The following is a 114200-nucleotide window of genomic DNA, read 5'->3' on the forward strand; positions in this document are numbered from 1 at the left end:
GTCCGCGACCGACCCGGGATTCAGGTACCGCTCGGGTTCGTAGCGGCCGCCCTCCATGCGGCGCACCGTCTGCTGCATCGGCGTGGCGACCCGGCCGGGGTAGATGCTGGTGACGCGGACACCGTTGGGCAGCTCCTCGCGGTGCAGCGCCTCCGCGAACACCCGCAGCGCCGTCTTGCTCGCGGCGTAGGCGACCCGGTTGGCCGGCGGGCCGAGCGCGGCGGTGGAGTTCACCAGGATCACGCGGCCCCGGGCGGCGCGCAGCCCGGGCAGCAGCGACTGGGTCAGCCCCGCCACGCCGAACAGGTTGACCGCGAACAGTTCGCGCCACGCCGTGGGATCGGTTTCCGATACCGAGCCCAGTTGGAAAACCCCCGCGCAATGCACCAATACGTCGACCGACGACAATTCCGGTGGATTATCTGGAATGTCCGAATCCGCGAGATCAACAGTCCAGCAATGCGCATCGGGCAGAGTTTCGGCGCATTCCTTCAGAGCGGTCTCATCCCGCCCGACCAGCCACAACGCGTACCGTTCGGCCAGCGCAGCGGCAACCTCGGCGCCGATTCCACCGGTCGCTCCGACCACCACTGCGTTTTCTCTGCCGCTCATCGACGATGACGATAAACGGCGGAAAAGTGCCCGTCCAGGACGGACGGGCACGTTCGGGAAAATATTCAGCCCTGCCGGGCCTTCCAGTGCGGCAGGCGCTTGTTGACGACGAACACCCGCCCCCTGCGCCGCACCACCACCGAACCCGGGCGGCGTTTGACGGACCTGAGCGAACTCCTGCTCTTCACGACCCGCTCCTTCCTCGCCCACACCTCAACGACCGGTGGGCTCGCGGCATTCCGCCGGGTGCAGCGGCGGGGCACCCACCGCGCAGTGGACGTGCACCGGGCTCGGCGCCGCCGGCTTCGGACGCCCCGGGACGAACGCGAACGCGATCACGCCACCGGCGGCGAGCATTCCCGCGCACACCAGCATCGCGGTGCGGTAGGCGGGCGCGAGGGCCACCGGATCGGTCAGGCTGCCACCGCCGATCCCCGCGACCAGCGGCAGCACCGCGACGGCCAGCAGCCCGGCCGTTCGTGCGATGGCGTTGTTCGCGCCGCTGGCCACCCCGGCGTACCGGTCGTCCAGGGCTCCCAGCGCGGTCGCGGTGAGCGGCGCGACGGTGAGGGACAGCCCGAGCCCGAGCACCACCACCGCGGGCAGCACCTCGGTGAGGTAGGACGGGCTCGCCGAGATCCGGGACAGCAGCACGAGCGCCACCGCGCAGACGAGCGGTCCGGCGGTCATCGGCAGCCGCGGCCCGGTCCGCTGCCCCAGCGCGCCGGCCCGGGCCGACAGCAACAGCATCAGCGCGGTCACCGGCAGCATCGCCGACCCGGCGGCCACCGGCGAGAACCCGCCGACGACCTGCAGGTTGAGCACCACGAGGAAGAACACCCCGCCCAGCGCCGCGTACACCGCGAAGGTCACCAGGTTCGCGGCGGTGAACTGGCGGGACGCGAACACGCCGAGCGGGAGCATCGGGTGCGGCGAGCGCCGCTCGACCAGCACGAACGCGACGATCCCGGCGACGCCGACGGCCAGCGCGATCAGCACCGACGGCGCACCCGGTCCGAGCGACGGCCATGCGGTGAACCCGTAGCTCAGCCCGGCCAGCCCGAGGGCGCCCATGGCCGCGCCGGTGAAGTCCAGTTGCCGCGCCGCGCCGGGGTCGCGGGTCTCCGGCACGTGTTTCAGCGCGACCAGGACCACGATCGCCGCGAGCGGGACGTTGATCAGGAACACCAGCCGCCAGCTGGCCACCTCGACCAGCCATCCGCCGAGGAACGGACCGAGCGCGCCGGCGATGCCGCCCAGCCCGGACCACGCGCCGATCGCCTTCGCCCGGTCGTCGGGGTGGAAGGAGGCCTCCAGGATCGCCAGCGAGCCGGGCGCGAGCAGTGCGCCACCCACCCCCTGCAGCACGCGGGCGGCGATCAACGTCCAGATGTCGGGCGCGAGCCCGCAGAGCAGGGACGCGATCGAGAACCAGGCGACGCCGATGGTGAAGATGCGACGCCGGCCGAAGCGGTCGCCCAGCGAGCCGCCGAGCAGGATGAGCGCGGCGAGACTCAGGGTGTAGCCGTTGATCGTCCACTGCAGACCGGCGGTGCCGGCCCCGAGCGAGGTACCGATCCGCGGCAGGGCGATGTTGACGACCGTCGCGTCGAGGAACGTCAGACCGGACCCGAGCACGGTCGCGAACAGCACCCACCGCCCGCCGGCCTGGCCGTAACGGAGCGCGGGTTCGGTGACTGTCACGCCGTCCGATCGTGCTGGGTTCCCGCCCGCCGCGCAACCGCCTGGGACATCAGTCCCCGAACTCGGCGCGGACCTGGGGAAGCACCTCGGTGCCCAGCAGTTCGATGGCGGTCATGACGCGGTCGTGCGGCACCCCCGACCAGTCCATGTTCATCGCGTACCGGTCGGCGCCGACCAGCTTGCCCACGCTGATCAGGCGGTCGGCGACCTCGTTCGGGCTGCCGGTGAACAACGCCGTCGCACCGTCGGTGTAGGCGTCGTACTCGGCGCGGGTCGGCACCGGCCATCCGCGGGCGCGGGCGCCGTACTTCATCGTCTCCAGCCAGTACGGGTAGTACACGTCCTTCGCGTCCTGCGACTTCCGCGCGATCAGCCCGATCGCACCCATCGTCACGTGCTGCGTCGCCGGGTCGTTGCCGGACACCTCGCTCGCGCGGCGGTACAGCTGCACCAGCGGCGCGAACCGCTCCGGGCGGCCGCCGATGATCGCGTACACGACCGGCAACCCGAGCGCGCCGGCCCGGATCGAGGAGTCCTGGTTGCCGCCGGTGCCCACCGAGATGCGCAGGTGCTCGCCGTGGGGGCGGGGCAGCACCCGGGCGTCCCGCAGCGGCGCCCGGAACTTGCCGGACCAGGTCACCGGATCGTTCCGGTCCAGTGTCAGCAGCAGCTCGAGCTTCTCTTCGAACAGCGCGTCGTAGTCGTCGAGGCTCGCGCCGTACAGCGGGAACGACTCGATGAACGAACCGCGGCCGATGAGCAGCTCGGCCCGGCCGCCGCTGAGCTGGTCGAGGGTGGTGAACTGCTGGTACAGCCGCACCGGGTCCTCGGTGCTCAGCACGGACACCGCGGTGGACAGCGTGATGTGCTCGGTCACGCTCGCCGCGGCCGCGAGCACCGTGGCGGGGTTGGAGATGGCGTAGGAGTCCAGGTGGTGCTCGCCCACGCCGTAGAACCCCAGCCCCAGCTGGTCGGCCAGCCTGATCCGCTCCAGCGTGTTGCGCAGCGCGGTCGAGACCGGCAACTGCACGCCGGTGATCGGGTCGGGCGGGCGGTCGCCGAAGCTGTAGATGCCGAGTTCCACGGTCTCACGGTATCCAGCCTTGGATGACGCGTCAACCAAATGCCGCGATGATCACGCCGAGGGGCCGCGACCGATCACTCGTACCTTCGCCCCGGTCACGTCGAGGTCCACCCAGGTGGCGTTGTTGGCCCGATTGCTCTCCAGGAACAGACCCTGCGCGTCGGCGGTGGCCAGGAGCCGGTACCGGCCGTCGGGCAGGTTGGTGATGTCGATGAACTGGTCCGGCAGCGTCCACGCGTACCGGTCGGCCCAGCCGACGGACAAACCCATCGTCACGGTGAGCGAGTCCCGCTTGCCGCACCCGGTCTCCGGGTACACTTTGGACTTCGGCGTCCCCGGCATCGAGCGGCGGTAGACGAGGGTGTCGTAGAAGCAGAAGCCGCCCTTGGCCGCGACCCCGGCCGTGCCGCCGTGGTCGAGGCCGATGATCTGGTAGCTCTCCAGGTCCCGCACGTGCCAGTGGTCGTGACCGTCCCCGCCGTACACCAGTCCGGCGCGCACCGGGACGTCGGTCCGCGTCCCGTCCGCGCGCGGTACCTGCTGGACAACGCGGAAGGGCGCGTCCGCCGCCGCCCGGCTGGCCACGATCTCGAACGGGCCGTGCCCGACGTTGACGATCGTGGCCGAGAACCGGAGCTGCCGCTGGCCGGACGCGGTCGTGGCGACCTTGAGATCGGTCAGCGGTGCCATGCCGAGGTCGGGCCGCGCCTCCGCGGCGGCACCGGCCGTCCCGGGCAGCTGGGCGAACAGGACGGCGGCCACGACCACCGGCGCGAGTCGACGGAACACCTTGCCTCCGAGGAAGATCAGTGAGCGCCGACCATAGCGACCCGGCACCCCCGCCGGCCCCGCCCGCCGCGACGAATCCCACTATCGGGGCGGCCGCTGGATCAGATCGACGCCTTCGCGGTCGCGTCGATGATGTCGGCGAGCTGGGCACGGAGAGTGCCCTTGCGCGGGTTGTACGCCCCGGAGAGCGCGGCCTGCCCGATGGTGAACCCGTCCGCGCCGGCCTGTGCCAGAGCAGCGATCTGTTCGGCGTTGGTGATGCTGCCGGCGACGACGAGGTGTCCGCTGCCGGCCTTGCGGGCGGCGCGGACGAGCTCGAGCGGATCGGCTTCGGAGGCGCGATAGGCGAGCAGATCGACGCCGGCGGCGCCGGCGGCTTCGAAGCGCGCGGTCTGTTCGGCGATCTGTTCTGGGCTGCCGCCGAGTTTGGTGGGGTGCCCGACGGGGGTGCCGGGGAAGGGGAGGTAACGGGTGCCGCTGCCCTCGAGGATCTCAAGGGTCTCCTCGACCCAGGTGCCGCCCATCAGCCAGTCCACCCCGAGGTCACGGCCGATGCGCGCCGACTCGAGGGCGGATCGCTGGGTGGTGCTGACGACCTCGAGGTAGGTTTCCGCGTTGATGCCGCGGAGGGCGTCGTGCAGCTTGGTGAGCGTGGGCAGGTCGACGCCGATGTCCTTGAAGCCGATGTGCTTGAGGGGCAGGTCGGCGATGTCCTCGACGATGTCCAGGGCGTCGGTGACGGTCTGGTCGTCGCGGGTGAGCATGAAGATGAAGTCCATGTCAGTCCTTCTGGTGGATGGCGAAGACGCGGGCGGGGAACCCGGAGCCGTGGAGGGCCTTCGGCCAGGTGGCGATGATCAGGGCTCCGGTCTCGGGGAGCTGGTCGAGGTTGGCGAGCAGTTCGATCTGGTAGTGGTCGGTGCCCAGCACGTACCGTTCCAGCGCGGAGTCACCTCGGCTGACGGCGATACCGGGGTCGGTGTCGGTGGTCTCGTGCCCGCAGGCGGTGACCCCTCGGTGTTCGAACAGGGTGGTCAGGACGCTGCGGCTCCATCCGGGGAAGTGGCAGACCCCGTCCGCGTCGGCGTTGAGCATCAGCTGCTGGGAGGGCCACCGCGCGGACCACCCGGTGCGCAACGCGACGAATGATCCCGCCGGAACCCGGCCGTTGCGGGTCTCCCAGTCCGCCAGGTCCGCGTCGCTGACGACGTAATCCGGGTCCCGCTCGGCCTGCGCGGTGATGTCGAGCACCACCAGGGGCAGGATCATCTCCTCGACGGGGATCTCATCCTGGTGACGCAGGCCGGGCACGAAGTGCGCGGGCGGGTCGACGTGGGTGCCCCACTGCCCGACGTGACGGTACTCGTGGCTGAGGAACCCGGTGAGGGATCCGTCGGCCGCCTGCCCGATCGAGGACACCACGCTGCGCGACTCGGGTTCGAAGGCGGGACTGTGCGGGATGCCGTCGTGGAAGGTGTGGGTGAGGTCGACCCACGTCGCGGCCCGGAGGGCGTCCAGTGCCTGTGTCAGCGGCGGCGGTGTCATGACTTCGCCAGCGCCGGCTGCCCGACCATCAGCAGCGCCTGGTCCAGCGCGACCCGCAGGCTGCGGTGGTCCGCGATGCCCTTGCCGACGATGTCGAACGCGGTGCCGTGGTCGACGCTGGTGCGCACGAACGGCAGCCCGATGGTCACGTTGACGCCCTTCTCCAGCCCGAGGTACTTGAACGGGATGAGGCCCTGGTCGTGGTACTGCGCGACGACCACGTCGAAACCGCCGGTGCGGGCCCGGAGGAACACCGTGTCGGGCGGGAACGGGCCGGAGACGTCGAACCCTTCGGCCCGTGCGCGGTCAACGGCCGGGCGGATCGTGTCGATCTCCTCGGTACCGAGCACCCCGTTCTCCCCGGCGTGCGGGTTCAACCCGGCCACCCCGATCCGCGGCCGCGCACCGAGCGAGGGGCGCAACGCGGCATCGGCCAGGCGGATCACCCGGAGGATCGAGTCCTCGTCGATCCGGGCGATGGCGTCCTTCAGCGGCTCGTGGATCGTCACCAGCACGACACGCAGGTCCTCGCTGGCCATCATCATCGTGTAGTCGTCCGTGCCGCTGAGCTCGGCGAGGATCTCGGTGTGCCCCGGGTACGGCAGACCCGCCAGCCGCAGCGATTCCTTGTTCAACGGGGCCGTGACGATCGCGTCGATCTGCCCGTCCATCGCGTACCCGATCGCCGCCGCCACCGCGTCGTAGGCGGCCTGTCCCGCCTCCGCACCGGCCACACCCACCGGCAGGTCGGCACCGACGGCGCTGGTGGTGATCACCGGGAGCACTCCCGGTGCGTCCGCGGCGTCCGCCGGAGAGCTGACCTCCTGCAGGGTGATGTCGAGCTTCAGCTGGTCACGGGTGCGGGTGAGGACACCCGCGTCACCGAGCACGACGAGCGGGACCCGGTCGCGCACCTCCGCGGCGAGCTTCAGCACGATCTCGGCGCCGATCCCCGCGGGGTCGCCCATGGTGATCGCTATGGGTTTCATGGTTGCTCCTGACCGATGTGTGAGGTGAGCAGGCGGTGGAGGCGGACGAAGGTGCCCGGGTCGCCGAACCCGCCCGCTTTCACGAGGATGGGAAACCGGTCCGGTCCGGTCGTGGCGGCCGCGACGACCCCGGGCTCCGGTTCGGCGAGCAGGTCCAGTGCGCCGATCCGGAGGGCGTCGAGCATTGCGCGGGCGGTCGCGCCGCCGGTGACGATGACCGCGTCGAACAGATCCGACCGTCGTGCCGCGACGACCGCTCGCGACAACCGCGCGGCAGCTTCGTCCACAGTGGACTCAGCGGTCCGGTCCGTCAGGCCGGCTACGCCGGTTCCGGCGAACGTGGTGCCCAGGGTGGCGAGGACGTCGTCGACCGGTCCGCCCGCATCCGCGATGCCGGTGCGCGGCAGGAGCTGGTCGAGCTGGGCGAGACTGGCCCGGTTCCGGCTGCCCACGACCACCAGCACGCGTTGTACGCGCGGCCGGACCGGCGTGACCGGAGGAGCCGGCGCTGTGGCTACGGCGCGGGCGAGTGCCGCGGCGATGCCCGGCGAACCCACCCACAGCACGTCCTCGAGGGCTGTCCCGTGGACGATCCGGTCCAGGTCGGCATCGCAGGCGGCATCGGCGAACACGATCCGGTGCGTGGTCGGTTCCCCCGGCGTCCAGGGGGCGGCCTCGGGCAGCAGGGTCGCCAGCGAGCTCGAGCGCACGGGATGTGTCGGGTCGGCGGCGAACCCGGTTTCGTGCACCGGGACGCCATCCAGCAGTTGCACGCCGCCGACGGTGGTGCGACCAGCCGCCGGGAACGCGGGGGCGATGATCGCGGCCCGTCTGCCGCTGGCCGCGAGTGCGGTCCGCACCTCGTCCCGGATGTTGCCGCGCAGGGTCGAATCGATCGTCTTGTACAGCACCCGGCGGTCGCGCACCGCACGCACGGCGGCGGTGGTGACCCGCGCGGCGACGGCGGCTGGGCGGCGGCGGGTGTCCGTGTCGATCGCGACCACTTCCGGCCCACCGTCCATCTGCGCCCGGGTCGGGTCGAGCAGCACGCTCGCGCGTAAGCCTGCGGCGAGGAACGGCGCGGCGCCATCAGCCGCGGACGTGAGATCGTCCGCGATGACCGCGACGTCGTGGTTCACGATCAGCCCAGGCGGTCGAGGTCGCGCACCGTGCGCGCGTCGTCCACCGCGTCGCCCGTGTTCAGGGTCGTCGCCGGCTCCATCAGCACGACCTGCGCGGTCGGCAGCGCCACCGGCCGGTGTTCCACGCCGTGCGGGATCACGACGAGCTCACCGGGCGAGAGCTCGACCGCGCCGTCACGAAGGTCGATACGCAGCTTGCCGTCGACCACGAGGAACAGCTCGTCCTCCTGATCGTGGCTGTGCCACACGAACTCACCCTCGAACTTCGCCAGCTTCACCTGCATGTCGTGCAGATCGGCGGCGACCTTCGGACTCCAGGTGTCGGTGAAACTCGCGAACGCGTCCGCGAGCACGACCTTGTTCAGCATCGACTGGCTCCCTATCTGTGACGATGCCTCAACGATCGACCATCGAATGGCCTGCGTCCAGCACAAGATTCGCACAAACCTGTGAGTCGAACGCACATATTCACGGGCGGGGGAGCCGTCCGCCGCGGCGGAGCCCTCAGGCGGACTTCCCCGCTCGCTCGTGGGGACCGGGGAGGGTCGCGGAGGCGTTCTCGCGCAGCCAGCGGTACACCATCCCCACTCGTGGGTCGGTCGCACCGGAACGCGTGAGGAGCACGTACTGGGTGCCGTCCTCGACGAACCCGAGGGGCGCGACGAGGCGTCCCGAATCGAGATCGTTCGCGACGAGCGGATACGGTCCGATCGCGACTCCCAGCCCCGCAGAGGCGGCCTCCAAACTGAGGTAGAAGTGCTCGAAGGTCTGCACCGGAGCGGGCGGTACCGCGACGCCGGCGAGACGTGCCCAGGTGTCCCAGGCGACCGGACGGGTAGCGGAAACCAGCCGCGGCAGCGCGGCCAGGTCGGCGGCCTCACCGATCTTCGCGGCGAGCTCCGGGGTGCAGACGGGGCCGATCCACTCGTGGAACAGGGGCAGCGCTTCCACGCCCGGGTCGAGGTCGAAGTCGTTGCGGCGGATCGCGACATCGACGCCGGCCCGGCGCAGGTCGATGGCCCCGCCGGCGGCGGACAGATGCACGTCCAGGCCCGGGTTCGCCCCGGTCAGCGAGCCGAGCCGCGGCAGCAGCCAGCGCATCATCAACGTCGGCTCGCAGGAAAGCACGAGAGGATGCGGCTGGGTGCTCGACCGCGCCTGCCGGGCTGCCGCGGCGAGCCGTCCGAGCGCGTCCACGACCTGCCGGTTCAGCTCCACCGCGGCGGGGGTGGGAACCAGCACGCGTCCGTCGCGGCGGAACAGTTCCACGCCGAGGGCGTGCTCCAGCGACTTCAGCTGGCGGCTGACGGCGCCATGGGTGACGTGCAGCTCGGCAGCGGCCTTGGTCAGGCTCCCCAGCCGCATCGTCGTCTCGAAGGGCACCAGCGTGTTCATCGGCGGCAGATCGGTCCAGCTCATGTGCGTAATGCTCACACGTTCTTGAGCAAGTTGTGCTTGTTGCGGCGGGACTGGCCACTCAATCTAGGAAAACTACTCAGATTTTCCTGGCGGTTTGCCACCGTCGCTATGCTGGCCGGCGGCCATGCCCCTCGGCAAGCGTTCGGAACTGACCCCGAGCTCCGAAGGGTGCTACGGCCCTCGTTGTTGTCGGCCGCTTCCCCAACCCCGTGCGGCCGCTCAGGGGCGTGACTCACGCCGCCGGCGAGGTGGAGCACGACACGATCGCGCACACGCGCAGTAAGGACGACGATGACTCAGCACAACGTAGTGCCGGAAACCGCGGCAGCCGATGAGCACGGCTACCGCCGGCACCTCAAGCCTCGGCAGATCGCGATGATCGGTCTCGGCGGCGCGATCGGCACCGGCCTGTTCCTGGGTTCCGGGGGCCGTCTGCACCAGGCCGGGCCCGCGCTCGCCATCTCCTACGTCATCTGCGGTGTCTTCGCGTTCCTGGTGCTGCGCGCCCTCGGTGAGCTGATCTCACACCGGCCGTCCTCGGGCTCGTTCGTCTCCTACACGCGGGAATTCTTCGGGGAGAAGTGGGCGTTCGCCGTCGGCTGGACGTACTGGCTGAACTGGGTCGTGGTCACCATCATCGACTCCACCGCGGTGGCCCTCTACCTGTCGTTCTTCGGCAAGTACGTGTCCTGGATGGCGGACGTCCCACAGTGGTGCTACGCCCTGGCCGTCGTCGCCGTCGTGGTGCTGCTGAACCTGATCTCGGTCAAGGTGTTCGGCGAGCTCGAGTTCTGGTTCTCGCTGATCAAGGTCGCCGCGCTCGTCGTCTTCATGGTCGTCGGCATCGTGGTGATCATCACCGGCACCCCCGTCGCCGGCCACACTCCGGGTTTCAGCATCCTCGCCGGCAACGGCGGGTTCTTCCCCCTCGGCATCGTCCCCGCCCTCGTCCTCATCCAGGGCGTCGTCTTCGCCTACGGGTCGATCGAACTGATCGGCACCGCCTCCGGGGAGGCGCAGAACCCGGAGAAGACGATGCCGAAGGCGGTCAACGCCGTGGTTCTCCGGATCGCGGTGTTCTACGTCGGCTCGATCGTGCTGCTGTCGCTGCTGTTGCCGTACCAGTCGTACGCCGCCGGCACCTCCGCGTTCGTCACGTTCTTCGGCGCGATCGGCGTGGACGGTGCCGACGCCATCATGAACATGGTCGTGCTCACCGCCGCCCTGTCCTCCCTCAACGCCGGCCTGTACTCGACGGGCCGGATCATGCGTTCCCTCGCCGCACGCGGGTCCGCGCCGAAGTTCACCATCCGGATGACCCGGTCCGGCGTGCCGTGGGGTGGATTGCTGATGACCGCCGGCGCGGGACTGGCCGGCGCGTTCCTCAACTACATCGTCCCCTCGGAGGCGTTCGAGATCGCCCTGAACGTCGACGCGATCATCCTGCTGCTGACCTGGACCGCGATCATCGCCTGCCAGATCCGGCTCCGCTCCCGCACCAAGCGGGGGTTGCTGCCCACCCCGGCGTTCCGGATGCCGGGGGCTCCGGTGACCGCCTGGGCCACCCTGGCGTTCTTCGCCGTCGTGATCGGGCTGATGTTCTTCGACACCAGCGGGATCGGCCGCCCCACGGTGTTGTGGTCGCTGCTACTGGTCCCGGCCCTCGTCGGCGGCTGGTACCTCGCACGCCCGCACGTCGCGCGCAACGCCGCCGAGCGCGCCGAGACCGGCGCCGACACCGTCACCATCCCCTAGGCGGAGCAAGCCCCCGGTCGGCGCTTCTCGCGTGAGGGAGCCGACCGGAGGCTTGGTCGAGCGGTTCTCGGTGACGCTCCTCGGGTTCGACCGAGTCACGATTTCCCCAAGACCGCGCCCACCGGCCCCGGACAGCAGAAAACCCGCCGTCTCCGGCGGGTTTTCTGTACTGCTGTCTCAACCAGACGCGCGCCCGATCGGATTCGAACCGCTAACCTTGCGATGCCGTTTCGGTCATCGCCGACACTCCCCGTTCTTTGTCGATTCCTGCCGCCTCGTGCAACCCGCGGCTGGCCTCCTTCCAGACCCGCCGAGCCCGGTGCCGCGTTCGCTGCGCACGGCGTGTTTGGCGGCTGAGCTGATCGAGCACGTCGAGCAGCCCGTGAGCAGGATGGCCCTCCTCAAGCCAGCCCAGCGCGAGCTCAGCCCAGTAGTCCGATGTCCCTTCCAGCGCGAACCGCAGCACCAATTCCCAAGCAGGGCTGATTTGAGCATCGGGGTGCTCAGTCGTCACGCGGTTGATCTCCCGGTAGGACTGCTCGAGCACGGGGAGCATGCTCATGAGCGCATCCTCCAGTGGAAGCGGGGCGCCTCCGGTGCCGCCGACGACCCACCGCCCGTCACGGGCCAGCCCAAGCCGAAGCCCATGATGGCCGATCGACGCGACGGGTTCCCAGTCGTGGTCATCCACGAGCTGACTCTAGCCGGGCCGCTCCCCCACGGGCCGGAAACCAGATGCTGAAGCGGAACACCGCCTTGATCCACCCCGAACAGCAAGAAACCCCCTGTCACCAGGGGGTTTCTTGGTCTTGCTGTCTCAACCAGACGCGCGCCCGAAGGGATTCGAACCCCTAACCTTCTGATGTGGTTTCCACGAATTCCGAGTAGATGCTGTTGTTTGCCACTATGGCTCTTGACCTGCACAGATACGATCACCGATTCCCGTCATCGCATACGTTCCCCTTCGTCCTTTCGCGATGATTTTTGGCAATCATTTGGCGAGGCTGATCGCCCTATCCATGGCGCAGTGGTTACGGTCGGTTCTCAACGTGGCTTCGGGTTGCTCCGGCGCCCGGGCACCGTGCGCAACAGACCGATGGGCTTCTCAGCGCCCCGTCCCAGCCAGTGCCGCCAACGAGCCACCTCGACGGCGGGGAGACACACAGCGAGTCGATGGCAACAGGCTGATGACATAACGTGACCGGCCGTTGCATTCTGCGCGTTCTGTGCGATCGTGTAAGCGTGGGGAACGTCGTCAGCTTGCTCGATCGTCCGGTCTACCTGTACCGCGAGGTAGACCGGGTGCTTGGCCTGAGCAACGGCACCACCCGCCGATGGGTCAATGGCTACTCTAGGCAAGGGCGGGACTACCCGCCCATCCTGCGGGTGAAGCCCTCAGACACCGAGTGGACCACTTGGGGAGAGTTCGTCGAGGTCAGGATCCTCGCCGAATATCGTGATCAGAAGATTCCCACCAAGCGCCTCCGGGCTGCAGTGGAAGAACTACGCTCCGTGTTCGACCTTCGGTACCCTCTCGCGCATGCCCGGCCCTACCTTGAGGCCGAACGAGGCGACCTTGCGGTCCGAGGCGAGGGCCTGGCTGATATGGACGACGAACACCTACTAATTGTCCGCACCGGCGAAATGCTGCTCACAGGGCGGGGCCGGTTAGTCTTTGACGAGGCGACCAAGGATGGCTTAGGGGACGATGACCTAGTGGTCACCGAGATCATTCCTGATCCGAAGTATCCGGACATCGTCGTCAACCCTGAACGGCGCGGTGGGCTACCGACGCTCAGGGGGCGGAGCATCTTGGCAGCCACTGTAGCTGGAATGGTCAACGCTGGCGACCCGCTGAGCGATGTTGCGTCGGATTACGGGCTCACAGAGGCCCAAGTGCAACAGGCGATCGACTACTGCGCTATCTACCGGATTGCCGCTTGATCGTTGACTGTCGAACTTGAGCGCATCCGGTTTGTAGTCGACGAGAACCTCCTCCGGCTGGGTCGCGCGCTGGTGCAGTTGCGTGAGGATGTCGGCTGTTTCGGCTTGAAGCCGCTGGACGAGGCCTTTCCTGTAGGTCGGTTAGACCCCGAGTGGATCCCCGCCGTGGGGATACGCGGCTGGGTGGTGATTACAGACGACAAGCATCTGAGAACGCGACCAGGCGAAGCCGAGCTCGCCATCAAGCATCACCTAAAGGTGGTGCACTTGGACGGTGTCGGACATAGGACGAGATGGGAGCAGCTTCTTCGCCTTACATCTCACTGGGAGGCCGTGGAGTTGGCCGCAGTCTCTGAGCCAGAGGGCCCGTGGTGGTTAGCCCTGCGAAAGTCCCAGGCGGTGAAACTTCCCTACCAACCCGGCTCGCCGATCTGAGCTCTCACTCCAGGACTCGCGGTTGGCAGGATCGGTCGCCGTTAGCCCCTTGGGCCGGCGTCAGGCGCCAGACTTCTGGCTAGCCCCGCCGACTCGAATGGACCTCGAACCTCCCGTTGAGGGCACGCGGTGCCGTGATAGCATGCAGACACGTACGGAGAACCGAGGTGCCGCCTCCATCCGGCTCGCGACCGGGAGTTCTCGCAGAAAGGTGGAGACCCGGGTTCGAGTCCCGGCTCCGGAGCAATCCGGATGTAGCTCAATAGGAAGAGCCCCCTTATGTCTCTTTAATATACTTGCTCCCTTTATTTCGTCTCCTATTTTTGCTTCTTTCGGGCACCACTCCTTTCCCCCGCGTCCAGAGACCCTCTGATATGGCCGCGTCCTCTAGGTCCTCCCGAGGAATACTAAGCGGTGTATAGTACATTCGCGAAAACCCCCAAAGAGCCCTCATCCAAGGATCACTATTTCGTGTCTTATCGGCACCTGCGGCAAAGTCTCGAACGATAACCTGTGCCCACTCTCGACTGCCGATTGGAGCTTTCTGCAAGGCATAATTAATCTCACGGCCGAGGCGCTTCGTAACGGCGAATGATGCGAATATTTCACCAGTAGTGTACGTTATCCGGCCGTTCGAGATCATATCCTCTGGCTCTCTCCCAGAAATCCTTTTCCACACGGATTTTCCCGCAGTTGTCATATTATCGACATACTCTTGGAGATCCGTTTCCACCTTGGACCCAGCGTGGATCTGGGCATTTCTTGTGCGACGAAGGAGATGGAAGAGCTCTAACGCCGAGGTTGGCTCCGGAAGGCCAATACTGCGGTAAAAGATTTCGTGCATGTTCCATGCCTTGATCGGCTTACGTCTCGTATCGAGCGATACCCCGACACTCTTGATCCACGCGAGGATGGTAGTGACGAAGTCTTCGTGAATAGCGAGCGCATACGGAACAGTGATCGCGCCAAGATGACTGTCTGCGGCAACGAGCAGTTTGCGTGCAAGTTCCGTCTTGAGATTGAATCTTTTGATATGCGAGACAGCCGGGAAGATGTCTGCAAGCAGCTTATCTGAGCCGGCTGTGAGCTGCAAGGTATGATCAGCGAGCCTTGAGCCCGCAAGGAGGGCCATTATTGAATTATTTGCCTCTTGCCTTTGTTTAAGATACGCACGGTAATGCGGGAAGTTGATTTCTTTCCGGATCGAAATGACTCATCCTCCTTTCGGTGAAGATCGTTGAGTTCGCCAATATATCGGGCGTTGTCGCGCGCCGTTACACGATCCCGAGACAGAGGTCTGCTTGATGGTCATCCCGTCGCCTGATGGCGTCTCGCTCACGCCGTGTTGGGGCCGCAACCTCCGTGCTCAATCGCCGGCCGAGCTTGCCAACCTTGCGGCCCCAGCGCGGCGTGGTAGCCATCAGACTGGCGACGGGATGACCATCAAGCGCCCACCCTGCCAGCGCAACCTGGCCTGCGGTCCCTGATCATCCCGGAGCCTGCCTGCCCGGCGAGGGCATCTTTGTTCTTCCTCTTGCGGCGGCTGTGGGGCCGCCCGGCCTTCGTCGAACCGCCACGCGGGACCGGCGCCAGCCGCATGCCCGCGTCTGGCGGTTCGACAGGGTGAGGGCCGGATCAGCGGCCCCGCAGGGGCCGCCTTGAACAAGTAAGGAAACTCTGAACACCGGCGGTGCGCTGCAGATGAGGCAGGCCGTCGGCAAGATCGACGACTCACTGACCCAGTAAGCTCAGGACGATGGCGACAAAAGACCAGCAGGTGAGGCACGTCGTGGAGGGGATGGCACTTGGTGTACTGGCGCAGAACGTCGAGGCGGTCACCAGCGCGAAGCCGCCGCTGGAGCTAGCTTTCAACGCCGCCTGGCGTCGCTGGCCGATCAGGTCTGCGTTCCCAAACATCGCGGGGGCGGAAGCCGGCAACCTGTTTTGGATCGGGCTGGGCAAGTCGGAGAGGCGTGTCGGAGCCCGAGCTGGTTGGAGCGCAAGCGGGCCGTGGCTGCGGCCGTATGTGATGCTGGACGGCTGGAACGTCGAAGATTGCCTCGAAACCCATGCCGATGAACGGGCCTCCGCTGCCGACTGGCGGGAGTTGGGCGGTCTCTACGTCCAGCACTTCAAGTCGGAACACCTGGTTGGTGCTGGCGAGTCGTAGCGGCCGGTCCCACATTCGACGTGAGCAACCGTCACGTTGCTCATTCTCCTACCTCAGGGGCACCCCGCTCGGCTCCTAGCCCTCATGAGCGACAAACGAACCTCGTGCGGTTCTTCATCGCTACTGATGAACGGCGGGGCGAGGCGTTGGGGGCGCACTGGTCGGACTTCGATCCCGAGGCGGAGAGCCTGACGATGACGGGCAACATCGTCCAGGTCCGCGGCAAGGGCACCATCCGGAACCGCGGGAAGTCGGAGACCTCCAACCGTACGATCCCGCTGCAGGCCTGGTGTGTGGAGATGCTGAAGGAGCGAAGGCCAAGGTCGGGGTGGTCGACCCCGACAAGCCAATCTTCCCGAACAGCCAGGGCGGCTACATCAACGCATCGAACCTGACCAACCGCTACTGGGTGCCCTTCCGAGAGCGGGCCGGGTACGAGGGGGTCACCTTCCACACGTTCCACAACACGGTCGGGACCCCACTCGATGAGGCTGGCCTCACAGCCCGGCAGATCGCGGACGTCCTGGGGCACTCGCACCCGTCCATGACCCTGAACAACTACATGGGCCGCGGGCAGACCTCCCGGGCGAGTGCGAATGCTCTCAATGTCGTGATCGTCGACAAACCGGCATCGTGAGGCAAAGTTGGCGATAGCTTGGCAACCCGGCCTGACACGCCTTCCGCCTTGATCCACCCCGAACAGCAAGAAACCCCCTGTCACCAGGGGGTTTCTTGGTCTTGCTGTCTCAACCAGACGCGCGCCCGAAGGGATTCGAACCCCTAACCTTCTGATCCGTAGTCAGATGCTCTATCCGTTGAGCTACGGGCGCTTGTTCAGTTTTCACTTTAGCACTCGGGGTCCGAGTGCCTTGCGGAGGCTCCGGGATTTGAACCCGGGAGGGGGGGTTACCCCCAACCGCATTAGCAGTGCGGCGCCATAGACCAGACTAGGCGAAGCCTCCCGGATCACGACCACTGCCGACATAGCGTACACAGCCCCGAAACCGGTGCGCAAAGACCCCCCTCATCGCCGCAGCAACCGTCGCAACCAGGGGGAACGTCCGGCGAGCCCCTCGGCCTCGAAGACGGCCACCCCGACCCGCGGGAGTTCGCGGACGCCGGGGTAGACCAGGTACCGCGGCACCCACCGCGGCTGGAACTTCGCGTTGAACCGGTACAGGGTCTCGATCTGGATCCAGTGTGACATCCATCCCAGGAACTTGGCCGACGCGCGCGCCACCGGACCGGCGCCGATCCGCCTGCCCTGCTCCAGCAGCTTCCGGAAGGCGGCGAAGTTCAGCGAGACGTACTTCACGCCGTGGCCGGGGGCGGCGAGCAGCAGTTCGGAGATCATCAGCTCGTTGATGCCGTTGTCCGCGGCCCGGTCGCGGCGCATCACGTCCAGGGACAGGCCCTCGGTGCCCCACGGGACGAACTGCAGCAGCCCGCGCACCACGCCGTCCTGCTCCGCCGTCACCAGCACCGAGCCCGGGTCACCCATCCGCCCGAGCGCCATTGAGAACCCGCGCTCGCCGTCGCTCCCCCGCCACTTCGCCGCCAGCGACTCCAGCTCGGCGAGTTCGCCCGCGGTCAGCTCCTCCGCGCGCCGCACCCGCACGCGGTAGCCGGCCCGCTTGGTCTTCGCGACCGCCTGGCGCACCCCGCGCATCACACGCCCCTCGAGGGTGAACGTGTCGGCGTCCACCACGGCCTCGTCGCCGATCTCCAGCACGTCGAGGTTGTACCGGGCCCACGCGGTCGCACCCAGCTCGGAACAGCCCATCGCCGCGGGGACCCAGCCGTGGCGGCGGCACACCGCGAGGAACTCCTCGATCGCACCCGGCCACGCCTCGTTGTCGCCCAGCGGGTCGGCGGAGGCGACGGCCGCGCCGGCGATCACCCGGTAGGTCACGGCCGCCTTGCCGGTCCTGGAGAAGACCACGAACTTGTCGTCACGCAGCGCGAAGTAGCCCAGCGAGTCACGGGCGCCGTGCCGGTCCAGCAGTGCCTTCAGCCGCTCCTTCTCGTCCTCGCTCAGGTGCGGCGCCGGCTCGGCCGAGCGGAGCAGGAAGTACGCGGCGAGCAGCACCGCGCCCAGCCCGAAGAGCAACCCGACGGTGGCGGTCAGGTCGTCCATCCACTCCACGTGGAACACCGCCGGGCCACTGACCCCGAACAACGCGAGGGCCGCGTCGGCCAGCCGGTCCGGGAACGGCAGCGGGTCCATGACGCGTGCCGGGGCCACCGACAGCAGCGCGACGTCGATCAGGAACCCGGCCACGAGCAGCTGCAGGAACACGCGCAGCGCGACCCACTTCCCGGTCACCGGGTCGGGCAGCGCCACGAAGTGCCGCCGGTTCAGGACCAGGGTCACCGCGAGCGCGACCGCCACCAAGCCCGCGCCGAACACGTGCTGCATGCCGAGGTGCGAGACCGCGAGCACGACGCTCGCGGCCAGCGCGAGCTGCCAGGCCCGGCGCTTGCGGCGCCGCAACCCGGAGGCGAGCAGGATGAGCAGGACGCCGACGACCAGCACGACGGCGGCGGCCGCGGTCGTGGCGTCCTGCGGCAGCCCGAGCCACTCGGCCACGTGCCCCCGCATGCCGCGACGGGCGGTCGGCAGGACGACCGAGACCACCGCCAGCAGCCCCACGAGCCTGGTCACCCAGGTGATCGCGAACACCGATGCGGCTCCGGTCACACGCCACACCGCCGGCCGCTCCCCCGTCAACGTCCTCCCGGACACCCTGCCCCCTCAACTCCCCCTGGCGAGCTCCACGAACGGATCGAGTGCCGCCGGGTTGGCGAGCGCGTCCCGGCTGACCGCCCGCTCCGGCGCCACGCCGGTCAGGATCTTCTTGACCGGCACCTCACACTTCTTACCGTTCAGCGTCCGCGGGACCTCCGCCACCTCGACGAACCGATCGGGCACGTGCCGTGGCGACAGCCCCCGCCTGAGCTCCGCGCGCAGTTCCGGCTCGACCTCGGCCAGTTCCGCGCCGGGCGCCATCACGACGAAACACAGCAGTTCACCCTCCGTATTCCCCGCACGGGTGGTGTCGATGACGAGTGAGTCGGCGATCTCGTCGAAGCCCTCGACGATCCGGTAGAACTCGGCGGTGCCCATCCGCACGCCGCCGCGGTTGAGGGTGGAGTCGCTGCGGCCGTAGATCACCGCGGACCCGCGAGGCGTGATCCGGATCCAGTCGCCGTGCCGCCACACGCCGGGGTAGGTGTCGAAGTACGCCTCGCGCAGCCGCGACCCGTCGTCGTCGTTCCAGAAGAACACCGGCATCGACGGCATCGGCCGGGTCACCACGAGCTCGCCGACCTCGTCGACCAGCTCGCGGCCGGCCTCGTCGAACGCGGTCACCGCGGCGCCGAGCGCCCGGCAGGACAGCTCGCCGAGCCACACCGGCACGTCCGGCGCGGCGGCGACGAACGCGGCACACAGGTCGGTGCCGCCGGACACCGAGCAGATCTGCACCGACCGGCCGACCTCGTCGGCGATCCACCGGAACCCGTCGTCGCTCAGCGGCGCGCCGGTGGACCCGACCGCCCGCAACGCGGACAGGTCGAAGTCGGCGCCCGGGTGCAGCTTCGCCTTGAGGCAGCTTTGGATGAACGGAGCCGACGTGCCGAAGTAGGTGATCCGCTCCTCGGCCGCCAGGCGCCACAGCGCCGTCAGGTCGGGATGCCCGGGACTGCCGTCGTACAGCACGATCGTCGACCGCGCGAGCAGACCGCCGAGCAGGAAGTTCCACATCATCCACCCGGTGGTGGTGAACCAGAAGAACACGTCGCCGGGCCCGAGGTCCATCTGCAGCACGGTGGCCTTGAGGTGCTCCAGCACGATGCCGCCGTGGCCCTGCACGATGCCCTTCGGCAGGCCGGTGGTGCCGGACGAGTAGAGCACCCACAGCGGGTGGTCGAACGGCACCGGCTCGTACGCCATCTCCGCGCCCGCGTGCTCGGCGAGCAACGCGTCCCAGCTCAGCGCGTCCGCCACGGTGCCGCCGCCGGCGTAGTCGATCAGCACGGTCGCGGTCAGCGACGGGATCCGCACACGCAGCTGCCCGACCGTCGGCCGGACGTCGAAGGACCGTCCGTTGTAGACGTAGCCGTCGACGGCGACGAGCACCTTCGGCTCGATCTGGGTGAACCGGTCGCTGATCGCGCGGACGCCGAAGTCGGGCGAGCACGACGACCAGATCGCACCCAGGCTCGCGGTCGCCAGGAACGCCACGACCGTCTGCGGGCAGTTCGGTGCGAGCGCGACCACCCGGTCACCCTTGCCGACGCCGAGCGCGACCAGAGCCGACCGCGCCGCGGCCACCTGCTCCCGCAGGTCCCGGTAGGTGAGCCGGTCGGCGGCGCCGTCCTCCCGCCGGAAGATCACCGCGAGGTCGTCGTCGGCCCCGGTCAGCGCGTGCTCGGTGTAGTTGAGGGTGCCGCCGGGGAACCAGCGGGCTCCCGGCATGCGGTCGCCGGCCAGCACCGCGCTGGGCACCGAGTGCCAGCGCAGGCCCAGGAACTCGGCGGCGGCGCCCCAGAATTCCTCGAGCTGCTCGACCGAGAACCGCCACAGCTCGTCGTAGCCGGAGACGTCCAGGCCGCGTTCCGCACGCAGCCAGTCCCGGAAGGCCTGGATCCTGGTCGCGGCGACCCGTTCCGGGTCCGGTCGCCACAACACTTCCGGGGTGTCAGCAACGTCGGTGGTCACCCCCGGAGCGTATTAGCGGAGGTGGGCGTCGAACCAGCTCAACGTGCGCTGCCAGGCTTCGATCGCGGCGTCCGGGTCGGCGTCGAAGCGGTGGTTGGCGCCCGGGTACCGGACCACGTTCGTGGCCACCCGGGACGCGGCCGCCGCCTCCCGCAGCTTCTCGACCTCGGCCGCGCTCAGCTCGTCGCCGGCGTCGCCGTAGAGCCCGAGCCACGGGCTGACCAGCTCGCGGGCGATGTCGACCAGGCCCGGCTTCTCGTCCACGCCGTGCCCGCCGACGCTGACGGCGGCCCCCAGCTTGCGGTTGGCGGCGACCAGCAGCGCGGCGGTGCCGCCCAGGTCGAAGCCGACGACGCCCAGCAGGTCGGCCTGGACACCGCGGTCGACCAGCCAGGCCAGCGCGATGTCGGTGGCGGCGAGCACGGCGTCCGGGGTCGGGGCCTCCGCGAGGTGCGGCGCGGCGGCCAGCCAGCCCTCCGCGGCCAGGCTCGAGATCAGCAGCCGCACCCCGTCGCTGACGCCGCCGACCTCGTGCAACACCACGAGCCCGCCCCGCACCACGTTGTCGGGTTCGGCGTAGGTCAGGTCGATCACGCGGCCGTCGTCACGTGCGTAGTGCTCGGTGTGCGTCTGGGTCATCGTGCTACTCAACCACTCCCGGGTGAACGACAGTCAACAACAATCCTCTCGGCGTGGCCGGGATAACGTGGCAGGATCGCGGTTCGACCCCCGAAGGAGTGCCAGTCATGTCCGTGCCCACCCGCCCCGATCTCGGCTCGCTGCCCGCCTACGTGGCCGGGCGGACGGTGCCGGGCGCGATCAAGCTCGCGAGCAACGAGTGCCCCGGCGGCCCGCTGCCCAGCGTGCGGTCCGCGATCGCCGAGGCCGCCGCGGACGTGCACCGCTACCCGGACATGGGGGTGAGCGCCCTGGCGGACCGGCTGGCGCGCAAGTACGACTTCCCGGTGGAGCGCGTCGCGGTGGGTTGCGGGTCGGTCGCGCTGTGCCAGCAGCTCGTGCAGGCCCTGTGCGCGCCCGGTGACGAGGTGCTCTTCGCGTGGCGCTCGTTCGAGGCCTACCCGATCGTGACGCAGATCGCGGGTGCCACATCGGTCAAGGTTCCCTTGGACGCGACGCACACCCACGACCTGGACGCGATGCTCGCCGCCATCACGCCCCGGACGAAGCTGGTGTTCGTCTGCAACCCGAACAACCCGTCCGGCACCGCGGTTCGCCGGGCCGACCTGGTCCGGTTCCTCGACCAGGTACCGCCGCACGTGGTCGTGGCACTGGACGAGGCGTACCGCGAGTTCGTCACCGACCCGGACGTGCCGGACGGCATGGAGTTCGCCCGGACCCGGGACAACGTCGTGGTGCTGCGGACCTTCTCCAAGGCGTACGGCCTGGCCGGCCTGCGGGTCGGGTACCTGGTCGGCCCGGCCGAGCTGACCGAGGTGGTGCGCCGGGTCTACATCCCGTTCAGCGTGAACTCGCTGGCGCAGATCGCCGCGCTGGCCTCGCTCGACGCCGAGGACGAGATGCGCGAACGCTGCGCCGGGATCATCGCCGAGCGGTCGCGCGTCGCGGACGAACTGCTCGCCCTCGGCTACGAGGTGCCCGAGACGCACGCCAACTTCGTGTGGCTGCCGCTGCGGGAGAAGGCGCTCGACTTCGCCGAGCACGCGCTCGCGAACAAGGTCGTGGTGCGCGCGTTCGCCGGTGACGGCGTGCGGGTGACGATCAGCACCCGCGAGGAGAACGACGTGTTCCTGCAGGCGGCGCGAAGCTTCACCGGTTGAGCACCAGCTGCACGATCGCGGCGATGCCGACCACGACGATCACGCCGCGCAGCACCGGCGCGGGCAGCCGGCGCCCGATCGTGGCGCCGAGCTGCCCGCCGACCGTGGACCCGATGGCGAGCAGCCCGACCACCGGCCAGCTGACCGGCGCGATGAACGCGTAGACCAGTCCGGCGACGACGTTCACCACGGCGGCCAGCACGTTCTTGATGCCGTTGAGCCGCTGCAGCGGATCGGTGAGCAGCATGCCCATGAACGCCATCAGCATGACGCCCTGCGCCGCGGTGAAGTACCCGCCGTAGATGCCGACGAGGAAGATCAGGACCAGCACGAGACCGCCGTGCGACCGGCCGCCGGACCCGGTCTCGCGCCGCCGGGTCACCCACACCGACACCCGGGGCTGGATGATCACCAGCACCACGGCGAGCCCGACCAGCACCGGCACGATCGTCTCGAAGGTGTTGGGCGGCAAGGAAAGCAACAGCGCCGTGCCGCACACCGCGCCGATCGCCGACGGGATCGCGTACCGGACCACCCGCCGCCGTTGCCCGGTCAGCTCGCGCCGGTAGCCGATGGCGCCGCTGATCGTGCCGGGCGCGAGCCCGATGGCGTTCGACGTCGTCGCGGTCACCGGCGGATAACCGAGCGCCACGAGGACCGGGAACGTGACCAGCGTGCCCGATCCGACGACCGCGTTGATCGTGCCCGCCCACAGGCCGGCCAGGAACACGACCAGTGCTTGCCACCACTGCATTCCCCCATGAAACCCCGGCGTTTCGGGGCGAGTGCAGCCGGGTAAGAAGCGGGCATGGACACGACGACGCTGCGCCCGCTCGTGACCGCCGCCGGCCCGTTCACGTCCGTCTACTTCGAGGATTCGCACGACACCGCGGACGCCGAGAAGCAACTGGAGCTGAAGTGGCGTGAGCTGAAGGACGCGCTGACCGCGCAGCACGCCCCGGACGGTGCCGTGAGCGCGCTGGAGGCCGCGATCCTCGACGGTCCGCGCGCCACCGGCCGGAGCGGGCGCGCGCTGCTGGCCGCCGGCGCGGAGGTACTCGTCGACGAGCAGCTCGCGAGCCCGCCCGCGACGACCATCGCCCGTGTCTCCGACCTGCCCTACCTGCTGCCGCTGGCGCGGTACGGCGAGCTGGCCCTGCCGCACGTGGTCGCCCAGGTCGACCAGGTGGGCGCCGACATCCGCGCCTACGACGAACACGGGAACGAAACGGTGGCCGAAGAGCTCACCGGGCAGGACCACCCGGTGCACAAGACACGTGGTGGTGGCGAGGCGCACCACCGCATGCAGCACCGCACCGAGGAGGTCCGGCACCAGAACGTGACCGAGATCGCCGGCGCCATCGCCCGGTTGGCCGAACGCACCCGCGCCCAGCTGATCGTGGTGGCGGGTGAGGTGCAGGGCCGCAAGGCGGTGATCGAGGAACTGCCCGCGGCGGCGAAGTCGATCGCCCGTGAGGCCACTCACTCCGACGTGGCCGACGAACTCGCCGAGGCCGTCCGGCACAGCCGCGCCGACGACGTCGTGTGGCGCTTCCGCGGCGCGCTGAACCAGCCGGACGGCCTTGCCGTGCAAGGGCTCGAGGCGGTGACGGCCGCGCTGCGCGAGGCCAATGTGGAGACCCTGCTGGTCGGCAACCCGGGCGCGGACGTCGTGTGCACGGGAGCGACCCCGGCGCAGATCGCGCTGGGCGAGGAGGAACTGCGGGCCTACGGTGCGACGGAGATCCACCGGTGCCGGGCCGACGAGGCGGTCCCCGCCGCGGCGGTCGCCGTGGACGCGGACCTGATGCACGTCGACGAGGAGCTCGTGGAAGGATTCGGCGCGATCCTGCGCCATCGGTGAGGAGACAGTCATCAATCCAGCTACACAAAGCTTCCGGACGGTAACCGGACCGAGCGAACTTCCCTCGTTCGAGGCATGATGGGTCCGAAGCAACACTCGAACGACGGTGAGGTGAACGTGACGGACTGGGAGCCACCGTCCTTGCGCGCGCAGAACGAAATCGAACTCTGGCTCGGTGCCGACCTGGCACACCTGCCGATCGTCCGGTCGGTGGTGGCGACGCTGGCCACGCGGGCCGACTTCGACCTGGACTCGATCGCGGACCTGCGGCTCGCCGTGGACGAAGCGTGCTCGACCCTGATCACCCGGGCACTGCCGGACTCCACCATGCGCTGCCGCTTCGTGGTCGAGGACGACGAACTGCGTTTCCAGGGCACGGTGCTGTCCGGCAGCGGCAGCGCGCCGAGCACCAAGTCGTTCGGCTGGCGGGTCCTGAGCACGCTCACGGACTCCGTGGACACGCATGTGAAATCGAACGGCCGAGGCCACCAAGTGGACATCGAACTCGCCAAGCGACGCGTCGTCGTGGACGTCCCAGGGGCAGGCGCGTGACCGGTTCCCGGACCGAGCAGACACAACCCACATCGTCGAACGAATACGGGCACCTCACCCCGCTGTTCGACGAGCTGGCGGGCCTGCCGGCCGACGATCCCCGGCGCGCCGAGCTGCGCGACGAGCTCGTCACGGGCCACCTGCCCCTGGCCGAGCACATCGCGCAACGGTTCTCCGGGCGCGGGGTGGCGAAGGAGGACCTGGTCCAGGTCGCCACGGTCGGGCTGATCAACGCCGTGGACCGGTTCGACCCCAGCCGCGGATCGGACTTCCTGTCCTTCGCCGTGCCCACGGTGATGGGCGAGGTGCGCCGGCACTTCCGGGACACCGGCTGGCTGGTGCGGGTGCCGCGCCGGCTCAAGGAGCTGCACCTGTCGATCTCCAGCGCGAGCACCGAGCTCGCGCAGCGGCTGGGCCGCGCGCCCACGCCGAGCGAGATCGCCGCGCACCTCGGCGTCAGCCAGGACGAGGTCTACGAGGGGCTGGAGGCGGGCAACGCCTACCACTCGATGTCGCTGGACGAGGTGCTGTCCGGGGACACCGAGAACCTCGCGCTCGGCGACACGCTGGGCGAGGAGGACGCGGGCCTGGAGGGCGTGGAGAACCACGAGGCGCTGCTGCCGCTGATCCAGGACCTGCCCGAACGGGAACGCAAGATCCTCGGCCTGCGGTTCGTGCACAACATGACCCAGACCCAGATCGCGGAGCGGATCGGCGTGTCGCAGATGCACGTGTCCCGGCTGCTCGCGCGCACCCTGCAACGGCTGCGCGACGGACTCACCGAGTCGGACGGCGAGCTCTGACCTGCGGTTTTGCCTCGCGTTTGGCAGGGTAACCGCCGATCATGGCAGATCCCGGGTGGCGCGCGCCGATGCTGGCGACGCTGACCCAGCAGCCGTTCTCGCGCGAGAACTGGCTGTTCGAGCGCAAGCTCGACGGGGTCCGCGCGATCTGCGCCCGGGACGGGAGTGCTCCGGTGCTGTGGTCGCGCAACCACAACGACATCAGTTCCGGCTACCCGGAGCTCGGGGAGGCGCTCGCGGATCGCGGCGCCTCCTCCTTCGTCGCCGACGGTGAGATCGTCGCGTTCGACGGCAAACAGACCAGCTTCGCGCGGCTGCAGCAGCGCATCCACCTCGCCGACCGGCGGCGCATCGAGGCCACCGGGGTCGCGGTGTACCTGTACCTGTTCGACCTGCTGGCCTTCGACCACCAGGACACGACGGGCCTGCCGCTGCGGCAGCGCAAGCAGCTGTTGCGCAGGGCGTTCGACTGGGGCGGGCCGCTGCGGTACGCCAACCACCGCAACACCTCGGGCGAGGAGTACTTCGGCTACGCCTGTGCGCACGGCTGGGAAGGCGTGATCGCCAAGCGCGCCGACGCGCCGTACCGGTCCGGGCGGACGACCGACTGGCTGAAGTTCAAGTGCGTCAAGGAGCAGGAGTTCGTCGTCGGCGGGTTCAGCGCTCCGGGTGGTGCGCGGACCGGCTTCGGGGCGCTGCTCGTCGGGTACCACGAACGTGGCCGGCTGCGGTACGCGGGCAAGGTCGGCGCCGGCTACACCGAGACCACGCTGCGGGAATTGATTGAGCGCCTCACCGCGCTCGAGCGCCCGCGCTCGCCGTTCGGCGAGCGGGTTCCCGAACGCGGGCCGCGTTGGGTCGCGCCGGAACTGGTCGTGCAGGTCCGGTTCTCCGAGTGGACCGGCGACGGCAAACTGCGGCATCCCCGGTTCCTCGGTGTGCGGGACGACAAACCGGCTGCCGAGGTCGTCCGGGAGCAGCCGTGAATCCCGCCGCGATCGAGGTGTCCCGGCCCGGGAAGGTGTTCTGTCCGGCCCGGGTCTCGCCGGACGGGTTCGACCTGCGCCGGGTCCCCGTCGGCTGGCGCGCAAGGCCGATCCGTGGCGGGATGTGGGTGTGCGGGCGGGTTCGGCGGCGAAGGCACTGGACCGGCTGACTCGGGAGGCGTGATGGTGCGGGCGATCTGGAGCGGTGCGATCAACTTCGGGCTGGTGACGGTGCCGGTGGAGTTGTACTCGGCCACCGAGGACCACACCGTGCACTTCCGGCAGTTCGAGCGGGGGACGTCGGACCGGATCCGGTACAAGCGCGTGAACGAGCGGACCGGCGAGGAGGTGCCCTACGAGGACATCGTGAAGGGCTACGACCTCGGCGACGGCGACTACGTGCTGGTCGAGCAGGAGGAGCTGGACCAGATCGCGCCAGGGCGATCGCGGTCGATCGACATCGAGTCGTTCGTCGATCTGGGCGAGATCGATCCGCTGTACTTCCAGAAGAGCTACTGGCTCGCGCCGACGAAGGAGGAGTTCGGCCGCGCGTACGGGCTGCTGATGCAGGCCATGGCGGAGACGAACAAGGCCGGCATCGCGCGGTTCGTGATGCGCGGCAAGGAGCACATCGCGGCGGTTCGCGCGGGCAACGGTGTGCTGGTGCTGGACACGCTGCTGTTCGCCGAGGACGTGCGGGACCCGGCGAAGGAGCTGACGAAGCTGCCGGAAAAGGCTTCCCCGCGCGGGCGTGAACTCGAGATGGCGATCGCGCTGGTGGACTCGATGGCCGACGACTGGCGTCCGGACGACTACCACGACCAGTACAACGAGCGGGTGCTCAAGCTGATCGACGACAAGAAGGCCGGGCGCACGGTGAGCGTCGAGGAGCCGCCGTCGGAGCCGACGAAGGTCGTGGATCTGTTCGAAGCGCTGTCCCGCAGCGTCGAGCGCCGGAAGGGTTCCTCCGGTGGGTCTCGTTCGTCCGCCGAGTCGCGCGAGAACAGCGGATCGAGCAAGCGTTCGGAGTCGGGCACGGGTTCCGGTAAGCGGAGCTCCCGGAAGCCGGCCGACCCCGACCTGTCGTCGCTGAGCAAGGCCGAGCTGGACCGGATGGCCCGGGAGCTCGACATCAAGGGCCGGTCCAAACTCAACCGCGCCGAGCTGGAAAAAGCCGTCCGGAATGCCCGGCCGGGCCGGTCCCGCAAGCGCGCCTCCTGACGCCACCGGCGGGCCATCCGGACAAGCCGCCGCCCACCGAGCGGCGACGACGCGGCCTCCGCCCCGGGCGCAATACGATCACCATCGTGCCGAAGTTCGCCCAGCTCGCGAAGTTCCGCGTGGCGCTGCGCACCGGGCTGGGGTTCGTGACGCTCGGCGTCGGGTCGAGTGTCTGCGGTGCCGCGGCCGTCGGGCTGTTGCTGTTCCTCCAGGGCATCCCCGCGGACATGGGCGACCGCAACTGGGTCCTGCTCAGTTGTGCGGGCGCGTACGTGCTGCTCTCGGTGCTCGTCGGCTCGGCGTGGTCGGCGATCCTGCACCGGCGCACCGCGGTGTGGTTCTTCCAGGGCCGCCGCCCCACGCCGCCGGAAGCACGCCGCGCGCTGCGGCTGCCCCGTGACCTCGCCCTGGTCAGCGGGAGCCTGTGGCTCGGCGGCACGATCATCCTGGGCTCGCTCACCAACGTCCTCGGGTCCGTCCTGGACACCGTGGGGGTGACGCTCGCCGTCGGGCTCGGCGGGCTGCTCACCGTCGGCCTGATGTACCTGGCCGCGGAATGGGTCGCGCGCCCGATCCTGATCCGCGCGCTCGAGGTGAGCCCGCCGCGGAACGCGGTGTCGGTGAGCGTCCTGTCCCGGCTCGTCATCACCTGGGCGGTGGCGAGCGGTGTCCCGCTGCTCGGCGTGCTGATCGTCGCCGCGCCACCGAACATCGGCAAGGCCGACCAGACCGCGAGCCTGATCATGCTCTCGATCGTCGGCCTGCTCTCCGGCGCGATCGGCACGGCGCTCCTGGCCCGGGCGGTCGCCGCGCCGCTGCGCCGGTTGCGGATGGCCGTCGGGCTCATCGCGCGCGGCCGCAAGGACGTCACCGTCCGGGTCGACGACGCGAGCGAGATCGGCTCGCTCCAGGTGTCGGTGAACAGCATGGTCACCGGGCTGCGGGAACAGGACCGGTTGCGGGACCTGTTCGGGCGGCACGTCGGCATGGACGTCGCCCGGCACGCGCTCGAACACGGCGTGTCCCTGAGCGGCGACGTGCGGGAGGTCGCGGCGTTGTTCGTCGACGTCGTCGATTCCACCGCCCTGGCCTACCGGCTGCCGCCCGAGGAGATCGTCCGCAAGCTCAACCGGTTGTTCGACAGCGTGGTGTCGGCGGTCGACGCGCGGGGCGGGCTGGTGAACAAGTTCCAGGGCGACGCCGCGTTGTGTGTGTTCGGCGCGCCGACCCGGTTGTCGGACCCGGCCACCGCAGCGCTGTCCGCGGCGCGCGCCATCCGGGACGCCGTGCGTCAGGAGGGTGAGCTGGACCTCGGCATCGGCGTCGCCTGCGGTCCGGTGTTCGCCGGGCAGCTCGGTAGCCGCAGCCGCCTGGAATACACGGTCATCGGCGACGCGGTGAACGAAGCCGCACGGCTGACCGAGCACGCGAAGCACGTGTCCGGCCGCATCCTGGCCAGCGACACGATCCGGTCGCGGGCGTCACCGGGCGAGCAGGCGCAGTGGTCCCGGCACAAGGCGATCCAGCTCCGCGGCCGGGACACGCCCACGGAGACCTGGACGAACTAGGCGTCGCCGCCCGGTTTGACGTCGGGCCAGGTCAGGAGCGTCGAACCCCAGGTGAGCCCGGCGCCGAACGCCGTCAGCAGGACGCGGTGCCCGGGCTGGAGGTGGCCGTCGTGGCACGCGTCGGCCAGCGCGAGCGGAATCGACGCCGCGCTCGTGTTGCCGACCCGTTCGATGTTGGCCACCACCCGGTCGCCGGCCATCCCGAGCTGCTTGGCGGTGGCCTGCAGGATGCGGATGTTGGCCTGGTGCCCGACGAACCGGTCCACGTCCGCCACGGCGAGCCCGGACCGGTCCAGTACGGCACGCGCGGATTCGGCCATGCGGGCGCAGGCGTGCCGGAACACCGCGGTGCCCTGCATGGTCAGGTAGTGGTCGTCCGGATCGTCGGACCGGCGCTGTTTGACGCCACCGGCCGGAACGATCAGCAGGTCGGCGTGCTCCCCTTCGCTGTGCAGGTCGAACGGCCCCAGGGCGCCCGGCTCGTCGGCGGTCCCGGCGCGCAGGACCACGGCGCCGGCACCGTCGCCGAAGATCGGGACCGTGGTGCGGTCGTCCGGACGGCAGTAGCGGCTGAAGGCGTCGGCGCCGATGACGAGCACCCGGCCGGCCACCCCGCCGGAGATCAGGCCCGCCGCGGTGGCCAGGGCGTAGATGAAGCCGCTGCAGACCGCGTTGACGTCGAACGCGGCGACGCCGCTGAGCCCCAGCGCCGAGGCGACCTGCGGAGCGCTGGCGGGGCAGAGCTGGTCGGGCGTGGCGGTCGCGAGCACGACCGCGTCGACCAGCTCGGAATCGGCGCTGCGCAAGGCGTTGCGCCCGGCGGCGACGGCCATGTCCACAGTAGACGTGCCGGCGTCGGCGATGCGGCGTTCCCGGATGCCGGTCCGGGTGCGGATCCACTCGTCGGAGGTGTCGAGGCGCCGGGCGAGGTCGTCGTTGTCCACCACCCGCGGCGGCAGCCAGGCTCCCAGGCCGGCAAGGACCGCGTGGTGTCCTTCATGCATGGAACACTTGTAGGGGCTACCCCTGGGTAGACCGGTCAGTTGTGTTCCAGGTCACATAAGTGGAGCCCGGAAGGACTACGCGGACAAGAACTGTCACCGGTACGTTCTAGGGTTCGCCCATGCCGGAGACACTGAGCCCGCGGGCCTTGAACCGGGCCCTTCTCGCTCGTCAACTGCTGTTGCGCCGGGCGAAGGCCACCCCGCTCGAGGCCGTCCGTCACCTGTGCGGGTTGCAGGCGCAGGCCCCGTGGCCACCGTATTACGGGTTGTGGTCGCGGCTGCACGGCTTCCGGCCGGAGCAGCTCGGCGGGCTCCTGCTGGATCGGCAGGTGGTCCGGATCGCGGTGATGCGGGGGACGGTGCACCTGGTGACGGCGGAGGACTGCCTGTGGTTGCGGCCGTGCGTGCAGCGGCTGTTCGACCGCGACTTGGCCACGAACGCCAGCTATGCGAAGGCACTGGCCCCGCTCGACCTCGAGGCGGTCGCGCAGCGGGCGCGTGCCGTACTGGCCGGGGAGCCGCTGACCCCGTCGGCGCTGGGCAAGGCACTCGCGGCGCACTGGCCGGACACCCCACCGGCGGCGCTCGCGCACGCGGCCCGCGGTCTGCTGCCGCTGGTCCAGGTCCCGCCACGCGCGGTGTGGGGGCAAAGCGGGCGGACGGCGCTGACCACGGCGGAGGACTGGCTGGGCCGGGCGCTGGACCGGACCGCGTCGCTGGACGATCTGGTGGTGCGCTACTTGGCAGCGTTCGGGCCGGCGAGTGTCGCGGATGTGCAGGCGTGGAGTGGATTGACCCGGTTGGGCGAGGTGGTGGAGCGGCTACGTCCCCGGCTGCGTGTCTTCCGGACCGAGCAGGGCCGGGAGGTGTTCGACCTGCCGGAGGCACCGCGCCCCGACCCGGCGACACCGGCGCCGCCGCGGTTCATCGCGGAGTTCGACAACCTGCTGCTCGCGCACGCCGACCGGAGCCGGGTGCTGCCGGAGGACGCGCGCAGGCGGGTCTTCAACGCGCCGAACGGGGTGCTTCCCGGGACGGTCCTGCTCGACGGGATGGTGGGCGGCGTGTGGCGCATCCACCGTGCCCGCGGCGCGGCAACCCTGGAGATCGAGCCGTTCCGCCAGATCTCCACAAAGGACCGGGATGCACTGGAGAGCGCGGGGGCACGGCTGCTGCGTTTCGCTGCCGGCGAGGATGCCCGTGACGTCCGCTTCGTGCCGGTCGCGTGAGCCGCGTCGCACGACCCCGGTTGGTTACGATGCGGTGGTGCCCGCCCCTGACCTGGATAAACTCGACTACGAGATTCTGCGCCGCTTGCAGGACGACTCGCGCACGATAGCGGAGGCGATCGGCGCCGAGGTGGGGCTCTCGGCCGCCGCGGTGCAGCGCCGTATCAAGCGGCTGCGGCAGGCCGGGGTGATCTCCCGCGAGGTGGCGGTGATCGAGCCGTCGTCGGTCGGGGTGACCATGACCTTCATCGTGATGGTGGAGATGGAGCGCGAGCAGCGGGAGGTGCTGGACGCGTTCCGGAAGCAGGCGATCGCTGACTCCGCTGTGCAACAGTGCTACTACGTTACGGGGTCGGCGGACTTCATCCTGGTCGTGCAGTGCCGGGACATGGGTGAGTTCGAGGCGTTCACGCGCCGCATGTTCTTCGACAACGGTGAGGTGCGGCACTTCACCACGAGCGTCGCCATGGAACGCGTCAAGGTTGGCCTCAGCGTTCCCCTGAACGGCGGCTGATCGGGTGGCCCGCGCGTGTTACAGGTTCCGGGGGTATTGCAGCCGATCGCGTGAAAGTCGGCGGCGAGACATCATTTTCCGCCGCCGCTCGCATCTCATCGCTGTCCGACCCGTTCGCGCCGGAGCGCGAACCCCGACCGCGAGAGGTGGCACGTGAACACCGATACCGTCACCCAGAGCCAGTTCGTGTCACTCAACGGCTCCAGTGCTCCAGTCCTGTCTCGACTGTCGTACGTGGCGAGCGAGCCGTTTGCCGTCAACATCGCGTTCCGCACGGAGCACGGCCGCTGGGTGGAGTGGACGTTCGCGCGGGAGCTGCTCGTCACGGGGCTGCGCGAGCGCTCCGGCATCGGCGATGTGCGCGTGCGCCCGGACCTCTCGACGGACGAGGGCATCCTGATCCTCGAGATCGAGTCCCCCGACGGCTACGCCTTGGTGGAAATGGAGCGCGAGGACGTGGAGCGCTTCCTGGACGCCGCCACCGAGCTCGTTCCGGTGGGCGCGGAGAGCGACCACTTCGACGTCGACGCCTTCATCGACGAGATCACCAACGTCTGACCCCGGCCGCCGCTCCACCCGCGCGCCGGCCGAGACGTCACGCTCAAGCACCAGTCCGGCACCCCGCCCAAGCACCAGTCCGGCACACCACACCCGAGCGCCAGCCCGCCAGGCCACGCTCAAGCGACCGGTCCGGCACCCCGGACTCAGGCGTCGGTCCGGCACACCACACCCGAGCGCCAGCCCGCCAGGCCACGCTCAAGCGACCGGTCCGGCACCCCGGACTCAGGCGTCGGTCCGGCACACCACACCCGAGCGCCAGCCCGCCAGGCCACACTCAGGCACCAGTCCGGCACACCCCACCTGAGTGCCGGTCGGGCACGCCACGCTCAAGCACCAGTCCGGCACCCCGCCCAAGCACCAGTCCGGCACACCACACCCGAGCGCCAGCCCGCCAGGCCACACTCAAGCACCGGTCCGGCACCCAGCCCAGGCATCGGCCCGGCATACCACACATGAGTGCCGGTTCAGCGGATCACGTGGGCGCAGCGCCGTGGCTACTCCAGCGCTGGGCACCGGCGCGGCACAATACGCGGCGCCGGCAGGCACGGCATCGCCGGACGGAACCCGGGCCGCCGCCACACCTGGCACTCACCCGGACCGCCCAGGATTCCGGGCGCCCGAGGCAACCCGTCCGATCGGCGCCCCGGCATCCGCCACATCGGGTGTCAGCCCGGTCGCGGCCAGAGTCCCCGACGCGAATCCTGCGTTCGCCGGGCACATCCGGCGCGATCGGCTCCCCAGCATCCACCACGAGCCACGCGCCAGCCGCCCACCAGCCGCGCCCCGAGCCGCGCGTGGGGCCTGCCCGGAGCCGCACGAGCGACGGTGCCGCCAGCGGCTCGTGCGACGGTGCCGGACGGTGCAGCGTGTTGACGCAGGAGCGTCAGGCCCGCCGCGCCCGCGGTTCTCCGGGTGATGCGCATGATCGCGCTCAGCTACTTCGCCGGTGCGTTCGGTCGCACCTGGGGTTACGCCTGGGTAGTACCTCAGTGCCCGAACGGACCGAAAGACCTCAACGTCCGGTCCAGCTGCCCGGGGCCACTCGAACGGTTCCGCGTCCATACCTCGAACAAGTGCTTGATCTGATCGTCGAGCGACTGCGCGATTGGCTTGTCGCGCGGAGTGGTGGTTTCCTCGACGGGATCGACCCGCGGTTCCGACCGGTCGGAGGTCGACGTCGTGGTGGGGGCGCCCCTCTTCCGAACCGGCGGGGTCGTGCCCGTCGTCGACGGCGGCACCGCGGTCGGCCGGGTGGTCGACGTCGGCAGCTGGGGAGCAGGGCTCGCGCTAGGAGTCGGCTGTACCGGCTCGGCGGGCCGATCCTCCGGCATGGCCCCTACCGCGACCGCCGGCGTCGGGTCCGGGTCGTCGGCGAAGCCGAACGTGTCGCCACCGACCCAGCCGACGCCCATCAGCACGACGGCGGCAGCAGCCACGATCAGGTTCCGGCGGCCCCGGCGGAGCAACCTACGCTCCTCGCCCGCCCGCGCCTGCGCGACCGTCTGCCAAGGAAACGCGAGCTCGAGCTGACCTGGCACCGCCGTCAGATCGACGACCGTCGGATGGCGGTCCCGGGACCGCTCGACCGGCTTCGGCGCGCTGGCAGCGATGATGCCCGTGCGGTCTGCCAGCTGCACGCTCCGCACGAGGTCGTTCGACCTGTCACGCAGAACTGTGCGCGCCATCAACACTCTCCATCGGCATGGCGTTGACCTTCCCCAGTACTTCGCCGCTCTCGCCTGACGTCACTCGACCCCCCACAGAGTCGGCTGCGGCTGAGCCAAAAACTACCAGCGCGATGACTTCTCAGATGCCGACAGACTCTCTCTTTCCCCGATCATGGAAAAAGACAACTCCATCGGGTGACGATCAAGCAGACGATCGTGCGCTGGGTGATCATCGTTCCGCCTCGAACACTCGACTTGTTGTTACTTCTCGACTTCCCACCTCACTCTCCTCGCAGGTTTCCCACGCCCAGGTGGCGATCGCGACCCGATTACGCAGGTCCAGCTTCCGCTGGATGCTCCTCAAATGCGTTTTCACCGTCCCAGCCGTGATTCCGAGTGACTGCGCGATCTCCGGGTTGGTCTTCGCCTGGGCGACGAGACGGACGATGTCCCGTTCGCGTCCCGATAACACTGTCCAACGGCGGCCGCGGCAGGGCGGTCGCCCGGACAACCGGAGCAGGCTCAGGGTCATCTGCGGGCTGACCAATGTGCCACCGGACACCGCAGCACGAACACCTTCGACCAGGAGCCGCGGCCCTGACCTTTTGAGCAGAAACCCGCAGGCGCCGTTCTGCAGTGCGGTATACGCATACTCGTCGAGATCAAACGTGGTGATCACCACTACCTTCATCGGTTCCGCCACCTCGGGCCCGGCGAGCGCACGGGTGACGGCCAGCCCGTCCCGTCGCGGCATCCGGACATCCACCAGCACCACGTCCGGCTTCAGCGTGCGGGCCTGTTGCACAGCCGACTCGCCGTCCGCGACCTCACCCACCACTTCGAAGTCGGCTTCAGCCTCCAGGATGCGCCGCAGGTTCCGCCGAACCACTTCCTGATCGTCCGCGACGAGGATCCGGACGGCTGTCATACGGCGACCGGAACAACTACGTGGACCGCCCACCCGGCCGATCCCACCCGCCCCGCCCAGGACTTCCCGCCCAGGGCAGCGACCCGTTGCATCAGGGCGTCCAGTCCACTGCCACCGGCGCGCCCACGCTTGAGCAACCCCTGCCGCCGCACGCCATCGTTCACCACCCGGACGATCAGGTGACCGGCGTTTCGACGGACCTCCACCGACACCTCCCGAGCTGCCGGGGCGTGACGCCGGACGTTGGTCAACGCTTCGAGTACGACGCGATAGACCGTGGCCGCCACATCGGGGCCGACCTCCCGCGCGCGTTCGTCCAGGTTCAGCACGACGCCGATCGACCCGAGGCCTTCGAATCGCCGTACCAGAGCCGGAAGGTCCGTAATGGCCATCGATCGGCCACCGCCCGTCGTCGCGGCCACTTCCCCTCCCGCACGCAGCCAGCACAGCGCGTTGTCAACACAGTCGAGAACGCGCACTCCGGCCTCTTCGATCCGCCGTAAGGCATGCTCCACCTCTCCGGCCGGCCGTCCCGCGAGCCGCGCGGCCTGCGCTTCCAGCACCAAGCCCGTCACCTCATGGCCGAGCCAGTCGTGCAACTCCCGGGCGAGTTGCAGGCTTTGCTCCCGCCGTGCCGCGCGGGCCGACTCTTCACGCGCTTCGTCGAGCGATCGCAGATACAGACCGATGGCGACGGCGCACGCGGCCAGCAGGCCGCAGCCGAAACTCCATGCGAGAACGGAAGCCGCCGCCGGGGACGCACGAGCCGCCGCCCCAAGCCTCAGCGGTGCCAGCACCACCGCGCTCACCAGCATTCCGGCAGCTGGCAGCACAAGTGCGATCCGAAGCCGCCGTACCGATTGGACGAGGAGACACAACAGGAACACGGTCTCCAGCAACAGCCACGCGGCCGCGCCCTCTTCGGCGCGCCCGCCGCACGCGACGGTAACCAGGACCGAGATGGCGGAAGCAGCAACGGAAGCGGCCACGATGACCAGGGGCGGCCGGCGGCGGTACAGCACTGTTCCCATCGCCGCAAGGAGAACGGACAGCGCGGACACGGTCTCGGGCGCCGAGGCCACCGGCATCGCAACCAGAACGGCGCACAGGGCCCCGAGAACCGGAACCGGCCAGCCCATGTCGAGCCCTCCGCGCCGGATGATGCCCGTGGTCGTGTTCATCGACCCTCCCCTTTTCCATGTCGGTGACGAACCGAGAATGCAGGAAAGGGCGCGCGCACGCCATCTACCAAAAGGCAGATATTCCTGGAGAATCGATCGATCGGACTAGAACACGCTTTCGATTCGTGGTGTACTGTCGTCGATGGCACCACGGATCCAGTGCCGAACCTTCCTTGCCCCACAACGGAAATCGCAGCAAGGAGCGATCATGAAGCATCTTTCGCGCACGACAAAGACCTACATCTCGCGAGCACGCGAGATGACCGGTGGCCGCGTCACCGAAATGCCTGGTGGCTCGCCCGCGAAACGCTCGATTTCGACGAGCACATGTTGCCCCGTGCATCCTTGCGACAGCTGGGACGATGGCCGATCGGCGGTCAGCACGTTGGGGTTGCCGTGGACGCACAGCGACCCCTGGGGATCAAACCAGGCGCCCGTCGGCAGTTGCACCACGCCGGGTCGGAGATCCGGGGTGAGCACGGCTCCCGCCAGGCACGCCCCGCGCTCGTTGAAGACCCGCACCAGGTCCCCATCGCCGATGCCTCGACGCGCAGCGTCCGCGGGGTGCAGCCGGACCGCCTCACGGCCGGCGACCTTCGCCGCCTGGCTGACCGCGCCGACATCGAGCTGGCTGTGCAGGCGCGCATGGGGCTGGTTCGCGATGAGGACCAGCGGAAAGCGGCTGGCGCGCTCGCCGCCGAGCCACTCGACGGGCTCCAGCCACACCGGGTGGCCGGGACAGTCGTCGTACCCGAACGACGCCACCCGCGCGGACGTGATTTCGATTTTTCCGCTCGGGGTCGGGAGCCGATGCGTCACAGGGTCGGCTCGGAAGTCGGCCCACAAGGTTCGATCGGACTCGTCGTTCGGCAGCTGGAACCCACCCGCCTCCCAGAAATCCGGAAAGGACGGTACATGAATTCCCTTGTGTGCCAGGTTGTCCCGCCACGTACCGTAGAGGTGGCGAAGCCACTCGCGCGCGGTCCGGCCTTCGGTGAACGCATCCTCGATGCCCAGGCGGGCGGCTAGGCCGGCCAGGATCGCGTAGTCGTCGCGGGCTTGCGCACGCGGTTCGGCGATTCGGTGCATCGCGACGAGGTGGGTGTCACGGCGTCCAGCGCCGAAGTCCTCCCGTTCCAAAGCCGTGGTGCTGGGCAGGACTATGTCGGCATGACGCGCGGAAGAAGTCCAAAAGGGATCGTGGACAACGACGGTGTCCGGCCGGGTGAAAGCCTTCCGCAGCCGGTTGAGGTCCTGGTGGTGGTGGAAGGGATTGCCGCCCGCCCAGTAGACGAGACGGATGTCCGGGTAGGTGCGTTCCGCGCCGTCGTACTGGTAGCGCGTCCCCGGGTTCAGGAGCATGTCCGCGATCCTGGCGACGGGGATGAACTGCTTGACGGGGTTGATTCCCTGCGGAAGGTGGGGCACCCGGAAGTCCGGGCCGATGTCACCGGTGTCACCCATCGAGCCGTAGCCGTGCCCGAAGCCACCACCGGGCAAACCGATCTGGCCGAGCATGGCGGCCAGGGCGATGGCTGCCCACACCGGCTGCTCGCCGTGCTCGATGCGTTGCAGGCTCCACGTGACGGTGATGAAGGTGCGGCGTCTCGCCATACGGCGGGCGAGGTCGACGATGTGCGCCGCGGGGATGCCGGTCAGGCCGCCGGCCCAGGCGGCATCCTTCGGCACCCCGTCGTCCGATCCGAGGAGGTAACGCTCGAACTGTGCGTAGCCAGTGCAGTAGCGGTCGAGGAAGTGCCGGTCGTGCAGCCCTTCCGTGACGAGGGTGTGGGCGAGCGCGAGCATGAGTGCTGTATCGGTCGCGGGGCGGATGGGGTACCACTGCGCATCGAGTTGCCCGGGGAGGTCCGCGCGGAGCGGGCTGACGAGAGCGACCTCGACGTTCCGCTCGGCCAGCTGGGCGAGGAAACCCGGGGTGTGGTGCCGGGTGACCCCGCCGGGGGTGACGAAGACGTTCTTCTCGGGGACGCCACCGAAGGCCACGAGGAGTTCGGTGTTCGCCACGATCGTCGGCCAGCTGGACCCGTTGCGCAGAACGTCGTCGGCACTGCCGACGATGTGCGGAAGCACCACCGCACTGGTGCCTGTGCTGTAGGTGTTGCGGGAGGAGGTGAACCCCCCGAAGGCATTGAGGAAGCGATGGAGCTGGCTCTGGGCGTGGTGGAACCGCCCTGCGCTCGACCAGCCGTAGGAGCCGCCGTAGATCGCCTCGTTGCCGTGTTCGGTCCGCACCCGCAGGAGCTCGGCCGCAAGGAGGTCGAGGGCGTGGTCCCAGCCGACCTCGACGAACTCGTCCTCCCCGCGCCTGGGGTCGGGGCCAGGGCCGCGCTCCAGCCAGCCGCGCCTGATGGCGGGCGCCGCGACCCGCGTGGGATCGGTCAGGGCGCTGGGGAGGTTGCCGAGCAACGGTGAGGGTGCGGGATCCGCGGGGTGCGGGACGACCTCGAGATTCCCGTCCTCGTCCGGGGCCGCGGAGAAGGCTCCCCAGTGCGAGGTGCTCGGACGCAGGCGCATACGTCTACAACTACCAGGAAGGGGTGGTGACTGACCGTGCTGTGAGACCGTGAAGCGTATGGACAGGACAGGGTTGACCGCGGACGTGTTCGGCGGGCGGATGCCGACCAGGTCCGGCGATCTCGTGCTCGAATCCCACGGGATCATGCCGGTGCCGGCCGGGAACCGATTCGGACGGCCGGTGCGCCTGCTCACGGTGTTCTTCGCCCCCAACCTCACGATGACCGCTGTGTTCTCGGGCGCCCTCGGCGGCGCGCTCGGGCTCGGGTTCGGAACCGGACTGGTGGCGTTGCTGCTGGGCACGGTCATCGGCGCCGTACCGGTCGCCTACCTCGCGACGTGGGGACCGGTGACCGGGACGGCGCAGCTGCCGATGGCGAGGTTGCCGTTCCGCCGGACCGTGGCGCTGCCCGGCCTCGTGCAGTGGTTCAACTCGATCGCGTGGGACGCGCTGGTCGGGCTGTTCGGCGGCGAGGCGCTCGCCCAGCTGAGCGGCATGCCGTTCTGGCTCGCGGTGGCGGTCATCCTGCTGCTGCAGTGTGCCGTGGGCGTCCTCGGGTACGAGGTGATCCACCGGGTGCAGGCCGTGATGACGGCGGTGACCGCGGTGTTCTTCGTGGTCCTGACGGTGAAGCTGGTCGGCGGCCATCCGGTCGTGACCTCCGACTCGGTGTCCGGCGGCGACCTCGCCGGGGCGTTTGTCCTGTTCAGCACCATCGCCTTGAGCCTGTCGATCTCGTGGGCGAGCTACGCGTCGGACTTCAGCCGGTACCTGCCGTCGACGACGTCGCGTCCGCAGGCGTTCGTGTACACGCTGCTCGGGCTCACCCTGTCCTTCGGATGGGGTGAGGCAATCGGGCTCGCGGCCGGGGCAATGATCAGCAGCCAGACCACGGAAGGGATCAGCACCCTGCTCGGTGGTGGGGTGCTGGGCACGGTCGCACTGGTCGTGATTGCGCTGACCGCGATCTCGTCGAACGCCATGAACGACTACAGCGGCTCGCTCGCGCTGCAGACGATCGGCGTGCGGCTGCGGCGACCGGTGTCGGCCGTTGTGGTGACCGTGATCGCGTTCGCGCTGATCATGTGGATGCACGGCGGCGACCTGGCGTCGAAGTTCGAGGACGTGCTGCTGGTGATCGGTTACTGGATCCCGCCGTTCGTCGGGGTCGTCGTCCTGGACTGGTGGAGCCGGACGCGGCGGGGCAGGCGGTTCGACGTGCTGACGGAAGCGGCTGCGACGCAGCCGGGGTGGCCGGCCCTGGTCGCGTTCCTGCTCGGGTGCGCGTCGGTCGTGCCGTTCATGAACACCAGTGTGTTCACGGGGCCGGTAGCGGCCGCCGCCCATGGCGCGGATCTGGCGTACTACGTGGGGCTGGTGGTGTCCGGGACGGCGTACGCGCTGCTCAGGCTGGTGCCGGCCGCACGAGGCAACCAGCCGGAGCGGCACGCGGACACCTCGGCCTAGGGGTTCGGCCCGGTCGCCGCGGGACGGTCGGGCTGGTTCGACCACTGGGACCACGAACCGGGGTACAGCGCGGCGTCGATCCCCGCGACGGCCAGTGCCGCGATCTCGTGTGATGCGGTCACGCCCGAGCCGCAGTAGACGGCGACCGGGCCATCGGCGGCGCCGAGTTCGCGGAAGCGGGCGCCCAGTTCGGCGGGTGACCGGAAACGGCCGTCGGCGGCGAGGTTGTCCCCGGTCGGCGCGCTGACAGCGCCGGGGATGTGACCGGCCCGCGGGTCGACCGGCTCCTGTTCGCCGCGGTAGCGTTCGCCCGCCCGCGCGTCGAGCAACGTGCCCCGCGCAGGCAATACGGCGGCCTCGTCGATGGAGAGAACGGGCAGGTGACCGGGCTTGAGCACGACGTCACCCGGCTCGGGCGGGCGGCCGAAGCCGGTCTCCAGCGGCCGGTCGCCCCACCCGGCGAGCCCGCCATCGAGGAGCCGGACGTCCGCGACTCCGGCCCACCGCAGGAGCCACCACGCACGGGCGGCGGCGAGGTTCCCGCTGTTGTCGTAGGCGACGACGGACGAGTCTTCGCGGATGCCCCAGCGGCGGGCCGCTGCCTGGAGGGCCTCGATGTCCGGCAGGGGGTGTCGTCCGTCGGCGGGTGACGGCGGGCCGGCGAGCTCGGTGTCGAGGTCCACGTACACCGCACCAGGCAGGTGACCGTCGAGGTAGTGACGGTGCCCGTTCGGGTCACCGAGCGCCCAGCGGACGTCCAGCAGGACGGGCGGAGCCGCCGAGCCGAGCTGCCGCTGGAGTTCGTCAGCGCTGATGAGCACCGGCGGCCGGGGCAGGTCGATGTCGGCGAGGTCGGCGGAACCAGGAGCTTCACCGCGCGCGGCGGCCAGCGCAAGACGTCGCTGCAACGCGGCGTTGAGCGGCGTCGGCACCCCGTGCAGCCGCCCGAGCAGGACGATTTCGCCGTTGAGGAAATCGCCCTCCACCGAGCCGGTGCCGCGGGCCAGGCTCTGCCTGGTCGAGCTGCCGACACGAGGACGCCCGGGAATCGGTGCGGGATCAGCGACGGAGGTGTCTATTTCGGATGCTTCGCGAAGATCGACCGGATCGATCCCGGCCGCGGCGAGCACGCGGCGGCCCTCGTTGCGGAGTTCCTTGCCGAGCCGTCTGGTGCGCTCTTCGCGGCCGAACAGGGCGTCGACCGCGTTGCCGAGGTTGGCGAGCAGCTTGCCCGCCTTCCAGCGCAGCAGGTCCGGCACGATCTGCACGCCGAAGTCCGCAGCCCGCAGGTCGGCGGCGATCGCCGTGAGTCGCGGATCGTCACCGGACGGGAATTGCCCCAGCCAGAGGATGCCCGGCTGCTCGGCGCCCTGGGCGCAGACCTCCCCCGGCTCCACGTAGGACGTCGGCATCCACAGTGACGCGCCGAACACGGTGGCGAACCGGCGCAGCGCTGCTCGCTCGTTCTCCAGCCCGTTCTGCAGCATCACGACCGGCAGGTCGGCGGCCACGCCGGAGCCGGCCTGCCGCCACGACCACTCCTGGAGGACCTCCTCGGTGTTCTGGGTCTTCGTGGCCACGACCAGGACGTCGTCCGCGGCGAGCTCGACCTCCTCCGCGCTCGCGGCGACGGGCACCCGCACGAGCTGCTCGCCCGAGGGCCGGAAGTACCGCAACCCGTCCCGGCGAATCCTGGCGCCGTGCTCGCCGCGGGCGATGAGCACGACCGGAATTCCGGCGAGGTGCAACTGAGCGGCGACGGTCGAGCCGACCGCGCCCGCTCCGACGATGACGTAGCGCATGAGGCCATCGTGCCCGATCCGCGCCCGCGGAAGGGCGGAGCGGCCGCTCGGGGTGCCGCGGCGAGGCAGGCCGTCGGCGGCGGGCTGCACCGGACCCTGAAACGAGATCGTGACGTGCAGCGGTCAACCTCGCCGCCGGGGCGGGCGTCTACCCACACGTATAGATCATCAGAATCTGGGGGACGAACCGTGACCGTCAAGAAGATCATGCTGGCTGTGTCCGCCGCGGCGGCCGTGCTGGTGCTCGCCGCGTGTGGCAGTGCCTCCGAGCAGGCCGCCGGTCTGCAGCAGGTCGCCGCCACCGCTTCGACGACGACCACCACCCCGCCGTCGAGCACCTCGTCCGCTCCGGCTTCCAGCAGCAGCCGGGCGACCCCCTCCAGCAGCCCCTCGAGGTCGTCCAGTCCCACGAGCACCCCCAAGAAGCCGGCACCCACCCAGGAGGCGCAGGCCGCGGGCGTCCCGTGCGCCGCCACCGTCGACGCCTGCGTCGACCTTTCGGCGCGCAAGGCGTGGCTCCTCCACGACGGCCAGATCGTTTACGGGCCGGTGCAGATCATGCCCGGCATGGCGAGCCACCCGACCCCGGTCGGCACCTTCCGCGTCTCCAGCAAGGTCAAGGACTACCACAGCCGCGAGTTCGACGCGCCCATGCCGAACTCCGTCTTCTTCCAGCCCGGCGTCGCCTTCCACCAGGGCAGCCTGTCCCGGTACTCGCACGGCTGCATCCACCTGTCGACCAGCGCGTCGGAGAAGTTCTTCAGCTCGCTGTCCAGCGGGGACACCGTGCAGGTGGTTCGCTGAGGCGGGGCCGGCGGTGGTCGCGGCGCTCGGCTAGGACGCCACCTGCACGATCTCCCGCAGCTCGGCCAGCAGCTCACCGCGGCTGGACGCCCCGAGGCGCTGCCGCATGCGCGCCACGTGGTGCTCCACGGTCTTCGCGGAGATGAACAGCCGGTCGCCGATCTGCTTGTAGGTCAGTCCGGCGACCACGAGCTCCGCGACCTGCCGCTCCCGCTCGCTCAGCCGCGCCCCGCCCGTGTGCTCCACCGCTTCCCGGCCTGGGCGGCCCTGGAGCACCCGGGCGCAGTCGAGCAGGGTCAGCATCGCCTTGCGGTCGGACGTCCGGATCGCCGCCTGGCCGGCCAACCGCGCGCCGTCCCAGCACAGGCCGACACCGTGCAGGTCGCGGGCCGCCGACTCGACCTCGACCGCGTCGACCTCGCCACCGAGCACCTTCAGCCAGCACCCGGCCGCACGGGCGATCGTCGCGAAGTACGGACCCGCCACCGCCGCGTCGGCCAGCGCCGAGGCGTGCGACGCCGCCTCCTCCGGCTGCTCGGCGATCACCGCCGCGTGCAGTCCGCTCCAGTGCAGCGCGCTCGCCCACAACGGCGGATCACCGAGCCCGGCCAGCAACTCCCGCGCCTGCCGCAGGTGCGGCGCCAGCCGGTCCCGCTCGCCGAGCCGCGCCGCCGCCACCTCGAACTCGCCGAAGGGCAGGAACGTGAACAGGTCCACCGGATGCCGGACCACGGCTTCCCGGGCCTGGATCCAGATCCGCCGCAGCCCCGCCAGGTCACTGGCCCGGCGTGCCAGCCCGACCCGCAACCCGACCGCGAACAGCCAGTCCCGCGGGGACAGCTTCTCCCCGGCCGAGCGCAGCTGAGCGTTCGCGCCCTCCTCGTCGCCGCGGAGCATCGCGATCCACGCCAGCAGCAACCGGTGCCGCGGCACCAGCACGCCGGACGAGATCGCCCGCTCCAGCAACGGCTCGGCGATCGCCGCCTCACCGCAATGCAACGCCACCAGCGCGCCGAGCGCGGCCGGGCTGTCCGGCAGCAGCACCCGGTCCGACACCGGTGCCAGCATCTCGGCCGACCGGATCAAAGTGGACAGTGCGACCGTCGGCTGGCCGGTCACCGACTCCAGCACGCCCGTCGCGGCGGAGGACACCGCCCCGGCGAGCAGGGTCGGCGGGCCGTCCACCTCGGACCCGGCCAGCAACTTCTCCGCCTCGGCCAGCCGTCCGGACCCGGTCAGCCCGATCACCGCGAAGCACCGGGCCGCCGCGGTGCCCGACCACTGGAACAGCTCCGCGCTGCGCGCCAGCTGGCCGCGGTGGGCCAGCGCGGCACCCGCCACCTGCGCGCCCTCGGCCCGGTCCGCGGCGTCGTCCGAGGCGATCACCTGGTCGGCCAGCTGTAGTGCGGTGTCGAAGTCCCCGGCGCGCGCGACCGCCTCCGCCCAGCGGGATCCGACCGCGGCGGTCGGACGGCCCGCGCGCACCGCCGCCTCGTACAACCGGGCGGCGAGGGCCGGTTCCCGCGTCGCCTCGCCCGCGGCCACCTCGAACGCCGCCGCGACGTCCGTCCCGGTCACCCCGGTCCCGATCAGCGGCCGGACGAGGCTCAGCACCGGGCCGCCCCGGTCCAGCTGGCGCCGGATGAGCCGCAGCCGCAACGCGATCCGCCGATCGGCCGGCACCAGCTCCCGCAGCGCCCGTGCCGCGACCGGCAGCAACCGGCCGTCCGGTCCCAGGAAGCCGGTGGCGCGCACGGCTTCCGCGGTGGCTGCGGGCAGGTTCAGCGCGGCGAGCAGGTCGGGATCCGCGCCGGCTTCAATCGCCAGCAGGTAACACAACGTGTCCTCGCCCGCCTGGTCCAGCTCGTGCCGGAACGCGGCGACCAGCTCGCCGTCACCGGCGGCCAGCAGACGCACGAACCCGGGGACGCCGCCGGTTTGCGCCAGCACGGCGTCGGCCTGCAGCGGGCGCCCGGCCCCGGCCAGGAACGTCTCGGTGCGCGGCCGGTCGAACGGCCGCAGCACCAGCTGCCCGGTCAGCCGGCCGAGCACCTGGTTGAGCGCGGCGGGGCGGGGGTGCGGGCGGGCCGCGATGACCAGCCCCGTCGTGTCGTCGTCGAGCTGACCGGCCACTTCGGACAGTTCGGTGTCGGTGAGCAGGTGGGCGTCGTCGACCAGGCGCACGCCCGGCGCACCGGTGAGGTGGCCGAGCACGGCGGTCTTGCCGTAACCGCCGGGTGCCACGATCGCGAGGCGGACCGGTGCGAGCTGACCGGATTTGATCGCCGCGCAGACCCGCTCGGTGGGTTCGTCCAGCAGGATCACTCGTCGTCCTCGCTTCGGGAGCCGCCGCGGCGGGATGGCACGAACCGGCGACGGGGCGGTTCGAGCGGAGTCAGTACGACGGGCGGCCGCGGCGGAACGGGTTCGTCGTCGTACACGTCTTCGGGTTCCAGGTCGGGAAAGCCGGTCACCTTCGGCACGAGCGCGGTCGACTCGACGGCCGCGCCCTCCGCCAGCCGCGCCACCAGGGCCGCGCCGCGCGCGACCGCGGTGGCCGGCTCCGGCTCGGTCACCGCGCGGCAGCCGGTCAGCCCGACGACCAGGTCGGCCAGCAGCGGGACCGCGGCCGTGCCGCCGACGAGCAGCACGGCGCTCAGCCGCTCGTACCGGCGCAGCGGTTCCAGCGTGGCGAGCAAGCCCGGGCGCGCCAGCCGGTCGAATTCGGCACGCGTCACCCGCACCGGCCCGATCTCCGTCTCGGGCAGCACGGACAGCCGTTCCTTCGCCTCGGTGCACACCAGCCGCAACGCCGACGGCGCTACCTCGCCGCACCGGTCGCGGACGTGGTCGAACAGCAGGTCGTCGAGCACCTTGCCGGACACCGGCTCCGCCGGCTCGGCGTGCGTGACCAGCTCGAACGCGGTGGGACCGCGGTGCAGAACGGCCAGGTCGGTGTGCTCGCCGCCTATCCGGCACACCCCGACCAGCGTGCCCGGGTCGATCCGCTCGCGCGCGAGGTGACCCTCCGCGGCGGCGACCGGCGCGGGCAGGAGCATGGCGGGCGGGAGCCCGGCCGCGTGCAGGGCGTCGAGCAGCAGCTTGCGCCGGTAGGTGCCCCAGCTCGGCGGGTGGGTGACCGCGATCCGCTCGGCCGGCTCGCCTTCCTCGGCGGCGACCTGGTCCACGACCCAGCCGGCGGCGGCTGCGGTGAGCGCTTCCGCCGTATACAGTTCGTCACCGAGCAAGAACGGTACGTCATCACCGACGCGGCGCAGGAACCCGCGCGCCGTCCGGTCGGGCTCCGTCACCGACTGCCGCAGCGCCTCCGCACCGACCGACACGGTGGCGTCCGGCGCGACGTGCAGGATCGACTCGACCGGCGGCACGGCCACCGGCTCCGACCAGCTCTCACCCACGCCGCGGCACACGGCAGCGGCGATGCCGGTGCTGCCGATGTCGATGCCGAGAACGTGACGCATAGGGGCGGAATCCTCACTCACGGGGTTGCCCCTTCGTACCAAAGTCGCCCGTTGGGGTCACATCCCCTAATCCCCTAACGAGTGGCGTGGATGACCCGGTTCGAGGTTGCGGCCCGATCCCCGATGCCGCGGTAACGGAACGATCACTAAGTTCGGCCAAGGCGTCCTGCGATGCACCCCGGGCGCCTTGTCCGTTTTTTCCACCCCCGAGATCCGCGGAGATAATTCCTTGTCTCTCCCCGCCCAGAACCTGCACGAGTTCGTGCTGAACCTGCTGAACGACGAGGCTGCCCGGTCCGCGTTCGCCGCCGACCCCAGCAACGCGCTCGCCGCCGCCGGCTTGAGCGACGTCACGCCGCAGGACATCCAGGAAGTCGCCCCGCTGGTCGCCGACTACGCCCCCGCGCCGCTGGCCGACGCGCTGTCCGCGCTCCCGCTGGACGCCGGCACGACCGACCTGCAGGGTGCGATCGCCCAGCTCCAGGCCGTGGCCCAGGTCGCGGACGCGCTGCCCGTCGGCGCTCCCGAGCTGCCGCTGGACCTGCCGGCGCGCGCCGACCTGCCCACCGACGCCCTCCCGACCGGCGCGCTGCCGGTCGAGGCCCCCGAGCTGGGCGACCTGCCCGCGCTGTCCGAGGTGGGTCACCTGCCGGTGCACGCTCCCTCGCTGCCTGCCGACGCGCTGCCGGGCGCCCTGCCGGAGCTGGACGAGCTGCCGGTCGAGGTGCCGGGCCTGCCGACCGATCTCCCGGCCCGCAACGACCTCCCCGTCAACGACCTCCCCGTCAACGCGCTGCCGGTCGACGCGCTCCCGACCGACGGCCTGCCGGTCGCGCTGCCCGAGCTCAGCGACCTGCCCCTCGATGCCCCGGCTCTGCCGGCCGAGCTGCCGGTGAACGACCTGCCGGTCGACGCGCTCCCGACGAACGGCCTGCCGGTCGCGCTGCCGGAGCTGGACGAGCTGCCGGCCCTGCCGACCGACCTCCCGGCCCGCAACGACCTGCCCGTCAACGCACTGCCGATCGACCAGCTGCCGATCGACGCGCTCCCGCTCGGCGCGCTGCCGATCGACGCGGCCGAGCTGCCGGTGTCGCTGCCCGAGGTCGAGGGTCTGACCGGCGCGCTGCCCCAGCTCCCGGTCGAGCTGCCCAACCTGGGCGAGCTGCCGTCCCTGCCGGGCGTGGGCGCCGAGCGCGCCGACGTGCCGAACGCGGTGACCGGCCTGCCGGTCGACACTGCGGACCTGCCCGTGGGCACCGAGGACCTGACCGGTCTGGTCGGCACCGACGCCCTCGGCGCGCTGCCGGTGGACGCCCCGTCGCTCGGCGAGGCGCCGGACCTGAACATCCCGGTCGTCGGCCGCATCGCCACCGACAGCGCAACCTCCGCCGACGGGTACGCCGCCACCGTCTCCTACGCGGGTCACGTGGCCGACGGTGCCGCCGCGGCCGGCGTCGATGCCAAGAACGGCGCCGCCGTGGGCGGCACCGCGGGCACCCCGGCCGGTTCCTTCCTCGGCAGCGCCGCGGGCAGCACCAGCGGCTTCACCGGCGGGTTCGGCATCCAGAACAACGAGGGCGCGCTGCAGGCCGGCCTGACCGCCGACGACGACGCCGTCCTCGGCGGTGCACGCGCCGAGTCGGCGCTGGGCACCTACGGCGTCGGCATCAACGGCGTGCCCGCCGACCTGCCGAACTTCGACCAGGCCGGTGACCTCGCCGGTTCCCTCGACTCGGACGTCCTGAGCCGTTCCGAGCCGGCCGCCGGCCCGATCGCCGACTACGTCTCGATCGGCGGCGACCTGCTGGGCGGGAAGATCGCGCAGAGCTCGGCCACCCTCGGCGAGTACCTGACCGCGGGCGGCACGCAGTTCGGCGCGGCCGTGACCAACGCCGGCGCCCAGGCCGGCACCGCCGTGTCCGATGGTGGTCACCAGGCCGCCGACCTGGCCTCGGACCTGCCCGCCGCCCCCGGCGTGCCGTCCGCGCTGCCGGCCGAGGTGCCCACCACGATCCCGGCGGGCGACCTGCCGGTGCACCCGACCGCCGAGCTGCCGCAGGGGCTGCCGCACCTGCCGGTCGCGAACCCGCTGCCGGAGGTCACCCACCACGTCGAGCACGTGCTGTCCACCGACCCGGGCAAGGAAGTCCTGTCCGTCACCGACAGCCCGCTGACCGACGCGATCGGCCCCCTCAACCACGCACCGCTGCCCGAGGCCGCTGACCTCGGCGGCCTGCACGGTGACCTGCCCCTGGGTCACTGACCGGTCGCCGCGACGGCGCGGCTACCACTCACCGATGAAGCGGCGGGGTTCGTCTCAGAACGGACCCCGCCGCTTCACGTTTTGGTCACGACACGGCACACTCCTCCGCGTGCTTGCACCGCCCTGGCTCGACGTACTGGACGACACGGCCCACGTCTGCGCCACCCAGCGCCGTCCCGACCTCGTGGACCGGATCCGCAGACGCAGAGCGCAGCTGCTCGACGAGAAGCTGCGGGTGGTCGTGATCGGCGAGGCGGGCCAGGGCAAGAGCCAGCTGGTGAACGCCCTGGTCAACGCGCCGGTGTGCGCGGTCGGTGAGGACGCCACGACGACCGTGCCCGCCGTCGTCACCCATGCCGCCACCCCGACCGCGGCGGTCGTCACGGCCGGTCCGCGGGTCATCGAAGGCCCCGCCCGGGAGGCGGTGCCGGTCGATGCGGTCACCGGCCAGGCCAACCGGGACGCGGTCGCGGTGAGCGGCCCACCGGTCGTGCGGGCCGAGGTCGGCCTGCCCCGCGCGCTGCTGTCCGGCCTGGCGCTGGTCGACACCCCGGCGCAGGCGGCCATGGACACCGTCGACTCGGCCGACGCCGTGCTGATGGCCACCGACGCGACCAGCGAGTTGTCCGCGTCGGAGATCCACCTGCTCGAGCAGGTGATCCGGCTGTGCCCGACGGTGCTGGTGGTGCTCACCAAGATCGACCTGGTGCCGGGCTGGCGGACCGTCGCCGAGCGCAACCGCAGCCGGCTCGACCAGCGCGGCCTGGCGGCGTCGATGATCCCCGTGTCGGCGGCGCTGCGGCTGGCCGCGGCGCGCACCGGTGATCAGGAGCTCAACGCCGAGTCGGGATTCGGCGAGCTGGTCCGGTGCCTGCACCGCGACCTGCCCGGCCAGGCGGATCTGCTGGCCCGCCGCTCGGTGGCGGCGCTGAGCACGACCGCGGTGGAGTCACTGCAGAACTCGCTGCACGAGGAGTTCGCCGCCACCCAGCAACCGGACAACGGCGACACCGTCGCGCGCTGGCGGGCGGCCGGGCACCGGCTGGAGAAGCTGCAGCGCGACGCGAGCCGCTGGCAGACGATGCTGTCCGACGAGGTGTCCGACCTGATCTCCGACGTCGAGTTCGACCTGCGCGACCGCACGCGCAAGATCCTGGTCGAGGTCGACGAGTACTTCGACACCGCCGACCCGGCGAAGACGTGGGACGAGTTCGAGGCGTGGTTGCGGGAGAACCTCACCGCGGTCGCCGAGACGAACTCGGAGTGGCTGCTGGACCGGTTCGAGTGGATCGCCCGCAAGATCGCGCGCCAGGTCGCGCCGCACCGCGAGGACGCGCTGCCCGACTCGCTGCCACGCGACATCCCCGGTGACGCGGTCGGTGACCTGCGGATGCCGCGGGTCGAGCGGTTCGGCGTCGGGCAGAAGCTGTTCGTCGGCATGCGCGGGTCCTACAGCGGGCTGCTGATGTTCGGTCTGGCGACGACCATCGCCGGGCTGCCGCTGATCAACCCGATCTCGCTCGGCGCCGGCGCGGCGTTCGGCGCGAAGAGCGTGTTCGAGGAGCGCGGCAACCGGCTCAAACGACGCCAGCACGCCGCGAAGACCGCCGCGCACCGCTACGTCGACGACTTCTTCCTCCGCTACGGCAAGCACAGCAAGGACACCGCCCGGCAGATCCACCGCGCGCTGCGCGACCGGCTCAACGCGATCGCCGACGAGTTGCGCGGCGAGATCACCGAGACCGCCAAGACGTTCAAGCAGGCCATCGACGAGGACAGCACCCGCCGCACGGCCCGCGCGAACGAGATCCGCCGGATGATGGAGGAGCTGAACGTCCTGCGCCGGCGCGCCCAGGCCCTCGCCGCGCCGCCCCAGCTGCCGACCCAACGGGGGATCACCGCGTGAGCCTAGCCGCGCGGACGCGGGCGGTGCTCCAGGAAGCCGTCGGCGTCTACCAGGACAGCCCACGCGCGACGAGCTGGCTGCAGCGCCAGCTGACCCGGTTCGACGACCCGCTGCGCCTGGCGGTGGTCGGGCCGAGCGGGTCCGGTCGCTCGACGCTGGTCGCCGCGCTCGCCGGGGAGCCGCCGCAAACCGAGATGACCTGGTTCCGGACCGCACCGGGGCGCTCGGGGGACGAGCTGATGCTGATGGACACCCCGGCGATCGACGGCGGTGCGGCACCCAGCACGATCGAGGGGATCAGCATGGATGCCGACGCCGTGCTGTACCTCGTGCGGCGCCCGTCCGGAGCGGATCTCGGTTTCCTGCACACCCTGCAGGACCATCCGGTCGCGCGCGCGGCCCCGGTCAACGCGCTCGTCGTGCTCTCCCGGGCCGACGAGCTGGGCGGGGGGCGGATCGACGCGGTGATCTCCGCGCGGCAGGTGGCGCGCCGGTACCGGGTGGCGCCGCAGGTGGCCGGGTTGTGCCAGGACGTCGTGCCGGTGGCCGGGCTGCTCGCCGCGGCCGGGCGCACGCTCACGGAGCCGGAGTTCTCGGTGTTGCGCACGCTCGCGGCGATACCGCGGGCGGAGCTGGAGCCGGGGTTGCTGTCCGCGGACCGGTTCGCTGCGGTGGAGTTCCCAGCGCCGGTGGCCGCGCCCGACCGCGCCGCGCTGCTCGGCCGGTTCGGGTTGTTCGGGGTGCGGCTGGCGGTGACGTTGATCCGCCGTGGCGCGGACACGTTGCCCGCGTTGGCCGGGCAGCTCGTGCCCCGCAGTGGCCTCGCTGACCTGCGGGAGGCCATCGACGGGTACTTCGTGGCGCGGCGGGACGTGCTGAAGGCCCGTTCCGCGTTGATCGGGCTGGAAGTGGTGCTGCGCATGGAACCGCGGCCGGCCGCGGCGGGGTTGGCCGCGGAGCTGGAACGGCTGCTGGCGGGTGCCCACGAGTTCCGGGAGCTGCGGCTGGTGTCCGCGCTGCGAACCGGACGGACGTCCTTTTCCACCGAGCTGACCGCGGATGCGCTGCGGCTGCTGGGTGCTGCGGGCACCTCCCGCACCGAGCGGCTGGGCGGCGAACAGGTGCTGCCGGCCGTGCGGCGATGGCGGGACCAGGTGGAGAACCCGGAGCTGAGCGCGCGGCAGCGGCGTGCGGCGGCGGTCGTGGTGCGCAGCTGCGAAGCGATGGCGAACGGGACGATCTGACGCTACGGACCGTCCGGCCGGGTTCAGTCGTCCTCGGGGCCGGCGGGCTTGAGGTAGGCGGTGCCGCCGGTCGGCATGCGGCGGAAGAAGTCGACGCGGGTGATCGGCCGGCCGCTGGGCCGGTTGCCGGGATCCGGAGACTCCGGCCGGGGCACCGTCGCTTCGCCGGGCCGGTTTTCGTGCCTCCGGCGCGGATCCCACTGGATCGACATCAGGTTCCTTCCGACGTGCCTGTTCCGTCCGAAGAGGACAGTACTCCGCCGCGCGGGGTGGCACGAACCAAGGTCGCCTCCGCCAGCGCACCCAGCACCGCCGCCCGTCCGGCACCGATTTCCGACAGGGACCGGCCGGCCGGAGCCCGGCTCAGCTCGACCACCAGTTCGGCGGCTTCCCCGTCCAGCCAATGCAATTCGGGCGGGGTGCCAGGACGTCCGGCGAGCACCCGGCCGGTGGACTCGATCCGGGCGAGCCGCACCATCGGGTCCAGCGTGTAGTGGCCGTCGCAGATCGAACGGGTGACGGGCGACGGTGGTTCGGGCTCACCGCCGTCCCCGAGCAACGTGTGCAGCAGCCACCTGGCGTCGGATTCCAGCGCGTCCTGTTCACCCAGCAGCCAGCGTCCGATCTCCGTCGCCCGCTCGCGCGCCCGCGTCAGCAGCGAATCCGGGCCCAGTTCCCCCATCTCCCCACGACGAGCGACGTCATCGGCGAACTGGGCCAGGCAGGTGTAGGCGTGGAACGCCGCCATCACCTGTTCGACCGGCCACACCGCGACCGACCAGGACGGCCGGAACTCCCGCCCCGCGGCGACGTCCGCGCCGAGGAAGTTCCGCGTGATCGCGAGGTCGAACAGCTTGACGTGGGCGCCCTCGTGGACGACCGCCTCGGCGACCGCGTAGGCCGACGACGGCCGGTCGATCAGGATGAGACCGGGGAACAGCCGCGACGACGCGGAGATCAGCCCGCCGGAGGTGGCCGGATCGAGGACCACCAGCAGGCCGACGTGCGCCAGCAGGTCGTCGGCGAGCGCAGGGCTGACCTCCCGCACCTTGCGCAGACCGGCCGCGACCGTGGCCAGCGCTTCGTCGTCGCCGGTCAGCGGTTGTGGCGGGCGCCGTCCGGGCAGGCTCTGGGTCTGGATGACCCGCATCGCCCCGGCCAGCCGGTCGTCGGTTCCGGTGACCACGCGGATGGTGAACGGCCCGGCGGGCAGCTCGGTCGTGCGGGCACCGAGGTCGTCGTCGATCCGGGGGTCGAAGGGCATCCGCCCGGCCAGCGCTTCCCCGATCCGGAACCGGAACAGGGGGTTGTCGAGCTGTGTGACCGGAACCGGCTCGTGCCCGGGCGCCAGGAGCTCGAGGCCGAGCCGGTACAGCGCGCGGCGCTCCTCGATCACCGCGCCGGCCGGCGCCAGCGCCGCGTGCACGGCCGTGGCATCCGGCCAGGCAGGTCTGGACATCCGCGCGGCTTCCGGTAGGTGGGGAACAGCCCTGGACCGCGCGAGAGTACAACTCGCACCGGACCCCGCCGCGCAACGGGGCGGCTGTCAGACAACAGACGGATCAGGCTCCTAGGTACCCGCACCGAGGAACGAGACGATCTGGACGAACCCCAGCACCGCCAGGACGAATCCCGCCGTCAGGGTCATCACGATGACCGTTCGCCACCCGATGAGGGTTACTCCGAGAGCCACCAAGAAGATCACAGCGAACAGAGATTCCGGGTTCATGGCGAAAACCTCCTCACTGGCCGCGGTGGCTCCGGGCTGGTGGCCCGGCCGCTCACCTGCTGTCGGCATCTGTATGATCGCGTTGCTGTCAGTTGTCTGTCAAGCAACTACTGCTGACAGACAACTTGCGTCTGGCATCTGATCAGAGTTAGGGTTTCTGGAAGCTCGGGGACTCCAGGAGCCACGCGAGAGGTCGACGATGGACGACGAGAGCTGGGCTCTCTCACCGAACACCCGCAAGCCGCTGCCCGAACTGATCGAGGACAAGATCAGGTCGCTGATCCGCAGCGGCAAGTTCCAGGCGGGCGACCGGCTGCCCACCGAACCCGAACTGGCCCAGCGCATGGCGGTGGCCCGCAGTTCGCTGCGCACCGCCTTGCAGCGGCTACAGCTCCAGGGCGTGGTCGAGGTGATGCGCGGCCGCGGCTGGTACGTCCGGTCGACCGACGTGTCCGAGCACGACGAACCCCTGGTGTTCGACCGGCGCGTGAGCGATGCGGACCTGTTGGAGGTCCGCATCGCGCTCGAGACCACCGCGGCGAGCCTGGCCGCGACCCGAGCCACGGAGGGCGAGCTGGACGACATCGCGAAGCTGGCGAAACTGCACCAGTCCGCGTCGATCGACGACAAGGACGAGCTGCTGCAAACCGACGAGGACTTCCACGCCGCGGTCGTGCGTGCCAGCCACAACGAGCTGCTGGACCAGCTGTACCGGTCGCTGGTGCCGCAGCTGCGCGGGTACCGGCGCAACAGCTACAGCAGCTCCGAGGTGCACGTCCGCTCGGCCAACGACCACAACCAGGTCACCTGGTTCCTCAAGCGCCGCGACGAGGGCGGCGCCCGCGCGGCGATGGCGACGCACCTGCTCGGCCTGTACACCGACCTGATCACGCAGACCGGCACACCGACCGGCCGGCGGGCCACGCTCACCACGTACGCACTGGAAGACGAACCGCGCTGGCAGCAGCCGTGAATTAAGCCTATCGGCCGCTTTCGCCGTCCCGGCCGCTCCGCCGATCATGAGTTCTCTCGAACCGGGCGGAGAGGCTGTGACAGCTGGGGAGAAACAGCGGCCTGGTGTGCCCGCGCGCCCTGGTGTGCTGCACCTCGCGATCGGCCTGGTGGCCGCCGGGGTCGCCGCGCTGCTCGCCGTCGTGTCCTGGCCCGCCGCGGCCGGGTGGCCGACCGCGGTGCACGACGTGCTCGTGGCGATGTTCCCGCTGGTCATCGCCGCCGGATGCGGGATCGGCGGGTACGAGCTGTTCGTGCACCGGCGGCTGGTGGCGGAGCTCGCCCGGATCTCCGGCCCGCGAATCGTGGAGGCGCTGCTGCCCCAGCAGGTGATGGAAACCTTCCTGCACTCGATCTACGGCGACAACGAGGCCAACCGCGACGTGGTGACGGGCGTGCTGGGCGGCGAGGGGCTGCGGCCGCTCGGCGGGGACCTGACGATCAGCACGCACACCGGCGTGATGTTCGAGCTGAGCGCGGTGGACCACGAGATCTACCACCTGACCACGGCGGTGACGTACAGCTTCAAGAAGAACGTGCAGGTGGACCGGTTCATCATCTTCGCGACCTGCGATGCGCTGCTGCGGGACTCGATCAGCGCCGGCTGCCAGCTGCCGCTGTTCGAGCTGTGGTTCGTGCCGGACAGTTCGCTGTTCGAGAGTTCCGTGGACGACATGCTGCCGTCCGTGCAACTGCGGATCGAGTACCTCGACGAGGCGGGCCGGCACCACGTGGCATCGTCGAACCGGCTCGAACTGCGCGAGGTGAAGTACCAGCAGTGGGCCGACTACCTGACCTTCTTCCGCACCAACATGGGCCCCCTCCCCCGCCAGAACACCCTCGACCACCTGTCCGACCTGCGCATCTTCGAATGCGACCTGTCCGACATCGCCGGCGACGACCACGCGGTCGCCGCGATCGAGCGCCTGTCGATGCGGGCGACCGCGCTGCAACGCATCGACGACGGATACTGCTACTGGCAGGCGCCGTACCCGTGTTACGTCGAACGGATCTCGATGTCCGCCAGGGAACTCGCCCTCGACGGCGGCACCCGCTTCGAGTTCCGGGTCGTGCCTTTCACCTTCCGGTCGAACACCGCCTCGGCGCACTGGCTGAAGGCGGAGGACCTGCCCGACCTCGACGTGCGGTCCTGGCTGCTGCCCGGCCATGGCGTGGCGCTGCTCTGGCGCCCGGCGAAGTGACGCGGGAAGGCTCACCCCACGACCGGAGCCGAACCACGGCACCCAGCGAGAGCCGCCGGTCATCGGTCGTTCGGGGGGATCTCGAACAACCTCGCGACGTCGGCCAGGTCGCCGCGTCCTACCGCGAGTTCAAGCTGCGTCCCGTAAACCAGGACGACGTCAGTGCGGACCAGGCGGAAACGCTCCCAGGCAGTCCGTCGCCGCGTCCTAACCGGTGTTGCAGCTACGTAGTCCAGCTCCGTGACAGCCGATCGACGTGAACGCGGCGACCAGCGCGCTCGACCTCGGGACAGCCGCAGGCGCCCGGACCGCCACCGCGGCAAGCCTCCCTCCGGCCACCGCACCGCGCACCGCAGCCTGATCTCGCCCCCCGACTCGAAATCCTTCCGACGTCTGCGCGACACACGTTCCCGCCGCCGATCGGTATCGAGCTCGAAGGACGGAGCCCCCATCAGCGACCCCACCAGGTCGGCGAGCACGTCCCACATCCCGCAGAAGCTACCCGCCCCGCGGGACGAGCCGGCCCGGCGAGACCAGGGCACCCGCCACGACACCGGCCAAGGATGCCGGACGCGGCATATGCCCTGGTCACAGACGCGGAAGCGGAGGGATTTGAACCCCCGGTCGGTTTCCCGACGCTCGCTTTCAAGGCGAGTGCATTCGGCCGCTCTGCCACGCTTCCCTGGGCCTCAGGGTAGCTGCTCAGCCGCCCAGGCCATCGAGGTGTTCGGCGACCCTGGAGAACACCGTGGCGAGCACCGCCTGCTCCTCGGGCGTAACCAGGTCGATCAGGTGCGCGCGCACGCCTGCCACGTGCGTCGGGGCCGCTTCTTCCAGCAGGGCCGCCCCGCCGGGCGTCAGCTCGGCCACGACGCCGCGCTTGTCATCCGGGTCGGGCGCGCGCCGGGCCAGGCCGGCGGCCTCCATGCGTGCGATCTGGTGCGACAGCCGGCTCTTCGTCGACGCCATCACCGTGGCGAGATCGGACATGCGCATCCGCCCGTCCGGCGCCATCTCCAGGCACACGAGCACCTCGTAGTCGGTCAGCGAGACGCGGTGCGCGGCGGCCAGTTCGCGGTGCAGCCGCTGGCGGAGCCGTAGCGTGGCGACGATGTACGCGCGCCAGGCCGACATCTCCGGCTCACTCAGCCAGCGCGCCTCACCCATGCCGGAACATTAGCCGGGAGGCCCGAATACCAACCAACGAGGGACGACGCCCCGGTTGAGGATTCGATGCCGCAGGCGCAGACTTGGGGGCAACGGCGGATCGGTCACCGGTCCGGGACGCACTACCCGGGTGCGGCCCACCGAGCCGTCCGACGGGAGAGGATCAGGTGGTTCAATGACGAGAAGTTCCTCGCGGTTGACTACCGGATTACGCTGTGGACCCACGGCCGGGATGCGATGAACCCAGTCCGGCTGTGACTGTGAGCAGCACGGGTTTCCATCTCGATGCGCCTCGACCATCGTTAGCGCACTACGGCGATTTCGAGCCTGTTTCGGTGCGGTCTCCGTGTCCGCACCGCAGAGCGACTCGCCGGCCCGCGACGTGGTCAACCGCTGATTACAATTGACAACCTCGGTAATCCTGGGTGCGGACCGGCCGGTCCGCACCCAGGCTTGTGTGAGGGAGAACGCGTGCGGTTTGACGAAGGCGCCGGGCTGGACACGTCCGAGGTCGACGACCTCCGCGGAGGTGGTGGCGGGATCGGGAGCAGAATCGCGCTCGGCGGTGGCGGCCTCGGCGTCGTCGGCGTGATCATCTACTTCGTGCTCTCCCAGATCGGGGGGGTCAGCCCCAGTGGTGCGGGCAGTCTGGGCGATCTCGGGTCCGGGGAGCAGGTCACCAACGGGCGGCTCGCGCAGGAGTGCCGCACCGGCGCGGACGCGAACTCCAACCACGATTGCGCGATCGTCGCCATCGTGAACTCGGTTCAGGACTACTGGAGCGACCAGTTCGCGCGCTCCGGCCGCACCTACCGGCAGGCGCAGACGAACTTCTTTAGCGGCGCCGTGCGCACCGGCTGCGGCAACGCCACCTCCGACGTCGGACCGTTCTACTGCCCGGCCGACTCCGAGGTCTATATCGACTTGTCGTTCTACAACGAGCTGCGCACGCGATTCGGGACGCAGGGCGGGACGTTCGCCGAGGCGTACGTGCTCGCGCACGAGTACGGCCACCACGTGCAGAACCTGCTCGGCACGTCCCGCCGGGTCGGCAACCAGACGGGACCGACGTCGGGTTCGGTGCGGCTCGAACTCCAGGCCGACTGCTACGCCGGCGTGTGGGCCAACCACGCGACAACCACACCGTCGTCCAGCGGGCGGCCACTGATCAGCGACGTCACGCAGGACGACATCCACCGCGCGCTCGACACCGCCTCCCGCATCGGCGACGACTACATCCAGTCGAAACTCGGTGGGGGCCACGTGGACTCCTCGCAGTTCACGCACGGCACATCGGCGCAGCGGGAACGCTGGTTCACCACCGGGCTGCAGACCGGCGACCCCGCCCGCTGCGACACCTTCGGCACCAACAACCTGGGCTGACGCCGCTGCTGCACGAGTGGACAGTTCGTCTGCGCGCGAGTGGGACTCTCGCGTGTCGGTGAGTGATTGGGCCGTTCACCGACCCGCGAGAGGGACACCTCACGCACTCATGACTGCGAAGCTCGCACGCTGATGAGCGAATGGGTATCTCGGGCGGTCACGGGTGGAGCGTCTCGTGGGCCGGCGAGTGGGCCTGTGGTGCGGTCGGCGACTATCCCTTTCGCACAGCCCGAAATCGGCCGTCGCGCGCCCGCGAGTGGAACCGTTCATGCCTGCGTGAGTAGAACTTTCGCGCGCCCGTGAGTGGCACCCTCGCGCCAGCGCGAGCGGCACCCGCGTGCCAGCGTGAGCGGCACCCTCGCGCCCGCACGAATGGAACCTTCACGCGCCCACGAACGGCACCCTCGCGCCAGCGCGACTGGGAACCTCGTGCCCGCACGAATGGAACCTTCGCGCGCCCGTGAACGGCACCCTCGCGCCAGCGCGAGCGGCACCCGTGTGCCAGCTCGCGGAACCGTCCGCGCCGCGCGGGTGGAACCCTCGTGCCTGCGCGGGTGGAACCCTCGTGCCTGCGCGACTGGAACCCTCGTGCCTGCGCGGGTGGAACCTTCGCGCGCACGTCAGCGGCACCCTCGTGCTGGCGCGTGCGGCATATTCGCGCACGGGGCCGGCGGGGTCGTCGTCACCGGCGGCGCGGAGGGAGATTTCGCGCAACCGTGACTGGGACTTCCGCGTGAGTTGACCGGACCTTTCACGCGTCCCGAGTGGAACGGTCGAACAGCACGCGAGTGGAACTGTTGCATGCGCGTGAGCGGGACTCTCGAGTGGTCGTGATTGGAGACTTCGCGCGTCCACCAGCAGGGCTGTCCTGCTCGCACAAGTGGGACTTTCGCGCAGTGTGCATGGAACTCTCGCGCGTCGACGAGCGAGACCATCGTGCCTACGCGCGAACAGGACCCTCGCGCGTCCGCGAACAGGGCCCTCGCGCGTCCGCGAACAGGGCCCTCGCGCGTCCGCGAACAGGGCCCTCGCGCGTCCACGAACAGGACCCTCGCGCGTCCGCGAAGTGGGGCCGTCGCCCGTCGGGCGAATGGGACGGTCCTGCGCGGACGGCTCGCCGGCACGGAAAGGAGGTGTCGCCCGGCCCGGGGCCGGGCGACACCTCCTGCACGATCAAGCAGCGGCTGACGCCGCGGCCCGTTCAGCCACGCGATCGGGGCCGCGCCCGGCGGTCAACCGGGTCAGGCAACAGCCGACCTGGCCGCCTTCGCCGCGGGGTGCCGGTGCGGTTTCACCGCCGGCTTGCCCGGGGCGACACCGTTCACCGACTCCGTGCTGAGCGCGAACGTTCCCAGTGCCCAGGCGATCGTGTCGGCGTTGCGGTCCAGTGCCACGCGGTCCACGTTGCCGAGGTTGTCGCACGCCTGGTGGTAGCACGGGTCGTACGCGACACCTGCCTGGCCGCCCCACTTCGCGGCCTGCTCGGGCGTCTTCGCGTCCTCCGCGCCGGTGAACAGGCCACCCGAGGGAATCCCCACCGCGATGAACTCACCGTAATCCGACCGGCCGTCGAAGTCCGTGCCCTCCGTGGGAACGCCGCGGTCGTTCAGGTATCCGGTCAGGGTCCGCTCGATCTGCGCCGAACCGTACGGGCCCGGTCCGGCCCCCACCCCGTCGGAATTGTCGCCGTCGTAGGCGAAGTACGCCGCGTTCGGCGAGCCGATCATGTCGAAGTTCAGGTACAGCGCGATGTCCAGCTGCTGCTCGAACGTCAGCGAGTCCACATAGTACGTCGATCCGACGAGGCCGTACTCCTCGGCGCTCCACCACGCGAACCGCACCGCGTTCTCCACCTTCGGCTTGCTGCCCAGCTGCAACGCGATCTCCAGCAGCGCCGCCGAGCCGGTGCCGTTGTCGTTGATGCCCGGCCCTGCCGGAACGCTGTCCAGGTGCGCACCGGCCATCACCACGTTGTCCTTGCGGCCGGTCTTCGTCTCCGCGATCACGTTGTACGACGTCCGCTGCTCCCGGAACTCGCGCAGATCCAGCGTCACCGTCGCACCGTTGCGCCCGGCGAGCGCCTGCCCGTCGGCCTGGGAGATGCCGCCCGTCGGGATGCGCGAGGCAGCCGGGTCGCCGAGCGTTCCGTTCAGCGGGCCTGCCTCGTTGTTGTAGATGATCGCGCCGAGCGCACCGGCGTCCGCGGCCGCCGCCTGCTTCTGCGCGAACGGGCACGCGCCGCGCGACACCAGCACGATCTTGCCCGTCACCCCGGTGTAGTCCGACACCTCGCAACCGGGGGTGGCGTCGACCGGGACCACCGCCAGCGGCGCCGTGATCCCGCCCGCGGGAGTGGACGCGCTGTAGGTCATGACGGTGATCGGGACGTCCGCCCCACCCACCGTCAGCTTCTCCGCGAGCTTTTCGGTGTAGACGAACGGGAACTCCTGCCGCGTCACCGAATACCCCGCGTCGGCGAGCTTGCCGGCGATGTACTCGGCCGACGCGGCGTGACCGTCGGTGCTCGCGGCGCGGTTGCCGGCGTGGCTGTCGGCGATGCGCTGCAACGCGACGAGATGGCGGTTGATCGCACCGGCGTCGGTCTTCTTGACGAGCTGTGCGGGTAGCGGGGACGGGGCTGCCGTCGCGGCCGGGGTGACGGCCGACGCGAGCGCGGCGGTCAGCACCAGGGCGGCAAAGGTTCGCTTTGGCCGAAGTGACATGGGCAGTCACTTTTGTCCCGATCCGCCCGAAGGTCAATCGTGCATTCGGTCTACCCCGGCAATAGGGTCGGGCTCATGCATGCGATCAAGCTCCGTGAACCCGGCGGCCCGGACAACCTGGAATGGGTCGAGGTCGCCGACCCGCAACCGGGCCCCGGCGAGGTCCTCCTCGACGTCGCCGCCAGCGCGGTGAACCGGGCGGATCTCCTGCAACGCCAGGGCAACTACCCACCGCCACCCGGGGCGAGTGACATCCTCGGCCTGGAGTGCTCCGGCAGGATCGCGCGGCTCGGCGAGGGTGTCGAGGGCTGGCAAGTCGGCGACGAGGTGTGTGCGCTGCTCGCCGGTGGCGGCTACGCCGAACGCGTCGCCGTGCCCGCCGGGCAGCTGCTCCCGGTGCCCGGCGAGGTCGACCTGATCACCGCCGCCGGCCTGCCCGAGGTGGCCTGCACGGTCTGGTCCAACATCGTGATGCACGCCGGCCTCACCGAGGGTGATGTGCTGCTCGTGCACGGCGGCGCTGGCGGCATCGGCACGCACGCGATCCAGGTCGGCAAGGCACTGGGCGCCACGGTCGCGGTCACCGCCGGCTCGGCGGACCGGCTGGACCGCTGCCGCCAGCTCGGTGCCGACCTCGCGATCAACTACCGCGAGCAGGACTTCGTCGAAGTGCTCCAGAAGGAAACCGGCGGGGCCGACGTCATCCTCGACAACATGGGCGCGAAGTACCTGGACCGCAACGTCAGCGCGCTGAGGACCGGCGGCCGCCTGGCGATCATCGGCATGCAGGGCGGCGTCAAGGGCGAGCTGAACATCGGCAAGCTGATGAGCAAGCGCGCCAGCGTCGCGGCCACCACGCTGCGGGCGCGACCGGTGGACGACAAGGCGCGCATCGTCGCGGACGTGCGGGACCGCCTGTGGCCGCTGGTCGCCGAGGGCGCCGTGCGGCCGATCATCGGCCAGGTCGTGCCGATGGCCGATGCGGCGGCGGCCCACCGTGCCCTCGAGGAGGGCGGCGTGTTCGGCAAGGTGCTGCTGTCGGTCCGCGGCTAGCGCAGCTCTTCCAACACCCGCGCCAGCTGGTTGACCTCGAAGACGTTGGAGTAGTGGGCGAGCGCGATCCGCACCGCGCCGCCCACCTCTCCGACGCCGAGCGCGGCGAACACGCCGCTGGTGCCGAGGTCGGCGAACGCGCACAGGCCCTGCGAGGCCAGGTATTCGGCGATCTCGGGCGCCTTCTTGCCCATCACCGTGAAGGCGAGCGCCGGGATGCGGCGCATCGCGTCGCCGATGACCATGACGTGCCGCAGCGCGCGCAGTTCGGTGCTGAGCTGGGCGAGCAGTCCCGCGTGGTAGGACTTCGCCGACCCCAGCGAGGTCACCAGACGCTCGCGGCGGGAGCCGGTGGCGGCGTCGTCCAGGCCGGCGAGGTAGTCGATGGACGCGATGAGCCCGGCCAGCAGCGGGTAGGCGTGCGGCCCCAGCTCCAGCCGGGCGGGCCCGCGGGCACCCGGGTCGAGCGACGCGGACGGCAGCCGTTCCAGCAGGTCGGGGTCGCGGAAGACCAGGGCGCTGACGGCCGGACCGCCCCACGCCTGCGCGGCCACGACGAGCACGTCGGCACCGAGGGCGTTCATGTCGAGCGGCACGAACGGCGCGGCGGCGGTGGCGTCGACGACCACCAGCGCACCGACCCGTTTGGCGAACTCGGCGATCGTGGGCACGTCCGGGCGGGTGCCCACCGCTCCGGAGGCGGCGGTGACGGCGACCGCCTTGGTGCGGGCGTTGACCAGGTTCTCGTACTGCCAGGCCGGCAGCTCGCAGTTCTCGATGTCGATCTCGGCCCAGCGCACCACCGCGCCGACCCGTTTCGCGCCGTGCGTCCAGGGCACGATGTTGGCCTGCTCGTCCAGGCGCGAGACCACCACCTCGTCACCGAGGGTCCAGCGCTCCGACAGGGCGTCGACGAGCCGGCGCAGCAGCACCGCCGCGCTCGACCCGAGCACGACACCGGCCGGATCGGCACCGACGAGATCGGCCACCGCCCGTCTGGCCGCGGTCACGATGCTCTCCGCCCGCTGCGACGCCGGGAACGCGCCGCCCGGTCCGGAGACCGGGGCGCGCATCGCCGTCGAGACGGCGGAGGCCACCTGTTCGGGTACCAGCATTCCGGCAGGGCCGTCGAAGTGGATCCAGCCGTCACCCAGCGCGGGGAACAACCCACGAATTCGAGCGACGTCGAACGCCATGAGCACCACCGTACGGACGAGTAGTTTCGCGGCGCGTCCCGGGGTTGGGCTGTCCCCGACCGCCGCCGCGCGGAAAGACTAGGCTCGGACACAGCGCGTTGCCGAACCAGCCAGGATGGAGCAATGACGGAACCGAAGTTCTCCGAGTCGAACTCCCCCGACGAGCAGCCCCACCGCGTGGTCGTGGTGGGTCCGGACGGGTCTCCGGTGGGCACGGCCCGGATCCCCAACGGGGAGGACGAGCACCAGGAGTCGGTCGGTGACCTCGTCGAAGAGCCGGCGAAGGTCATGCGGATCGGCACGATGATCAAGCAGCTCCTGGAGGAGGTGCGGGCCGCCCCGCTGGACGACGCGAGCCGCGACCGGCTGCGGGAGATCCACCAGACGTCGGTCAAGGAGCTGGAGCAGGCGCTCGCGCCGGAGCTGCAGAGCGAGCTGGAACGGCTGGTCAAGCCGTTCACCGACGGCACCACCCCGTCGGACGCCGAGCTGCGGATCGCGCAGGCCCAGCTGGTCGGCTGGCTGGAGGGACTGTTCCACGGCATCCAGACGGCGCTGTTCGCGCAGCAGATGGCGGCGCGGGTGCAGCTGGAGCAAATGCGCCGCGGGCTGCCCCCCGGGCGCGGCGGGCAGGAAGGTCAGCCGCCGGGCATCAGCGGGACGGGCCAGTACCTGTAGTCGCGGTCCCGGTCACGTAGTCGCGGTCACGGCTGCCGGCGTGGGCACACGGTCACGTCGTCGGTGCGCAGGGCGCGGGAGCAGTCGAACCGGTCGCGCACGGCGGCGGCCATCTCCGGCGGCAGCGCGGCCGGGGTGATCCACACCGGCTCCAGCACGACGTAGCGCACCGACTCGTCGGACAGGCACGCCACGTTCTCGGCGTAGCTCGCCGTGCCCCGCAGTCCGGGCGGGTACCCGCCCTGGTGGAGGTACGCCGGTGACGGGTACCGGCACGGCGTCGGGTTGCCCAGGAAGTACGGGATGTCACCGAAGGCCAGGTACACCACGGGTGTGCCGGCGCCGATCCGGTCCCGCACCGCGAGCAGTTCCCCGGTGAACTTGTGCTCGATCTCGACCCGGCCGGCATTGGTGTAGTCGGCGTGCACACCGTCGAACGAGTACGGCGTGGTCGGCAGGATCGGCACCGCCAACGCGAGCACGCCCACCAGCACCGGCACCGACAGCACCGGCCGCCCGCCGCGCCCGGGCTCGACCGCGCACGCCAGCACGGCCAGCACCACCAGCCCGGCCAGCAGCCCGTACGCGAGCGTGCCGTGCCCGGACCGCCAGTCGAACGACGCGCCGAGGCACACCCGGGCGGCGAACGTGACCACCACGGTCGCCCCGACCAGCGTCCACGGCGGGCGGCCGTGCACGAGTGTCCAGCGCGCGATCGCCAGTGCCCACCACCCCGCGGCCAGCGGGACCAGCGCGGCCGCCTGGAACTGGAACCACTGGCCCGGCACGGCCACGCCGGCCAGCACCGCGGCCACCGCGAGCACCGTCCACACCACCCAGGCCGTGCGGGCACGGGACACCCGCATCAGCACCACCAGGCTCGCCGGCAGCAAGGCGAGCATCGGCGTGAGCATGGCCTCGTTCGCCGCGAACTTCACGAGCGCGCCGATGCTGCGCGTGACACCCTCGTCGAGCTGCACCGACTCGCGCAACCAGCGCCATTCCCGCGGTGCCAGCAGGCTCAGTCCGAACAGGACGGCCGTGACCACCACCGCCGTGCCACCGGCGACCACCGCGCGCCGCCGGTCCAGCGCGGCGATCACGCCCAGCGCGATCAGCGCGGTCGGCAGCGTCGTGTACCCGACCAGCACCGCGAGCGCCAGCAGCACCCCGCCGACCGCCGCCGGAGCCGTCAGCGCCGCCCCGATGGCGGCCACCGCGCACACCGCGGCCACCCACTCCGGCTGCAGGAAGTCCCCGTTCGGCGCGAGCGCGAGCGCCAGTCCGACCGCCGCGGCGACGGCCGACGCCTCCCCGGGCCGCAGCCCGCGCCGGAGCCCGGCGCGCAGCCACCACGCCGCTCCCGCCACGACCGCCAGCGTGACCAGCCGGACCAGGCCCTCGCCCACACCGACGGAGCCCACGTCGAACACGCCCAGGCCGTGCACCAGCCACCGGTACGCCGGTGGCCGGTCCACGAACGCGCCGGCCGCGCCGAACCGGCTGACGTCGAGCCCGCCCAGCACGGCCCGCACGTCGTGGCCGAGGCCGATCCACGACGCGGTCAGCGCCACCGGCAGCGCCGCGACCCCGGCCCACACCCAGCCGCGGATGGGCCGGCGCCGCACCTCGTCGCGGACGGTGGTGGTCATGGTGGTCACCTACTGCCCCGCCCGCCGGCGGCCGGGGCTCCTCCAGCCGCGCGCGGGTGCCCGGCGCGGATCCTTTCGGCGAGGCACACGGCAATCACCCTTCGTCATCGAGGCGGACGACTCTAGCGAGGTTCACCGGAGGCGGCGACGCGAAACAACCTGACCAGCACGGACGCGCCCCACCCCGTCGCGACGGCGGTCTCCGCCCGGACGACCGCCGGCACCCGGGTCTTCCGGCCCTCGGCGGGGCAACGCGAGCACGTGACGATTCGATACACAGGTGTCACGGACAGTCGCACACCGTGATTTCACACGATGTCCAGGGAATCCGGGCGTCTCCGCCCTGCCCGGAGCGCGGGTGTCCCGCTCGCTACGCTAGGTCCCGTGCAAGCCACCAGCACGGTCGACCAGACCAGCGACGATCTCGCCCGCGCGGCGGAGCTGCCCCCGTTGTCGGACAGCCGCACCTTCGGGCGCGCCGTGGGCGACATCAGGCAGGGGCTCCGCGAGCGCGAACTGTGGAGCCACCTCGGCTGGCAGGACATCAAGCAGCGGTACCGCCGGTCGGTGATCGGCCCGTTCTGGATCACCATCAGCCAGGGCGTCATCGCGCTCGGACTGGGCCTGCTCTACTCGCAGCTGTTCAAGATGAACATCGGCACGTTCCTGCCCTACATCAGCGCCGGGTTCATCGTCTGGGCGTTCATCCAGGGCTGCCTGGTCGAGGGCATGGAGACGTTCATCTCCAACGAGGGCCTGATCAAGCAGATCAAGGCGCCGCTGACCGTCTACGCACTGCGCACGGTGTGGCGCCAGACGCTGATGTTCGCGCACAACCTGATCGTCATCGCGCTCGTGGCCGCGATCTTCTTCGGCAACCTCTCCCACGGCTACTCGCTGACGACGAAGGACGGGCACTGCACCGCGGACCCGAACCTGATCTGCCACCCGGGCCTGGGCTGGTACACGCTCAGCGCGATCCCGGCGTTCTTCCTGCTGGCCTTCAACGGCCTCTGGGTGACGCTGCTGCTCGGCATCGTGTCGACCCGCTACCGGGACCTGCCGCAGGTGATCAACTCCCTGGTCCAGCTGCTGTTCTACCTGACCCCGATCGTCTGGCCGATCGACCAGCTCAAGAGCGGTGCCCGGGAGGGCGTCAGCTGGGCCGAGCCGATCATCAAGCTCAATCCCATCTACCACTTCGTCCAGATCCTGCGCGCGCCGCTGATCGGGCAGGCCGTCAGCGTCTGGAGCTGGGTCGCCGTCGGTGGCATCACGATCGTGGGCTGGCTGCTCGCGCTCGTCGCCATGCGCAACTACCGGGCCCGCGTCTCCTACTGGGTGTGAGAACAGACCATGGTCAGCATTGATGTGCAGAACGCCTACGTCGACTTCCCGATCTTCGACGCCAAGACGCGTTCGCTGAAGAAGAAGGTCCTCGGCAAGGTCGGCGGCAAGATCGGCACCGACGCGAAGGTGCCGATCATCGAGGCGCTGCAGGACATCACCCTGTCGCTGCGCGAGGGGGACCGCGTCGGGCTGGTCGGCCACAACGGCGCCGGCAAGTCGACGCTGCTGCGGCTGCTGTCCGGCATCTACGAGCCCACCCGCGGCCTGGCCCGCGTCGAGGGCAAGGTCGCGCCGGTGTTCGACCTGGGCATCGGCATGGACCCGGAGATCTCCGGCTACGAGAACATCATGATCCGCGGCCTGTTCCTCGGGATGACCCGCAAGCAGATGGAGAAGCGGGTCGACGACATCGCGGAGTTCACCGAGCTCGGCGACTACCTCGCGATGCCGCTGCGGACGTACTCCACGGGTATGCGGGTGCGGCTCGCGCTGGGTGTGGTGACCACGATCGACCCGGAGATCCTGATCCTCGACGAGGGCATCGGCGCGGTCGACGCGGCGTTCCTCAACAAGGCGCGGGACCGGCTGGTGGATCTGGTGAACCGGTCCGGCATGCTGGTCTTCGCCTCGCACGCCGACGACCTGCTCCTGGAGCTCTGCACGACGGCCATCTGGATGGACGAAGGCCGGATGAAGATGCGGGGCGGCCTGCGCGAGGTACTGACCGCGTACAAGGGTCGTGACCCGTTCGAGAACATCAGCGCGGAAACCGCCCAGCGGCTCGAGACCGCGCCCGCGGTCCAGGGCGGGGAGTGACATGAGCGGTCCGGAGCGGCCTCCGATGCAACCGGGCGGCGTGGCAGCGGTGGTCGTCACGCGGCACCGCCGCGAGCTGCTCGCCGACTCGCTGAAGGTCATCGCCGCGCAGACCCGGCCGGTCGACCACCTGGTGGTCGTCGACAACGGACCGGACCAGTCGGCGCGGGACGTGGTGGAGTCGTTCCCCGGGCCGTACACGTACCTGCCCTCCCACCACAACCTCGGCGGGGCCGGCGGGTTCGCACTGGGGATGCTGCACGCGCTCGCCCTGGGCGCGGACTGGGTGTGGCTGGCCGACGACGACGGCCGCCCGGCCGACGAGACGGTGCTGTCGGTGCTGCTGGAGGAGGCCGAGAAGCGCGGGCTGGCCGAGATCTCACCGATGGTCACCAACATCGACGCACCCGGCAGGCTGGCGTTCCCGCTGCGGCGGGGCCTGACCTGGAAGCGGTCCTCGGCCGAGCTGGGCGTCGACTTCCTGCCGGGTATCGCTTCGCTGTTCAACGGTGCCCTGTTCCGGTCGTCCACTTTGGACGTGGTCGGGGTACCGGACCTGAGGCTGTTCGTGCGTGGTGACGAGGTCGAGGTGCACCGGCGGCTGGTCCGGTCCGGGCTGCCGTTCGGCACGTCGCTGCGCGTGGCGTACCTGCACCCGGACGGCTCGGACGAGTTCAAGCCGATGCTCGGCGGGCGGTTCCACGCGCAGGACCCGGAGAACGAGGTCAAGCGCTACTACACCTACCGCAACCGGGGCTACCTGCTGTCCCAGCCGGGGATGCGCAAGATCGGCGCGCTGGAGGTCCTGCGGTTCGGGTTGTACTTCGTGGGGGTCAAGCGCGACCCGGCGGCGTTCGTGCGGTGGCTGAAGCTGGTGCGGCAGGGACAGCGGGAGCGGTTCTTCCGGTACTGACCACCGGCGTGGCTCCGCTGTGCGCGAACTTTGTTGCCGCGCAAGATCGGTGGCTGGTGTGCTGGGGTCATGGCTGATGAAAAACCCGCGCTCGTGCTGCACCTCGCCACCGGCGGCGAGCCGTTGGTGTTCGCGCTGGCGCCGGACGACGTCGACGAGCTGGACAAGGAACTGCACCTGCTCCTCGAACACGGCACCGTGCAGTTGGTGAAGACCAGGGAAGGCTCCACGGTGAGCATCAACTTCCGGCACGTGGCCGTCGCCTACATCGACGACCTGCAGCGGAAGAACAAGGTCTTCGGGCTGCACTGAGCCGGGTGCCGCCGGGCAGGCCGGTGAGCCGCGCTCCGGAGCGGAGCCGGCGGCCCACCGGCCACCAGGTACGGGTCAGAGCCGGTACAGACGCTTCCAGTTCTCGCGGCTGGTGAGTTGCGGCAGGGCGCGCTGGTACTGCTCCTGCACGGCGCGGCCCTCCTTGCGGAGGCGGTTGAGCGTCTTCACCGCGCGCTTGCCCAGCTCGAGCATGCGGTCCCGGTCGTACTTGCGTACCCGCACGCCCTCCTGGGACGCATCGGTCACCACGGCCGTGTCGAACAGCGCCACGTGCCACCAGTGCGCCTCGTCGGTGGGCACGGCGCCCAGCGCGAACCGGGAGTGGCCGCGCAGCCGGTCGAGGACGCGCTTGACCAGGATCAGCCGCTGCAGCGCGGGCCGCGGGGCGGCGTTGATGATCCCGATGTCGTTGGACGCGATCCCGGGCACCTCGGTCGCGTCGTGGCGCTTCGTCTCGGGGTACTGGGCCCGGATCGCGCGGATCTCCTGCATCGCGGCGACCCCGCCGTCCTCCAGGATCGACGGGCCCTCCAGGAAGTCCTCGACCGCCTTGATCAGCGTGTGCGTCAGCCCGTACTGCATGCCGAGCAGGTACCGCACGACCTGCGCCATCAGCGTCCGGCACAGCACGTTCAGGTTGAAGTCACTGTGCAGCGCGGCGGTGATGATCGAGTTGCGCAGGTTGAAGTAGCGGTGCCACTCGTCCCAGTCCTTCCAGTGGAAGTCGGCGTGCCACACGCCGGCGCCGGGCAACGTCACCGTCGGGAAACCGTGCGCCCGCGCCCGGTAGCTGTACTCCGCGTCGTCCCACTGGAAGAAGAACGGCATCGGGTACCCGATCGCCTTGACCACCTCGTACGGGATCAGGCACGACCACCAGCCGTTGTAGCCCGCATCGAGCCGCCGGTCCTGCCGGTTCGGCTTACCGGTCTCCTCGTCCACCCCGAGCAGGTCGGCCGTCTGCAGGCTGTGCTCCACCGGGACGCCCGGCTCCAGCGTGTTCAGCCGCGCGTACTCGGCGCCGACGTGGATCTGGTGCGGGTGCAGCAGGTTGAGCATCTGGCCGCCGACGATGACCGGGTTCACGGCCAGGTTCGAAAACGCCGTCATGCGGACCACCAGGTCCGGCTCGAGCAGCACGTCGTCGTCCATGAACAACACGTTCGCGTGCTCGGTCTCGGTGTGCCCGGCCACCTCGTAGAGCCCGCGGGTGAAGCCGCCCGCACCGCCGAGGTTCGGCTGGGTGATGTAGTGCAGCTTGTCGCCGAGGTCGGCCGCGACCTGGGCGAAGCCCTCGCGCGAGTCCACCCGGTCGGTGCCCTGGTCGGCCACGTAGATCGCGTCCAGGGTGTCCAGCGACTGGAGGTCACCGGCCAGCGCCTGCAGGTTCTTCAGGCAGTCATCGGCGCGGTTCATCGTGCAGATGGTCACCGCGGTGGGCCGGATCTTCTCCGGCGGCTCGACGGTCCAGCGCACCCGCTCGACGGTCAGCCGCTGCCCGGGCCGGGTCTCCAGGTCCAGCCACAGCGCGCCGCCGTCGTAGAACTTGTCGATCCGGACATCGAACGACACCGGCGTCTGCTCGGCGCCCTCGATCTCCCGGGCCTCGATCGTGCGCGGCTCGCCCTCCACGTCGGACGCGCGGACGGCGAGCTGGCCGCCGCCGCTGACGACCGCCTCGAGACGGACCTGGCGGACCTTCGCCCAGCGCTGCCAGTAACTGGCCGGGAACCGGCCGAAGTAGGTGTTGCCGGACACCCGGGCCGACGGCTCCAGCGTCACGCCGTCGCGGTCGCGGTTGACCACGCCCTCGAGAACCTCGGAGTAGAGGTCCTTGGACACGATGGGCGACGGCCCGGTGTAGAGCCCGCGCTGCGCGGTGAGGCGGCCCTGGGGCGTGTGTTCGGCGAACGTGGTCTGGTCCTCTTTCACCTGGGCGCCGTTGGTCTTCGCCTTCGCGGGCGCAGGCTGTCCCGCGGCAGTCTTGCCGGCCATCAGTTCTCAGTCCTCCAGGGGAATCCGACTCGCGTGCGCCAAGTTACACGGGTCACCTGTGACCTCTTCACGAGCCGGACTCCGGCGAAACATCCGTCACACCGGGTTCACGGAAGACAACCCACTTGAGCATGACGAAGTTGATCGCCGTCGCGGTGCCCTGGGAGATCACCCAGGCGACGGTCGGTTTGAACGCGAACTCGCCGAGCACGTGCAGCATCAGGGCGTTCACCCCGACGGCGACGAAGAACGTGACCCCGTACAGCAGGACGAAGCTGCCGATCTGGCCCTTGCCGTCCTTGCGGGCAGCGGAGAATGTGAACTTGCGGTTAAGGAAAAATGCGGTCGTGGTACCCAGGATGAAACTGATCGCGCGCGCCACCGTGTCCCACGGAGCGTGATCGAGGCCCATCGCCCGTAACCCGCTGTAGGTACCCAGATCGAGCAGCGCGCAAAACCCGCCGATCAGCGCGAATCGCACCAGCTGGCCGAGCAGGCCGGGGCTCGCCTTCTGCGTCATTGCCTGCCCCTGCGGTTCCGTAGACACCACTGCACTACCTCGCCAGCATGCGATTTCCAGGACCGGAAAAGTGTAGAAGCGCCTCGGTCAAAGCCGCCCCCCGGGGATGGTTACCCTGGTCCGGGTGAACACGACACCGCATACCGAGCGGCGGACACTCACCGGGTGGGGTCGCACCGCCCCGACCGTCGCAGACGTGCTGACCACGCCGGACGTGGAGACGATCGCCCGCGCGGTGGCGCAGGCCGGCGAGCGTGGCGTCATCGCCCGCGGGCTCGGCCGGTCCTACGGGGACCCGGCGCAGAACGCCGGTGGACTCGTCATCGACATGACCGCCCTGAACACCATCCACTCGATCGACCCGGACAGCGGCGAGGTCGACCTGGACGGCGGGGTGAGCCTCGACCAGCTGATGAAGGCCGCGCTGCCGTACGGGCTGTGGGTGCCGGTGCTGCCCGGAACGCGCCAGGTGACCATTGGTGGCGCGATCGCCAACGACATCCACGGCAAGAACCACCACAGCGCGGGCAGCTTCGGCAACCACGTGCTGTCGATGGACCTGGTGACCGCGGACGGCAAGATCCGCACGCTCACCCCGGACGGCCCGGAGTCGGAGCTGTTCTGGGCGACGGTCGCCGGCATCGGCCTGACCGGCATCATCGTGCGCGCGAAGATCCGCATGAAGAAGACCGAGAGCGCCTACTTCATCGTGGACGCCGACCGCACCGCGAGCCTGGACGAGACCCTGGAGCTGTTCAGCAACGGGTCCGACCTGAACTACGACTACTCGATGTCGGTGCCCGACCTCATCAACTCCGACAGCCGTCTCGGTCGCGCCACGTTCTCCCGCGGCTCACTGGCCAAACTGGACCAGCTGCCGCCGAAGCTGCAGGCCGACCCGCTCAAGTTCGACGCGCCGCAGCTGATGACCCTGCCCGACGTCTTCCCGAACGGCCTGGGCAACAAGCTGACCTTCGGCATGCTCAACAACGTCTGGCAGCGCACGGTGCCGAAGAAGGGCGCGCGCGGCAAGATCCAGAACCTGACGCAGTTCTACCACCCGCTGGACATGCTGGGCGAGTGGAACCGCGCGTACGGCTCCAAGGGCTTCCTGCAGTACCAGTTCTCCGTGCCGTTCGGCCGGGAGGACGCGCTCAAGGACCTGTGCCGCAAGATCGCGAAGTCGGGCCACTACTCGTTCCTGAACGTGTTCAAGCGGATGGGCGAGGGCAACCGCGCTCCGCTGTCCTGGCCGTCGCCGGGCTGGATGCTGTCCGTGGACTTCCCCATCAAGGGCGGCCTCGGCCGGTTCTGCACCGAACTCGACGAGGACGTCCTGGCGGCCGGTGGGCGGCTCTACACCGCGAAGGACTCGCGCACCACGCCGGAGACGTTCGCGAAGATGTACCCGCGGCTGGAGGAGTGGCGCAAGATCCGCCAGTCGGTCGACCCCGAGGGCGTGTTCGCGTCCGACATGAGCCGGAGGCTTGAACTGTGATCGACGCTGTTGGCAACCCCCAGTCCCTGCTGCTGCTCGGCGGCACGTCGGACATCGCGCTGGCGATCGCGCGGAAGTACCTGGCCGACGCCCCGCAGCTGCGCGTCGTCCTGGCGGCGCGGGCGTCCGAACGGCGCAAGTCGGCCGCCGAGTCCCTGCGCGCGGCCGGCGCCGAGGTGTCCGAAGTGGACTTCGACGCGACGGACACCGCCGCCCACCCGGCGGTGCTCGACCAGGCGTTCGCGCACGGGGACATCGACGTGGCCGTGGTCGCGTTCGGCCTGCTCGGCGACCCGGAAGAGGCGTGGCAGAACCACGCGGCCGCGGTCGAGCTGGCGACGGTGAACTACACGGCCGCGGTGTCGGTCGGTGTGGCGCTCGCGGACAAGCTCAGGAAGCAGGGCCACGGCTCGGTGATCGCGCTGTCCTCCGTGGCCGGTGAGCGCGTGCGGCGGTCGAACTTCGTGTACGGCTCGACGAAGGCCGGGTTCGACGGCTTCTACCTTGGCCTGGGCGAGGCGCTGGCGCCGTCCGGCGTCACCGTGACGGTGGTGCGGCCGGGCCAGGTCAAGACCAAGATGACCGAGGGCCTGGGCAAGGCGCCGCTCGAGCAGACGGCCGAGCAGGTGGCCGAGATCGCGGTCGACGCGGCACGCAAGGGCAAGGACCTGGTGTGGGCGCCGGCCCAGTTCCGCGCGGTGATGTCGATCCTGCGGCACGTGCCGCGGCCGATCTTCCGCAAGCTGCCGCTCTGACGCGGTTCAGCATCTGACGACAGCCCCGGGCACGCCGTGCCCGGGGCTGTCGCACGCGTGCTTCGTGCCCGGGGAGCTCCCCGGGCACGAACCGTCGCCACCGCCCGTCCCGCGACAGCCAACCCACCACCCCGGCGGGCCGTCGGGAAGGGGAGCCCTACTGGCTCAGCCAGTAACCATAGGAGGTGTAGTCCGGGTACGGGTTCAGCAGCGGGCGCGGCTGCTGGATCTCGATCCGCACCGATGGGCTCGTGACCAGCTCCGCCGGAACGGTGAAGCTGTACGTCGACCACGTCGTCTTCTGCTCGGGGCGCGTCCACATGCCCGCGTCGACCCCGTTGACCACCACACGCACCTCGGGCACCGTGCCGTGCATCGCCGTGCGGGAGGTGATCGTCAGCGGGCGGCCGGGCACCAGGTCGTGCGCCGTGAACGTCTCACCGCCCACGATCGGGCGGGCGCTGTCGATGACGTCGCCGACGCGGGCCAGCGTCGTCCACGGCTGGGTGCCCACCTGCGCGAGCACCGGCGCGTACCCGTGCTCGCCCTCGCTGCGCAGGTCGCCCACGTTCACGTAGTCCCGCAGCTCGCCCGGTACCTCCTGCCGGTCACCACTGCCCGCCAGCGACCAGTCGGCCCGGTACACGCCCAGCTGCCGGAACGGGACGATCAGCCGCCCACCGAGGTCCGGCTGCGCCTGCACGTCGAAGCTCATCTCCCCCGGCATCTTCAGCACGCCGACGTCCTTCAGCGGCTGCATCGACGGACCCGGCCACGGGTCGTACACCGCGAAGTACGCCGGCCGCTGCGCCGGTGGCAGGTGCTTCAACGCCTCGTACAGCGAGCCCGTGCCGTTGTTCGCCGGGGCGGCGAACCCGTTGGTGCCCAGGCCGATCAGGTCCAGCACCGGATGGCCGCCGAAGTAGGCGACCGCGCCGACGTCCTTGACCGCCACGATCGCGCCGGGCGGCAGGTTGCCACGCACCCACTGCCCCACGGACACGTCGGTGTCGCGGATCGCCGCCGTCGCGCGTCCGAACCGCACCGACCAGCTCGGCAACGTCACCAGCGACAGCACCAGCAACACCACGAGCGCGGCGTGCAGCCCGATGCGCCGGACGCGCTCCTGGGTGGCGAGCCGGGTCAGCCCGTGCACACCGATCACCGCGAACAGGATGAGCAGCGGCATGAACGGCTGCACGTACCGCAGCTCGTGCGCCAGCGCGCTGTTCAAAGTGGACACCGACAGCAGGACCAGCAGCAGGCCGCCCGTCACCGCGTACAGCATCGGCCGCCAGGTCGGCCGCGTCAGGAACACATAGGCCATCCCGGCCGCGGACACCAGCAACGCACCGGGGAAGGCGAAGTCCTGCCCATCGAAGCCGAGGAAGATGCCGAGGAACGCGCGCATGTTCGCCACCGTGCGGTCGGCGAACTCGCTGGCCCAGAACACCGGCCGGTCATGCAGGAACGACTTCGACTGGATGCCGTTCGCGGACGCGGTGCCGGTCGCGATCTTGTAGAACAGCAGCTGCGCGGCGCCGACCGCGAGCGGCAGCAGAACCCACAAGCCGCGCCGCACGGCCCGGCCGGGCGCGACGGCCTTCCGGTACCTGAAGATCGTCCACAGTGCCGCCAGCCCGAGCGCGGCCGCGAGGATCAGGCCCTCGGTGCGCACGAGCGCGAGCAGCGCGCCCAGCACGGGCGTCCACCGGAACCGCACCCACGGCTGCTCTGTCACGAACGCCAGCAGCGTCGCGACCACCAGCAGCATCACCAGGCCGACCTCCATGCCGCTGGCCGAGCCCCAGGCCAGCGGGCCGCTCAGCGCGACCAGGACCCCGGACCACACGCCGACCGCGCGGGACACCAGCCGCGTGCCCAGCACGGTGACCAGCCCGGCCGCCAGCGCGAAGCACAAGACCCCGAAGCCGACCGCGAACGCCAGCAAGAGCGTGCCGTGGAGCCCGGCCGCGTAGGCGGCACCGAGCACCAGCACGTACAGCACGCTGCTCGCCCCGGCGCTGATGTCGTCGCCGGTGTTGAACTGGAAGAAGTGCCCCATCCCGATCTGCTGGCCGTACTGCAGGTGGATGTAGGCGTCGTCCAGCGGCGCGATCAGCTTGCCCTGGTTCCACACCATGCCGCTGACGACGAACAAGGCACCGACCAGCGCGGCGAGCGCAACGGTCAGCCAGAAGGCGGGGTCGGCGCCCAGCACGCGCCGAGTGCGGCGCGAAGTGCGGTCGACCTCGTCCGGAAGTTCGAGAACCTGTGTCACGTCACGCACACGCCTGGGCCCGGTTCTGTGGTTGCCTCATCCCGCCAGGCTATCGCGCGACTCCCGCCACTGGTCGAACAGCAGGTCCTTGTGCAGCTCGTGATAGCGCGCCAGGTCGAAGATGTGGACCGTCCTCGCCCAGCGGAGGTTCTCGTCCGGACGGAACCCGTCCGCCTCCGCGCGCTCGAAATCGGTGCCCAGGTAGTAAACCCCGACCGAACCGTCCATGCTGATCCCGGCGACCTCGCAGGAATACCCGAGATACTCGGCGCGCGTGGTCACCGCGGCGACCCGGCCGCCCTCGGTCTCCAGCACCCCCGAGCGCGGCCGGCCGGCGACCACCGCCGCCTGGCCGTTGGGCCAGCCACCGTGCATCGGCACCCCGTCGACCGGCCGCACGAACCGCGCCGCCCGCCAGCGCGTGAAGAGCAGGTCGTTCTGCCGCTCGGCGTAGTCACGCAGATCCCGCATGTCGACGGTCTTGTAGTACTCGTACGAGTTCTCCTGCACGAACCCGTTGATCGTGGCCCATTCCTGGTCCCATTCGGCGTCGAGCACGCGGGCGGTGCCGTTGTCGAACGCGGCGTCCACCATCACGCGGTGGTCCCGGTAGGCGGCGTAGACCTGCACCGAGAAAACGCGTTCACACATCTCCACCGGAACCGCGCCGGCGAGCTCCTGGCGCGGGAACGGGACCGGCCCCGGCGTGGCGGGCGGGAAGTGCACGTAGTTGTCGCCCACCGAGTACGAGACCGGATGGGACACGCCGTCGACCACGGCGAAAGTGCCGGTGCGGTACAGGGGGTAAGTCACGCCGGTGCCCCCTCGAAGTGTCCGACCAACGGGTGTGTGCGGAGCAGTTTACGAGAAGCTCACACAATCAGCTAATCGGTGATGCCGAAGTGTTCACGATCACCGTGAACGGCCCGACATCGCGCCGCTGGAATTCGGGCGACGCGAACAGTTCCGGCGCGAAACCCACCTCGTCCACCCGCAGCGGAACGGCGCGCGGGAACGTGTCCGAGGTGATCGGCGCCAACAATTTTCCGTCGTTACCTCGGCGCAACACGAACACGTTCGGTGCCTCGTGCGGATTCGCCCGCAGCCGGGCGAGCAGGTCCGCGGAGCCGCGGGCCGTGGCCCAGGACCGGATCTCGTCGTTGCGCTGCGCATACGCGCCCAGGGGATTGGCGTAGTGCGGCGTCGTCTGCTGGAAACCCCAGTACGGTTCGAACGACAGCAACCGGTCGTGCGCCGACAACACGATGTTGCCGGTCGGCGGGCGCCCGGTCAGCTGGGCGATCGTGCTCACCAGCTGCGGCGTCCAGTACCCGTCCTGTTTCGGGTCGTGCTCGAAGTTCGCGTTCCAGCCGTCCGGGTAGTAATCGGACTCGGCGGTGTCCACGACGTCCTTGAGCGACGAGCTCACGATCGTCTGGGACACGGACACGGCGCCGAGCACGGCCAGGACGAACGCGACCGTGCGCACCGGGCGGGCGCGGCCGGTCAGCTTCGGCAGCGCGCGCACCAGCTCGGCCAGCGCGAACACCCCGGCCACCGCCAGTACCACGTCGACGGTCACGATGAACCGGAACGACAACAACGTTGTGCGCACCAGCAGGGCGAGGTTCGACAGCGCGAACCACGCGTAGACCAGCGCGGCCAGCACGAGCAGCACGAACGCGACCGGGTCGCGGCGGGCGCGCAGCAGCAACCAGACCAGCCCGGCCAGGCACAGCACGCCGAACGCGTTCACGGATGTGAACGGCATCGGGAAGTACGCGCTGATCTCCGGCAGGAAGTGCGCGGCCACGTTCGGCTTGCCGAGACCGCCGGCGAGGATGAACGGCCCCCAGGTGATCAGGGCGAGCGCCGCGGTGACCGCCCCGATCACCACCAGGCGCAGCAGCAGCCGCCTGAGCACCGGCCCGGCCGGCTCCCCCGCGCGGATGGCCAGCACCAGGGTGATCAGGGCCAGCAGCACCACCGCTGCCACCCCGAACGCCACGTGCAACGTGTAGGTGACCGCGGAGAACCCCAGGTAGACACCGATCAGCACCAGCGTCCAGGCCGGCACCCGGCCGCGGAACCGCAGCACCCGCCAGGCCAGCAGCATGATCGGCGCCAGCCACGCGGTGGTCGGCCACGCGTAGGGCTCCTCGGGCGCGACGGCGACGAACCCGGCCAGCACGGTCGCCACCGACGCGAGCAGCGCCATCCGCCGCCGCACGACGAGGCTCCACAACACGAACGCGACCACCCCGGACACCGCGGCCCAGGTGATCGAATACGGCTTGTAGGCGGCCCAGCCCTCCAGGCCGAGCAGGTTCGCGAACCGGCCACCGAGCCAGAACCAGCCGCCCGGGTAGTAGGCGGCCAGGCCGTGGTAGTTCACGTCCGGCAGCCCCGCCGACGTGGTCAGCCGCTCCATGTACTGGAGGCGGAAGGTGTTGTCCACGCTGGAGCCGCCCAGGAAGAACCGGGTGCCCTGCAGCGGGATCGCCAGCAGCAGGGTGGACAGCGCGGTCAGCGCCGCCCAGCTGCCGCCCAGGCGCACCCACAGCGGCCAGCGGGCCGCGCGGGGGTACACCAGCGCGCCGAACAACAAGACCAGGATCGCCGCGACCGCCAGGTTGACCAGCGCGTCCGGCACGTACGTGCCCGGGTCGATCCGCAGCCGGTTCGCGCCGAACTGGAGCACGAGGCTGAGCACGACCGCGGCCACGATGCCCAGCACGAGCTCGGCCAGGGTGCGCCCGGGTCCGAGCCGGGTGAGCGGCTGGTGCTTCCCGGGTTCGGTCGCCGTGTCTCCGCCGGGCCGGGCCAAGGTGCTCGTCACAGGTAGAACGTGACCCCGAGGGTGGCGACCCACAGCACACCCAGGATCTGCAGGACGCGGTCCTTGAGCACGATTTCGTCCGGCGCGCCGGCGGTGCCGCCGTCCACGTCGACCGCGTACCGCAGCACCGCGATCACGAACGGCACCATCGAGATGACCGGCCACACCGACTGGTCGGCCCTCTCCCGCAGCTCGAACGCCCACAGCGAGTAGGACATGATCAGGATCGCGGCCGCGGTGGCCCACACGAAGCGCAGGTAGCTGGCCGAGTACTTCTTCAGCGACGACCGGATCTTCGCCCCGGTCCGCTCGAACAACATGATCTCGGCGTACCGCTTGCCCGCCACCATGAACAGCGAACCGAACGCCGTGACCAGCAGGAACCACTGCGACAGGGCGATGCCGGCCGCCACGCCACCGGCGATCGAGCGCATCAGGAAGCCCGACCCGACGATCGCCAGGTCGATCACCGGCTGGTGCTTCAGCCCGAAGCAGTAACCCAGCTGGACGGCCTCGTAGACTCCCAGCACGATCGCCAGCTGCGGGCTGGCCAGGAACGACACGGCCAGGCCGACGCCGAAGAGCAGCACCGCCACCACGTACGCGACGGGCACCGGCACGATCCCCGCCGCGATCGGCCGGTTCCGCTTCGTCGGGTGCGCCCGGTCGGCCTCCACGTCGATCGCGTCGTTGACCAGGTAGACCGACGACGCGACCAGGCTGAACGCCACGAAGGCGATGACCGCGTCGAGCAGCACCGTGCCGTTGGTGATCTGAGCCGCGGTGAACGGCGCGACGAAGACCAGGACGTTTTTCGCCCACTGCTTCGGCCGCGCGGTCTTGGCGATGCCGACGACCATGCCCAGCGGGCCGCGCTGCGCCGCCGGAGCGGTCGCGGCCGGCTCGGTGGCCGGCTCCCCCGGCTCCGCAGACTCCCCCGGCTCCGCGGACTCGACGGGCTCCGCAGACTCCGCGGAGTCGCGGGTCTCCGCCGTCTCCGCCTCGGCCGTCTCGCTGGTTTCGTCCACGATCTCGGCTTCCGCGTTGTTCACTGATTTGGTCACGGGTGGTTCCCTACCCCTTTTTGCGGATCTTCCTGCGCAGCAGACCTCCGACCACACCGCCGAGCGCCGCGCCGGCGAGCACGTCGGTCGGGTAGTGGACCCCCAACACGAGCCGGGACGCCAGCATCGGCGGGACGAGCGCGGGAACCAGGTTACGCCCGGTCAATCCCGAGTAGAGCACCGCCGCCGCCGTAGTGGACGTGGCGTGCGAGGAAGGGAAGCTCAACCGGCTCGGCGTGCCGACCAGGACCTCGACGCTCGGGTCCTCCGGGCGGGGGCGCCGGACCACGCGTTTCACCGCGATCGAGGCACCGTGCGCGCCCACCACGCCGGCGGCCGCGAGCAGCCAGTCCTTGCGGCGCTTGCGGTCGACCGCCGCACCGACCAGACCCGCGGCGAACCACCCGATGGCGTGCTCACCGAAGTGGGACAGGCCGCGGGCCGCCTTCACGGTCGCCGGACGCTTGAGCACGCCCTGGACCCTGGCGAGCACCTGGATCTCGGCCGCGGCCTCCGCCGGCTTCTGCTCAAGCATCGATGCTCCCGTCCAGGGGGGCGCCGCTGGTCAGGTGCGGGGCGATCTTGTTGTCGAACACCGACAGCGCCGAACCGATGGCCATGTGCATGTCCAGGTACTTGTAGGTGCCCAGGCGGCCGCCGAAGAGCACGTTGCGCTCGCGGGCCTCGCCCTTGGCCAGCTCGCGGTAGCGCTCGAGCTTGGCCCGGTCGTCCGGGGTGTTGATCGGGTAGTACGGCTCGTCGTCCGCGTCCGCGAACCGCGAGTACTCCCGGACGATGACCGTCTTGTCCTTCGGGTAGTCCCGCTCCGGGTGGAAGTGGCGGAACTCGTGGATCCGGGTGTAGGGGACGTCCTCGTCGTTGTAGTTCATGACGGAGGTGCCTTGGAAATCCCCGGTGGGCACGACCTCCTGCTCGAAGTCCAGCGTGCGCCAGCCCAGACGGCCCTCGGAGTAGCCGAAGTAGTGGTCCAGCGGACCGGTGTAGACGGTCGGCGTGCCGGCCGGGATGTGCTCGCGGACGTCGAAGTAGTCGGTGTCCAGGCGGACGTCGATCAGCTCGTGGTCGGCCATCCGCCGCAGCCACGCGGTGTAGCCGTCGACCGGCAGGCCCTCGTAGGTGTCGTTGAAGTACCGGTTGTCGAAGGTGTAGCGCACCGGCAGCCGGGTGATGTTGGCCGCGGGCAGCTCCTTCGGGTCGGTCTGCCACTGCTTCGCCGTGTAGCCGCGGAAGAACGCCTCGTACAGCGGACGGCCGATCAGCGAGATGGCCTTCTCTTCGAAGTTCTGGGCGTCCTTCGTGTCGATCTCGCTGGCCTGCTCGGCGATCAGCTGACGAGCCTCGTCCGGGCTGTAGGACCGGCCGAAGAACTGGTTGATCAGGGCGAGGTTCATCGGCAGCGGGTAGACCTGGCCCTGGTACTTGCCGAACACCCGGTGCTGGTAGTTCGTGAACTCGGTGAACTGGTTGACGTAGTCCCAGACCCGCTTGTTCGACGTGTGGAACAGGTGCGCACCGTAGCGGTGCACCTCGATCCCGGTCTCCGGCTCGGCCTCGGAGTAGGCGTTGCCCCCCAGGTGGGACCGCCGCTCCAGCACGAGCACCCGCTTGCCGAGCTGGCTGGCCGCGCGCTCGGCGACCGTGAGCCCGAAGAAGCCGGAGCCGACCACGACCAGGTCGTACCCGGCGAAATCGGCTGCGGTGGAGTCAGTGTTGCTCGTGTGCTCGCTCACGGGAAGCGAGGGTACCGACGCTACTCGGGGCGCCCGCACCCACGTTGACTATCGCGCGCCACGCAGGCCCGGCAGCACGTCGGCGACCACTTCTTCGAGCACCGCCTCGCGGCCCGCGTACGGGCCGGACGACCGCGGCCAGTGCACGACGACGTCGGTGAAGCCCAGCTCTGCGGCGCGGCCCGCCGCATCCACGAACGCCTGCTTGCTGACCAGGGAAAACACCGGCGAGGCGTCCAGGGTGAGGTACCGGTGGACCTCGTGGCCGGCACGGCGCGAGTCGGCCAGCGTCTGCTCGAAGCGCTCCGTCAGCCCGGCCACCCCGCGCCACCAGTCGTCGAGCGACTCGGTGTCCGGGCCGGTCGTCACCCAGCCGCCACCATAAGTTGCCGCAATCTTCATCCCGCGCGGTCCGTTCGCCGCGATGAGGAACGGAATCCGCGGCCGTTGCACGCACCCGGGCAGGTTTCGCGCGCCGCGCGCCGTGTAGTACGTGCCCGCGTAGTCGAACCGGTCGGTGGTGAGCAGGCCGTCGAGTGCTTCGACGAACTCGGCGAACCGGTCGGAGCGCCGGCGCGGGGACAGCTCCTCGCCGCCCAGCACGCCCGCGTCGTACCCCAGGCCGCCGGCGCCGATGCCCAGCACGAGCCTGCCGTCGGAGACGTCGTCGAGGCTGATCAGCTCGCGGGCGAACGGCACCGGGTGGCGGAAGTTGGGCGAGGCGACGAACGTGCCGAGCCGGATGGTGGAGGTGACCATCGCCGCGGCGGTCAGCGTGGGCACGGCGGAGAACCACGGGCCGTCCACCAGCGTCCGCCAGCCGAGGTGGTCATAGGTCCAGGCGTGGTCGAAGCCGTACTCCTCGGCCGCCCGCCACTTCGGCTCGGCCGCCCACCACCGGTCGTCGGGAAGAATCACGATGCCTACGCGCACTCGTCCACGCTAGCGGTCAGCACCGACGATTCGGCCGGCCGCACCCCAAGGGACAATGGGGGTGTGGACAAACCCCTGCTGATCGCCTCGGACGTGGACGGCACCCTGCTCGACCCGATGGAACGCATGTCGCCACGCACCGCGGCGGTGCTGCACCGCGCCGGCGAGGCGGGGGTTCCGGTCGTGCTCGCCACCGGCCGCCCGCCGCGCTGGATCCCGGCCGTCGCCGGGCCCGGCGGGCTGACCGGTTACGCCGTCTGCGCCAACGGCGCCGTGCTGTACGACATCGCCGCCGACGAGGTGGTCAGCGTGCACGGCGCGCTGGAGCCGATGCTGCTCACCGACGCGGTCGGCGAGCTGAGCAGGGTGCTGCCGGGGTGCGGGTTCGCCGCGGAACGGGTCGGCAGGCACGCCCTCGACCCCGAGGTGCAGCACCTGGTCATCGAGCACGGCTACCGCAACCCGTGGGGCGACGGCGAGGGCGCGCGGGTGTCGCGGGCCGAGATCGTCGGTCGTCCGGCGGTGAAACTGCTGGTCAGCCACCCGGACATGACCTCGGACGAGATGGCCCGCGTGGCCAGGGCGGTGCTCGACGAGTCGGTGGACATCACGTTCTCGGCGAGCGGCGGGCTGATCGAGATCGCCGCGCACGGCATCACCAAGGCGACCGGGCTGGCCGAGGTCGCGGAGCGGTTCGGGGTACCGGTCGAGCGGATCATCGCGTTCGGCGACATGCCCAACGACGTGGAGATGCTGAAGTGGGCCGGGCACGGCGTGGCGATGGCGAACGCGCACCCGGACGTCCTCGCCGTCGCCGACGAGGTGACGGGCCCGAACAGCGAGGACGGCGTCGCGCAGGTGCTCGAACGCTGGTTCTAGGGGCAGGGCACGTAGGTCAGGTTGCCGTCGCCGGCGAGTTGCGCGAGCAGCCGGGACTCCACGTCGCCGCGCAGGTAGACCGTGAGCCAGCCGAGGCCGGTGCGCTGGAACGTGGCGACCTCGTACCGCTGGGCGTACTGCTCGGCGATGCCGCAGTCCTGCGCCCGCGCGTACCAGGCCAGGGGCGCGGCGAGCACCGGCAGGCCGAAGTGCGCCACCGGCGCGTACTCGTCCGCGGGCCCGGACGCGGTGACACCGGTGATCCGCATCCGCGAGCCCGCGCGGAAGGCCAGTGCAGCGTTGCCCGACGTGTCGATCACCGAGCCCGCCGGGAGCCGGTCACGCAGCCAGTGCCCGATCTCGGTGGTCTGCGCCAGCCGCTCGCGCTCGGCGTGCACGACCTGCTGGACGGCGAAGGCGACCGGCACGCTGACCGCGCACAGCACGAGCGCGACCAGCGGCACGACCCGTCGCTCGGCCAGGCTCCGCCGCGGTCGCGGCGACGGCTGGTTCCGGCGTTCCCCGGCCTTCTCGCACAGCACAGCCACCGCGACCGCGGCCAGGGTGCACAACAGGAACCCGTACGACAGCTGGGCCGACGCCGGCCACTCCGGTCTGGCGCGGCCGTAGTAGGTCGCCTCCCACACCCACCACGGCACGAGGAACACCAGTGCGCCCAGCAGGTACCCGGCGGGGCCCCACCAGCTGGCGCGGCGCCGCACCGCGGTCAGCACCAGCCACAGCTCACCCAGCACCGCGAGGACCGCGCCGTCGGAGCGGGTCATCACGGCCAGCGCGGCGAGCACCCCCGCGACCAGCGGGTGCCCGGCGGCCAGGGCCAGGCACACGGCCAGCACGAGCAGGACGAACAGCGGCGTCTCGGTACCGGCCAGCCCGTGGGCGGCGAGGATGCTCGCGCCGGCCGTCAGCAGCGCCGCGACCACCGCGGCCCCGCGGGCGAACCGCTCCGCCAGCAGGTACGCCAGGACGACGCAGCCGAGGGTCGCGGCGATGCCGAGGACGACCGCCGCGGTCACGATGTCCACACCGAACGCCGCAGCCGGCAGCGTGACCAGCACCAGCCACAGGAAGTTCGGCAGGCCCTGGGTCTGCTCGCCGATCGTGTAGACCGCGCCGTAGCCCTCCGCGATGTTGCGCGCGTAGCGGAAGGTGACGAACGCGTCGTCCGGCACCGTCGCCACGACGATCTGCAGGACCAGGGCGAACACCAGCGCGAGCACCACGATCCAGGCCCGGTGGGCGCGCCCGTTGCCGACCCGCGGCCACACCGCGATCGCGACCCCCGCCAGCGTCAGCCACGCGGCGACCAGGGCACCAGGCACTTCTCACCCTCCGTGACGCCGCTCCACCCTCTCCGTCAGTATCGTTCTCGCGCACGAATTGTTTCGGCCTCGACATTTTTGGCGGTCCCTTGCCCATCCCGATGAGCGCTCCCGGCGCCGCCGCGACGATCGCGGTGTACCTGCTGGTGCTCTTCACGCCCGGCCTGCTGATCGGCGCGCTCGCCGGTGCCCGCGGCTGGCTGCTGGCGGGGCTGGCGCCGCTGCTGACGTATTTCGCCGCCGGGCTGGCCGGGCCGTGGTACGCGCAGCTCGGTGTGCCGTTCAACGTCCCGACCTTCCTGGTGGCCGTGCTGGTGGCGGCCGCGATCGCGTTCCTGGTGGGCCGCCGCCGGGTTGCCGAGCCGGGTGTGTGGGACCGGCGCGGGCACCTCGCGGTCGCGCTGTGCCTGCTGGCGGGCGCGGCGGTCGGCGCGCGCACCGTGCTGAGCGGCATCGGGCGGCTCAACGCCGTGCCACAGGGCTTCGACGCGGTGTACCACGGCAACGGCATCCGCTACATCGCCGAGACCGGCGACGGCAGTCTGACGGGTACCGGGACGGTCAACTGGTACCCGAACGGGTCGTTCTACCCGAACGCCTACCACCTGGTCGGGTCGATCGTGTATCGGCTGACCGGGGCGGAGATCCCGGCGGTGCTCAACGCGAACACGGTGCTGCTGCCCGGGTTGCTGGCGTTGTCGCTGGTCGTGCTGGTGCGGGCGTTCCGGGGCCGGGCGGTGCTGGCCGGGGCGGTCGCGCTGGTGTGCGTGGCGCCGGTGACACTGCTGTACGAGGCCCTCGACTTCGGGCCGCTGCTGCCGTTCCTGCTGGGGATCGCACTGACGCCGCTGGTCGCGGTGGTGCTCGACGGCTACCTGCGGCGCCCCGCGCCGGACAGCGGGTTCCTGCTGGTCGCGGCCGCGGTCGGACTGCTGACCATCCACTCCTCGACGCTGTTCGGCGGGCTGCTGTTCGCGTTGCCGCTGCTGGTGAGCCGGTGGCGGCGGCTGTGGCGGCTGCTGCCGATCGCGGTGGCCGGGCTGCTGCTCGGGTGGCTCCAGCTGTTCGGGGCGATCGGGCTGGCCGCCGGGCCGCTGCCGTACAACGGGTGGCCGACGGCCGCGTCGGCGAACACCGCGGTCGGCATCCTGCTCACGTTCGAGCACGTGGCACCGCATCCGCAGCTGTGGCTGTCGGCGGCGCTGGTGCTCGGGATCGTGCGGTGGCAGCGGCTGGGGTCCCTGCGCTGGGTGGCCGGGACGGCGCTGCTGTTCGGCGTGTTCGCGGTGGCGGTGTTGTCCTCGGGGAACCCGCTGGTCAAGGCGGTGTCGCGGCCGTGGTGGAACGATCCGTACCGGTTCATCGCGATGGCGGCCATCCCGTGCTGCCTGCTGGCCGCGCACGGGCTGGCGGAGATCCAGCGGTGGCTGCGGGACCTGGCCCCGCGCTGGGCCTGGGTGGCCGGAGTGGTCACGCTGGCGGGCTTCGCGGTCGCGACCAACGGCCTGTACTCGACGTCGAACGCCGACGTCGTACGGCCGGCGTACGCCGCGGACGGCGACCTCCCGCTGAACCGGGGTGAGGCGCAGGCGATGCTGGAACTGGGGAAGCTCGCCGGGCCGGGTGACTGGGCCATGAACGACCGGGCCGACGGGACGGCGTGGACCTACGCGCTGAGCGGGGTGCGCCCGGTCGCCGGCCACTTCGACCCGGCCTTACCACCGGCGGACGCCGTGCTGCTGGCCGCCCACTTCCGCGAGTACGAGACGAACCCGCTGGTGCGGGAGGCGGTGCAGCGGCTGCACATCCGGTGGGTGATCCTCGGGCACGGCGGCTACCCGCGCGGCGCCGAACGCCCACCCGGTCTGCGGGACCTGGACGGGCTGCCGTTCCTGACGGTCGCCTACCGCAACGCGGACGCGGTGGTGTACGAGCTGGTGCGCTGACCGGCGACCGCGAGCAGCGCGGTCAGCACGTCGGCCACCGTGAACATCACCCGGGACACCAGGGCGAACGCCAGCGCCTGCCCGGCGGTGAACCCGGCCGTGCCGAGCAGGGCCACCAGCACGGCCTCACGGACACCGGCGCCGCTGGGCAGCAGGAACGCGAAGGTGCCCGCGGTCATGGCGATCGCCATCGCGCCGACGCAGGACGGAAAACCCACGGACGGGGCGAGCAGCCACAGGTGCAGGCCCTGCAGCGACCACGCCAGCACCGAGGCCCCGAACGCCCGGCCGATCGCCGGCAGGCTCAGCGACCGGGGCTGCGGGTCGCGGCGCAGCACGCGCAGCACCAGCCCGGTGCCCCACGCCAGGACGCGCGGGTGCAGCGCCACCAGCCCGATCGGCAGCAGCACCAGCAGCCACCGGGCCGGGCCCGCGACCGGCAGCGCGAACACCGACAGCAGCAGCGCGGCGACCAGCCCGATGCCGAACTGCACGAGCGAACCGGTGAAGATCCGCGCCCGGGACACCCCGGCCTTGCGGCCCAGCTCCATCTGCAGCAGGTACGCCCACACGGACCCCGGCACGTACTTGCCCAGCTGCCCGACCAGGCAGATCCGCGCGCCGCGCCGGTACCCCACCCGGTCGCCGAGGCCGTCGACCACCACCTGCCAGCCGTAGGTCGACACCGCGATGCTCGCGGCCAGCGCGGCGAGGCTCAGCACCGCCGCCGGCCAGGCGATCGAGTGCAGCGTGTGCCAGAACTCCGCCCAGTCGGCGACCAGCACCCGCACCACGAACGCGGCCACGACGGCCAGCGCCACCCAGCGGGCGGCGTCGAGGAGTCGGTTCATCGCGGTCAGACGGTAACAGTGACGATTCTGGTGAATTCGGTGAGGAGATGGTAGCCGTCCCACACCGGCGCGAACTTCAGCGCCGATCCGAACGGCACCAGGCGGTCCACACCGGACAGTTGACGCGCGAAGGCGATCAGCTCCGCCCGGGAAAAACCGAAATGCGTGATCGTCTGATCGCGGCGGACAACTTTCGGTACCAATTCGTCCAGCGTCGAAACGCTCGACTGGGTGAGTACACCCGCGCCCAGCCAATCCCGGATCACCTCCGGTGCCTCCAGCGTGATCAGGGCCGGGCCGTCGAACGCGATGCGCGCGGCCCGCCCGTCCGCCGCCGCGCCATAGGCACCGACCCGGTTCTGCACCGCCATCGCCGGCTCGGGGGCCGCCGCGACCTCGGCCAGCATCGCCCGGAACTCGCCGGCGTGCGAGCCGCCCACCCAGTACACCCCGCGCGGGGAGGCGCACGCCGCCTGGTCGAACCAGAACACGTCGTTGCGGAACCCCTCGACGGCGGCGCGCCGTTCCGCCTGGGACGCCCGGGCCCAGCCGTCGGCGGAAATGATCGCGAACGACGACCGGTCCGGGAACGTCAGGTCACGCGCGTGCGGGGCCAGTTCGAACCGCCGCAGGGCACGCACCGAGGCGTCACCACCCCACAGGACCCGCAGGTCCGCGGCGGCGGACAACGCGGCCGTCACCGCGTCGTCCCGGTCGTAGGTGACGATCCGCTGCGACGCGCGGACCGCGTCGCCCGGCACCCCCGGCTCCCCCGGCAATGCCGCCCGCATCGCGTCCAGCACCGCGTCCGCGGCCCCCGCCGCACGCGGCGACAACCGCACGACGTTCCGGTTGCCGGCGAGCGCGGACAACGCCCACGAGTACACGAAGATCGTGTCCACGTTGGCCGGCGGTACGTGGAACACCAGGCCGCGCGGCAGCCGCAGCTCCTCATCCGCCAGCCGCGCCAGCGCGCGCCGGATCCCGCCGCGGCGCAGGAAGAACCCCAGCGACGCCAGTTCCGGGTACGCACGCGCCACCGCCGGCGCCAGCAGCGCCCGGGCGAACCGGCCGAGGAAGTCCACGACCCGCTCGTCCCCCACCTCCAGCGCGGGAGCCGCGCGCAGCTCGTCCAGCAGCGCGGCGACTTCCACGACGTCGCCGCCGTCGCCGCCGTTGCCGCCCTGGACCGGGCCCGGGAACAGCTGCCTCATGCGGTCGGCACCGCGAAGGTGTCGGAGCAGCCGCGCACCTCGGCCTTGGGCAGCCTGCCCAGCACGGAGAACCGTTTGCCGGGCCGCTCGCCGTCGTCGATGCCGTGGCACACCCCGAGGTCCTCGGTCAGCAGCACGTGCCCGGGGTACGAGCGCGGCAACGTGCTCACGACCTCGATCACGCCGGGAACGCCGACCGGCTGCTCCGCGAACGTCACCGGGTCGCGGATGATCACGTCGGCGAAGTCCGGGCAGTACAGGCCGTCACCGGCGGCGCCCTCCACGAACACCGTGCCGATCTGCTCGACCATGCCGTAGTAGTTGTGGATCCGCCGCAACCCGGTGTCCGCGGCGAAGGCGCGGCGGAAGGTCGCGTTGTCCACCGCCTGGTCGGCGAGCTTCTTCCAGCCGCCGGAGTGCAGCAGGATGCCGTTCGACAGGTCGAACCCGTGCTCGCGCGCCATCCGGTACAGGTACCGCCACACCATGAAGGTGAACCCGAAGATCAGGAACGGTTCGTCCCCGTGGCGCGCCAGGAACCCGCGCACCGCCTCGACGTCCGGTTCGTCGTGCTCGTCGAGGACGTAGACGTGCTTGCGCCCGAAGTTCGCCATGCCGAGCACGCCGGCGCCGCGGGCGGAGAACGTGCGCCGGTCCTGCACCACCCCGGCGGTGTCCACCATCAGCATCGGCAACCGCCGCGGGCCGAGCACCGTTTGCAGCGTCGCGGCCAGGTGCTGGGTCTGCGCGGCCGCCGCCGCCCGGTCGAGGAAGATCCGCGACGGCGCGCCGGTGGTGCCGGAAGAGGTGAGGACCTTGAACACCTCCTCGGCCGGGATGCTCTTCAGCTCGTGCGTCTTGAACAGCCGGACCGGCAGCCACGGCAGGTCCGCCACGGACTCGAACTCCCCGCCCGCGCCCAGCGCGGTGAGGATCCGGTCGTAGGCCGCGCAGCGCGCCCGGTGGTGGGCGGTGAGCGCGGTCAGCTCGGCGAGCAGGTTCATACCTCGTCCGCCAGCGCCTGGTAGTCGATCTTCCCGCTGGCCAGCAGCGGGATCGTGTCGATGGGCCGCACGTCGAAGCCGGACGCGTGCAGGTGCAGCCGTTCCGCCAGCGCCCGGGAGGCGGCCTTGCCGGTGTCCGCGGTGATGCCCTCGGCGAACAGCACGACCTTGTCACCGGCCGGGACCGCGGCCACGATGTCGATGCCCAGCCCGGTCGCGCGCGTGGCCTGCTCGAGGTCGTCCAGGCTGATCCGGTTGCCGAACACCTTGCCGATCCGCTTGAGCCGTCCGGTGACGAACAGGAACCCCTCCTCGTCGAGGTAGCCGAGGTCGCCGGTGGGCAGCACGCCGCCGCACTCGTCGCCCAGCGCGAGCTGCCCGGCCGTCGACGCGTAGCCCATCATCACGTTCGGCCCGTGGTAGACGATCTCGCCGGTGATCTTGGGGTGGGTGGTGTCGCCGCCGTCGGGGCGGCGGATCGCGAACCGCCCACCGGGCAGCGCCGGACCGACCGAGCCGATCTTCTCGGCGAGCCGCTCCGACGGCATGATCGCCATCCGCGGTGCGGCCTCGGTCTGGCCGTACATCACGAACAACCGGCCGCCCGCCGAGCGCATGAGCGTGTCGAACTCGGCGATCAGCTCGGGCCGCATGCGCCCGCCGGCCTGGGTGAGCGTGTGCACCCCGGGGTTGGCGGTGGGGTCGAACTTCAGGCGCCGCAGCACCTCGTAGTGGTAGGGCACGCCGGCGACCGACGTGCACTCGTGCGCGGTGACGGCGTCCCAGAAGCCGCGGCCGAGGATGCCGTCCCGTTCGACGACCACGGTCGCGCCGCTGACCAGGTGCGAGTTGAGCACCGACAGCCCGTAGCTGTAGTGCAGCGGCAGCGTGGTGGGCGCCACCTCGCGCTCGTCGATGCCGAGCACGCCGGCGATGGCGTGCGCGTTGGTCAGGACAGCCTCGCGGGACAACCGGACGAGCTTCGGGTTGCCGGTCGAGCCGCTGGTGGGCAGCAGCACGGCGAGGTCGGGGTGCGGGCGGATGCCGTCGGGGTCCCGGCGGAGCCAGTGCCCGCCGCCCGCGGCCCGGTATCCGTCCGGGGGCCCGGCCGCGGGCGCGCCGAGCACCGCGGCCGGGCGGAACCGCTCGATCAGGCCGGTCAGCACCGGCACGTCCAGCGCGGGGTCGATGAGCGCGACCGCGCGGGACGCCGCCATGGCCGCGAGGTAGGTGAGCACGCTGGGCAGGTCCACGCCGGTGCGGGCGAACAGCACGCCGTCGGGCAGGGCGGCGAGTTCAGCGGCGCGCCGCTCGACCTCAGCCGTCAGCGCGGCGCCGCCGAGAACGGTGCCGGTTGCCGCGTCGACGAGCCGGGCGCCGGGGGCCGGCAGGGTCACCGCACCATCCCCCCGTCGACGCCGAGCACCTGGCCGGTGACGTAGGACGCCTCGTCGCCGGCGAGGAAGACGATCGCGTTCGCGACCTCCTCGGCGCGGCCGCGCCGTCCCAGCGCGGTGTCCGGATCGGGGATCCCGGCCGTCATCTCGGTGTCGATCACGCCGGGGGCGACCGCGTTGACGCGGATGCCGAAGCGGCCGAGTTCCTTGGCCGCGCTCTTCGCGATGTTCGCGACTGCGGCCTTCGACGCCGCGTACGCGGTCTGGCCGGCGGCTCCGCGTTCGCCGACGACGGAGGCCAGCACGACGATGGACCCGGAGCGAGCACGGGTCATCGCGCGCGCCGCGGCCTGCACGGTGTGGATCGTGCCGGCGACGTTGGTGGACAGGACCGCGTCGACGTCACCCACCATGCCCAGCACGCCCTCGGCGTAGATCCCGGCGTTGGCGACGACCACGTCCAGCCGGCCGTGTTCCTTCGCCGCAGCCCGCACGACCGAGGCGACGGCCCTGGCGTCGGTGACGTCCAGTGCGACCCCGGTGACCGGCCCGGGCACCGACGCGGCGACCTCTTTGGCCCGGGCCTCGTCGCGGCCGGTGAGCACCACCGCGGCGCCCGCACCGGCGAGCGCGCGCACCGTGGCCAGGCCGATGCCGCGGGTCCCGCCGGTGACCAGCGCGACCCGGCCACGCAGGTCAGGCACGCGCCAGCTCCGCCACCATCTTGTGCGCGACCTGGAAGCTGCTCAGGTCGATGACCTGGTCGGTCTCCAGTTCGATGTCGAACTCGTCCTCGATGGCGGCGACCAGGCTCATGTGTCCGACCGAGTCCCACGCGTCGATGCCGCGGTAGGTCAGCGCCGCCACGTCGACGTCGTCGCCGAGGTCGAGCGCCTCGGTGAAGACCTTGCGCAGCCGGGTCTCGATGTCCACGTCTAGTCCTTCCGGTCGTTCCACGCCTGCACCAAAGTAGAGACGCCGGCGGGCAGCCGGTCCAGCAGCCCATCGGGTGGAATCGGACCGGTGCCTTTGAGCCACAGTTCGAGCCCGGCGATCTGCTCCCCGGTCAGCCCGAGCCGGGTCAGGCCGACCACGTTGAGGCCGGTCACGCGGGCCGGGTTGCCGACGGCGATGGTGAACGCGCCGACCTCGCGGCGCACCGCGGAACCCATGCCCACCATGGCTCCCGGGCCGATCCGCACGTGCTGGTGCACGACCGCGCCCATGCCCAGGTTGGCCCGCGACCAGATCGCGGTGTGGCCGCCCAGCACGACGTTCGACGCGAGGGTGACGTCGTCGCCGATCTCGCAGTCGTGCGCGACGTGACTGCCGCGGAGGTAATAGCCGTTGTCACCCAGTCGTGTGATCCGGCGGGTGCCCTGGTGGATGCTCACGTATTCGCGGATCCGGTTGCCACTGCCGATCCGGACCCCGGCACCGGCCGGGTCGTCCTCCCACGACACCGGGTGCGGGCCGGTGCGGTCCTCGGCCGGAGTGCCGATCGTGACGTGTGGACCGATCCAGTTCCCGTCCCCGATCACCAGCGGCCCGGCGAGCACGGCGTAGGGTCCGACGACGTTGCCGTCGCCGAGTTCGACACCGGGCCCGAGTACTGCAGTCGGGTGGATGCGGTTTACCACGGGAGATCCATTCGTACAGTCTTACGGACGCCTGAGTCGCACACAGTAAAGGACAGCCGCCCCGCATGATCCCCATCACCGCGGTCGACGTACGCGACGCCGAACCCCTCGTGGTCGAGGTGCTGCGATCGGGGACGCTCGCGCAGGGCCCGATGGTCGCCCGCTTCGAGGACGGCTTCGCGCGCGCCGCCGGCACCGCCCACGCGGTCGCCGTGAACAGCGGCACCACCGCGCTGGTCGCGACGCTGCAGGCGCTGGGGCTGGGCCCCGGTGACGAGGTGATCACGACGCCGTTCACGTTCGTCGCGACGCTGAACGCGATCCTGGAGACCGGCGCGACCGTCCGCTTCGCCGACATCACGCGCGAGGACTTCGCGATCGACCCGGACGCCGTGGCGGCCGCGATCACCCCGCGCACCCGCGCGATCCTGCCGGTCCACCTCTACGGCCAGACCGCGAACCTGGGCAAGCTGGTGCCGCTCGCCGAGGAGCACGGGCTGCACCTGGTCGAGGACGCGGCGCAGGCGGTGGGCGCGACCTTCGCCGGGCGGCCGGCCGGCTCGTTCGGTGTGGGCTGCTTCTCGTTGTACGCCACCAAGAACGTCACCACCGGCGAGGGCGGCGTCATCACCACCGACGACGACGATCTCGCCGACCGGTTGCGGCTGCTGCGCAACCAGGGCATGCGGTCCCGCTACGCCTACGAGCTGCCCGGGCACAACTACCGGATGTCCGAGCTGCACGCCGCCGTCGGCATCCCGCAACTGGCCAAACTGGACGAACTGGTCACCGCGCGGCGGCGCAACGCGCGTCAGCTGTCCGTCGGCCTGGCCGGGACGCCGGGCCTGGCCCTGCCGGCGGTGCTGCCCGGGCGTGAGCACGTGTGGCACCAGTACAGCGTGCTGATCGGACCGCACGCCATGCTCGCGCGCGACGAGCTGATCACCGAGCTGACCGAGCGCGGCATCGGGACCGGCGTGTACTACCCGAAGCTCGTCTTCGACCACGACTGCTTCCGCGGGCACCCGCAGATCCCGGAGGTCTCGCCCGCCGGCTTCCCGGTCGCCGCGCGGGTCGCCGACGAGGTCCTGTCCCTGCCCGTGCACCCCGCACTGTCCGAGTCCGATGTGGACACGGTGGTGCGCGAGGTCCGAGAGGCGCTCGGCGCTTGAGGTACCGGATCGCGCTGGTCGGCGCCGGCACCATGGGTGCGCTGCACGCGCGCGTGCTGTCCCGCCACGACCGGGTGGACCTGGTGCGCGTGGTTGAACCGCGAGCCGCGGCTGGGCGCGCGTGCGCGCGGCGGTACGGCACGTCCTGGACTCCCGGGCTCGGCGAGCTGTCCGATGTGGACGCGGTGGTGCTGGCGTCGGCTACCGAGACGCACCACGCGCTCGCGCTGGAGATCCTCGGCCAGGGCAAACCGCTGCTGGTGGAGAAACCGGTGGCGAACAGCCTCGCCGCGGCCGAAGAGGTCGTCGCGCTGTCCGCCACCCGGGACGTGCCGCTGATGTGCGGCTTCGTCGAGCGGTTCAACCCAGCGGTGCTGACCGCGCGGGCGCTCGCCGCGCGGCCGGTGCACCTGATGGCCCGCCGCCACGGGCCGTACGCGCCGCGCATCCGCACCGGCGTGGCGTGGGACCTGCTGGTGCACGACGTCGACATCGCCATCCAGTTCTTCGGCACCACCCCGCACCGCATCACCTCCGGTGCCGGGTACTTCCACCCGGATTCCGCGGACGGCGCGGAGGACGCGGTGGAGGCGGTGCTGTCGTTCCCGTCCGGGCTCGCGACCGTGTCCGCGTCCCGGGTCGGGCAGCGGAAGGTGCGCTCGCTGGTGATCTCCGAGCTCGACCGCCTCATCGAGCTGGACCTGATCCGCCGCGACGTCACGCTCTACCGGCACGTGTCGCACGACGCGGTCACCCCGGACGGGCTGGGCTACCGGCAGCAGGCCGTGATCGAGATCCCCGAGCTGGTGTCGGCCGCGGAACCGCTGGCCGCACAGCTCGACCACTTCCTCGCGCTGCTCGACGGACGGGCCGACCCGGATGCGGAACGGGCTTCGATCCTGCCCGCGCACCGCGTGGTCGCGACCGTGCTCGACCAGGCCGCGCGATCAGCCGGGCTCGTCCAGAGTGGACAACAGCAGCCAGCCGATCGCGGGCAGCGCGATCAGCGGGAGGAGCGCGGTGTGCAGTGAGGTGGCGTCCGCGAGCCCGCCGAGGACCGGGGCGGCCAGCCCGCCGATGCTGACGGTGAGACCCAGGGTGATGCCGCTCGCCGTGCCCATCCGCCGCGGCAGGTAGTCCTGGCCGAGCGTGACGTGCAGCGAGAAGGGCACGTACAGGCCGGCCGAGGTGCCCGCGACGAACAGGTACAGCAGCGGCCCTGGCACGAAGACGACCCCGGCGACCGAGGCGACGGTCAGCGCGTAGGACCACCGCACCACGGCGATGCGGCCGAACCGCGACGCCAGCCACCCGCCCGCGACGGTACCGGCCGCGCCGCCGACGTAGAGCACGAACAACGCGATCGTGCCGGACAGCTCGCCGCCGCCCGTCCGCTGCCGCGCGTACAGGCCGATGAACGCGCTCAACCCGACGAAGACGATCGAGCGGCACACGATCGCACCGGACAGCTTCGCGAACGAGGCCCAGTCGTCGCGGCCGGCTGCTTCCCGGGCCGTGGCACCGCCGGTGACCCGCGCACGCCGCAACGCCATCGCGCACAAGACGGCCCCGGCGAGGGCGGGCAGGACCAGCAGGGGTGACCGCGCGAGCCCGCCGGTGCCGACGACGACCGCCACGAGCAGGGGCGCGGTGGCGAACCCGACGTTGCCGCCGAGGGAGAACCAGCCCATGGCGGTGTGGCTCCCGCCGCTCACCAGCCGGGCCGCGCGGGCGGCTTCCGGGTGGTAGGCGGCGACGCCGATGCCGGACACGGCGACGGCCACCAGGGTGAGCGGGTAGGAGCGCCCGATCCCGGCGCACGCGACGCCGAGCCCGCCGACCACGACGCTGACCGGGAGCAGCCACGGCACCGGCCGCCGGTCCGCGAGCGCGCCGAACAACGGCTGCACGACCGACGACAGCAGCGACGCGGCCAGGACGACGCCGGAGACGGCGGCGTAGGTGTAGGCCCGCTCGGCGACGAGGAACGGCACCAGCGAGGCCACGGCGCCCTGGTAGACGTCCACGCACGCGTGGGCCAGGGACAGGAGGGTGATCGGCCGGGTTCGCACCGGTTCATGGTCGCCGCGGCGAGCTCTGGCGCGCTTCCGATAATCTGCCAAGTGATGACGCGAATCCGCCACATGTCGCAGGCCCCCACCCGGACCCAGGTCCTGGCCCCGGGCGAACGCATCGACGCGCACCGCCACGACGACCACCAGATCGTCTACGCCGGCTCGGGTGTCCTCGCCGTCACCACCGGCACCGGGACGTGGTTCGCGCCCGGCACCCGCGCGATCTGGATCCCCGCCGGGTGCGTGCACGCCCACCTCGCCCACGGCCGCACCGACCTGCACCTGCTCGGCCTGCCCGCGGAGGCGAACCCGCTCGGCCTCGACCGGCCTGCCGTGCTCGCCGTCAGCCCGCTGCTGCGGGAACTGGTCCTGGCCGGCACGCGTACCCCCGACGACGGCTCGCCCGAACGGCGGCGGCTGCTCGCGGTGCTGTTCGACCAGCTGCGGGCCGCACCCCAGGAACCCGCCGGGCTACCCACGCCGGCCGACCCCCGCCTGCGCGCGGTGTGCGACCTGCTGCACCGCGACTGCGCCGACCCGCGCACCCTGGCCGAGCTGGGCGCCGCCGTCGGCGCGAGCGAACGCACCCTGAGCCGCCTCTTCACGCACGACCTCGGCATGTCCTTCACCCGGTGGCGCACGCAACTGCGGCTGTACCACGCACTGCGGCTCCTGGCCGACGGCGTCGGCGTGACGTCGGTGGCGCACCGCTGCGGCTGGTCGTCGGCCAGCGCCTTCATCGACGTGTTCCGCCGCGCCTACGGCACCACGCCCGGCAGCCACCGGCGGGACCGGCCGTGACCGTCCACATCAGACGCCCTGGTCACCGGCGTTCTGCGCCCGCACCCGTGCCGCCTCGGCCCGGATGAACTCCTCGTCGTAGCGCTGGAACACGCGCGCCGGGTTGCCTGCCACCAGGCACCGGTCCGGCACGTCCTTGGCGACCACCGACATCGGCTGCACCGTGACGAAATCGCCGATCGTCACGCCCGGCATGACCACCACCAGGCTGCCGATGAAGCAGCCCTTACCGATCCGCACCGGTTTGCGCTCGATCAGGTCGCTGCCCGGGCGGTTGTCCAGCATCATGTTCGCCAGCCAGCTGGAATGGGTGAACACCAGCGCGCCGACCCCGATGCTGGTGTGCTCACCGATGCTCAGGCCGCCGCTGGCGTCCAGCGCCGCGCCCTCACCGATCCAGCAGTGCTCGCCGATCTCCAGCCGCTCCGGGCTGATGATCTTCGCCCGCTCCCGGATCCGGGTGGTCCCGGGCAGGCCGAACAGCCGGGCGCGCTCGGCGTCGTTGAGGTACTGCCCGACGAGCTCGGTCAGGATCTGCGGACGCAACCGGTTGCTGCGCTCGTCGTCGAAGAACATCAGCGGCCCACCATCTTCGCCAGCACACGCAGGTGCTCGCCCGCCACCACGTCGAGCGCGAAGTTGTTGCGCACCAACGCCTGCTGCCGGGCAGCCAGCGCCCGGCGCTTACCCGGCTCGTTCAGCAGCTCGATCACGTGCGCCGCGACAGCCGCGGCGTCATCCGGTTCGACGAGCAGGACGTTCCAGCCGTTGCGCAGTTCGAGCCCCGGGTAGTTGTCCTCGCCGACGGACGCGATGGTCGCTGTTCCGGCCGCCATCGCCTCCAGCGACGCCGTGCCGCAGCCGCCGTTGAGGTCGTGCGCCACGATGTCGGCCGCCGCCAGGTAGGAGGGCACGTCGTCCTTGGGCACCGCGCCGGTGACCAGGAACGCGTCCTCGACGCCGAGTTCCCTGGCGCGCTTGCGGAACGCGTCGTGGTAGACCCGGCCGACCACCAGCACCTTGACGTCCGGGTGCCGCTCGCGGATCGCCGGCATCGCCTCGACCAGCGGCAGCCGGTTGCGCAGCGGGATGACGTGCCCCAGCGAGACGATCAGCGGCCCGTCGATCCCGTGCTCGGCCCGGACATCCCTGCGCGGGGCGGAATCCAGGTGGTCGGTGTCGACCGCGATCGGGAAGAACTCCGCATCGGTGACGCCGTACCGTTGCGCGCAGTAGTCCAGCCCGAGCTTGTCCAGGATGACGAACCGCGGCGCGATCGAGTTCAGGACCGGCCGCACCAGGACCGCGTCCAGCAACCGGAACAGCCGGTCGTAGCGGCGCCGCTCGCTGACCAGCAGCGTGTGGATGGTCAGCAGCGACGGCAGGCCATGCTTGCGCGCGTACCGGCCGGCGAGCCAGGTGAGGTCGAAGAACTGGCCGTGCAGGTGCAGCGCGTCCGGGCGGAACTCGTCCAGCAGCCGGCGCAACCGGCGGCGGCTGTCCCGGCGCGGGGCGACGAAGCTGAGGTCGAAGTCGATCGACAGGCCGGTCTGCGGCATCTGCACCGCCGGCAGCCGCACCACGCGATAACCGTCGCGCTCCTCGGTCTCCGGCGCGTCGCCGTAGGCCGCGGTGATCGCGAGGACCTCGTGGCCCTCGGCCGCGTACCGCTGGGCCAGCGACGCGGCCATGTGCGCGCTGCCGCCCACCCGGGGCGGGAAGAAGTTGTTGACGACGGCGATCCGCATCGGCCGCTGTGCGCCCGGCCCGGCCGCGGGCGCCCTCACCGGTAGCTCGCCACGAGGTCACGCATGCCCTGCTCCACGGGGATCTCCGGCACCCAGCCGAGCACCTCGCGGGCCCGCGTGATGTCCGCGGCACGGCGCGAAACCAGCACGTCCCGCGGGTTGAACTCGGGCTCCACGTCCACCCCGACCGCGTCGATGAGGATCTTCGCCAGGGTCGCGATCGAGGTGTCCACGCCGGTGCCGATGTTGATCGGCAGGTTCGCCGTCGCCGACTCGCACGCCAGCACCACGGCGCGCGCGAGGTCGGCCACGTGCACGAAATCCATCGACTGCTCGCCGCGGCCGTCGATCACCGGCGGTTTGCCCGCCCGCAGGCGCTGGATGAAGTGGTTGATGACCGACGTGTAGTACGCCTCGATCCGCTGGCCCGGCCCGTACACGTTGAAGAACCGCAACGCGATCCAGGACAGCCCCTTCTGCCGCTGGTAGAACCGCAGCAGATCCTCGCCCGCGCGCTTGCTGATGCAGTACGGCGTGAGCGGGTCCAGCCGGTCGTCCTCGTGCATCGGCAGCCTGTCCGGCTCGCCGTACACCGATGCCGACGACGCGAAGACCAGCCGCCGCACGCCCTCGTCCGCGGCGGCGGCGAACACGTTGTGGTTGCCGGTCATGTTGATGTCGATCGACTCGTGCGGGTCGGCGATCGACTTGTTGATCGACACCGTGGCGAAGTGGATCACGTGCGTGCAGCCGCGCATCGCCTCGCGCACGGCGCCGCCGTAGCGGACGTCCGCCTCGACCAGCTCGACGTCACCGCCCGCGACGAACCCGGCGACCCGGTCGCGGTCACCGCGGGTCATGTTGTCCAGGATCCGCACCGCGTAGCCCCGCTCGGTGAGCAGCGGGATGGTGTGCCCGGCGATGAACCCGGCACCGCCGGTGAGCAGAACTCGCACTACAGCTCTCCTACGACTTCTCGGACGGATTCGACGACGCGCTCGACCTGCTCGTCGGTCAGGTCGGCGTGCATGGGCAGGGCCAGGTGCCGCCGGAACAGCTCCGCCGACACCGGCCGCGGCTCCTGCGGCCCGTACACCGGCTGGAGATGCGAGGCGTAGGTGCCGAACGTGCACTGGATCCCGCGCGCCCGCAGCTTCGCGATGGCCTCGTCGCGGCCCGACCCGAGCAGCAGCAGGTACGCCTGCCACGGGTGCTCGCGGTCGGGCAGCTCCGCCGGGACCGACACGCCGGGCAGGCCGGCGAACGCGTCGGAGTACCGCTTGGCGACCGCGCGGCGGGCCGCGAGCAGCCGCGGCAGCCGGTCCAGCTGGACGCGCAGGATCGCGGCCTGCACGTCGGAGAGCCGGAAGTTCCAGCCCAGCTCGTCGAACTCCGGGATCGTGAGCTCACCCTCGCGCGACAGGGCCGGCGCGATGCCGTAGGTGTGCAGCTTGCGGGCGTGCTCGATCAGGTCGGCGCGGTCCGAGACGAGCGCCCCGCCCTCGCCCGCGGTGATGCCCTTGCGGCCGTGGAAGGAGAACGCGGCCAGATCGGCGAGGCTGCCCGCCGGGCGGCCGCGGTAGGTCGCCCCGGCCGAGCAGGCGGCGTCCTCGAACAGCCACAGGCCGTGCCGGTCGGCGATCGCGCGGTAGGCGTCGAAGTCGCCGGGCTGCCCGGCCACGTCGACCGCCAGTATCCCGACGGTGCGGGGCGTGACCAGCGCTTCGACGGACGCGGGGTCGGCCGCGAACGAGTCGGGACGGACGTCGGCGAACACCGGCGTCGCCCCGGCCTGCCGCACCGCGTGCCCGGTGGCGGGGAAGGTGTAGTCCCCGACGATCACCTCGTCGCCCGGCCGCACCCCGAGCACCCGCAGCCCGAGGAACAGGGCGGCACCGCAGCTGCTGGTCGCGAGGGCGTGCGCGGTGCCGGTGGCGGCGGCGAAGCGCTGCTCGAACCGGCGGCAGGCCGGGCCGGCACCCGCGAGCCAGCCCGACGCGAACACCTCGGCCACGGCGGCGAGCTCTTCCTCGCCGACGGTCGGACGGCCGAGCGGGACGGGTTCGGGCATGAAACTCCTTCAGGTCGCGCCGCAGTCTAAGCAGGAGCCCCGTGACCCGAACGGGCGACGACCCGGGTTACCGGTGTATACGCTGTCCGCGTGGTGAACCGGGTTGTCGTCATCGGCGGCGGAATCATCGGCCTCGCGACCGCGTGGGAGCTGACCCGGCGCGGGTCGGCGGTGACCGTGCTGGAGAAGGAGGACCGCTGGGCCGCGCACCAGACCGGCCACAACTCCAACGTCGTGCACGCCGGCCTGTACTACAAGCCCGGCTCGGCCAAGGCGCGGATGTCCGTGGCGGGCAACCGGTCCATTGTGGAGTTCGCCCGCGAGCACGGGGTGCCGGTCGAGGTGTGCGGCAAGCTGGTGGTCGCCACCAGCGAGGCCGAACTGCCCGCGCTCGGGGTGCTGGCCGAGCGGGCCGAGGCCAACGGCGTGCCGGCGAAGCTGGTCAGCGCCGCCGAGGCCCGCGACTACGAGCCCGAGGTAGCGTGCGTGCGGGCGCTGCGGGTCGAATCCACCGGGATCATCGACTTCCCCCGGGTGTGCACGGCGCTGGTCCGCCTGCTCACCGAGCACGGCGCCGACCTGCGGCTGGGCACCGCCGCGCTGGGCATCCGGCCGGGCCCGACGGGCGGTGTGGAGGTCGCGACCGGTGACGCGGTGTTGCGCGCCGACGCGCTGGTCAACTGCGCCGGCCTCCAGGCCGACCGGGTCGCGGAACTCGCCGGGCTGCGGCCGAGCGCGCGGATCGTGCCGTTCCGCGGCGAGTACTACGAGCTGCGGCCCGAGCGGCGGCACCTGGTGCGCGGTCTCATCTACCCGGTGCCCGACCCGGCGCTGCCGTTCCTCGGCGTGCACCTGACCCGCATGCTCGACGGCAGCGTGCACGCCGGGCCGAACGCGGTGCTGGCGCTGCGGCGGGAGGGCTACCGCTGGCGGGACGTGTCACCGGCGGACCTCCTCGACGTCGCCCGGTTCCCCGGCTCGTGGCGGCTGGCGCGGAAGTGGGCCTACCCGACCGGGCTGGACGAGGTTCGGCGGTCGCTGTCGAAGCGCCGGTTCGCGGCCGGCCTGGCGCGGCTGGTGCCCGCGGTCGGCCCGGACGACATCGTGCGGCACGGCTCCGGGGTGCGCGCCCAGGCGCTGCGCCCGGACGGTTCGCTGGTCGACGACTTCCTCATCGAAACCGCGCCGCACCAGGTGCACGTCCTCAACGCCCCCTCCCCCGGCGCCACGTGCGCCCTGGAGATCGCGAAGTACGTGGCCGACCAGGTCGATTGACCCGCCGCCCCCACCCCCAGCAGCCAGCCAACCGCCACGAGCGGCCGACACGACGCGCCTGACGGGACGGGGTCAGCGTTGCGGCAGGTGCCCGGCCACGACGGGCGCGGCGCGTTCGGCCACCACGCACGACTTGCTCTCGTCCAGCAGGTTCTGGCCGGTGACCACGACGAACTCCTGCTCGCCGAGCTTGACGGCCAGGTTGCACAGCCAGTCACCCATCACCGAGGAGTAGCGCTGCCACGTGATGCCGCCCAGGTGCTCCTCCCCGGCCGGCTGCGTGGCGAAGTACTCCTCCATCGTCTGGCCGGTGCCGTAGTACGCCTGCAGCGAGTCGTCCAGACTGGCGTCCGGATCGAGCGGCCGCCAGTCGCAGCCCGCCGGCACCCGCTGCTTCGGGTTGGCCGGGATCGGGGTGCCCGCGCCCAGGCCCAGCGAGGCGGCCTCGTCGATGGTGAGCAGCGTGCACGGATCGGTCGAGGCCGCCGGCGTCACCGTCACCCGGCCGGGGGCCGGCTGCGGGGTTCCGCCGACCGTGGCGGTGCACGCGCTGACCAGCGCGGCCGTGGCCACCGCGACGGGGATCCACCACCTCACTGAAAGCCTCCCGTGCGGTTCCACCCGCGCGGTGACGCGCGGCGTGCTCGGTTGTCGCACGCCGAACCTAGCCTGGCGCCCGCGGGCGCGGAGAGGCCGCCGACCGGGTAGGGCGAAAGTCGCTGGTCGGGCTCGTTACGCTGGAGCGCATCCCTACCGGCTCGCACCTGGAGTACCGATGCACGACCCCCGCCAGCTGCTCGACCCCGAGGTGGACGCGGCCGCCAAGCTGCGCCGCCGCGGGTATGTGCTCGACACCGACCACCTGAGCAAACTGGTGAGCAGGCGGTCCTCCGTGATCAGCGAGGGCGACCAGGCGCGCGCGGAGTCGAAGAAGGCCGCGGCCGAGGTCGGCGCCGCCGCGAAGCGCGGTGCGGATGTCACCGAGCTGCGTGAGCGCGCCCGCGAGCTGAAGAACCGGATCACCCGGCTCGAGGAGGAGCAGCGCGAGGTCGAGGCCGAGCTGCACGAGTTCCTGCTCGGTATCCCGAACCTCCCGCTCGACGAGATCCCGGACGGCGCGACCGAGGAGTTCGCCGAGGAGGTCCGCCGCGTCGGCACCCCGCCGGAGTTCGGCTTCGAGCCGCTGGACCACGTCGACCTCGGCGAGCGTGCCGGCATCCTCGACCTCACGCGGGCGACCAAGCTGTCCGGTCCGCGGTTCGCGGTGTTCAAGGGCGCCGGATCGCGCCTGCAACGCGCGCTGGCGCAGTTCTTCCTCGACATCCACACCGGCGAGCACGGCTACACCGAGTTCAGCCTGCCCGCGCTGGTCACCCGGCAGACCATGACCGGCACCGGTCAGCTGCCGAAGTTCGAGGAGGACCTGTTCCGCACCGGCGTGGCCGACCGGGAACTGTTCCTCATCCCGACCGCCGAGGTACCGCTGGTCAACCTGCACGCCGGGGAGATCCTGCCGCTGGAGGAGCTGCCGCTGCGGTACACCGCGCACACCCCGTGCTTCCGCTCCGAGGCCGGCTCGTACGGCAAGGACACCCGGGGCCTGATCCGGCAGCACGAGTTCTCCAAGGTCGAGCTGGTGCAGTTCGTCGAGGAGGAACGTTCGCGCGCGGCGCTGGACGAGATCCTGTCGCACGCCGAGGCGCCGCTGCAGCGGCTCGGGCTGCCGTACCGGGTCATCAAGCTCGCGGCGGGCGACACCGGTTTCTCCGCGCAGATCACGTTCGACGTCGAGGTGTGGCTGCCGAGCCAGGGCACCTACCGGGAGATCTCCAGCGCGTCGGACACCGGCACCTTCCAGGCGCGCCGGGCCGGGATCCGCGGCAAGGGCAAGGACGGCAAGCGTGCGCAGATCGCCACGCTGAACGCATCCGGCCTGCCGATCGGCCGCACCCTGGTGGCCGTGCTGGAGAACAACCAGCAGGCCGACGGGTCGATCCGGATCCCGGAGGCGCTGGTGCCCTACACCCGCTTCGAGGTCATCAACCCGGACGGCACCACCGCCTGAACCGGGCCGGCCGTCCACGTTGGACAACTTCGCGGCCCCTCACGTGAGTGACGCCCGATGGTGTCAGTTTCGCGCCCCCGTAAGACCGTCTACACCCATGGCGGCTCTAAAAAACGCGGAAGGAGCGAGCCATGACTGGCACCATGCGTCCGGAAGAGCTCATGGAGAACGCGGTGGTGGACTCCCACGGCCGCAAGATCGGGAAGGTCGGCACGGTCTACGTCGCCGACGACACGCAGCAGCCGGAGTGGGTCACCGTCCGCACCGGGATGTTCGGGCACAAGGAGAGTTTCGTGCCCCTCCAGGGCGCGACGATGCACCGCGACGGGCTGCACGTGCAGGTCACCAAGGAAAAGGTCTCCGAGGCGCCGCAGACGGAAGGCGACCGGCACCTGTCCGAGCAGGAGAGCGCCGAGCTGTACCGGTTCTACGACATGCCGGCGCCGCGCGGCAGCCAGGAGAACCGCGGCCGGGGTGAACGCACCAAGCCGCAGCAGCCGCAGCAGCAGACGACCCGCGGCGGCGAGTCGATGACCCGCTCGGAGGAGCGGCTCAACGTCGGTACGGAGCGCGTCGAGACCGGCCGGGTGCGGCTGCGCAAGTACACCGTCACCGAGGAGCAGCACGTCAAGGTGCCGGTGACGCACGAAGAGGTGCGGGTGGAGCGCGAGCCGATCACCGAAGGCGACCGCACCGGCGCGCGGATCGCCGACGAGGAGCAGGAGATCACCCTGCACGAGGAGCGGCCGAAGGTGGAGAAGGAGACCGTGCCGGTCGAAAAGGTGCGGCTGGACAAGGAAACCGTCCGCGACGAGCAGACCGTCTCCGGCGAGGTGCGCAAGGAGCGCGTCGAGGTGGACGACGACACCAAGCGGCGCAAGAACCGCTGACCTGCCCCCCGATGTGGCGTCGCGCGGACGCCACATCGGGCACGCCGGTCACGCGAACCGGGTGTCGAGGGAGATCGCCTCCCAGCGGTCGAGGTCAGCGAGCTGAGCGGTGAGCTTTTCGCGGATGCGGGTGACCGCCTCCGGTCCCAGCGGCAGCCGCAGCGGCGAATCCACGTCCCGCACCGCCCGGATGATCGCCTCCGCGGCGCGCGCCGGGTCGTTCGGCTGCTTGCCGTCCTGCTCGGCGAACCGCGCTCGCAGCGCACCGGCCGGTGTCCCGGCGTAGTCGTCGATCGGGTCGGCGTAGCGCATCGAGCGGCCCGCGAAGTCCGTGCGGAACGGGCCGGGTTCCACGATCGTGACCCGGATGCCCAGTGGCGCGACCTCACCAGCGAGCGCCTCGGACATCCCTTCCAGCGCGAACTTCGAGGTCGCGTACGCCGTGTGGCCGGGGTTGCCGACCACCCCGCCCACCGACGAGAGCTGCACGATGTGTCCGGAGCGCCGTGCCCGCATGTGCGGCAGCACCGCCCGCGTCACCGCCGCCGCGCCGAAGACGTTCGTCTCCAGCACGGCGCGGAACTGCTCTTCCGACAGTTCCTCCAGCGCGCCGACCAGCCCGTGCCCGGCGTTGTTCACCAGGACGTCGATCCGGCCGAACTCGGCCACCGCGGTGTCCACCGCCGCGTCGATCGACGCCCGGTCGGTGACGTCCAGCCGCACCGGTGAACCCAGCCCGGCCACGGCGCCGGCGTCCCGCGCGGTCGCCACCACCCGGTCACCCCGGTCGAGCACCGCTTCGGCGAGCACCCGCCCGAACCCGCTGCTCGCCCCCGTGATCATCCAGACCTGATAGTTTGACATGCAAGTCAAACTATCTTGAGCATCAAGGGGTGTCGAGTGGATTCGGTGACCGCGGAGCTGAGCGGGTGGATCGCGCAGATGCCCGGCGACGTCGACCCGGGTGTCGAGGGGGCACGGCAGCGGATCGGCCGGCTGTCGCGGCAGTTCGCGCGAGTGCTGGACCGGGCGGCGGCCGAGCACGGCATGACGGTTGGCGACTGGGAGGCGCTGTCGGTCCTGCGCCGGACCAGCCCGGTGTGCACCCCGAAACAGCTGGCCGCGGCGTTGAACCTGACTTCGGGCACGGTCAGCGTGCGGCTCGACCGGCTGATGCGCGCCGGGCTGGTCGAGCAGGTCGCCGCCGCCGACGGCCGCAGCCGCCCGGTGCGGCTCACCCGGAAGGGTCACGCCCGCTGGCGTGCCGCGACGGCCGCCCGCACCCGCTACGAGCGGGAGCTGTTCGACGGCGTGGACCTCGCCGCCCTGAACTCGCTGCTGGCGCAGCTCCTGGCTCGCTTCGAGACCGAGTTCGGCCTCGTCTCCGGGCACGACCAGGTGGGGTAGCGGACCCCTCAGCCGGTGACGAACCCGGCGATGACGCGGCCCAGTTCCGCGCCCTGGTCCTCCTGCAGGAAGTGCCCGGCGTTCGCCAGGGTCCGGTGGTCCTGACCCGCGGCGCCTCTCATGGCGCGTTGCAGAACCGGCGCCATCGGGCCCGTGATGGGGTCGCTGTCGCCGAACGCGCACAGGAACGGGATGTCCAGTTCGGACAGTGTGGCCCAGGCACGGCGGTTCGCCTCGCTCGCCGGGTCGTCCGGCCGCGTCGGCACGAGCCCGGGCATCGCGCGTGGACCGGCCTTGTACAGCTCGTTCGGGAACGGCGCGTCGTACGCGGCCCGCTCCGCCTCGCTCAGCGTGGTCCGGCAACCGGACTGCACGAAACGGCCGATGTCGAGCACCGGCGCTTTCCGGACCGCGTCGTGGAAGGCCCACCATTCGCGTGGCATGTCCTGGTCGCCGGTGGGCAGTCCGGTGTTGGCCGCGACCACGCGCGCGAACCGGTCCGGGTTCTCCGCGACCACGCGCAACCCGATCAGGCCGCCCCAGTCCTGCCCGACCAGGGTGATGTCCCGCAGGTCGAGCGCGTCGAGGGCGAACGCGCGGATCCACTCGACGTGCCGCGCATAGGTGTGGTCGGCGACGTCGACGGGCTTGTCGGAGCGGCCGAAGCCGATCAGGTCCGGTGCGATCGCCCGGATGCCGGCGGCGGCCAGCACGGGCAGCACCTTGCGGTAGAGGAACGACCAGCTGGGCTCGCCGTGCAGGAGCAGCACGACGGGGCCGTCGAACGGGCCGGCCTCGACGTAGGAGATCCGGACGATGCCGTCGTGCTCGCTCTCCAGGTCGGCGTAGAGCGGCGGGTGGTCGAAGTCGGGGAGGTCGGTGAACCGGTCTTCGGGAGTCCTCAGCAGGCGCACACACCCACCCTAGGGGCTCGCCGTCAGCTGATCGAGACCGCGACGACGAGGCCGAGCGCCAGGTGCGCGGCCGCAACCACGATGCTGGCCGGGGCGAACACCTCGCTCTCGATCGTGCCGCGCACGTCGATCCGGGTCGACCATTCCAGCAGCCGCACCGCGAGCACCTGCACCACGATGCCGAGCAGGCCGTAAACCAGCGACGTGACCAGGCCCTCGGTCAGGTCGCTGGCCGAGTTGAAGATCGCGACGACCACGATGAACGCCATCGACAGCATCCCGGACGCGGTGACGACCACCGCGTTCGGGAGCCCGCGCCGCACCAGGTCGGACAGCTTGCCGGGTGTGGTCCAGTCGATCGCGTAGAAGCCGACCAGCATCAGCAGCAGCCCGATGACGCCGTACAGCAGGATCGCGCCGATCCCGCGCACGAGATCGGATCCGAACGTGCCGGACAGCGCGAGGGTCGAGGTCACGGGGTCTCCCAGATCGGTGATGGACTTGCTCGCGGGTGGTTTATCACGTTTGCGGGATGCGGTGTGGGACGAACGCGGCACCGTCGTCGGTGACGAGACCGGCGGTTTCGCGGATGCCCAGACCGGCCGCGTTGTCCCCGACGATCCACGCGCCCAGCGCCGGGCGGAACCCGTCGAACTCGGGCAGCGGGTCGAACGCCTGGTAGACGTAGCCTTCGGCGCCGTAGACGCCGCCCGTCTCGGTCTCGTACCCGGGCGCGACGATCTGCACGTTCGCGCCCTCGCGGCCCAGCTTCGGCTTGCGCACGTACTCGGTGAGGATGCCGGGCTGGTCGGCGAACGCGGGCAGCAGGTTCGGGTGGCCCGGGTAGTTCTCCCAGAGGATCGCCAGCAGCGTCTTGTTGGACAGCAGCATCTTCCACAGCGGCTCGATCCACAGCGTCCGCGGCAGCGACTCGGCGGCGAAGCGGCCGAACTCCTCCTCGACCACCCATTCCCACGGGTAGAGCTTGACCACGGTGTTCATCGGCGCCTCTTCGAGGTCGACGAACCGGTGGAGCACCGGGTCCCAGCCGATCTCCTCGATCGCCAGCCCCACCGTGTCCAGGCCGGCCTCGGCGGCGGTCTCCTGCAGGTAGGACGTCGTGATGTGGTCCTCGCCGGTGGGGTCGGCGCTGGACCAGGTGAAGTACAGCTCGTTGGTGGGCAGCTGCCCGCGGATCTCCTGCCAGCGTTCGACCAGCCGCTCGTGCACCGAGTTCCACTGGTCGTCGTCCGGGAACACCGCGGTCTTCCAGTGCCACTGCAACACCGACGCCTCGAGCAGCGAGGTCGGCGTGTCGGCGTTGTACTCGAGCAGCTTCGCCGGGCCGCGGCCGTCGTAGCGCAGGTCGAAGCGGCCGTAGACGTGCGGGTCGCGGCGCTTCCACGACTCCGCGATGTGCGGCCACACCCATTCCGGGATGCCGAACTCGCGGTAGCGCTCGGTCAGCACCACGTTGTCGACGGCCTCCAGGCACATCGAGTGCAGCAGCTCGACGTCGGCCTCCAGGCTGAGCACCTCGTCCATCTCCAGGACGTAGTGCACCGACTCGTCCCAGTACGGCCGCTCGTGGCCGGAGCCGTAGCGGGCCGGGGTGCCGAACACCAGGCCCTGCTCCTCGACGATGCGCTGCCAGTCCCGCCGCGGCTGGGCGGTCCCCCTTCGCACCTAGGATCCCCCGCTCTTCCCGCCACCGCCGCTGGTCTTGCCGCTGATGCCGAAACCGCCGCGCTGGACGGTCTTGCCGGAGCTGGTCTTGACCGTGGTGTTGCCGGACGGCTTGGTGTAGGTGCCGCCGGACACGGGCTGGCCGATCGCGCCGGTGCCGCCGTAGTTGTAGCGGTACTGCCGGTAACCGCCGCCGTTGGGGAGCGGGATGAACCAGAACCCGGTGGCCGAGTTGTAGTACCCGCCGTGGCTGGTGGCGTAGCTGTCGTCGCAGTACTCGTCGGGCTGGACCGTGTTGCCGCCGTCGGTGCAGACGGCGTTGACCGTCTCCCCGGTGCCCGCGACGTACCAGGTCGCCACCACGGCGACCAGGCCGACCGTCACGCCACTGCCGATCAGCACCTTGCGGCGCGTGGCGGCCTTGCGCGTCGCCTCGGCGTGCGCCTGCTTCGCGGCGGCCACCCTGCGGTCGTGTTCCTCCTCCGCCTTGCGCCGAGCGCGTTGCTCGGCCAGCGTCGGTTCGCGTGGTGTGGTCGTCGACGGGTCCTGGAACCGCATCGAGCCACGCGGGGGCTGTTCTTCCGGGGGCTCTGCGGCGCCCGGCGCACCGTCTTCTGTCATCGCGCTAACCCTAACCACCCGAGGGGTGTCCCGTCCCGCAGACGCAGGCATTATGGGACCCGATGCTGGGACATGGAGTGGAAAAGATCACGCTGCGCACCCGCCTGATCATGGCGGGTGCGTTTCTGGGCGCGATCCTGGCGCTGTCGCTCAACGTCGCCTTCTCGTGGGGCGGCCCGGTCAGCGGCGGCGGGAAGCCCGACGAGTCCCCGGCGGCGAAGGCGGCGTTCACCGCGGCGCCCGGCAGTTGCGTCACCTGGACCGTCCCGGACATCTCGGACATCCGCGTCGTCCCGTGCGCCCAGCCGCACCTGTACGAGGTGACGGGAGTGGTGAACATCGGCGACAAGTACCCGCCGAACGCGCCCGCGCCGACGGTGGACCAGTGGCGGGACATCGCGCTGGAGCGGTGCACCGCCGGGGTGGAGAGCTACCTGCACCAGCCCCTCGACCCGTTCGGCCGGTTCACGGTGAGCGCGTTGCGCCCGGGCAACGACGAATGGGCCGACGGCCACCGCGAGATGCGATGCGTGCTGCAGTGGGCCGCGCCGGGCGGCAAGCTGGAGCCGATCACCGGCGCGGCGGCGGGCCAGTCGCAGTCGGCGGTGTGGGAGCCCGGCACCTGCCTGGCGCTGGCCGACAAGACGGTCGGCAACCCGATCGACTGCACCCAGCCGCACTCGTACGAGATCGTCGCGACGCTGGACCTGAAGACGAAGTTCACCGGTGGCTACCCACCCCAGTCCGACCAGAAGACCTGGCTGGACACCGAGTGCAACAAGGCGGTTCAGGACTACGCGGGACAGATCGACCTGGCCGCGCAGAAGCTGATCCTCACCTGGGACACCCGGGAGCAGGAGAGCTGGGCCGCCGGGTCGACGCTGGTGAACTGCAAGGTCGGCGCGAAGCTCCCGGACGCGAGCGGCCTCGCGCCGGTGACCGGCAGCATCCGCAAGGCGGGCACGCCCGCCCCGTCGTCGCGCCCGGGCGGGTAGTGGCGTGCCGGTGGAGATGTCGCGGACCCGGTTCGAGGAACTGGTCGCCGACGCGCTGGACGCGGTGCCGGAGGAACTGGCCGGCGCCATGGACAACGTGGTCGTGCTGGTGGAGGACCACAACGAGGAGGCGCCGGACATCCTGGGCCTGTACCACGGCGTGGCGCTGACCGAGCGGACCAGCGACTACGGCGGCGTGCTGCCCGACCGGATCTCCATCTACCGCACGCCGATCCTGCGGATGTGCGACAGCGAGGAGCAGGTGGTGGAGGAAGTGCTGATCACGGTGGTGCACGAGATCGCCCACCACTTCGGCATCGACGACAGCCGGCTGCACGACCTGGGCTGGGGCTGACCCGGCGGACGCCGTCGGGGATACTGATCAACTCGCTTTTCCTGGCCGGCTCGTGGCAGCATCGGAAGCACTGGGGAATCGGAACACCACCGAGGGTGATCATGGCGGACCGGCGGCTGACCTGGCTGCTGTCGGCCAATGCGGTGGGCAACCTCGCCGACGGCATCGGCAAGGTGGCCTTCCCGCTGCTGGCCGCGACGCTCACGCGCGATCCGGTGCTGATCGGCGCCCTGTCGGCGACCCAGTTCCTGCCGTGGTTGCTCTTCGGCGTGTTCGCCGGGACCCTCGCCGACCGGGTGGACCGCAGGCACGCGGTGATCCTCGCCAACGCGTCGCGCGCGGTGGTCGTCGGCCTGACCGCCGTGCTCGTGGTCACCGGGACGGTGTCGATCTGGCTGGTCTACGTCGCCGCGTTGCTGCTGGGCGTGGCGGAGACCGTCGCGGAGAGCGCGGGCAACGCGATGATCCCCGCGCTGGCCCCGCCGGCCCAGCTGGAGAGCGCGAACAGCAAGTTCCAGGCCGCGGAGATCCTCGGCCAGACGTTCCTCGGCGGGCCGGTCGGCAGCCTCACCTTCGCGGCGTTCGCCGCGTTCCCGTTCCTGCTGAACTCGGCGGGGTTCGCGATCGCCGCCGCGCTCCTGATCGGGCTGGCCGGCAGCTTCCGGCCGAAGGCGCCCGCCGAACCGACCCGGTTGCGCACCGATCTGCTCAGCGGGCTGAAGTGGCTGGTCCGCCACCCGGTGCTGGGCCGGCTGGTGATCATCGCCGGGCTGATCAGCTTCGCGAGCGAGATGGCGCAGGCGCAGCTGGTGCTGTACGCGCTGCAGGACCTGCACCTGAGCGACGCCGCGTTCGGGTTGTTCACCTTCGTCGGCGGCATCGGCGGACTGCTCGGCGCCGCCGGCGCGGCGCGGCTGGTGCGGCGGGCCGGGCGGCGGCCGGTGCTGGTGGCCGGCATCTTCGCGGGCGGCCTCGGGTTCGGCGCCATGGGCTTCGTGCACCAGCCGATCGCCTCGGCCGCCCTGTTCGGGCTGTTCGCGGCGGCGGTGGTGACGGTGAACGTGGTCCTGGCGACCGCCCGCCACACGCTCGTGCCCAGCGAGCTGCTGGGCCGTGTGCTCGGCGTGTGGCGGACGGTCGTGTGGGGCTCGATCCCCCTCGGCGCCCTGGTCGGCGGCGCGTTCACCCAGCTGCTCGGCAGCGCGAGCGCCACGTTCGCGCTGTCCGGCGCCGCGCAGGTCGCGCTGGCCGTGCTCGCCGCGCTGATGCTGCGGCGGTTCTCGATCGACCGGGAGGCGGTCAGTTCTTCCTGAGCAGGAACCGTTGCAGCTTGCCGCTCGGGGTCTTCGGCAGCTCGTCGACGAAGTGCACCTGACGCGGGTAGGCGTGCGCCGCGTACTTCGTCTTCACCAGCTGCTGCAACTCGGTGACCAGCGCCTCGCCCGGTTCCGCGCCCGGCCGGAGGACGACGAACGCGGCCAGCACCTCGCCGCGCAGCTCGTCGGGCAGGCCCACCACGGCCGCCTCGGCGACGGCGTCGTGCTGCAGCAGCACGCTCTCCACCTCGAACGGCCCGATCCGGTAGCCGGCCATCAGGATGACGTCGTCGTCGCGGGACGCGAAGGTGAAGTAGCCGTCCGGCGACTTCGTCGCGACGTCACCGGTCAGGTACCAGCGGCCGTCGGCGGAGAACCGCTCCGCGGTGCGGTCGGGCGCGTCACGGTAGCCGGTGAACCACATCAGCGGGCTCTCCTGCAGGTCGATCGCCACCCGGCCCTGTTCACCGGGCGCGGCGACCTCGTCGGCGTCCGGGCGCAGCACCTCGGCCCGCCACCCGGGCAGCGCCCGGCCCATCGAACCGGGCCGCAGCTCGCCGTGCACGTCCGGGTGCCAGCCGTTCGCGATCACCATGCCCAGCTCGGTCTGGCCGTAGTGGTCCCGGATGGGCACCCCGAACACCTTCTCGGCCCACTCGATGACGTCCGGGTTCAGCGGTTCCCCGGCCGACGAGCAGTGCCGCAGCCGCAACCCGTCCGGCACGGGCACGTCCGCGTTGCGCAGGGCCCGGTACACCGTGGGTCCCGCGGTGAAGTTGGTGACGCCGAACCGCTCCAGCACCGAGTAGGTCAGTTCCGGCGCGAACCCGGCGTGCAGGAGCAGGCTGCGCTGCCCGAGCGCGAGCGGGGCGATCACCGCGTAGTAGAGGCCGTAGGCCCAGCCCGGGTCGGCCGCGTTCCAGAACACGTCCTCGGGCCGCTGGTCCAGGCCGTACTCCTGGTACATGCGGAACGCGGCGAGCGCCCTGGCCCGGATCGGCACGCCCTTGGGCGCCCCGGTGGTCCCGGACGTGAACAGCTCGACGATCGTCCCGTCACCGCCGACGGCCACCGGCTCCGGCTGCGGGTCCGCGCGCAGCAGGTCGGCGAACGCCAGGTCGTCGCCGCTCGCCTCGCCGGTGACGATCACCCGCCGCTCGCCGGGTACCTGGTCGAGCTTCGCGCGCTGGTTCGGGTCGGTGATCACGACCCGCACGCCACCGACGCGCGTCTCGATGGCGGGCGGCGCGAACGCGGTGAACAGCGGCACCTGTACCGCGCCGAGCCGCCAGATACCCAGGACCGCGACGACGAAGTCCGCCGACTTCGCCATCAGCGTGGCGACCCGGTCGCCACGCCCGATACCCAGCTCCGCCAAGGCGGTGGCGAAGCGGGCGGAGGCGTCCCGCAGTTCGCCGAAGGTGAGGTCCCGGCTGGTCAGGTCGGACTCGACGACGGTGAACGCCACGTCGCCGTCCGGGTGGTCGTCACACAGCAGCCGCGCCACGCAGGCGTCCGGCCGGTCGTAGCGGGACAGCAGGTCCGCGATGCTCGTCATGCCCGTATGTTTCCCGCCGAGCGGCGCAGCTGCCACCCCCGGATGGGGGCCGATCGGCGTCTGGTGCGCGCGCCGGGTCGGTGCTGCAATGTCCTATGCGGATCAGCGAGGAGCCGCTGGCGGGGCGCCGCCGCCTGGTACTGGCGGCCGTCGCCGGGTTCGCGGTGGGCGCCGGGCTGATCGGGGTGCTGTGGGCGTCGACGACCGCGGTGAGCGGCCCGACCGCGGACGCGAAGGCGGCGTGCGCGGCCCTGGACCGGGCGCAGCCACTGCCCTCGACCCGCGTGGACCGGGGCTCGCTCGACCCCGCCGTGCTGCAGCACGTCATGGCGGCCGACGACCTCGCCGCGGCGGCCGCCGACCTCAGCGCGACCTACCACGACCTCGCCGACCACATCGACGGCGTGCGCCGGATGGTGCTCAGCCTCAACTTCGCCGACCCC

At 70.8% G+C, this 114200-nt stretch carries 105 protein-coding genes and 3 tRNA genes (2 of these 108 cut by a window edge); 44 read left to right on the forward strand and 64 right to left on the reverse strand.

The features are described 5' to 3' along the window. The 11 genes from FHX45_RS14520 to FHX45_RS14570 form a co-directional block, all read right to left on the reverse strand. On the reverse strand, positions 1-612 hold the 5' portion of the coding sequence (locus tag FHX45_RS14520; protein ID WP_167108957.1) for an SDR family oxidoreductase. It extends 78 nt beyond the left edge of the window; the window shows 612 of its 690 coding nt (coding positions 1-612); it begins with the start codon at positions 610-612; its stop codon lies beyond the left edge, outside the window. Positions 613-677: 65 nt separating this feature from the next. Continuing rightward, positions 678-800, reverse strand: a complete 123-nt coding sequence (locus FHX45_RS14525; RefSeq protein WP_167101338.1) for a 50S ribosomal protein L36 — start codon at positions 798-800, stop codon at positions 678-680. 25 nt (positions 801-825) lie between these two features. Then, on the reverse strand, positions 826-2316 hold the full coding sequence (locus FHX45_RS14530) for a DHA2 family efflux MFS transporter permease subunit (protein ID WP_167101341.1): 1491 nt from the start codon (positions 2314-2316) through the stop codon (positions 826-828). A 49-nt stretch (positions 2317-2365) separates the two neighbouring features. Further along, on the reverse strand, positions 2366-3400 hold the full coding sequence (locus FHX45_RS14535) for an LLM class flavin-dependent oxidoreductase (RefSeq protein ID WP_167101343.1): 1035 nt from the start codon (positions 3398-3400) through the stop codon (positions 2366-2368). A 51-nt stretch (positions 3401-3451) separates the two neighbouring features. After that, positions 3452-4189, reverse strand: coding sequence for a lysyl oxidase family protein (locus tag FHX45_RS14540; RefSeq protein WP_167101346.1), 738 nt, complete (start codon positions 4187-4189; stop codon positions 3452-3454). A 101-nt stretch (positions 4190-4290) separates the two neighbouring features. After that, positions 4291-4968, reverse strand: a complete 678-nt coding sequence (locus FHX45_RS14545) for a beta/alpha barrel domain-containing protein (RefSeq protein WP_167101349.1) — start codon at positions 4966-4968, stop codon at positions 4291-4293. A 1-nt stretch (position 4969) separates the two neighbouring features. Beyond that, complete coding sequence (locus FHX45_RS14550; protein ID WP_167101352.1) at positions 4970-5734, reverse strand: cyclase family protein; 765 nt, start codon at positions 5732-5734, stop codon at positions 4970-4972. After that, on the reverse strand, positions 5731-6723 hold the full coding sequence (gene pdxA / locus FHX45_RS14555) for a 4-hydroxythreonine-4-phosphate dehydrogenase PdxA (RefSeq protein WP_167101355.1): 993 nt from the start codon (positions 6721-6723) through the stop codon (positions 5731-5733). Before pdxA ends, FHX45_RS14550 begins: the two co-directional genes overlap by 4 nt. Then, positions 6720-7862 (reverse strand): four-carbon acid sugar kinase family protein, encoded by a 1143-nt coding sequence (locus FHX45_RS14560; RefSeq protein ID WP_167101358.1) that lies wholly within the window; start codon positions 7860-7862, stop codon positions 6720-6722. The genes pdxA and FHX45_RS14560 overlap by 4 nt, the downstream gene beginning before the upstream one ends. Before the next feature lie 2 nt (positions 7863-7864). Next, on the reverse strand, positions 7865-8233 hold the full coding sequence (locus FHX45_RS14565; RefSeq protein WP_208405931.1) for a cupin domain-containing protein: 369 nt from the start codon (positions 8231-8233) through the stop codon (positions 7865-7867). A 136-nt stretch (positions 8234-8369) separates the two neighbouring features. Further along, positions 8370-9284: a LysR family transcriptional regulator gene (locus FHX45_RS14570; protein WP_167101361.1), complete on the reverse strand. Its 915-nt coding sequence runs from the start codon at positions 9282-9284 to the stop codon at positions 8370-8372. A 291-nt stretch (positions 9285-9575) separates the two neighbouring features. Between FHX45_RS14570 and FHX45_RS14575 the strand changes: the two genes are divergently transcribed. Beyond that, complete coding sequence (locus FHX45_RS14575) at positions 9576-11039, forward strand: amino acid permease (RefSeq protein WP_167101364.1); 1464 nt, start codon at positions 9576-9578, stop codon at positions 11037-11039. Positions 11040-11250: 211 nt separating this feature from the next. Here the strand turns inward: FHX45_RS14575 and FHX45_RS14580 are convergent, their stop codons facing one another. Next, complete coding sequence (locus FHX45_RS14580) at positions 11251-11730, reverse strand: hypothetical protein (protein WP_167101367.1); 480 nt, start codon at positions 11728-11730, stop codon at positions 11251-11253. Between the two features lie 551 nt (positions 11731-12281). On the opposite strand from FHX45_RS14580, the gene FHX45_RS28620 reads away from it, so the two are divergent. Together FHX45_RS28620 and FHX45_RS28735 are read left to right on the forward strand one after the other, a co-directional pair. After that, the gene (locus FHX45_RS28620; protein WP_167101369.1) at positions 12282-12983 is read left to right on the forward strand and encodes a DUF433 domain-containing protein; all 702 of its coding nucleotides are present in this window, start codon (positions 12282-12284) and stop codon (positions 12981-12983) included. Positions 12984-12986: 3 nt separating this feature from the next. Then, complete coding sequence (locus tag FHX45_RS28735; protein WP_167101372.1) at positions 12987-13418, forward strand: PIN-like domain-containing protein; 432 nt, start codon at positions 12987-12989, stop codon at positions 13416-13418. A 277-nt stretch (positions 13419-13695) separates the two neighbouring features. On the opposite strand, the gene FHX45_RS14595 is transcribed toward FHX45_RS28735, so the two are convergent. After that, positions 13696-14550, reverse strand: coding sequence for a hypothetical protein (locus FHX45_RS14595; protein WP_167101375.1), 855 nt, complete (start codon positions 14548-14550; stop codon positions 13696-13698). Positions 14551-15174: 624 nt separating this feature from the next. Here FHX45_RS14595 and FHX45_RS14600 point away from each other — a divergent pair. Both FHX45_RS14600 and FHX45_RS28100 read left to right on the forward strand, forming a co-directional pair. Then, a complete protein-coding gene (locus tag FHX45_RS14600; protein ID WP_167101378.1) occupies positions 15175-15588 on the forward strand; it encodes a hypothetical protein in 414 nt (137 codons plus the stop codon). 328 nt (positions 15589-15916) lie between these two features. Next, positions 15917-16225, forward strand: coding sequence for a tyrosine-type recombinase/integrase (locus tag FHX45_RS28100; RefSeq protein ID WP_341771458.1), 309 nt, complete (start codon positions 15917-15919; stop codon positions 16223-16225). 120 nt (positions 16226-16345) lie between these two features. Here the strand turns inward: FHX45_RS28100 and FHX45_RS14610 are convergent. From FHX45_RS14610 to FHX45_RS14630, 5 genes are all read right to left on the reverse strand, one after another. Further along, positions 16346-16418 (reverse strand) — tRNA-Arg (locus FHX45_RS14610). 42 nt (positions 16419-16460) lie between these two features. Beyond that, positions 16461-16550, reverse strand: a tRNA-Ser gene (locus FHX45_RS14615). Between the two features lie 62 nt (positions 16551-16612). Then, a complete protein-coding gene (locus FHX45_RS14620; RefSeq protein WP_167101381.1) occupies positions 16613-18289 on the reverse strand; it encodes a phosphatidylglycerol lysyltransferase domain-containing protein in 1677 nt (558 codons plus the stop codon). 54 nt (positions 18290-18343) lie between these two features. Then, positions 18344-20311, reverse strand: coding sequence for an acetoacetate--CoA ligase (locus tag FHX45_RS14625; protein WP_341771459.1), 1968 nt, complete (start codon positions 20309-20311; stop codon positions 18344-18346). A 12-nt stretch (positions 20312-20323) separates the two neighbouring features. Continuing rightward, positions 20324-20950 (reverse strand): dienelactone hydrolase family protein, encoded by a 627-nt coding sequence (locus tag FHX45_RS14630; RefSeq protein ID WP_167101384.1) that lies wholly within the window; start codon positions 20948-20950, stop codon positions 20324-20326. Between the two features lie 107 nt (positions 20951-21057). Here FHX45_RS14630 and hisC point away from each other — a divergent pair, with 107 nt between their 5' ends. Then, the gene (gene hisC / locus FHX45_RS14635) at positions 21058-22110 is read left to right on the forward strand and encodes a histidinol-phosphate transaminase (RefSeq protein ID WP_167101387.1); all 1053 of its coding nucleotides are present in this window, start codon (positions 21058-21060) and stop codon (positions 22108-22110) included. Here hisC and FHX45_RS14640 read toward each other — a convergent pair. Further along, the gene (locus FHX45_RS14640; RefSeq protein ID WP_167101389.1) at positions 22100-22864 is read right to left on the reverse strand and encodes a sulfite exporter TauE/SafE family protein; all 765 of its coding nucleotides are present in this window, start codon (positions 22862-22864) and stop codon (positions 22100-22102) included. The genes hisC and FHX45_RS14640 overlap by 11 nt on opposite strands. Before the next feature lie 54 nt (positions 22865-22918). On the opposite strand from FHX45_RS14640, the gene FHX45_RS14645 reads away from it, so the two are divergent. The 6 genes from FHX45_RS14645 to FHX45_RS14670 all read left to right on the forward strand — a co-directional run bounded on the left by FHX45_RS14645 (position 22919) and on the right by FHX45_RS14670 (position 29104). Continuing rightward, positions 22919-23974: an Rv2629 family ribosome hibernation factor gene (locus FHX45_RS14645; RefSeq protein WP_167101392.1), complete on the forward strand. Its 1056-nt coding sequence runs from the start codon at positions 22919-22921 to the stop codon at positions 23972-23974. Positions 23975-24091: 117 nt separating this feature from the next. Beyond that, a complete protein-coding gene (locus tag FHX45_RS14650) occupies positions 24092-24526 on the forward strand; it encodes an ATP-binding protein (protein ID WP_167101395.1) in 435 nt (144 codons plus the stop codon). Then, positions 24523-25329 carry a SigB/SigF/SigG family RNA polymerase sigma factor gene (locus FHX45_RS14655; protein WP_167101398.1) on the forward strand — a complete coding sequence of 269 codons (807 nt, stop codon included), beginning with the start codon at positions 24523-24525 and terminating at the stop codon, positions 25327-25329. The genes FHX45_RS14650 and FHX45_RS14655 overlap by 4 nt, the downstream gene beginning before the upstream one ends. Positions 25330-25370: 41 nt before the next feature. Continuing rightward, positions 25371-26315 carry a non-homologous end-joining DNA ligase gene (ligD, locus tag FHX45_RS14660; RefSeq protein WP_167101401.1) on the forward strand — a complete coding sequence of 315 codons (945 nt, stop codon included), beginning with the start codon at positions 25371-25373 and terminating at the stop codon, positions 26313-26315. Between the two features lie 183 nt (positions 26316-26498). Continuing rightward, positions 26499-27536, forward strand: coding sequence for a non-homologous end joining protein Ku (gene ku, locus FHX45_RS14665; protein ID WP_167101404.1), 1038 nt, complete (start codon positions 26499-26501; stop codon positions 27534-27536). Between the two features lie 86 nt (positions 27537-27622). Next, positions 27623-29104: an adenylate/guanylate cyclase domain-containing protein gene (locus FHX45_RS14670; protein ID WP_167101407.1), complete on the forward strand. Its 1482-nt coding sequence runs from the start codon at positions 27623-27625 to the stop codon at positions 29102-29104. Here the strand turns inward: FHX45_RS14670 and FHX45_RS14675 are convergent. Next, positions 29101-30108, reverse strand: a complete 1008-nt coding sequence (locus FHX45_RS14675) for a beta-ketoacyl-ACP synthase III (protein ID WP_167101410.1) — start codon at positions 30106-30108, stop codon at positions 29101-29103. The two genes, FHX45_RS14670 and FHX45_RS14675, sit on opposite strands and share 4 nt — an antisense overlap. 119 nt (positions 30109-30227) lie before the next feature. Here FHX45_RS14675 and FHX45_RS14680 point away from each other — a divergent pair, with 119 nt between their 5' ends. The 3 genes from FHX45_RS14680 (at position 30228) to FHX45_RS14690 (ending at position 32409) form a co-directional block, all read left to right on the forward strand. After that, complete coding sequence (locus FHX45_RS14680; protein ID WP_167101413.1) at positions 30228-31337, forward strand: winged helix DNA-binding domain-containing protein; 1110 nt, start codon at positions 30228-30230, stop codon at positions 31335-31337. A gap of 37 nt (positions 31338-31374) precedes the next feature. Then, complete coding sequence (locus tag FHX45_RS14685) at positions 31375-31851, forward strand: Lrp/AsnC ligand binding domain-containing protein (protein WP_167101416.1); 477 nt, start codon at positions 31375-31377, stop codon at positions 31849-31851. 153 nt (positions 31852-32004) lie between these two features. Beyond that, positions 32005-32409, forward strand: a complete 405-nt coding sequence (locus FHX45_RS14690) for an SsgA family sporulation/cell division regulator (protein WP_167101419.1) — start codon at positions 32005-32007, stop codon at positions 32407-32409. Between the two features lie 989 nt (positions 32410-33398). Here the strand turns inward: FHX45_RS14690 and FHX45_RS14695 are convergent. The 4 genes from FHX45_RS14695 to FHX45_RS14710 form a co-directional block, all read right to left on the reverse strand. Continuing rightward, positions 33399-34097 carry a hypothetical protein gene (locus FHX45_RS14695; protein ID WP_167101422.1) on the reverse strand — a complete coding sequence of 233 codons (699 nt, stop codon included), beginning with the start codon at positions 34095-34097 and terminating at the stop codon, positions 33399-33401. Positions 34098-34308: 211 nt separating this feature from the next. Continuing rightward, positions 34309-35007: a response regulator gene (locus FHX45_RS14700; protein WP_167101425.1), complete on the reverse strand. Its 699-nt coding sequence runs from the start codon at positions 35005-35007 to the stop codon at positions 34309-34311. Beyond that, a complete protein-coding gene (locus FHX45_RS14705) occupies positions 35004-36188 on the reverse strand; it encodes a sensor histidine kinase (protein ID WP_167101428.1) in 1185 nt (394 codons plus the stop codon). Before FHX45_RS14705 ends, FHX45_RS14700 begins: the two co-directional genes overlap by 4 nt. Positions 36189-36425: 237 nt before the next feature. Then, a complete protein-coding gene (locus tag FHX45_RS14710; protein WP_167101431.1) occupies positions 36426-38723 on the reverse strand; it encodes a molybdopterin-dependent oxidoreductase in 2298 nt (765 codons plus the stop codon). A gap of 58 nt (positions 38724-38781) precedes the next feature. Between FHX45_RS14710 and FHX45_RS14715 the strand changes: the two genes are divergently transcribed. Then, positions 38782-40191 (forward strand): purine-cytosine permease family protein, encoded by a 1410-nt coding sequence (locus FHX45_RS14715; RefSeq protein ID WP_167101433.1) that lies wholly within the window; start codon positions 38782-38784, stop codon positions 40189-40191. On the opposite strand, the gene FHX45_RS14720 is transcribed toward FHX45_RS14715, so the two are convergent. Beyond that, a complete protein-coding gene (locus FHX45_RS14720; protein ID WP_167101435.1) occupies positions 40188-41993 on the reverse strand; it encodes a rhodanese-like domain-containing protein in 1806 nt (601 codons plus the stop codon). The genes FHX45_RS14715 and FHX45_RS14720 overlap by 4 nt on opposite strands. Before the next feature lie 189 nt (positions 41994-42182). Here FHX45_RS14720 and FHX45_RS14725 point away from each other — a divergent pair, with 189 nt between their 5' ends. Continuing rightward, entirely contained in the window at positions 42183-42797 is a 615-nt protein-coding gene (locus tag FHX45_RS14725) for a L,D-transpeptidase (protein WP_341771461.1), read from the forward strand. A gap of 30 nt (positions 42798-42827) precedes the next feature. On the opposite strand, the gene FHX45_RS28415 is transcribed toward FHX45_RS14725, so the two are convergent. Both FHX45_RS28415 and FHX45_RS14735 read right to left on the reverse strand, forming a co-directional pair. Beyond that, a complete protein-coding gene (locus tag FHX45_RS28415; protein ID WP_167101438.1) occupies positions 42828-45122 on the reverse strand; it encodes a LuxR C-terminal-related transcriptional regulator in 2295 nt (764 codons plus the stop codon). Continuing rightward, positions 45119-46279, reverse strand: coding sequence for an Hsp70 family protein (locus tag FHX45_RS14735; protein WP_167101441.1), 1161 nt, complete (start codon positions 46277-46279; stop codon positions 45119-45121). The genes FHX45_RS28415 and FHX45_RS14735 overlap by 4 nt, the downstream gene beginning before the upstream one ends. Before the next feature lie 229 nt (positions 46280-46508). On the opposite strand from FHX45_RS14735, the gene FHX45_RS14740 reads away from it, so the two are divergent. The 3 genes from FHX45_RS14740 (at position 46509) to FHX45_RS14750 (ending at position 51692) form a co-directional block, all read left to right on the forward strand. After that, the gene (locus tag FHX45_RS14740) at positions 46509-48542 is read left to right on the forward strand and encodes an IniB N-terminal domain-containing protein (protein WP_167101444.1); all 2034 of its coding nucleotides are present in this window, start codon (positions 46509-46511) and stop codon (positions 48540-48542) included. Between the two features lie 109 nt (positions 48543-48651). Beyond that, positions 48652-50448 carry a dynamin family protein gene (locus FHX45_RS14745; RefSeq protein WP_167101447.1) on the forward strand — a complete coding sequence of 599 codons (1797 nt, stop codon included), beginning with the start codon at positions 48652-48654 and terminating at the stop codon, positions 50446-50448. Continuing rightward, entirely contained in the window at positions 50445-51692 is a 1248-nt protein-coding gene (locus tag FHX45_RS14750; RefSeq protein WP_167101450.1) for a GTPase family protein, read from the forward strand. The genes FHX45_RS14745 and FHX45_RS14750 overlap by 4 nt, the downstream gene beginning before the upstream one ends. A gap of 23 nt (positions 51693-51715) precedes the next feature. Here FHX45_RS14750 and FHX45_RS14755 read toward each other — a convergent pair whose 3' ends face one another. The 3 genes from FHX45_RS14755 to FHX45_RS28420 form a co-directional block, all read right to left on the reverse strand. Next, entirely contained in the window at positions 51716-51904 is a 189-nt protein-coding gene (locus FHX45_RS14755; protein ID WP_167101453.1) for a hypothetical protein, read from the reverse strand. After that, positions 51904-53151 carry an aKG-HExxH-type peptide beta-hydroxylase gene (locus FHX45_RS14760; RefSeq protein WP_208405934.1) on the reverse strand — a complete coding sequence of 416 codons (1248 nt, stop codon included), beginning with the start codon at positions 53149-53151 and terminating at the stop codon, positions 51904-51906. Before FHX45_RS14760 ends, FHX45_RS14755 begins: the two co-directional genes overlap by 1 nt. A gap of 111 nt (positions 53152-53262) precedes the next feature. After that, a complete protein-coding gene (locus FHX45_RS28420) occupies positions 53263-53385 on the reverse strand; it encodes a hypothetical protein (RefSeq protein ID WP_279588870.1) in 123 nt (40 codons plus the stop codon). A gap of 235 nt (positions 53386-53620) precedes the next feature. On the opposite strand from FHX45_RS28420, the gene FHX45_RS14765 reads away from it, so the two are divergent. Next, positions 53621-54394 carry a FadR/GntR family transcriptional regulator gene (locus FHX45_RS14765; protein ID WP_167101456.1) on the forward strand — a complete coding sequence of 258 codons (774 nt, stop codon included), beginning with the start codon at positions 53621-53623 and terminating at the stop codon, positions 54392-54394. Between the two features lie 76 nt (positions 54395-54470). After that, complete coding sequence (locus tag FHX45_RS14770; protein ID WP_341771462.1) at positions 54471-55634, forward strand: hypothetical protein; 1164 nt, start codon at positions 54471-54473, stop codon at positions 55632-55634. A 597-nt stretch (positions 55635-56231) separates the two neighbouring features. On the opposite strand, the gene FHX45_RS14775 is transcribed toward FHX45_RS14770, so the two are convergent. Together FHX45_RS14775 and FHX45_RS14780 are read right to left on the reverse strand one after the other, a co-directional pair. Beyond that, positions 56232-56316, reverse strand: a tRNA-Ser gene (locus tag FHX45_RS14775). 20 nt (positions 56317-56336) lie between these two features. Continuing rightward, positions 56337-56801 (reverse strand): MarR family winged helix-turn-helix transcriptional regulator, encoded by a 465-nt coding sequence (locus FHX45_RS14780; protein WP_167101459.1) that lies wholly within the window; start codon positions 56799-56801, stop codon positions 56337-56339. Positions 56802-57272: 471 nt separating this feature from the next. Here FHX45_RS14780 and ypfJ point away from each other — a divergent pair, with 471 nt between their 5' ends. Continuing rightward, complete coding sequence (gene ypfJ / locus FHX45_RS14785; protein ID WP_167101462.1) at positions 57273-58184, forward strand: KPN_02809 family neutral zinc metallopeptidase; 912 nt, start codon at positions 57273-57275, stop codon at positions 58182-58184. A 1241-nt stretch (positions 58185-59425) separates the two neighbouring features. On the opposite strand, the gene FHX45_RS14790 is transcribed toward ypfJ, so the two are convergent. Then, positions 59426-60907: a M28 family metallopeptidase gene (locus FHX45_RS14790; RefSeq protein WP_167101465.1), complete on the reverse strand. Its 1482-nt coding sequence runs from the start codon at positions 60905-60907 to the stop codon at positions 59426-59428. Between the two features lie 75 nt (positions 60908-60982). Here FHX45_RS14790 and FHX45_RS14795 point away from each other — a divergent pair, with 75 nt between their 5' ends. Continuing rightward, positions 60983-61960 (forward strand): NAD(P)H-quinone oxidoreductase, encoded by a 978-nt coding sequence (locus tag FHX45_RS14795; protein ID WP_167101468.1) that lies wholly within the window; start codon positions 60983-60985, stop codon positions 61958-61960. On the opposite strand, the gene FHX45_RS14800 is transcribed toward FHX45_RS14795, so the two are convergent. Then, positions 61957-63156, reverse strand: a complete 1200-nt coding sequence (locus FHX45_RS14800) for a cysteine desulfurase-like protein (protein WP_167101471.1) — start codon at positions 63154-63156, stop codon at positions 61957-61959. The two genes, FHX45_RS14795 and FHX45_RS14800, sit on opposite strands and share 4 nt — an antisense overlap. Before the next feature lie 123 nt (positions 63157-63279). On the opposite strand from FHX45_RS14800, the gene FHX45_RS14805 reads away from it, so the two are divergent. Next, complete coding sequence (locus FHX45_RS14805; protein ID WP_167101474.1) at positions 63280-63834, forward strand: bacterial proteasome activator family protein; 555 nt, start codon at positions 63280-63282, stop codon at positions 63832-63834. A gap of 26 nt (positions 63835-63860) precedes the next feature. Here the strand turns inward: FHX45_RS14805 and FHX45_RS14810 are convergent, their stop codons facing one another. After that, on the reverse strand, positions 63861-65486 hold the full coding sequence (locus FHX45_RS14810) for a hypothetical protein (protein ID WP_167101476.1): 1626 nt from the start codon (positions 65484-65486) through the stop codon (positions 63861-63863). Between the two features lie 384 nt (positions 65487-65870). Between FHX45_RS14810 and wzm the strand changes: the two genes are divergently transcribed. The 4 genes from wzm (at position 65871) to FHX45_RS14830 (ending at position 68877) form a co-directional block, all read left to right on the forward strand. Beyond that, entirely contained in the window at positions 65871-66833 is a 963-nt protein-coding gene (gene wzm / locus FHX45_RS14815) for a galactan export ABC transporter permease subunit Wzm/RfbD (RefSeq protein WP_341771464.1), read from the forward strand. 9 nt (positions 66834-66842) lie between these two features. Next, positions 66843-67652 carry a galactan export ABC transporter ATP-binding subunit Wzt/RfbE gene (wzt, locus tag FHX45_RS14820; RefSeq protein WP_167101482.1) on the forward strand — a complete coding sequence of 270 codons (810 nt, stop codon included), beginning with the start codon at positions 66843-66845 and terminating at the stop codon, positions 67650-67652. A 1-nt stretch (position 67653) separates the two neighbouring features. Continuing rightward, a complete protein-coding gene (gene glfT1 / locus FHX45_RS14825) occupies positions 67654-68565 on the forward strand; it encodes a galactofuranosyltransferase GlfT1 (protein WP_279588871.1) in 912 nt (303 codons plus the stop codon). Between the two features lie 69 nt (positions 68566-68634). Further along, the gene (locus FHX45_RS14830; RefSeq protein ID WP_167101484.1) at positions 68635-68877 is read left to right on the forward strand and encodes a hypothetical protein; all 243 of its coding nucleotides are present in this window, start codon (positions 68635-68637) and stop codon (positions 68875-68877) included. Positions 68878-68952: 75 nt separating this feature from the next. On the opposite strand, the gene FHX45_RS14835 is transcribed toward FHX45_RS14830, so the two are convergent. Then, entirely contained in the window at positions 68953-70893 is a 1941-nt protein-coding gene (locus FHX45_RS14835) for a glycosyltransferase (RefSeq protein ID WP_167101486.1), read from the reverse strand. Between the two features lie 67 nt (positions 70894-70960). Further along, positions 70961-71413 carry a GtrA family protein gene (locus tag FHX45_RS14840; RefSeq protein ID WP_167101489.1) on the reverse strand — a complete coding sequence of 151 codons (453 nt, stop codon included), beginning with the start codon at positions 71411-71413 and terminating at the stop codon, positions 70961-70963. 106 nt (positions 71414-71519) lie between these two features. On the opposite strand from FHX45_RS14840, the gene dprE1 reads away from it, so the two are divergent. Together dprE1 and dprE2 are read left to right on the forward strand one after the other, a co-directional pair. Continuing rightward, complete coding sequence (dprE1, locus tag FHX45_RS14845; RefSeq protein WP_167101492.1) at positions 71520-72911, forward strand: decaprenylphosphoryl-beta-D-ribose oxidase; 1392 nt, start codon at positions 71520-71522, stop codon at positions 72909-72911. Continuing rightward, positions 72908-73666 carry a decaprenylphospho-beta-D-erythro-pentofuranosid-2-ulose 2-reductase gene (gene dprE2, locus FHX45_RS14850; RefSeq protein WP_167101495.1) on the forward strand — a complete coding sequence of 253 codons (759 nt, stop codon included), beginning with the start codon at positions 72908-72910 and terminating at the stop codon, positions 73664-73666. The genes dprE1 and dprE2 overlap by 4 nt, the downstream gene beginning before the upstream one ends. Positions 73667-73823: 157 nt before the next feature. Here dprE2 and FHX45_RS14855 read toward each other — a convergent pair whose 3' ends face one another. The 7 genes from FHX45_RS14855 to FHX45_RS14885 form a co-directional block, all read right to left on the reverse strand. Further along, positions 73824-75947 carry a hypothetical protein gene (locus FHX45_RS14855; RefSeq protein ID WP_167101498.1) on the reverse strand — a complete coding sequence of 708 codons (2124 nt, stop codon included), beginning with the start codon at positions 75945-75947 and terminating at the stop codon, positions 73824-73826. Positions 75948-75983: 36 nt separating this feature from the next. After that, the gene (locus tag FHX45_RS14860) at positions 75984-76760 is read right to left on the reverse strand and encodes a hypothetical protein (RefSeq protein ID WP_167101500.1); all 777 of its coding nucleotides are present in this window, start codon (positions 76758-76760) and stop codon (positions 75984-75986) included. Between the two features lie 67 nt (positions 76761-76827). Beyond that, positions 76828-78786, reverse strand: a complete 1959-nt coding sequence (locus tag FHX45_RS14865; protein ID WP_167101503.1) for an arabinofuranosyltransferase — start codon at positions 78784-78786, stop codon at positions 76828-76830. Continuing rightward, on the reverse strand, positions 78783-79652 hold the full coding sequence (locus FHX45_RS14870) for a decaprenyl-phosphate phosphoribosyltransferase (RefSeq protein ID WP_208407067.1): 870 nt from the start codon (positions 79650-79652) through the stop codon (positions 78783-78785). Before FHX45_RS14870 ends, FHX45_RS14865 begins: the two co-directional genes overlap by 4 nt. A gap of 208 nt (positions 79653-79860) precedes the next feature. Next, positions 79861-80385 (reverse strand): phosphatase PAP2 family protein, encoded by a 525-nt coding sequence (locus FHX45_RS14875; RefSeq protein WP_167101530.1) that lies wholly within the window; start codon positions 80383-80385, stop codon positions 79861-79863. Further along, positions 80378-81601, reverse strand: a complete 1224-nt coding sequence (glf, locus tag FHX45_RS14880; protein WP_167101533.1) for a UDP-galactopyranose mutase — start codon at positions 81599-81601, stop codon at positions 80378-80380. The genes FHX45_RS14875 and glf overlap by 8 nt, the downstream gene beginning before the upstream one ends. A 48-nt stretch (positions 81602-81649) precedes the next feature. Next, positions 81650-82534, reverse strand: coding sequence for an LLM class flavin-dependent oxidoreductase (locus FHX45_RS14885; RefSeq protein ID WP_167101536.1), 885 nt, complete (start codon positions 82532-82534; stop codon positions 81650-81652). Between the two features lie 63 nt (positions 82535-82597). On the opposite strand from FHX45_RS14885, the gene FHX45_RS14890 reads away from it, so the two are divergent. Beyond that, positions 82598-83413, forward strand: coding sequence for an HAD hydrolase family protein (locus tag FHX45_RS14890; protein WP_167101539.1), 816 nt, complete (start codon positions 82598-82600; stop codon positions 83411-83413). Here the strand turns inward: FHX45_RS14890 and FHX45_RS14895 are convergent. Further along, entirely contained in the window at positions 83410-84756 is a 1347-nt protein-coding gene (locus tag FHX45_RS14895; RefSeq protein WP_167101542.1) for a hypothetical protein, read from the reverse strand. The two genes, FHX45_RS14890 and FHX45_RS14895, sit on opposite strands and share 4 nt — an antisense overlap. A gap of 101 nt (positions 84757-84857) precedes the next feature. Here FHX45_RS14895 and FHX45_RS14900 point away from each other — a divergent pair, with 101 nt between their 5' ends. Beyond that, the gene (locus tag FHX45_RS14900) at positions 84858-86702 is read left to right on the forward strand and encodes a DUF6541 family protein (RefSeq protein ID WP_167101545.1); all 1845 of its coding nucleotides are present in this window, start codon (positions 84858-84860) and stop codon (positions 86700-86702) included. Here FHX45_RS14900 and FHX45_RS14905 read toward each other — a convergent pair. The 7 genes from FHX45_RS14905 to FHX45_RS14935 are packed head-to-tail and all read right to left on the reverse strand — an operon-like array spanning position 86660 to position 92808. Next, the gene (locus FHX45_RS14905; RefSeq protein ID WP_167101548.1) at positions 86660-87553 is read right to left on the reverse strand and encodes a lysylphosphatidylglycerol synthase transmembrane domain-containing protein; all 894 of its coding nucleotides are present in this window, start codon (positions 87551-87553) and stop codon (positions 86660-86662) included. The genes FHX45_RS14900 and FHX45_RS14905 overlap by 43 nt on opposite strands. Positions 87554-87558: 5 nt before the next feature. Further along, positions 87559-88767: an acyl-CoA reductase gene (locus FHX45_RS14910; RefSeq protein ID WP_167101551.1), complete on the reverse strand. Its 1209-nt coding sequence runs from the start codon at positions 88765-88767 to the stop codon at positions 87559-87561. After that, entirely contained in the window at positions 88764-89771 is a 1008-nt protein-coding gene (locus FHX45_RS14915; RefSeq protein ID WP_167101554.1) for a LuxE/PaaK family acyltransferase, read from the reverse strand. Before FHX45_RS14915 ends, FHX45_RS14910 begins: the two co-directional genes overlap by 4 nt. After that, complete coding sequence (locus FHX45_RS14920) at positions 89768-91168, reverse strand: AMP-binding protein (protein ID WP_167101557.1); 1401 nt, start codon at positions 91166-91168, stop codon at positions 89768-89770. Before FHX45_RS14920 ends, FHX45_RS14915 begins: the two co-directional genes overlap by 4 nt. Next, positions 91165-91872, reverse strand: a complete 708-nt coding sequence (locus tag FHX45_RS14925; protein WP_167101559.1) for an SDR family oxidoreductase — start codon at positions 91870-91872, stop codon at positions 91165-91167. The genes FHX45_RS14920 and FHX45_RS14925 overlap by 4 nt, the downstream gene beginning before the upstream one ends. Next, positions 91865-92101, reverse strand: a complete 237-nt coding sequence (locus FHX45_RS14930) for an acyl carrier protein (protein WP_167101561.1) — start codon at positions 92099-92101, stop codon at positions 91865-91867. Before FHX45_RS14930 ends, FHX45_RS14925 begins: the two co-directional genes overlap by 8 nt. 2 nt (positions 92102-92103) lie before the next feature. Then, complete coding sequence (locus FHX45_RS14935; protein WP_167101564.1) at positions 92104-92808, reverse strand: acyl-ACP--UDP-N-acetylglucosamine O-acyltransferase family protein; 705 nt, start codon at positions 92806-92808, stop codon at positions 92104-92106. Between the two features lie 65 nt (positions 92809-92873). Here FHX45_RS14935 and FHX45_RS14940 point away from each other — a divergent pair, with 65 nt between their 5' ends. Together FHX45_RS14940 and FHX45_RS14945 are read left to right on the forward strand one after the other, a co-directional pair. Next, positions 92874-93980 carry a DegT/DnrJ/EryC1/StrS family aminotransferase gene (locus tag FHX45_RS14940; RefSeq protein WP_167101567.1) on the forward strand — a complete coding sequence of 369 codons (1107 nt, stop codon included), beginning with the start codon at positions 92874-92876 and terminating at the stop codon, positions 93978-93980. Beyond that, a complete protein-coding gene (locus FHX45_RS14945; protein WP_167101569.1) occupies positions 93977-95011 on the forward strand; it encodes a Gfo/Idh/MocA family protein in 1035 nt (344 codons plus the stop codon). The genes FHX45_RS14940 and FHX45_RS14945 overlap by 4 nt, the downstream gene beginning before the upstream one ends. Here the strand turns inward: FHX45_RS14945 and FHX45_RS14950 are convergent. Beyond that, positions 94928-96052: an MFS transporter gene (locus FHX45_RS14950; RefSeq protein WP_167101571.1), complete on the reverse strand. Its 1125-nt coding sequence runs from the start codon at positions 96050-96052 to the stop codon at positions 94928-94930. The two genes, FHX45_RS14945 and FHX45_RS14950, sit on opposite strands and share 84 nt — an antisense overlap. A 54-nt stretch (positions 96053-96106) precedes the next feature. Between FHX45_RS14950 and FHX45_RS14955 the strand changes: the two genes are divergently transcribed. Beyond that, complete coding sequence (locus FHX45_RS14955) at positions 96107-96856, forward strand: AraC family transcriptional regulator (RefSeq protein ID WP_167101573.1); 750 nt, start codon at positions 96107-96109, stop codon at positions 96854-96856. A gap of 9 nt (positions 96857-96865) precedes the next feature. On the opposite strand, the gene FHX45_RS14960 is transcribed toward FHX45_RS14955, so the two are convergent. From FHX45_RS14960 to FHX45_RS14975, 4 genes are read right to left on the reverse strand one after another with little or no spacing between them, the layout of a single operon-like run. Then, a complete protein-coding gene (locus FHX45_RS14960) occupies positions 96866-97432 on the reverse strand; it encodes an acyltransferase (protein WP_167101575.1) in 567 nt (188 codons plus the stop codon). After that, a complete protein-coding gene (locus FHX45_RS14965; protein WP_481725960.1) occupies positions 97432-98643 on the reverse strand; it encodes a glycosyltransferase family 4 protein in 1212 nt (403 codons plus the stop codon). Before FHX45_RS14965 ends, FHX45_RS14960 begins: the two co-directional genes overlap by 1 nt. Then, positions 98640-99560 carry an NAD-dependent epimerase/dehydratase family protein gene (locus FHX45_RS14970; protein WP_167101577.1) on the reverse strand — a complete coding sequence of 307 codons (921 nt, stop codon included), beginning with the start codon at positions 99558-99560 and terminating at the stop codon, positions 98640-98642. Before FHX45_RS14970 ends, FHX45_RS14965 begins: the two co-directional genes overlap by 4 nt. Continuing rightward, the gene (locus FHX45_RS14975) at positions 99560-100675 is read right to left on the reverse strand and encodes a DegT/DnrJ/EryC1/StrS family aminotransferase (protein WP_167101579.1); all 1116 of its coding nucleotides are present in this window, start codon (positions 100673-100675) and stop codon (positions 99560-99562) included. The genes FHX45_RS14970 and FHX45_RS14975 overlap by 1 nt, the downstream gene beginning before the upstream one ends. A 93-nt stretch (positions 100676-100768) precedes the next feature. Between FHX45_RS14975 and lhgO the strand changes: the two genes are divergently transcribed. Then, positions 100769-101950 (forward strand): L-2-hydroxyglutarate oxidase, encoded by a 1182-nt coding sequence (gene lhgO / locus FHX45_RS14980; protein ID WP_167108980.1) that lies wholly within the window; start codon positions 100769-100771, stop codon positions 101948-101950. 72 nt (positions 101951-102022) lie between these two features. Here the strand turns inward: lhgO and FHX45_RS14985 are convergent, their stop codons facing one another. Beyond that, complete coding sequence (locus FHX45_RS14985; RefSeq protein WP_167101581.1) at positions 102023-102547, reverse strand: DUF3558 family protein; 525 nt, start codon at positions 102545-102547, stop codon at positions 102023-102025. Between the two features lie 178 nt (positions 102548-102725). On the opposite strand from FHX45_RS14985, the gene serS reads away from it, so the two are divergent. Together serS and FHX45_RS14995 are read left to right on the forward strand one after the other, a co-directional pair. Further along, positions 102726-104015, forward strand: coding sequence for a serine--tRNA ligase (gene serS / locus FHX45_RS14990; protein WP_167101583.1), 1290 nt, complete (start codon positions 102726-102728; stop codon positions 104013-104015). Positions 104016-104146: 131 nt separating this feature from the next. Then, positions 104147-104905 carry a DUF2382 domain-containing protein gene (locus FHX45_RS14995; RefSeq protein WP_167101585.1) on the forward strand — a complete coding sequence of 253 codons (759 nt, stop codon included), beginning with the start codon at positions 104147-104149 and terminating at the stop codon, positions 104903-104905. Between the two features lie 48 nt (positions 104906-104953). On the opposite strand, the gene FHX45_RS15000 is transcribed toward FHX45_RS14995, so the two are convergent. Beyond that, positions 104954-105769, reverse strand: coding sequence for an oxidoreductase (locus tag FHX45_RS15000; RefSeq protein ID WP_167101587.1), 816 nt, complete (start codon positions 105767-105769; stop codon positions 104954-104956). Between the two features lie 36 nt (positions 105770-105805). Here FHX45_RS15000 and FHX45_RS15005 point away from each other — a divergent pair, with 36 nt between their 5' ends. Next, the gene (locus FHX45_RS15005; RefSeq protein ID WP_341771466.1) at positions 105806-106312 is read left to right on the forward strand and encodes a MarR family winged helix-turn-helix transcriptional regulator; all 507 of its coding nucleotides are present in this window, start codon (positions 105806-105808) and stop codon (positions 106310-106312) included. 8 nt (positions 106313-106320) lie between these two features. Here FHX45_RS15005 and FHX45_RS15010 read toward each other — a convergent pair whose 3' ends face one another. The 4 genes from FHX45_RS15010 to FHX45_RS15025 are packed head-to-tail and all read right to left on the reverse strand — an operon-like array spanning position 106321 to position 109533. Then, complete coding sequence (locus FHX45_RS15010; RefSeq protein ID WP_167101589.1) at positions 106321-107226, reverse strand: haloalkane dehalogenase; 906 nt, start codon at positions 107224-107226, stop codon at positions 106321-106323. Between the two features lie 23 nt (positions 107227-107249). Further along, on the reverse strand, positions 107250-107702 hold the full coding sequence (locus FHX45_RS15015; RefSeq protein ID WP_167101592.1) for a DUF350 domain-containing protein: 453 nt from the start codon (positions 107700-107702) through the stop codon (positions 107250-107252). A 43-nt stretch (positions 107703-107745) separates the two neighbouring features. Further along, a complete protein-coding gene (locus FHX45_RS15020) occupies positions 107746-108912 on the reverse strand; it encodes a glutathionylspermidine synthase family protein (RefSeq protein WP_167101595.1) in 1167 nt (388 codons plus the stop codon). Continuing rightward, the gene (locus tag FHX45_RS15025) at positions 108913-109533 is read right to left on the reverse strand and encodes a hypothetical protein (RefSeq protein WP_243869051.1); all 621 of its coding nucleotides are present in this window, start codon (positions 109531-109533) and stop codon (positions 108913-108915) included. Positions 109534-109595: 62 nt separating this feature from the next. Here FHX45_RS15025 and FHX45_RS15030 point away from each other — a divergent pair, with 62 nt between their 5' ends. The 3 genes from FHX45_RS15030 (at position 109596) to FHX45_RS15040 (ending at position 112196) form a co-directional block, all read left to right on the forward strand. Then, positions 109596-110528, forward strand: coding sequence for a septum formation family protein (locus FHX45_RS15030; protein ID WP_208405937.1), 933 nt, complete (start codon positions 109596-109598; stop codon positions 110526-110528). A gap of 4 nt (positions 110529-110532) precedes the next feature. Further along, positions 110533-110883, forward strand: a complete 351-nt coding sequence (locus FHX45_RS15035; protein ID WP_167101597.1) for a metallopeptidase family protein — start codon at positions 110533-110535, stop codon at positions 110881-110883. A 101-nt stretch (positions 110884-110984) separates the two neighbouring features. Beyond that, positions 110985-112196, forward strand: coding sequence for an MFS transporter (locus FHX45_RS15040; protein WP_167101600.1), 1212 nt, complete (start codon positions 110985-110987; stop codon positions 112194-112196). Here the strand turns inward: FHX45_RS15040 and FHX45_RS15045 are convergent. Further along, positions 112183-113757, reverse strand: a complete 1575-nt coding sequence (locus FHX45_RS15045; RefSeq protein WP_167101603.1) for an AMP-binding protein — start codon at positions 113755-113757, stop codon at positions 112183-112185. The two genes, FHX45_RS15040 and FHX45_RS15045, sit on opposite strands and share 14 nt — an antisense overlap. 95 nt (positions 113758-113852) lie before the next feature. Here FHX45_RS15045 and FHX45_RS15050 point away from each other — a divergent pair, with 95 nt between their 5' ends. After that, positions 113853-114200 carry the 5' portion of a hypothetical protein gene (locus FHX45_RS15050; RefSeq protein ID WP_167101606.1) on the forward strand. The gene runs 51 nt beyond the window's last position, so the window shows 348 of its 399 coding nt (coding positions 1-348); the start codon lies at positions 113853-113855; its stop codon lies off the right edge, out of view.

Source organism: Amycolatopsis granulosa, assembly GCF_011758745.1.
GTDB classification, from domain to species: domain Bacteria; phylum Actinomycetota; class Actinomycetes; order Mycobacteriales; family Pseudonocardiaceae; genus Amycolatopsis_E; species Amycolatopsis_E granulosa.

Bases quoted from the DNA above. Each gene is read 5' to 3' on its own strand.
- FHX45_RS14695 (WP_167101422.1), bottom strand. From the start codon at position 34,097: ATGGCGCGCACAGTTCTGCGTGACAGGTCGAACGACCTCGTGCGGAGC.
- FHX45_RS14645 (WP_167101392.1), top strand. From the start codon at position 22,919: ATGGACACGACGACGCTGCGCCCGCTCGTGACCGCCGCCGGCCCGTTC.
- FHX45_RS14675 (WP_167101410.1), bottom strand. From the start codon at position 30,108: ATGCATGAAGGACACCACGCGGTCCTTGCCGGCCTGGGAGCCTGGCTG.
- pdxA (WP_167101355.1), bottom strand. From the start codon at position 6,723: ATGAAACCCATAGCGATCACCATGGGCGACCCCGCGGGGATCGGCGCC.
- FHX45_RS15040 (WP_167101600.1), top strand. From the start codon at position 110,985: ATGGCGGACCGGCGGCTGACCTGGCTGCTGTCGGCCAATGCGGTGGGC.
- wzt (WP_167101482.1), top strand. From the start codon at position 66,843: ATGGTCAGCATTGATGTGCAGAACGCCTACGTCGACTTCCCGATCTTC.
- FHX45_RS14640 (WP_167101389.1), bottom strand. From the start codon at position 22,864: ATGCAGTGGTGGCAAGCACTGGTCGTGTTCCTGGCCGGCCTGTGGGCG.
- FHX45_RS14765 (WP_167101456.1), top strand. From the start codon at position 53,621: ATGGACGACGAGAGCTGGGCTCTCTCACCGAACACCCGCAAGCCGCTG.
- FHX45_RS14575 (WP_167101364.1), top strand. From the start codon at position 9,576: ATGACTCAGCACAACGTAGTGCCGGAAACCGCGGCAGCCGATGAGCAC.
- ku (WP_167101404.1), top strand. From the start codon at position 26,499: ATGGTGCGGGCGATCTGGAGCGGTGCGATCAACTTCGGGCTGGTGACG.
- FHX45_RS14790 (WP_167101465.1), bottom strand. From the start codon at position 60,907: ATGTCACTTCGGCCAAAGCGAACCTTTGCCGCCCTGGTGCTGACCGCC.
- FHX45_RS14565 (WP_208405931.1), bottom strand. From the start codon at position 8,233: ATGCTGAACAAGGTCGTGCTCGCGGACGCGTTCGCGAGTTTCACCGAC.
- FHX45_RS14545 (WP_167101349.1), bottom strand. From the start codon at position 4,968: ATGGACTTCATCTTCATGCTCACCCGCGACGACCAGACCGTCACCGAC.
- FHX45_RS15000 (WP_167101587.1), bottom strand. From the start codon at position 105,769: ATGTCAAACTATCAGGTCTGGATGATCACGGGGGCGAGCAGCGGGTTC.
- FHX45_RS14835 (WP_167101486.1), bottom strand. From the start codon at position 70,893: ATGGCCGGCAAGACTGCCGCGGGACAGCCTGCGCCCGCGAAGGCGAAG.
- FHX45_RS14595 (WP_167101375.1), bottom strand. From the start codon at position 14,550: ATGGCCCTCCTTGCGGGCTCAAGGCTCGCTGATCATACCTTGCAGCTC.
- FHX45_RS14720 (WP_167101435.1), bottom strand. From the start codon at position 41,993: ATGCGCTACGTCATCGTCGGAGCGGGCGCGGTCGGCTCGACCGTCGCC.
- FHX45_RS14910 (WP_167101551.1), bottom strand. From the start codon at position 88,767: ATGAGGCAGCTGTTCCCGGGCCCGGTCCAGGGCGGCAACGGCGGCGAC.
- FHX45_RS14600 (WP_167101378.1), top strand. From the start codon at position 15,175: ATGGCGACAAAAGACCAGCAGGTGAGGCACGTCGTGGAGGGGATGGCA.
- FHX45_RS14760 (WP_208405934.1), bottom strand. From the start codon at position 53,151: ATGTCCAGACCTGCCTGGCCGGATGCCACGGCCGTGCACGCGGCGCTG.
- FHX45_RS14570 (WP_167101361.1), bottom strand. From the start codon at position 9,284: ATGAGCTGGACCGATCTGCCGCCGATGAACACGCTGGTGCCCTTCGAG.
- FHX45_RS14700 (WP_167101425.1), bottom strand. From the start codon at position 35,007: ATGACAGCCGTCCGGATCCTCGTCGCGGACGATCAGGAAGTGGTTCGG.
- FHX45_RS14735 (WP_167101441.1), bottom strand. From the start codon at position 46,279: ATGCGTCACGTTCTCGGCATCGACATCGGCAGCACCGGCATCGCCGCT.
- FHX45_RS14805 (WP_167101474.1), top strand. From the start codon at position 63,280: ATGACGGAACCGAAGTTCTCCGAGTCGAACTCCCCCGACGAGCAGCCC.
- serS (WP_167101583.1), top strand. From the start codon at position 102,726: ATGCACGACCCCCGCCAGCTGCTCGACCCCGAGGTGGACGCGGCCGCC.
- FHX45_RS14875 (WP_167101530.1), bottom strand. From the start codon at position 80,385: ATGCTTGAGCAGAAGCCGGCGGAGGCCGCGGCCGAGATCCAGGTGCTC.
- FHX45_RS14715 (WP_167101433.1), top strand. From the start codon at position 38,782: ATGGACAGGACAGGGTTGACCGCGGACGTGTTCGGCGGGCGGATGCCG.
- dprE1 (WP_167101492.1), top strand. From the start codon at position 71,520: ATGGTTACCCTGGTCCGGGTGAACACGACACCGCATACCGAGCGGCGG.
- FHX45_RS14900 (WP_167101545.1), top strand. From the start codon at position 84,858: ATGAGCGCTCCCGGCGCCGCCGCGACGATCGCGGTGTACCTGCTGGTG.
- FHX45_RS15025 (WP_243869051.1), bottom strand. From the start codon at position 109,533: ATGACAGAAGACGGTGCGCCGGGCGCCGCAGAGCCCCCGGAAGAACAG.
- FHX45_RS14710 (WP_167101431.1), bottom strand. From the start codon at position 38,723: ATGCGCCTGCGTCCGAGCACCTCGCACTGGGGAGCCTTCTCCGCGGCC.
- glfT1 (WP_279588871.1), top strand. From the start codon at position 67,654: ATGAGCGGTCCGGAGCGGCCTCCGATGCAACCGGGCGGCGTGGCAGCG.
- FHX45_RS15045 (WP_167101603.1), bottom strand. From the start codon at position 113,757: ATGACGAGCATCGCGGACCTGCTGTCCCGCTACGACCGGCCGGACGCC.
- FHX45_RS14955 (WP_167101573.1), top strand. From the start codon at position 96,107: ATGACGCGAATCCGCCACATGTCGCAGGCCCCCACCCGGACCCAGGTC.
- FHX45_RS14995 (WP_167101585.1), top strand. From the start codon at position 104,147: ATGACTGGCACCATGCGTCCGGAAGAGCTCATGGAGAACGCGGTGGTG.
- FHX45_RS14940 (WP_167101567.1), top strand. From the start codon at position 92,874: ATGATCCCCATCACCGCGGTCGACGTACGCGACGCCGAACCCCTCGTG.
- FHX45_RS14810 (WP_167101476.1), bottom strand. From the start codon at position 65,486: ATGACCACCACCGTCCGCGACGAGGTGCGGCGCCGGCCCATCCGCGGC.
- FHX45_RS14800 (WP_167101471.1), bottom strand. From the start codon at position 63,156: ATGGCGTTCGACGTCGCTCGAATTCGTGGGTTGTTCCCCGCGCTGGGT.
- FHX45_RS14550 (WP_167101352.1), bottom strand. From the start codon at position 5,734: ATGACACCGCCGCCGCTGACACAGGCACTGGACGCCCTCCGGGCCGCG.
- FHX45_RS14915 (WP_167101554.1), bottom strand. From the start codon at position 89,771: ATGAACCTGCTCGCCGAGCTGACCGCGCTCACCGCCCACCACCGGGCG.
- FHX45_RS14975 (WP_167101579.1), bottom strand. From the start codon at position 100,675: ATGCCCGAACCCGTCCCGCTCGGCCGTCCGACCGTCGGCGAGGAAGAG.
- FHX45_RS14780 (WP_167101459.1), bottom strand. From the start codon at position 56,801: ATGGGTGAGGCGCGCTGGCTGAGTGAGCCGGAGATGTCGGCCTGGCGC.
- FHX45_RS14705 (WP_167101428.1), bottom strand. From the start codon at position 36,188: ATGAACACGACCACGGGCATCATCCGGCGCGGAGGGCTCGACATGGGC.
- FHX45_RS14830 (WP_167101484.1), top strand. From the start codon at position 68,635: ATGGCTGATGAAAAACCCGCGCTCGTGCTGCACCTCGCCACCGGCGGC.
- FHX45_RS14960 (WP_167101575.1), bottom strand. From the start codon at position 97,432: ATGTTCTTCGACGACGAGCGCAGCAACCGGTTGCGTCCGCAGATCCTG.
- FHX45_RS14630 (WP_167101384.1), bottom strand. From the start codon at position 20,950: ATGACCCAGACGCACACCGAGCACTACGCACGTGACGACGGCCGCGTG.
- FHX45_RS15030 (WP_208405937.1), top strand. From the start codon at position 109,596: ATGCTGGGACATGGAGTGGAAAAGATCACGCTGCGCACCCGCCTGATC.
- FHX45_RS14755 (WP_167101453.1), bottom strand. From the start codon at position 51,904: ATGTCGATCCAGTGGGATCCGCGCCGGAGGCACGAAAACCGGCCCGGC.
- hisC (WP_167101387.1), top strand. From the start codon at position 21,058: ATGTCCGTGCCCACCCGCCCCGATCTCGGCTCGCTGCCCGCCTACGTG.
- FHX45_RS14795 (WP_167101468.1), top strand. From the start codon at position 60,983: ATGCATGCGATCAAGCTCCGTGAACCCGGCGGCCCGGACAACCTGGAA.
- FHX45_RS14905 (WP_167101548.1), bottom strand. From the start codon at position 87,553: ATGAACCGACTCCTCGACGCCGCCCGCTGGGTGGCGCTGGCCGTCGTG.
- ligD (WP_167101401.1), top strand. From the start codon at position 25,371: ATGGCAGATCCCGGGTGGCGCGCGCCGATGCTGGCGACGCTGACCCAG.
- FHX45_RS14840 (WP_167101489.1), bottom strand. From the start codon at position 71,413: ATGACGCAGAAGGCGAGCCCCGGCCTGCTCGGCCAGCTGGTGCGATTC.
- FHX45_RS14680 (WP_167101413.1), top strand. From the start codon at position 30,228: ATGCCGGAGACACTGAGCCCGCGGGCCTTGAACCGGGCCCTTCTCGCT.